Genomic DNA, 112,100 nt, shown 5'->3' with positions numbered 1-112,100 from the left:
ATGGTGTGACACGCACGAGAACGCGGACGAATTGCCTTTCGTGGGAAGATGATGGACCCGAAGTGGAGCACTGTCCGTCAGCCTATACTCGGGAAATAAAATGGAACGGATGCATAGGATCACGTAGCGGTCTTTACAATAAAACGGCCGCATATAAGGGGAAACAAATCCCCGGTGTAATGAACCAAACTTGCGGCGAAGAGGTTTTAACGCTGACAGACGATATGACCGCAGTTAAAGCGAAAATAAACAGCCTAACGACCAGAGGGAACACCTATATTCCTGCTGGCTTAATTAATGGCTGGAGAATGCTGGATGCGGATAGGCCCTTCGAATCCCTTTCCAATAAGGAAGAGAAACGTAAGCGCGCTTTGGTTCTTATGACAGATGGCAAAAACACCCGATCCATCTCAGATCCCTATGAGGATGGAGAGCATGAGGATTCAGATGAAGACGCAGCGAATGATCTGACGAGCGAGCTTTGTCAGAATATTAAGGCCGCGAACATAGATGTTTGGACCGTCGCCTATAATTTTGATGATGCGAATTCTAAGGCCATTTTACAAAATTGTGCTTCGACTGCGAGCCAGTTTTTTGATGCCTCCAATCAAGCCCAGTTAAAATTGGCTTTCGAAGAAATCGGCAACTCACTATTTACGGCGCGTTTGTCTCGTTAACATTTTGGTCGTCAAAGTGGCAAGCTTAGGGCTTTGCGGGATTGACGACCAATTTAAATAACTCTGCTCCATACCCGCATTCGTGCGAGACCTCATAGGGTGTCTCGTGATTTATTTTGGGTGTTTTGGGACACTGGCGTGAATGTCCGCTGACGGCATCCAATTTGGGTCAAAGTCATTGCGCAAACGGCGCACAAGTTAGCAAACCAAACGCACCTTCCATCCAACTTTATCACCAATGCCTCTTCCACCTGCTGGGCTTCCCTGCTTATAACGGCATATGCGAAATATTGTCCTTCTCCCCCTTGTTCTTCTTCTGGCCAGCTGCGCCCCGCGTTCCAATAGTGAGGTGAAGCCCAACCCCTTGGCGGGGTTCGAGCAGCGGCCCGGATTCTTTAACCTTTATGTCGATGCCAAGACCAACCGAGTTTACGCCCGTTTGCCCAAACCCGATGAAGCGGGTGTTAGCCTGCGGATGATCCATTCCGCGCGCTTGACCGCGGGTCTGGGGTCTAACCCTGTTGGGCTTGATCGTGGATGGGGCGAGGGTGGCCGGATCATCACGATGCGTCGTATGGGCGATAAGATGATCGTCGAGGAAGAAAACCTCCGCTATCGGGCCTCCCCTGATAACCCGCTTGAAGCGCGCGCTGTCCGCGAAAGTTTCGCGCGGTCATTTATGGCCTCACTGCCGATCATCACGGACGCACGCAAAGGTGTGCTTGTCGATATGACGGACTTCCTGACCGCCGACAATTTGAACCTCGTCCAATATTTGAAAGACGCCGATCAGGGCAGTTTTTCTATCGCGAAGGACCGGACCTTTGTGGATACAAAGAACGCGCTGGCGTTCCCTGACAATGTTGAAATCGACGTCTTCTTCACGCTCAGTTCCGCCGACGCCGGCCAAGAAGTCGCGAGCACGGCCGCCAATGGCAAAGACGCAACCCTGATCCAACATCACAGCTTTGTGCGCTTGCCAGACGCGGGTTTTGAGCCGTTGATCTCCGACCCGCGCTCGGGCGCGATTGAACAAGTTCACTATGATTATTCCGCGCCGCTCTCGGCGTCGATCGAGACACGCTTTGCCCGTCGTTACCGTTTGGAACGCGCCGAGGATGGCAGCGTGAAAAATCCGATTGTCTTTTATATCGACAGTGGCGCGCCTGAACCTATTCGGTCGGCTTTGGTCGATGGTGCGAAATGGTGGGAAGACGCCTTCGCCGCCGCAGGTTGGGAGGGCGCGTATCGCGTCGAGCTTCTGCCCGAAGACGCCCATCCGCTCGATATTCGCTATAACACGGTTCAATGGGTGCATCGCCAGACGCGCGGGTGGTCTTATGGCGGCGGCGTGTCCGATCCGCGCACAGGCGAAATGCTCAAAGGCCATGTGAACCTCGGTTCACTGCGTGTGCGTCAGGACCGCATGATTTTCGAAGGTCTGCTCGGTGCGGGCAAGACCGATAGCGGTGATCCCGATGATCCGGTGCAACTCGCGCTGGCGCGTATTCGCCAGCTGTCTGCGCATGAAATCGGACATGCCCTTGGCTTTGCCCATAATTTCGCGGCGAGTTCAGATGATAAAGCCTCCGTCATGGATTATCCCGCACCCGATGTGCGCTTGGTCTCTACGCCGAATGGGGCCGCGCTAGATGTGTCCAATGCCTATGGCGTCGGGATTGGCGACTGGGACAAGGTCACAGCGACGTGGCTCTATGGTGAGAATACGGATGCCGAGCGGGACGCACTGCTCGACGCGGCCTTTGCCTCAGGCTTGTCCTATGTCGCCGATATGGATGGACGCGGCGTAGGCTCCGGGCATCCCGATGGCAGCGTGTGGGACAATGGCAGTGACGCGGTCGCAACCTTGAAGGAGGTCATGGCTGTGCGGGCCTTTGCCCTAGAGAAATTCGGGCCTGACAACCTCCCCGCAGGGCGTCCGCAATCTGATTTAAATGCGGCGATTGTGCCGATTTATCTCTATCACCGTTTCCAAACGGCAGCGGCAGCCAAAACAATTGGCGGCGTGAGCTTTAATTACGGCGATGGCGGCGCGGCAGAAATCGTCGCCCCCGCGAAACAACGCGCCGCCTTAGAAGCCGTCTTGGACACGATTAATCCCGCCGCGTTGGATATTCCTGATGAGGTGCTCGCCCATCTCACCCCCCGCTTGGGCAGTTGGTCCTTCGCCGATTCTGACCGCGAGCTGTTCCGCAAGACGGCCTATCCTGCCTTTGATACATTAAGCGCAGCAGAGACAGCGGCGGACCTGACCTTTGATGTCTTGTTCCATCCGCAACGCGCCGCGCGTTTGGTGGAATTTCATCGTCGTGATGCGGCTAATCCCTCGCTTGACGACGTCATGAGCATCACACGCCGCCGCGTCTTGGGCTATTCCACGCGCGGACGCACAGGCGAAATCGCACGCACCGTTCGCGCGCAATATGCCTATGCGCTCATGGCGCTGGCCGATAGCGATGCGTCGCCCGCAGTGAAAGCCTCGACCGATATGGCTTTGCGTGATTTTGAAGCCGGTCTGCGCCTCAGCAATGACAAACGCAGTGTCTGGATTGCGGAGCGGATCAAGGCCTATCGCAACCGTCCGCTGACGGCAACATCGCCCGTCACCCCCGCCAAAGCGCTACCGCCGGGTAGCCCAATTGGGTCCGAATAATGCCCCATTCAAACACTGTGACGCATAAGGGCGGATGCCATTGCGGGGAGGTCCGCTTTGAATTTGACGCACCTGCCGCGGTGGATGTGACAGACTGCAATTGCTCGATGTGTAACATGACGGGCTATGTGCATGTCTTCATCCCAAAGGCCGATCTGCGGTTTTTAGCGGGCGAAGATGATTTGACCGAATACAGGTTCAACACGAAACAGGCCGTGCATATGTTTTGCTCGACCTGTGGGATTAAACCGCTCTACCAACCCCGCAGCCACCCCGATAAATGGAGCGTGAATTATCGCTGCGTCGAAACAGGAACCCTCACCATCGCCAAACGCATCGCTTTTGATGGCAGCGATTGGGAAGGCAACATCGCGGCGTTGCAGGCGGCAACTTGACCACTAAAGACCGCGTTAAATGGTTTTTTGATACGGCTGTCATGCGGTGGTTGGTTATCGTTCTGGTTTGTCTTTTTTTCGTCTGGTTCTCTCTTTCAGGATCACAACAAGGTTACGAAGTCGAATTCACTGAAGATGTAGAGATCATCGCCATACGTCCAGTCAGGTCAAATACTGGAAGACTGAACTTCTATGTCTCATTCAGACTAGAAGATGGTCGGGTCGACACAATGTCTCTGCCAAATGTCAATTCATTTGAAGTGGGTCGTATAATTCGCGTCGATGTCTTGGCAAAACCCGGAAAAAAGAACCGCTATCGATTGGCTGAAGACGCCGTGCGCCCGTAACCTGCCAGCCTTGAGTGTCCACAGTGAAGCTGTGGTGTCAAACCGCTCTATCCTTGGTTAACTTAATCGCTCACGAAATTCGGCTCATAATTTAGACTAATTTTCAAGAAGGCCTATCAAAATCTAACTGGCGAACCCCAAAATATGCGTCATTCGTCTTTTTCAATAGGTGCTAGAGGTTCGCGACTTTGGGATCGGATGGCTTTTTTTGGAACTACCTTTAGCGGCGCGCGAACAGCAGGGCTTTTTATTGAAGGTAAAGAGATGCTGTTGGACATGCTTCCTGTAACGGCTCGGAGTTGATTGCATGGGTGGTTTGCAAGACTTCCAATAACTGGATTAACAACAATCATTTTTTCGATAAGAGCGTCATAATATGCAACATCTTTAACTTTGCAGTTAATACCATCACGACTTGCATTCACATCCATCATTCTAGAAGCTGAACGTCCTTGCCCTACACTAGAACGTTCCATTTTTGGTGCTTCACAATCATAGGTCAAACGACGCATATTGGGATTTTCTGCAATAGAGTTTTGCCAATCATCTTCCTCCCAATCCTTCAGGGCTTCCGTAATTTTCCATCCCTTAGACTCGATGACTTCCATTTGTTGGTCTGTGAGATATTTAATGTCTGAACCCAGTTCCAAGACGATGTCAGAAACAGATATATATTGTGGAATATATGCTGACACGCGCGGGTCATTTTCAGGGCAATAATCCGGATTTGGAAAATTATCGCCTGGCATACCAAAGTTCGCTGGTTGAAGTTGATCTACATGGTTTGAAGTCGGCCAGGAGGTTCCCGGAGGATTAGTGGTTTTAGACGGATAAACCCATGTTATGCCTCCGGTTTCGTTCCTTATCGCCAATGGCAAGTCCTCGTCCGGCTCGACAGTGAGTGTTAAAGCGGACGCATTAGAAACAAGTTTTTTAAAAATAAATTGTCCGCCATCTGCATTGCGTGGACGCATATTGTCCCGAATTGCAGGGGTATTTACGATTCCCAATGATTCCAATGCTTTCACCCAAGACACGGATAGACCATCCAAATCTTCAATATGCTCTCCCCAGCTATCATTTCCTAAACGGCTGGTGATGTCCGCTTCCATTGCCCGCATTTCCATGTCCATTATAGCAAATGCATCAGGTCCACGATCTAGGCTTGGGGCACTCGCGGAAAAACAAATCGGGTTGGCGCTCACGCACATGTCCAAAGGCGGAAGCGGGCCCGCATTAGGTTGCCGCGCTAAAGAATTACGAAATTTCCCCAAAACCTGACCTGCACTCAAGCCGATCAGGTTGTGGGCATCGCCCTCCCATTCAATTTGCGTATTTTGCCAGTTTTCTCGATTGTTTCGTTTTAAAACTACGTAAGATTGGCCGTAGCCGATTATGCTATTATCACTTGTATCGCATACTCTACCATTATTCGGTTTAGTATTATCTTGGACGATATCCGGAAAAAAGGTGGCTTGATCTAATCCGGTTGGGAAATAAGGGTCGGGCGCCCACCCGTCCGGTAGTGTCCTTAGGGTCTCGGTAATGATATTTTGGCCTTTAAACCGTACGATATCTTGACCGGTAGGAAATTGCAGGACTTCGATATTCCAACCATCACTTACACATTCATAATTCGATATTTTATCAGGGATGCGGGCCGGATTGTTTGGGTCTGCAGCGTATGCTGGTGAGGCGGTGACAAATAAGAATGCAACTGAAGTCGCTAGTGCGGCCTTAAAAGTTAAATGCATCGAAGATTGAAATGTCATGTTGAGGCCCCATTATGAAAATCTCAGAAAGAGACTGGCTCTTCCTTCGTGAAGTTTCTAAATACTATCATACCCCAACCTTTGGTGAAACATACTATTTGAAATACGTCTACGCTTACGAATATTGGTTAAGACGAGCGGATTGAGCCTTCGCCCGTTTTGCGCGGTTTACGCCGCTCTGCTCTTGACGTTTTCCTACTTGCCCAAAACCCCGTCAGCCCGTAACCCCCGCGCATGAGCACGCCTTTCCAAACCCTCTCTGGCCTTGGCCAAGTTGCTGATGATTATGACGCTGTGTTTTGCGACATTTGGGGCGTGATCCATAATGGCAAGGTGCCGTTTCACGAGGCGTGTGACGCGTTAGAGCGGTTCCGCGAACGCGGGCCTGTTGTCCTCATCACCAATGCGCCAAACCCCAGCATCACCATCCCTGAGAGTTTTCGCGACATTGGCGTGCCCGGTGAATTTTATGACGCCGTTGTCACCGCAGGCGATGCGACGATTGACGCCCTCGCACGGCGCGCACCCGGTCCCGCCTTTAAGATCGGACCAGAGCGTGACGATAAACTCTACGCAGGGTTAGAGATGAATTTCTCCGACCTTGAGGACGCGACCTTCATCAGCTGTACGGGCATGTATGAAGATGACGAACATCCCGATGATTATACCGAAATTCTGGGCGCAGCGCGCGAGCGCGGCATTCCAATGGTCTGTGCCAACCCAGACATCAAAGTCAAAGTCGGTGACGACATTATCTGGTGCGGCGGGGCGCTTGGTAAAGTCTATGAGGATCTGGGCGGTGAGGTGATTTATGCGGGTAAACCCCATGATCCGATCTATCGCCTGTGTCGGGCTTGGCTGGACGAGGTCACAGGTTACGTGCCACCGCCCGAGCGTATTCTCTGCATTGGCGACAATATCTTCACGGATCTCATCGGTGCGAAAAATCAGAAAATGGACTGTCTGTTTATTCAGGATGGCTTGCATGGAGACATGGAGAACAAGTTCAAATCTTTACTGACGCAGCACGGCATTAGCGCCCGTTATGTTGCGCCGAAATTGAGTTGGTAATTTGACCCTCTCGCGATCACGATTTTTCGTGGTCAATGCCGCTGCGCTTTGCTAGGAGGCCCGCCATGACCGTAAAATACTATCTTGAAGACCTCGAAGTCGGCATGCGTTCCGAAACGCACGCCACCATCACCGAGGAGATGATCAATACCTTTGCCGATATCACAGGTGATCATAATCCTATCCATGTGGATGCGGAATTTGCGGCCACAACGAATTTTGGTCAACGCATCGCCCATGGCGCGCTGTCGGCCAGTTTTATCTCCGCTATTTTGGGCAATGATTTGCCAGGCCCCGGCGCTGTCTTTGTGGAACTGAACCTACGGTTCCGAAAGCCAGCCTTCATTGGGGATGAGATCATGGCCGTTGCCGAGGTTGCGGAAATCAACGCCCGCACGGGTCGTGTGAAGATGAAGGTGCATTGCGAAGTCGAAGGCAGCAAAATTTGCCGCGGGGATGCGGGTGTCTTTGTGCAGAAGCGCCCAGTCGAAGACGCCCCTGAGGCCTAGCCGCGCGTGAAAACGCTCCAAACTTATTCTGGGTTGGCCTCCGCCGACCAAGGCGCTGTCATTGCGCTTGGAAATTTTGATGGTCTGCATCGCGGCCATCAAGCTGTTATCACGCAGGCCCAATCCATCGCAGATGAGTTGGGCGCGCCACTGGGTATCGGTGTGTTTCGGCCGCATCCTTACCGCTTTTTCAAACCCAAGGCAGATCCCTTTCGTTTGATGAGCCCGCGTATCCGCGCGCAGGTTATGGCCGAATTGGGCGTCGATTTTTTGTATGAAATTCCGTTTGATGAAATGTTGCGGGATATGGATGACACGCAATTTGTCCAAACTGTCCTGCATCAGGGACTGGCTATACGCCATGTTGTTGTGGGCGAAGATTACGGCTTTGGGAGAAACCGCTGCGGCAATGTCGAGAGCTTAAAACGTCTTTGCGCCGAACGCGGCATTGGTGTCACGGCCGTCTCGCCCGTGGGGCTACACCGCCTTTATGGGAAATACGGCTCGACCGAAATTCGCAAAGCTCTGCAATCGGGTGATGTTTTCCACGCGCAACATATGCTGTCGCGTCCCTGGCAGGTCGACGGCGTTGTTCAAAAGGGACAGCAGCGCGGCCGGACAATTAATTTTCCAACCGCAAATTTAGATTTCGGTGACCTCGTTCGACCCAAATTTGGCGTCTATGTTGTTGAGGTTCGCATTGAGGGTGAAACCCAATGGCGTCCCGCCGTGGCCAACACTGGCCGTCGCCCAACGGTAAATGGAGAAGAAGCCCGGTTGGAGGTGCATCTTCTCGACTTTGACCGCGATCTATATGGGCAACTGATCGATGTCCGTTTCCGCAGTTTCATCCGCGCAGAGAAAAAGTTCGAGAGTTTTGAGGCGTTGAAAGATCAAATTGCCAAAGATGCATTGGGTGCGCGGGCCATTTTACGGGTCGCATAAATCAACTTGGCTTTTAGGCTTTCTTCAGCTTCATGACTTAGACATTTGACAGCGCTTGGGGCGCTTTTGGGATGGGTCTGTGTTTTCTAATCAAGTCGAAGCATTGCTGACGATTATCGCGCTCTCTATCTTTGCGGATAAGCGTGTTTTTTCTAGCGAAATTTCAACCTTCGTTGACTCTGCGAAAGAAATTCAGGCCCATGCGGCGTCTGATTTGCCTGTAACCGAAGCCAAGTTATTAATGTGGTTTGAAATGAACCGCGAGCGGCTTTCTGATAAAATTCGGCTCGGTCCCGTTGGATTTAAACATTGGTTTGAGTCTGTGATCGGAGAGCTTCGCCACTATCCTGACAAAGACTTTATTATGACAATGCTCGACCGCATTGCGCACGCGGACGGAGAATTTCACGTCAGCGAGCGAGCGCTCAGTGTTTTAGTCCGAAGTGGTTTTCAAAACCAGACTGAGCTTGCTTAGAAAACACAGCTTCGCAGCTTTAAATACCGACGGGTCAATTTTCGGCTATTGGCCCTTGTAAACGACGCCGCCCTTCATCACGAAATCAACATCCATAAGTTCGCTGATATCTTTTCGCGGATCGCCGTCGACGCCGATAAGGTCTGCAAATTTTCCAGCTTCGAGTGTCCCGATGACATCATCTAATTGGATATGCTTGGACGCAACCACCGTTGCGGATCGGATGGCTTCTGTTTCGCTCATGCCTGCGGCAACCATATATTGAAATTCTTTCGCATTCTGGCCGTGTTTAGACACGCCCGAATCTGTTCCAAAGGCAATGGTCACGCCATTTTCAAACGCCAGTCGCGCCATGTCCTGCATGGCGGGACCCACGTCTCGGGCCTTTTTCACGCTATTGGCAGACAAGGTTGTCTCTGGATCCGCCGCCCAAGCTTCGACGGTTTTTCCCGCCAGAACGGTTGGGACCAATACGGCGTCATATTTCTTAAACAGACGCGTTGTTTCAGCGTCCATAAAAGAGCCGTGCTCGATGGAGCTGACACCCGCGCGCAGAGCCGCCTCTATGCCGCCCTTGTCATGGGCATGCGCGGTGACTTTGCGACCCATGGAGGCCGCGGCCTCTACGATGGCTTCTAATTCATCATCCATCAATTGCTGGCCCGTGCCCGCATTGGTGTCTGACATAACGCCGCCTGTTGCGGTGATTTTAATGACGTCCGCGCCATTTTTCACGGCCTGACGGACCGCGCGTCTGCAATCGGCAACACCGTCACAGACTGTTTCGGACTTCATCATCTTCAGAATGTCGTCTTTAAAGCCGTGAAAGTCTCCGTGTCCGCCTGTGGCCGCAATAGATGAGCCTGCCGCGCGAATATGTGGGCCGGGCACGAGGCCCTTATTAATAGCGCGACGGAGGGCGAAGATTTCTTTTGGACCGCCAACGTCCTGAACTGCGGTGAAGCCCGCCAGCAGTGTGGTTCGCGCATGGGCGGCGGCTTGGAGGGCCACGTCACCCGATTCGAGACGGACCGCATCATCAGGTTTTCCGCTGTCGCGATCGCCGCGCAAATGCACATGGCTATCGATCAAACCCGGTAAGAAAAACATGTCTTCGCCATTGATGATCGTGGCGTCGTCATCTTCGAGAAAGCCTGGCTCAACACCGACTATTTTGCCGTCGTGAATAATAATGGTGTGGTCGGAAAGGACGCGTTCGCCCGGCACCGTCATGACGTGTCCAGCATGGATGAGTGTGAAGTCTTCGTGGCTTTCCATCGTGTCTTCATCCGCGAAAGCGGAGAAGGCCACGCCAAGCGCGCCAATGGCGAGAGATGTGTAAAGGGCGGAGGATAAAAGGGTGCGATAGGTCATGCGCCCTGTTAACACATTGTTAAGACCTTGAAAGCCTATTCGCGTTTTAGGCGATTGACCGCAATGTGATGTTACCAAAACCGAAATAGACTAAGTTATCGCCGTTTGGCGTGCGGTAGACGCCTTGGAGGTCTCCCAAAAGACAGGCAATTCCCGCCAGCGGCCATCCGTCATCGCCAGCACAAGAGACTGTGCGTTGCTGCAACTGGACGATATTATGCGCGTCGGCATAGGCTTTCACGGCAACAGCCGCAGCATTATCGGCTGGAGGGCACATGGGATGATCCCATCCCCATAAGAACTCGGAAGACGCAGCCGCCCAGGTTCCGATCAGTGTTAAAGGGGCCGACGCGATTTTGTCGCCTTCGAAGATGAATTGAATGCGGTTCGATTCTAGGTCGACTTCAAAGCGATCTGCACGGCCAAACCCCCAACCCCCTTCATGCGCGGCGTGTAGGGCCTGCGTGTGGTGTGTTCCTTTTTCTACGAGACCCTCGAAATCGGTCGGATGAGTGGATGACCCATCATTCCCCTTTTTCTTTTTCCCGAAAATTTTAAACATGTCGCTCGCTTACGTTTTGGCCAATGCATGATGGGCAATATCGGTGCGATATTGTTTGGCTGACCACTTAATATCATCGACGGCCGCATAGGCCGTATCGACCGCTTCGCGGAGCGTCGAGCCCGAAGCCGTGATATTTAAAACACGACCGCCATTGGCTTTAAGTTTACCACAGTTTTTACCGCGCCGCGTTCCGGCATGGAAAACTACAACACCGTCACGTTCGTTCGCTGTCTCAACGCCAGAAATAACGGTGCCTTTTTTATAGGCGCCCGGATAGCCTTTTGCTGCGAGTACCACATTCGCCACAGGCTCGTTAAACCAAGCGGGGGCATCAACCGTGTCCAGCGTGCCAGCATCTGCGGCAAGTAAGATTGGCAGCAAATCAGATTGCAACCGGCGCATAATGACTTGGCATTCGGGGTCACCAAAACGAGCGTTGTATTCGATGAGTTTTGGGCCGTCTTCCGTGATCATTAGGCCTGCAAATAAGACACCCTTAAACGGGTGACCGTCCTTTGCCATGCCATAGACAGTTGGCTGGATGATCTTCTCCATAACTGTGCTCAGAATGTCATCAGTAAAAACGGGAGCGGGCGAATAGGCTCCCATTCCGCCTGTATTCGGGCCTTCATCACCATCAAAAGCGCGCTTGTGGTCTTGTGCGGCAATTAAAGGCAGTGCGGATTTGCCGTCGGAAATGGCGAAAAAGCTGGCCTCTTGCCCGCGCATGAAATCTTCAATGACGACGGTTTCAGACGCATTGCCGAATTTGCCCGAGAAGAAATCATCTAATTCGGCTTCCGCGTCTTGGAGCGTTTCGGGAATAACGACGCCTTTGCCTGCTGCCAAGCCATCAGCTTTCAGAACATAAGGGGCCGTCATGGTTTTGAGATGGGCCTTGGCCGCGACCACGTCTGTGAATACGCCATAGCCAGCCGTTGGGATATCATAACGGTCACAGAACGCTTTGGTAAAGGCCTTGGAGCTTTCGAGCTGAGCGGCAGCTTGTGTCGGACCGAAGACGGGGACGCCCAAATCTTGAAGCGCATCGACCAGCCCCATAGCCAAGGGTTGTTCGGGTCCAACAACCACCAGATCATAGGATTCGCGCTGGATCAATGCGAGCAGACCGATCATGTCATCTGCCGCAACGTCAACAATGTCCGCGACCTCCGCAATGCCCGCATTGCCCGGGGCGCAATGAAGCGTTTCGACGTCTGGCGATTGCGCCAGTTTCCATGCCAACGCATGTTCGCGACCACCGGATCCGATAAGTAGGAGTTTCATAACAAGTCTCGTTAAACGGCAATGGAAGATTGAAGGCCCCTCTAGCGGGCGAAGGCGGTGACCGCAATTGATCCCGTCTGACCTATCCACACCCGTATTGACTCGCGTCGTATCTGCGTCAGTCACTTTTTCGTTTGGCTGGCCTGCTGTTTTCCGACTTGTCCAACGTCTACGTGCCGCTTAAAGACCCGACATGTCTGGACCTTCTCAATCAAATCCCGAAATCATCCGCGCCAAGTCCCAAATGGTGGACTATCTGGCTGCTGGTTCAAAACCCAAGGCGGATTGGCGTGTGGGGACGGAACATGAAAAAATCGGATTTTCGACGAAAGACAATCTCCCGCTACCCTATGATGGGCCTTGCTCCATTAAAGCCATGTTGGAAGGGTTACAGCGATTTGATTGGACGCCTGTTTTCGAAGGTGGAAATATTATCGCCTTGAAGCGCGACGGGGCTTCAGTCTCCTTGGAACCTGGGGGTCAATTTGAACTCTCTGGCGCGCCACTGGAAACAATCCATCAGACCTGCGGCGAGGTCAGCCGCCACATGCGCGAAGTCCGTGAAGTTGCGGATGAAATAGGCGCCGCTTTCCTATCACTCGGTTTCCGCCCCGACACGAAGCTGGAAGACGTGCCCGTGATGCCAAAGGGGCGGTATAAAATCATGCGTGATTATATGCAGAAAGTCGGCACAATGGGGCGAGAGATGATGTTCCGCACCTGTACCGTTCAGGCCAATTTAGATTTTGGTTCCGAAGCGGACATGGTCAAAAAGTTCCGCGTCAGCCTTGCGCTACAACCCATCGCAACGGCATTGTTTGCGAACTCTCCTTTTACCGATGGGAAGCTGAATGGTTACAAATCTTTCCGTTCAAGAATTTGGATGGACACAGACCCTGACCGTACAGGTATGCTCCCCTTTGTCTTTGACGAAGGTTTCGGCTTTGAACAATATGTGGATTACGCCCTCGATGTGCCAATGTATTTTGTACATCGTGATGGTGAATATTTGAACGCGGCGGGCAAAAATTTCCGCCATTTCCTCGATGGGAAGTTGGATATTCTCCCGGGTGAAACGGCGACGATGCAAGATTTTGAAGATCATTTGTCGGTCATTTTCCCTGAGGTTCGTTTGAAACAATTCTTGGAAATGCGCGGATGTGATACGGGGCATTGGGATGAGCTTTGCTCTATGCCGGCGTTCTGGACGGGTTTGCTCTATGATCAAGCGGCTTTGGATGCGGCCTGGGATATGATCAAAGATTGGACAGCAGAAGAGCGTCAGACTTTGCGCAACGAAGTTCCAACACATGGGCTGCAAACGAAATTCCGTGACGTGACGATCAATGACCTTGCGAAACAGGCATTGGAAATCTCACGCACGGGCCTGAACAACCGCGCGCGTTTAAATGCTCATGGCGAGAACGAAACGATTTTCCTCCAAGATTTGGACGCGATGGTCGCCGCCAAACGTTCAAACGCAGACCGATTGATCACAAAATTCAATCGCGAATGGGCAGGGGACATCTCTCGCGTTTACCAAGAGTGCGTTTACTAGATTAAAGTTTTTTCAACGCGGGACAGCCGCGTTTTAAAATGTATCTGTTAGTTCAATAATTAGACGTCGGCCGCGACGACGGGTGAAGTTTTCTTCTCGTCGAATCGTGCCAAGGCGGTCGTCATTAAAGACCTGCCGTTCTCGTTTGAAACGAAAATCGAGCATGTTTTGCATTCCGACAGTCCACTGAATGCCTAGAAAATCTTTGTGAATAACTTTGAGTTCGACTTCGGGGCGGATGAAGCGATTTTGTGCAATTTCGTCGACGCGGTAACTCGGGTAAAGGACGCTGCGTTCGATCTCACCTTCAAAAGCCCATGGCGTGCCGGGCAAATCATACCTGACCTCTAAATCGTAAAACCAGTTTGTATCGCCAGAGAAAGGTCGTTGCTCGCCCGTGATGGGATCGTCCAATTCAGATTCAATCCACGCGCCATTGAATTCAACCCGTAAGCCAGGTGTGACGAGTTCGTCCAATACCCAGGTGACGTCAGCTTCCAAAGAAACGGAGCGACCGCCATCTAAATTCCCTGGACCAATGGTTCCGTTTTCGAATCGTATATTCTCAATCTGATCTTCGAGAAATTGGACACTCCCTGTCAAAGTGCCCGAAAGGCCTTTGGCGAGGTGACGCTGGACCTCCGCTTCCAAGACCCACCGTTGATCAGGAACAATGGAATCATTGCCCTCTGTTGCATTCACATCGGTCACATTGATCGTGGAGATGAAATTCCCGAACCCCAGCTGACCGACCCGGCGCTCTACACTGCCGCGCAGCGTCCATTCAGGGTTTAATACGTAGCTGGCCGCTACTGTGCCTTTTGGACGGATGAAATCTTGTGGTTCGGCGTCGATGCTCAGGACATCAATTTCAGAGTATTCAGCGCCAATAGAGGTTTGTAAATTAAAGGCGTCCGAGATCGTCCAACCATGGGTCAAAAACCCTTCGAATCGATTTTCTTCGACTTCGACAGAGTCAAAAGCGTCGTCCCTGCCAGAACGTGTAAATACTGTGTCTGATTTTAGCGTGTTTAAAGCGTATTCACCCGAAAACTGCAGCGTGTGATCTGTCGCGGGGGCAACGTTATACTCACCGCGCAAAATCGTTTCAGATTCTCTATCATCACGAAATATGGTTTGTCGAAAGGGTGTCTCGCCATCTTGTGCAAACGTAAAACGTGTCGGAAAATCCGAATCCTCATAGCGGTAGAGCCCGATCATTTTGAATTGACCTGCGCCTACTGGAACTGCGTAATCTGCGCCAATTTCATAATTATATTCGTCCTCGCCGCCCGTGACAAAACTTGAGCCTGTGCGGCCTTGCGGGGCGCGCGCGATAAAGGTTTCTCTATTCGATTGATCGCGATTGAAGAGCTGCCCCGACAAATTTAGATTAGCAACATGGCCAGTCAGAGGGCCTGCGCTCGGAGTCCATGCAAGGTTCAGTGAGGCATTCGGGCGTTGATCGGAGAGCGTCAGCCGTTCTGTGCGCTCCTCAAAAATCGTTCCGTCGGCATCTGAGAAGTTTTCAACGCCGACCTCATCCAGAATAAATTGACCCATTTCGACTTGGGCGGTGAAGCCTAAATCGCCGCGCCGACCTGTCAGGGAAATTCCACCCTCTAGGAGTTGAGGTTGAGACCTCTGGCGAAAACGCGCAGCATATCGCCACGTACCTGAAAGTTCGCCAGCTTTGACAACCACATTCGCCACTTGGCCTTGCAGCCCCGGTATGTCCAATGTGGAGCCGTCCACAATTTCGATCCGCACAACGGTTTCCGCGGTGATTTGCTCTAGGATTTCTCTTGGGCCTTGCGACTTTGAACTTGGACGACGTCCATTGATCAGAATGTTAAGCGAAGCCTGCCCGAATCCGCGTCCGCCATCGTCGCTCTCCAGTGAAAAACCGGGGAGGCGCCCAACCATATCGAAGGCTGTCTGTGGCTGGAACTGAGAAAAATAATCTGGAGTATAGGTATCTTGGGGGGACGTTGGCTCTGTGGCCTCAACTGGCAGCGGTGTTTGTGCGGTTGCCAAGGAAGCGCTTACGAGTCCGGTGGTCGTCAGCATCACAGATATTAAGTTTCGTAGGCGCAAGTTTCATCCCCATTCCTCCCATCCCAATGGGTTCGGACGCGACCTAGTCTACCTGAGCGTTTAGCTCAACCCTTCGCAGTTTTTGTGAGGTGTTTTAGTTAAGAAAACATGGACCGCGTTGCGTCGGCGCAATAGCTATGCAAGAGACGCCCGAGGCCGTCATGCGCATGCGCGTTGGTTATACGGCAGAGTAAACAAGCTCAAAGGGGATTTTGATGGCTGAGTTACCTGGCGCCGCGACTGCGCCTGTTGGAGACAAGCAATTCTTTGGACATCCAAAAGGATTGCAGACACTATTTCTGACCGAGATGTGGGAGCGCATGAGCTATTACGGCATGCGTGGACTTCTCGTCTTGTTTATGACCGCGGCAATTGCCGAAGGTGGTCTGGGTATTGGGACTGCAACAGCTGTTGCGATCTATGGTCTATACACCGCGTCTGTTTATTTCATGGGTTTGCCGGGCGGTTGGATTGCGGATCGTTTAATCGGCAGTCAAAAAGCCATTTGGTATGGCGGCATTGTCATCATGTGTGGTCATATCGTTTTGGCCATCCCAAGTGATAAAACTTTCTTTTTAGGGCTGATCCTTGTTGTACTTGGGACAGGACTTTTGAAGCCGAATATCTCCGCCGTCGTTGGGCAGCTTTATAGCTCTGAAGATAAACGGCGCGATAGTGGTTACGCTCTCTATTATATGGGCATCAATATCGGCTCGTTCATTGGCTACACAGTCTGTGGCTTTCTCTATGAAAATAATGGAATCCATTGGGCTTTTGGCGCGTCAGCAATTGGCATGGCGCTAGGTTTGATCTACTTTTGGTTCACGCGCGAGCGCCTTCAAGGCGCAGGTGCCGCCCCTGCTGCGCCGTTATCTAACTCGGGCCAGAAGAAGAGCTGGACAACCATTACAGCGTTCTTAGTTCTTGTGGCAGCCGTCACGGCGCTTTTGATGTCAGGGACGATGAGTTTTGACCCCATCGCGGCGTCTAAATTTGTCGCGGTTTTCTTTCTTGCCACATTTGTTGTCTATTTTCTGTGGGTTTACCTGCTTGGAAATCTGAACGCAGTTGAGAAAAAAGGCATGTTGGCTTTCCTTCTTATCTGCGTGGCCTCTACGATGTTCTGGTCAGGGTTCGAACAAGCTGGATCATCATTGAATTTGTTTGGTCAAGATTTCACGGACCGTTCAATTGGTGGTTTTGAAATTCCAACGACATGGCTTCAGAATGCGAACCCATTCTTCATTATCACGCTAACACCCTTGTTTGCATTATTCTGGATTTGGCTCGGTAAACGTATGATCACACCAGGCTATGGCCTGAAATGCGGGGCTGGACTTATTATCATGGGTCTCGGTTTTGTGGTTATGATTTTTGCCGCTCACGCTGCCGCGGATGGTAAAGTCGCGATTTTCTGGCTAGTCCTGACTTACTTCCTGCACACAGTTGGCGAATTGGTCCTAAGCCCGATTTCATTGTCGGCCGTCAGCAAATTGTCTCCGCCGCGTTTCTTGGGGCAGATGATGGGCTTGTTTGTTCTGACATATTCCATGGGTAACATTGTTGCGGGCCTCTTGGCCGGTGGTTTCGACCCAGAAAATGTGGCTGAAATGCCAGCTTTGTTCACGATGATTGCGACCTTTGCGATTGGCGTTGGCGCTGTTGTACTGCTCATCGGACTGTTCACCAAAGGCTGGGAACGAGATGTCGAGATCGCAAATAAAAAGATCTATGACGACTTGCAGGAAGAAGCTGTCATCGCGTCCGCTACGCCGCAGTAGTCTCAGCCTCTTCTGGAAAAAGAAAAAGCCCGCTCATTTGAGCGGGCTTTTTTATTGGATGCGTTATGACGGCAGGCCGTTAGGCCCGCCTTTGTTTTCGCTTGGTCTTAGCGCTTCATCAGCATCCCAAGAATATCGTCCATTGAGTTGCCGTCGCCATCGGCGTCAAGCATTTTACCCAACATGCCGAGACCAGATTGATGCGCCTGACTGGCTTGCTGTTGCATTTGTGCTTGCTGACGACGCGCGCCACCACCGCCGAGAAGGCCGCTCAACATTCCGCCCAAGCCGCCTTTGGAAGCGCTTCCGCCAGTGAGCTGTTGCATCGCCATCTGGGCGATCATGCTTTGTAATCCGCCACCACTTTGGTTTTGATCAAACATACCTGCGCCACGCGTTTGTTTGCCAAGAGAGCCCATCGCCATCATCGCCACCATTGGCAGCATTTTTTTAAGAATATCGGCTGAGACTCCAGATTGCTCTGCGGCACGTCCTGCGACGGCGCGGCTAACTTCTTTCGTGCCAAATAAATGACCCAGAATGCCATTGCCTTCAGCAACCGCATCAGGGCGTCCCAAATTGGTTGGGTTGTCGAGATATTGGTCATGCGTGCCATTCTGCAGCGCGCCAAGAAGACCTGCGAGACCTTGTGGTGAAGCGGCGTTTTGCTTCAAGCCAGAAGAGATCGCCGGTAGAAGCGCGGCAATCGCACTTTGGCTTTGTTGTTGGTCGAGGCCAAATTGGCTTCCGATTTGTTGTGGAGCCTGACCGCCAGCTGCGCTCAGGATCATTTCCATCATGTTCATTCCCATATCCGTACTCCTATCGGTTTCGTGGTTTGCCCACTCTATGTAGGAAAGTTCAGGTGCAAGCGAGAAAGATTCTCGATTTCCTAAAAATAGGTTTAGGTTATGTTCATGTCTGGCGGCCGCGTAATTATCGTCGTGCTGCCAGATAGGGTTCGTAAAGTGCCATCGTATTAAACGTCATGAGGGCCATTAAAGCCGTCAATGCCGTGAAGACTAAAATGAGTTTTGGCCATTTATAGCAACGCTCAAGACCCGTCGATATCGTGGCAACGCCGAGCAAGACCCACCCCAAAATGATAATGTGTCGGAGGGTTTGTGGGGCATTCACGCCAGAATAGGTCGCGTCCAACGCGAACGACATGGGGGTCTCATCTTGTTCGTGAAATATAATCGCCATTATCCAGAGCGGAAGCGCAAGGACCCGTTGTACAATAATGGGGAGCAGAAGCAGACTGAAATCAATGGGTCTGATCTGCCACCATCGCAGATATGTCGGGTGCTTAAACCGCACTCCCGCCGACCGTCAGGTTTTCAACATAGAGGCTCGGTTGTCCAACGCCGACCGGAACGCCCTGTCCCGCTTTGCCGCAAACCCCAATGCCTGGGTCCAACGCCATATCAGTCCCGACATGTCGAATTTGGGTCAGGACGGTTGGGCCGTCGCCGATCAGGGTCACACCTTTGAGCGGTTCACCGACTTTTCCATTTCGCACACGATAGGCTTCGGTACATTGGAAAACGAACTTGCCGCTCGTGATATCGACTTGGCCTCCGCCGAAATTTGTCGCGTAAATGCCATCATCAAGTTCAGCCAACATTTCGGCCGGGTCGCGTTCACCACCCAGCATAAATGTGTTCGTCATGCGCGGCATGATGGAATGGGCAAAGCTTTCACGGCGACCATTTCCTGTCGGCTCAACCCCCATCAAGCGGGCATTTTGACGATCTTGCATAAAACCGACGAGTATTCCGTCTTCGATCAAAGTCGTTCGGCCCGTCGGTGTGCCTTCATCATCAATGGTCAAGCTGCCACGACGGCTCGCGATGGATCCATCATCGACAACCGTAACGCCGGGGGAGGCGACTCGTTCGCCCAACATTCCAGCGAAAGCCGAGGTGCCTTTGCGGATAAAGTCGCCTTCAAGCCCGTGGCCCATGGCTTCGTGTAACAAAATGCCGGGCCACCCGGGTCCCAGCACGACGTCCATCTGACCCGCTGGGGCGGGAACGGCGTCCAGATTAACTTGCGCTTGACGGAGCGCTTCGCGGGCGAGGGGCTTCCAAAACTCAGGATTGATATAACCGTCATAAGGTTCGCGTCCGCCCGCGCCGGCGAACCCTGTTTCGCGACGGCCGTCTTTTTCGGCTGTGATCATGATATTCAGACGCACCAGCGGACGAATATCATCATAGCGTTCCCCGCCTGCGCGGAGGATAGCGATGGCGCGGCGGTTTGCGCTCATGGAGGCCGTAACCTGAACAACCTGCGGATCCAGCGCGCGGCAGAAGGCATCGATTTCCTGCAGAAGCTCAACTTTCACGCCGAAACTGGGTGAGGCAACAGGGTCAATGTCGGGGTAGAGCGCGGTATTCGTGCGACGCGGCGAGGGCGCGGCCGTTCCATCATAGCCTTGTTTCGCAAGGCTCACCGCGCCGACTGCGCGCGCTAGTGATCCGTCAGAAAGTTCAGTGGATTGCGCAAAGCCCGAGGTCTCGCCCGCAACGCAACGCAGGCCAAAGCCGCGAGACGTGTCAAAACTGGCGGTTTTAAGCCGACCATCATCAAATGTGAGCGATTCGGATGCTGAGCGTTCAACGAAGAGTTCTCCGTCATCTGCGCCGCGAAGTGCCTCATCGAGCTGTTGCTGGGCCTTTTGAGCGTTGAGCGCACTGTCATCAAATACGAAATCGGTCATGCAATCTTTCAGAGATCATAAATCTTGCGCAAAACAATGCGGGATTCACTGTTATAGGACTTTATCTAAGCGCTCTCTCGCTATAGACAACCGCCCAAATGCGACAATTCGTGCTGGAATACTTTCGAGACATCTCAGCGCCCGCCGCATATACAGTTTGAGATCGACGCGTGGGCTCTGCCACCGTCAAAAATGAGTAAGAGGGCCGGATGAAGTCTCCACGGAATAATACGACGATCATTGCCGCAGTTTTGGCAGTTTTGATCGCTTTAGTGACCTTCATAGGTCTTGTGACGATCGGCCTAGGCGGTGAACGTGGCATGGGCATGCCAGCCGATGGCGGATATTTCCTGCAGGATGCGGCGACGCCTGTGATGGAAGACCTGACCACTGTGCATAATATGGTGTTCTACTGGATTTCCGGTATTACAGCCTTCGTTATGGCGTTGATGGTTTTCATCATGATCCGCTTCCGCGAAAAAGCGAACCCTGTTCCGTCCAAGACGACGCATAACACGGCGATCGAAGTTGTCTGGACGATTGCCCCCGTTCTCATTCTGCTGTTCATCGCGGTTCCATCGATGCAGCTTCTTTATTTTCAAGATAAACTGCCAGAAACGGAAATGACCGTTAAAGCCGTCGGTAACACGTGGAACTGGTCCTACACATATCCAGATCTGGAAAATATTGACGAAATCATCTCCAACCCGTTGGATGAGATTCAAGCCAAAGCGCAGGGTAAGCCGTTCCTCTTAGGAACAGACGCTCAGCTCGTCGTGCCTGTTGATACCAACGTCAAAGTCCTCGTGACGTCGATCAATAATATGCACAGCTGGACTGTACCCAGCTTCGGCATCAAGATGGACGCTGTTCCCGGCATTATCAACGAAACATGGTTCCGCGCGACACGCGAAGGCGTATTCTACGGTCAGTGTTCCGAAATTTGCGGTATCAAACATTACTACATGCCGATCGAAGTGAATGTCGTATCCAAAGCCGAATATGCGCGCTGGGTTGCCAACGACGGTGCCTTCACGACATCTGTCGCACAAATCAATACAGACAATACCCTAATCGGCAGCGGTCAAACCGCGGCTCAGAAATAGGAGAGAGAACAATGGTTGCACTCCCCGGAGAAAACACGCCCGTCGAACCTGCAGGTTATGCAGATGACGGTAAGCCAGGCTTTTTTGCGCGCTGGTTCTACTCAACAAACCATAAAGACATTGGTACGCTTTATCTGATCTTTGGTATCATTTCGGGTCTGATCGGCGGCTTCCTGTCCTTTATGATGCGGATGGAACTCGCGGCGCCTGGTATTGATTACTTTGCAAGCGAACATCAGTATCTCGTCTATGTGTCCATGCATGGATTGATCATGATCTTCTTCATGGTCATGCCTGCTTTGATTGGTGGTTTCGGTAACTGGTTTGTCCCGATCATGGTCGGCGCGCCAGATATGGCTTTCCCACGCATGAATAACCTTTCATTCTGGCTCTTACCGACAGCCTTGCTCTGCTTGCTGATCAGTTTCTTTGTGCCAGGCAGTGCCTCGGGGAATGGATTCGGGGGCAGTTGGGTGATGTATCCACCACTCAGTACGACCGGCTCACCCGGGCCCGCATTCGACTTCATTATCATTGGCCTATTGGCAGCTGGTTTCTCGTCCATTTTCGGCGCGATTAACTTCATCACGACCATTTTGAACATGCGTGCCCCCGGCATGACTATGCACAAAATGCCATTGTTTGCTTGGGCTGTTTTGGTCACTGCGTTCCTGCTGCTCTTGGCGTTGCCAGTGCTTGCGGCGGCTTTGTTCATGCTCTTCACGGACCGCATTGACGGCGGCACAGGGTTCTTTGATCCTGCACGTGGCGGTGATCCACAGATGTTCCAGCATTTGTTCTGGTTCTTCGGTCACCCTGAAGTTTACATCATGATTTTGCCGGCCTTTGGTATCGTCTCGCACATCATCTCGACCTTCTCGAAAAAGCCAATCTTTGGCTATCTCGGAATGGCCTATGCGATGGTCGCAATCGGTGTCGTTGGCTTCGTGGTCTGGGCGCATCACATGTATACCGTTGGTATGGATGTGAACTTGAAGGCTTACTTCCTCGCCGCAACGCTCGTCATTGCGGTGCCGACAGGGGTGAAGATCTTCTCATGGCTCGCAACGATGTGGGGCGGTTCCATCCGTTACTCCATCCCAATGCAGTGGGCTTTGGCCTTCATCTTCCTCTTCGTCGTTGGCGGCGTGACAGGTGTGATGCTCGCGAACGCAGGTGTAGATGCTTATCTTCACGACACATATTATGTCGTCGCGCATTTCCATTACGTGCTGTCTATGGGTGCGGTCTTCGGTATCTTTGCTGGCTTCTACTACTGGTTCGGCAAAATGTTCGGCGTGCAGTACAACAAATGGTTGGCTGGCGCTCACTTCTGGCTCTTCTTTATCGGTGTAAACGTCATCTTCTTCCCACAGCATTTCTTGGGTCTGAACGGTATGCCACGTCGCTACATTGATTATCCTGAAGAGTTTGCGATCTGGAACCAGGTCTCGTCCTTCGGTGCGTATATCACGCTCGCGGGTGTCGCCTTCTTCTTCCTAATGTTGATCGAAGCGCTCTTGATCTCCCGTCGTCGTGTTGGTGATAATTACTGGGGTGAAGGTGCGACGACGCTGGAATGGACATTGTCCTCTCCACCGCCATACCATCAGTTCAACGTCCTCCCACGGATTGAGGACAACAAAGACGAGCACTAGACGCTCTGTACACCTAAATATAAAAAGCCGTTCCATCTGGGGCGGCTTTTTTTGTTGGCGCTTTTGAAACGGCAAACTGCGGCAAATCCTCATCCGCTCTTGTGAGTCGCGCGTTTTTGGACGATATGCACCCCAATGAGCATAGACACACATATTGTGGCAGATGAACCTGTCGCTTTGGCGGCCTCAGGCCTGTCCCTCGCGGGGCCACGCGACTTTTTTCAATTGATGAAGCCACGGGTGATGAGCCTTGTGATTTTCACGGCGATCATCGGGCTCTTGGTCGCGCCTGGGTCTTTGCCGCTCTATAATTCCATCATGGCGATCTTTTGTATTGCTGTAGGGGCGGGCGCGTCGGGCGCGCTAAACATGTGGTACGACGCCGATATTGACGCGCAGATGACGCGGACAAAAAAGCGCCCCTTACCGCGCGGGATAATGGCCCCCCGAACAGCGCTGACTTTTGGGTTTTTGCTGTCTGTTGTCTCGGTCTGGATGCTGGGTTTGGCGACAAATTATGTCGCAGCGGGTTTGCTGGCCTTCACAATATTCTTTTATGTTGTGATTTACACCATGTGGTTAAAGCGACGGACGCCTCAGAACATTGTAATTGGTGGCGCACCCGGGGCGTTGCCGCCGATGATCGGTTATGCGGCTGTAACGGGAACCGTAACGCTTGATAGCACGATCCTATTTTTGATAATCTTCATCTGGACGCCACCCCATTTCTGGGCGCTCGCCCTATATAAGCTTAGCGATTACGGTCGCGTCGGGATTCCTATGATGCCCAACGTTGCGGGTCCGAAATCCACGCGCAACCAAATGTTCGCATATTCACTGGCTCTAGCCGCTGTATGTGCCGCGCCCGTTTTCACAGGGCTTGGTGGACCCGTCTATGCCTTTGGCGCATTATTACTGAACCTTGGGTTTGTCGCGCTGACCTTCAAAGTCTGGCGTTCGCGCGCAGGTGAAAAAGACGAAGTCCAACCTGAAAGCCTCTATGAAGTTCAAAAGGGTGATCGCGATGCGCGGAACCTCTTTGCCTTCTCAATCCTCTATCTCTTCGCCATGTTCGCTCTCATCGGAGTGGACCATCTCTTACGTGGAAGCCTCTGACATGCAAGAATACCGGAACAAGCCTGAAAACTTCGTCGAACCTACGCCAGAGGAGATAAAGGCGCGCACAAAGCGGAACATCGCATTGGCTGCGGGGCTCCTTATCTTTGTCATCCTCGTTTTTGTTACCATGGTCAGCAGAGGACAATTGCCGAATGCCGTCTAATCGTAAAACGCTCATCATTTTGTCGGCTGTCGGCGTCGCCATGCTTGGCGTTGGCTTTGCGTCAGACCCGCTCTACGATACGTTCTGCAAGGTAACAGGCTATGGCGGAACGCCAAAAATCGCAGATGATAACCTGTCCGAGGTGCTCGATCGCACGGTTACCGTAGAGTTCGACTCGAATGTAGCGCAAGATTTGCCGTGGAAATTTAAAGCGGATCAGCGCCGCATGGACGTGCAGCTCGGCCAATCTGGGTTAGCCTATTATACTGTCAAAAATACGTCAGATGAGGCGCTGACAGGCGTCGCCAATTTCAACGTTATGCCAATCAAAGCGGCGCCGTTTTTCGTCAAGACAGACTGCTTTTGTTTTGAAGAGCAAACGATTCAGCCAGGTGCTGAAATGAGCCTGCCCGTCATTTTTTTCGTCGACCCTCAGTTGGACGAGGACAAGCGCTTAGATGACGTAAAGACGATCACCTTAAGCTACACCTTTTTCCCAGCCGAAAAAGGCACTTTGAGCGCGCCAGAACCCGCTGCTCAGACTGTGCCTGCGACTAACTAATCTACGATGTGATATTGCGGCGAACGCAGGGCGCCGCTATAGCCACTCAGAATTTTTAAACTCGCACAGATTCCGTGCGACCTTAGCGATAAGAGCTCTCTCATGGCCGGACACGCCGTCGAACACGACTATCACCTTATTCCACCATCCCCATGGCCATTCCTGTCTGGCTTGGCTGCCCTTGTTTGGGGCTTCGGCATGGTTGTTTTCTTTGCGGGACTCGTCCCACGCACGGGCGAATCACCCATGCTCGAGTTTTTCTTCTCAAAGGGGCTCGATAGCCTCCAAGACAGCTATCGCCCTGTCGCCGATAAAGTCGGCGCAGACGGGGGGTGGATACTGCTCGTCCTCGGAACGCTGTTTGCGGCTTATGTCATGTTCGGTTGGTGGAAAGACGTTGCGGCTGAAAGTAGGGCCGGCGATCACACACCCGTCGTCGATATTGGTCTCCGCTATGGCATGATTATGTTCATCATGCAGGAAGCCATGTTCTTTGTGGGTTGGTTCTGGATGTTCTTTGAACTGGGCCTCTTCCATAAGATGCGTGCAGGCTGGAACACGGACGTTCTCGAAAATGCGGGCGCCTATGCCGACTCTATGGCCCCAGGTATCAAAGGTGTAGAGCCTTGGAACCTTCCGCTGATGAACACAATTATCTTGTTGCTGTCGGGTACGACTGTAACTTGGGCGCATCATGCTTTGATCCATAACGATCGAAAAGGGGCAAAGTGGGGACTGGGTCTGACTGTTGCGCTGGGTCTCTTGTTCACATTTGTGCAAGGCTACGAATATCTTGAGCTTTTCCATGAGCGCACTGAAGGACATCCTTGGATTTCTACAGACGCTTTTGGGTCTGCCTTCTTTATGGCGACAGGCTTCCATGGGCTTCATGTCTTAATCGGTACCATCTTCTTGGCCGTGATGTTCCTACGTCTTTCAAAAGGCGGACTGCGCCCAGAGAAGCATTTTGGTCTGGAAGCGGCAGCTTGGTACTGGCATTTTGTTGATGTCGTGTGGCTTTTCTTGTTTGCCTTCGTCTACATCATCTTTGCAGTTGGATAATCGGTAGCCCGACCCACATGAAAACACCTCGACGCGGCAGGCGACGCCTGCCGCCCGTTCAGACTGGCTTATCCGGTCGATGCCCCGAATGTGGGGAAGGGCAACTTTTTAAGGGGCTTCTGAGCTTTCAAGAGAGTTGCGCGGCTTGCGACGCCAGCTTCTTAGACGAGGATGCAGGTGACGGTCCCGCGATTTTCGTCATTTTCGCGGTCGGTATTTTTATCATTCCGATGGCACTCGCATTTCACATGCTGCTCGATCCCCCGCTCGCCGTCACATTCGTGATTTGGAGTTTGATCATTATCCTCTCTAGCCTTTGGCTCTTGCGCCTTATGCGCGGCGTTATGTTCAATATCGCGTGGCAGAGAAATGCGAGAGAAGTCCGTCTCCAAGATTTCAAAGGCAAGGACTCTGATACATGACGATGCGTCTTCGCCCCATGCCGTGGTTGACGGGCATTGTCGCCGTCATGCTCGTCATCTTAATTTCTCTGGGCGTCTGGCAGTTCCAACGGCTACAGTGGAAGACAAGTTTGTTGGCGGAGGTTGAAGCCTCCGTTACCTCACCACCACTGACCTCATTGGATGATTTGATACGCGCGATAGACGCGGGCGAACCCGTTGATTTCCGCCGAATTGCCTTCCAATCTTCACCGACAGGTGGCGAGCCTATCTATGCCGTCTACCGAACACAGCAAGGCGGAATCTATTGGGATTTATTCCAGCAATACGGTCCGATATTTGGCCGCTATGATACTGTATTAAGTGAAGCCAAACCCGACGGAACAGCCGTCAGTCCAACGAATATCGTTGCCGATGTGCTTGTGGGCTATGTCAGAGAAGATCACCCTATGGGGCGGGTTGAGGGCTGGTTGAAATCAAAACCCAATCGCAAAACCAATCGATGGTTCAAATTCAATCAAACAGGGGATTGGGGACGCCCAGATACGATTACGACCCATTATATTGATATCGCCACAAAACTCCCCTTTGACACGGCCGACCGAGGCGCGTCCGCAGCGGAAGCCTTACCTGTGCGTCGTCCGACGATCCGCAATAACCACCGTGATTACATGCTGACGTGGTTTTCTTTCGCTCTGTTGCTCATCATTTTCTATCTGATGATTCATCGACGGGCTGGACGCCTCACTTGGTGAATAGTCGAGGCATACATACAGTTTTAAGCGCGCAGGCGACGGGCGGCACGATCAGCATGGTGCATCCGCGATGGTCAGACTTTGACGCGTGGGCCGCATTACGGCGCGAAAATCTCGACTACCTTCGCCCTTGGGAACCTGATGTGACGACCCATGGCCTAAACCGCCCAGCCTATCGTGGCCGTTTGGCGCGTTTGAAAAAACTGGTTCAGCAAGACCGAGCCTATCCCTTCCACATATTCCGAGGCGAGACACTCGTCGGGGCTTGCAATATTACACATATTGATCGCGGGACCGCTCAGTCAGCGAAATTGGGGTATTGGATAGGCGAACAATTTGCGGGTCGTGGCTTTGCGCGGGCGTCCGTCGGTGCCGCCGCCACCTTCTGTTTTAATGGGCTAGGCCTCCACCGCGTCGAAGCTGCTGTTCAATGTGATAATGCCGCCTCAATCAAAGTGCTGGAGGCGAGCGGTTTCAGATTTGAAGGCAAAGCCAGAGGCATGTTGAAAATTAATGGGCAGTGGCGGGATCACGATATCTACGCGAAACTTAGTTCGGATTAAAAACGAGATTTTAAGCGCGGCCACCTGATTGGCTAAGGCTACTGGGATCTATTCCTATTGAGGACAAAGCCGTTGCCCATTTCCCATCGAAATCTGTTGAGAAAATCAGCGCATCATCAGCGTCCGTGACGAGCCAAGCATTACCCGCAATTTCGGCTTCCAATTGTCCTGCGCCCCAACCGGCATAGCCAATGGCCATCATAGCCCGTTGCGGGGGACTGACCGAGACAAGCGACTCCATCGCGTCCTTAGTCGGGGTCATGCCCAAGCTGTCCGACACCCTCAGCGACGTCTCGGGTCTATAATAATCCAGACTGTGAAGGACAAAGCCACGGTCCAAATCAACGGGGCCACCATCAAGTACTGGCGCGTCAGCAACCTGAACGTCACCTTCAATTCCAATTTGATCCAGTAAGTCAGAAATCAATAGGCCAGACTTGGCTTTGTTGATGACGAACCCCATCGCACCGGATTCGTCGTGACCCACGATATAGATAACGGAGAACGCAAAACGCGGATCCCCCATATCTGGCGTCGCCAGTAGAATCTTCGCGCGAAAGCTTTGTGTGTCTTGGGTTACATTCGTCATGCCTTATGATCAGCTTAAGCGTAGACGGGTTTAAATCAACTCTCCTGAACCTCTCTAAAAGAGACGATTTGCGTGGAAATCGAATTTCGACATCTTGCGCCGCTTTACAACCTTTCCTATATTTATCGAAAGACGATAAAATTTATTTGGGAGAATTACGATATGGCTATTCAAGAAGGGGACAAGCTCCCTACCGCTACGTTTATGAAAATGGGACCAGACGGACCTCAGCCTGTGAATACAGATGACGTTTTCGCTGGCAAGCGCGTCGCGCTATTTGCTGTACCTGGCGCCTTCACGCCAACCTGTTCGGCAAAACACCTGCCAGGCTATGTTGAAAAAGCGGCCATGCTGAAAGCACGCGGTATCGATGAGATTGCTTGCGTGTCCGTCAATGATGTCTTCGTCATGGGCGCTTGGGGACAGGCTGCCGGCAGCGGTGATGTCGACATGTTGGCCGACGGAAACGGTGACTTTGCCAAAGCGATTGGCTTGGAAATGGATGGAACGGGTTTCGGTATGGGCCAGCGCTCCCAGCGTTATGCTATGGTTGTCGATGATGGCACGGTTGAGCGCCTCTTTGTCGAAGGTCCCGGCGAGTTTAAAGTTAGTTCTGCGGAGCACATGCTGTCCGAGCTATAAGCTCACGGCCAAGCTTACGTCAGAAAATCGCGTCGCCAATACTCTGGCGGCGTCACAAATAATAATTGTCGAAAGGGGACAAAATTATGGAATTAGCAGGCATTATCCCAATTGCACTCGTTGTGTTGGCGGTCTTTATCGTGATGAAAACGGTCCGCATTATCCCACAGGGTTTTGAATGGACTCTGGAGAATTTCGGGCGTTATTCGGGGACATTGAAGCCTGGTCTGGCTTTCGTTATTCCGTTTTATCAGCGAATTTCTGCAAAGATGGATATGCGCGAGCGCGTCATTGATATTCCGAGCCAAGAAGTCATCACAAAAGACAACGTGATGGTTACAGCCGACGCCGTTGTCTTTATCCAAGTGATTGACGCGAAAATGGCAACTTATGAGGTTTCCAATTTAGGGAACGCCATTCAAAATCTTTGTTTGACCAATGTTCGAACAGTTGTGGGTTCTATGGATCTCGACGAGGTCTTGTCCAAGCGTGAGCAAATCAACGCGCAGCTCTTGGCGGTCATCGACCAAGCCACGGATACATGGGGAACCAAGGTCACCCGGATTGAAATCAAAGATCTTTCTCCGCCACATGACATCACCCAAGCGATGAACAAGCAGATGAAAGCCGAACGTGAAAAGCGCTCTGACATTCTGATCGCGGAAGGCATGAAGCAGTCCTCTATCCTAAAGGCGGAAGGCGAGAAGGAGGCCGCAATTCGTGAGGCTGAAGGCCGTAAAGAGGCCGCTTATCTCGACGCTGAAGCGCGTGAGCGGGAAGCTCAAGCCGAAGCGAAAGCCACAGAGATGGTTTCAACCGCGATTGCGCGTGGTGACGTTAACGCGATCAATTACTTTGTCGCGCAGGAATATGTGAAAGCCTTTGGTGAGTTGGCAAAAAGCCCGAACCAAAAGACCATCATTGTACCCGCTGAAATGTCCGGCCTCGCTGCGACTGTCGGCGGCATCAATGAACTGCTAGCGGGCGGTAAGAAGAAGTAGGGAGAACACGCATGGAATCTGATACCAACATCTTGCTGGCGTTCTTGGAATCTATGAACGCTACCCGTTGGGGATTGCTGGGAATAGGCCTGGTCGCTCTCGAATTGATCACGGGGACGACCTACATCTTGTGGCCGGCTGTGGCTGCGCTCATCCTGTCTCTATGGGTCTTTTTCCTACCTTTGTCCTGGGAACTTCAGTTCATCATGTTCTTTATTTTATCTGCGGCCTTGCTTGTCGTCGGGCACATCTATCTGCGCCCTTTAATGAAGTCTGGCACGCCCTCTGATCTGAACGATCCTGCACGGTCTATGACAGGGCGTCGGGTTGTGGCCTTCACTGACTTTGTGAATGGCCAAGGCCGCGTCACTGTCGGTGACACGCAGTGGAAAGCCAGTACAGAATTTGACGACCCAAAGGTTGGCGATGCGCTGGTGATCACGTCTGTGGCAGGGGCAACGCTCATTGTCCAACCTATCGTCAAAGCCTAATTGTCAGTCTGACATGACGCTTACAATTCAAAGCTTTGGCTCTCGCTTTTCGTTCGAAATGATCAAGGATGAGGTTGTGATCGGGGGCTTGGCCTATGCGTCCGAGATGCGTAGCCCTAAAGGAAATGCAGCTTTTGCTTCGGCAAAAGCGCATATTCATGGCGTCGATATTGAGATCACCGCGCAGAATTCCAATTCTATGCGCGGCGCGATGAAATTCTATATTTCTAAAGCGGACGACCGCATGGGCGAATTAGAATTTGATTGGAAAGGGCGAGGTAAGCTCGAGCTACGCCGTGTAGATGGCGGCAAAGACGAATTCAAAATCAAACCAAAAGGGGTCAATAGCTGGTGGTTTTTGGTCGAACAGAATGGCCATCCCATTCTGGAACTTCGCCCGACCGAGAAATTCAGTAAAGAATCTTACGATTTCGACGTCAGGCCGAGATCACGACGCATGCCACCTCGAATTATGGATGAGCTCTGCGTGTATTGCGGCTTTGCAGCCAATATTTATATGGCGAAAATGGCGAGCAGTTCTCGCGGACGGTAGGCCGATATCAAACTCTGGTGTTTGTGATTCAGTTCGGTTCAACAAAGTCTGAACTAGCGCAATAGACGTGCTTACAGCGGGCTAATTCGCCTTCTTTGCGCCCTTTGGAATACCTTGCCCGGCGAGTTCGTCTGCGCGTTCATTTCCTATGTCGCCCGCGTGACCCTTTACCCACTCCCACCGAACATTTCGGTTGGAATTTAAGGCATCGAGTTGTTGCCATAAATCTTTATTGACGACGGGTTTTCTGTCCGACTTTTTCCAACCCCGTTTTTTCCACCCGTGTATCCATTCGGTGATGCCTTTTAACACATAGGTCGAGTCAGTGAACAGGACGACGGGACCTTCGAAGTCCGGCTTTATTGCCTCTAGCGCTTTGATTGCCGCCGTCATTTCCATGCGGTTGTTGGTTGTATCGGTCTCACCGCCGCACATCTCTTTCGTTCGCTTGCCGTGGTACATAATAACGCCCCAACCGCCGGGTCCGGGGTTACCCAAGCACGCGCCATCGGTATAAATCACGAGCGCCCCGTCCAGTGCGCCGGGTTCGAGCGTTTTAGTTTTGCGGGGCATTATTTCTCGAGAAGTAAGCGCGGCAGGCGGAAGATGACTTTTTCTTTTATCACTTCTACCTCTTGGCATGTGACGTCATAGCGTGAGCGTAGCGCCGCTATCACGCCATCCGTAAGATATTCTGGCGCCGAAGCCCCCGCTGATAAGCCGATAGTCTCAGCCTTATCCACTGCGTCCCAATCAATCGAATCAGAAGACGAGATCAAAGCGGCCTTGTTTGCACCGGCTTTAGCCCCAACTTCGACCAAGCGTTTTGAATTGGACGACGCCACAGACCCAAGGACGAGCAAGAGATCACAGCGCTCGGCAATGGCTTTCACGGCAGCTTGGCGGTTGGTGGTTGCGTAGCAAATATCCTCTTTATAGGGCAGGGCAATGTCTGGAAAACGACTTTGGAGGGTCTCAATGATCTCTGAGGTGTCATCGACTGACAGGGTGGTTTGCGTCACCAAGGCCAATTTTTGACCCTCTTTCGGTGTAAAAGTCTGGGCGTCTTCATTCGTTTCGATCAGGCTCATCTGCCCGTCTGGCAATTGCCCCATGGTGCCAATAACTTCTGGGTGGCCTGCGTGCCCAATCAAAAGAATATGCAGGCCTTCCTTTGCGTGACGCTCGGCTTCAACATGGACTTTAGACACCAATGGGCAAGTTGCGTCTAGAAAAGTTAAGTCGCGCGCTTGGGCGGCTTTGGGCACTGATTTCGGTACGCCATGGGCAGAGAAGACGACAGGGCGATCATCGGGACATTCGTCCAGCTCATCCACAAAGACTGCGCCTAAGTCTGTCAGTCTTTGTACAACATGGCGATTGTGAACGATCTCATGTCGGACGTAGACGGGAGCTCCAAATTTTTCGATGGAGCGCTCCACAATTTGAATAGCACGATCAACGCCTGCACAAAATCCGCGCGGCGCGGCGAGCAAAACTGTCTTGTGTTTTCGTGCCAGTGAAGCATTGGCTTCGGGTGCAAGGGTTGCAGACATGAGGACTCCTTCATAATCCACACATTGCAGCGATGTGTGGATTTGATTACACCCTGCCTATAGCATTGGGATGCGGGCCGCGATAGGGCGGGGGACGTGTCAAAACAGGACCAGATCGGGACTTTTCCATGTCGATGAAAACCACACTTATCGGAGCAGCTGCTCTTTCATTCCTTGCGCTTGCAGGCTGTCGATCCACCCAAGAGGTGTTGGAAATCGGCGAAGCTGGTGAAGCCAATCCCGGACCGTGCCCGCGGGCTTTCGCGCTTTATGACGTTTCGCGAATCGTTGAAATTGGCGGCGATGGTGCGGAGCGTTTTGATAACGTCGGATTTACAGGCGAGATCGATAAGGTTCGGTCGTTCTGTCGTTATTACGCGGATCGCCCGATTGTCGGCGACCTCACAATTGATTTTTCTCTGGGGCGAGGCCCAGCTGCGGACGGGGACACTAAAACATACGCTTACTTTGTCGCCGTTACGCGGAAGAATATTGAAGTTATTGAGAAGGCCTATTTCCCGTTAACGGTCACATTTGCGCCTGGGCAAGATCGTATGCGCGTCACCGAAACGATCGACGAAATCACTATTCCCCGCGCCAATGACACAACATCTGGCGAGAACTTTGAGATCATCGTCGGTTTTGACGTCACGGAAGAGCAGCGCGCTTTCAACGCAGACGGAAAACGTTTCCGCGTCTCGGCCGGACAGCGCTAGTCCCATGCCGAGTATTTTGTCCGAATTGGACGGTGTCGCCCGCGCCGCTTTTGAAGCTTTGGGGTACCCTGCCGAAATAGCGGCTGTTCGCGAATCAGATCGCGGCGATGCGCCCTATCAATGTAATGGGGCCATGGCGGCCGCAGGAATTGCCAAGAAGCGCGGCGAAAAAGTAAATCCACGGGATATCGCGGCGCAAGCTGTTGCGAAGATGGAAGCTAGTCCAGCGATTGGTCAGCTGGAAATTGCGGGCCCCGGTTTTATCAATATTACACCCGCCTCGGCACTGCTGACGGCGCGCGCAAATGAGCTTTTATCTGACCCTGCCGCTGGCTTAGCGACAGAGACACCACAGACAATTGTGATCGATTACGGTGGAGCCAATGTAGCCAAACCCATGCATGTGGGCCATCTGCGGTCTGCAGTATTGGGCGAGGCCATCAAACGCATTCTTCGCGCCCAAGGACATAAGGTCATCGGCGATGTGCATATGGGGGATTGGGGGCTTCAAATGGGGCATTTGATTTCAGAGCTCGCCGAAGAACAGCCCACTCTTCCTTATTTTGACGACGATTATCAAGGCGCCTATCCGTCGGAATCGCCTGTCACGATGGAAGACCTCGCACGACTTTATCCTGCGGCCTCGAACAAGGCGAAATCCGACGCTGACCGCATGGAGCTTTCGCGTGTTGCTACGGCTCAACTTCAGTCAGGGCGTCGCGGCTACCGCGCGTTGCTGGATCATTTTATCGACGTTTCCGTCGCGGCCTTGAAAGTCGGGTATGGCAATCTTGGTGTTGAATTCGATCTTTGGAAAGGTGAGGCCTGCGTTGATCCTTTGATCCCTGACATGATCGAAGAGCTGAAGGCCGCTGGCATTGCTGAGGTCGACGATGGGGCCTTGATCATCCGCGTTAATGAGGGCGAAAAGGACAAGACTCCTCCGGTCATGTTGCTGGCCCGGACAGGGGCCGTTCTGTATCACACGACCGATTTGGCCACTTTGGTTGACCGGAAAACCGAAATTAACCCTGACAAAATTGTTTATGTTGTGGACCAGCGTCAAGCGCTACATTTCGAGCAAGTCTTTCGCGGTGCCGTCAAAGCGGGGTGGTATGACCGTGACCAGCTTTTCCACGCTGGCTTTGGCACCATGAATGGCAAAGACGGAAAGCCGTTTAAGACACGTGCAGGCGGTGTACTTCGCCTCGAAGACCTCATGGATATCATGAATGATGCTGCCCGAGAGCGCTTAGAGGCCTCTGGTATTGGCGCAGAGTTCGATGCGGAGGAACGCGCGGAAATTGCAAGAAAAGTTGGGTTAGCGGCGCTTAAATTTGCAGATCTGCAGAACCAGCGCATGACGAATTACATCTTTGATCCAGAACGCTTCACCGCATTTGAAGGAAAAACTGGGCCTTATTTGTTATACGCTGTGGTGCGGATTAAATCGATACTGCGCAAAGCCGCGTCAATGGGCGTTGAAGCGGGCGTGATTGACATTCAAGCAGACACAGAGAAGCAGCTTGTTCTGTCTTTAGATGCTTACGGTCGTGCGATCGAATTGGCCGCGGATAAATATGTACCGCATGTTCTGTGTGAGCATATTTACCGCGTTGCGCAGAGCTTTTCCCGATTTTACGCGGACTGTCCGATCTTGGCGGATGACGTCGCGCCTGAGGTGCAAGCCTCACGTCTGGCGCTGGCAAAGGCGACGCTCTCACAGTTGGAGCACGGGCTAAATCTGCTTGGAATCGAAGCGCCTGACCGGATGTAAGTCTTCGCGCCGAAACTCAAAACGCATCGGCGCGAATGAATAGCTAAGACTAACGCGGTGGGGTTTGCTGTTGATAAGCCTGCTGTACGCGCTGTTGTTGTTGCGCGGGTGTTGCTTGCTGTTGTGGCGGGGCTTGGAAAGCTGCCGGCACTTGGTTTTGCGCAGGATGCGGTGCGCGTGCGACCTGCTGCGGCGCGACACTTGGCGCTTGAACGGCGGGTGCAGCGACAGGCGCCTGAGTTGGCATGCGCAATGCGACAGGCTTTTTACCGTCAATCTCGCGTAAGCCTGAGGTAGCTTCCAGACATTTCGCATACATATCCAAAATGGCCTCTTGGTTGTTCTCGCCCCAAATGCCCACGCCTTTCAATTTTGAAAGAATCTCAAATGCGATTTCTTCTTTAGACTTGCCCGACATAAATTCACCAATGCTTTAAGTACGCTTTTATTCTTAGGCAGAAATAACACACAGGTCTTAAATTTTTGGTGGCAAGACAAGATTGACTCTTTCAGTAAAACAAAGCATCGGAATTCATCCCTACCAAGTGGGAGAGAGCGGCGAAAAGGCCGCCACCGAAGGCGCAACCGCCCCGGAAACGCTCAGGTGACAGGACCGCTTGGTGGTTAAAACGCTGGAAAGCGGAACTATTGGTTTAAGGTTCCCGCCGACGGAGTAAGCTTCGCGCGACTTGATGTTTCGTGGGGTCAATCTCTCAGGCCCAAAAGGACAGCTGGTGGCACAGGATTCGGCGAAAGCCGCAGTGCGCCTATGACCGACTTAAAAAAAACGGCCCTTCACGCCCAACACGTCGCCCTCGGTGCGAAAATGGTGCCTTTCGCAGGCTATGATATGCCTGTTCAATATCCACTGGGGGTCTTGAAAGAACACCTTCACACGCGTGAAAAAGCTGGTCTATTCGATGTGTCGCATATGGGCCAAGTGTTCCTAATGCCGACAGATAACGCGTTCGCGACGGCTGCCAAAGCGCTGGAAAAACTCGTTCCAGCCGACATTCAATCGCTAGAGCCAGGTCAGCAACGCTACTCGCAATTTCTGAACGAGCAGGGCGGCATTCTGGATGATTTGATGATCTCTCGCTTGGCGATGCCAGGATACGAACATGTGCTATATTTGGTGGTCAATGCGGGCTGTAAGGACGCCGACTACGCACATTTGGCGGCCCACATGCCAGACAATGTGAATGTCATGGTCAAGGATGATACGCTGTCCTTAATCGCCTTACAGGGGCCGCGCGCAGCTGACATCCTCAGCACATTTGCGCCCGCTGTTGAAGATTTGGTTTTCATGACTCACACCGACCTGGAACTCCAAGGTCCATTGGATACCCCAGTCTGGGCGCATGTTTCCCGCTCCGGTTACACGGGTGAAGATGGCTATGAAATCTCCGCGAAACATGAAGATATGGTCCGTTTGGTCGACGCGCTTTTGGCGCATGATGATGTGGAACCCGTCGGCCTAGGCGCGCGGGATTCCTTGCGGCTTGAGGCTGGGCTTTGTCTTTATGGCCACGATATTGATACATCCGTTTCGCCAATCGAGGCTGGACTTTTTTGGTCCATCCAGACACATCGCCGGGCTGCGGACGCAGGCTATTTGGGCGCGGCGCGTGTCGCGGCGGACATCGCCGATAAATCCAGCAAGCGCCTTGTGGGAATTTTACCAGACGGCCGCGCGCCAGCGCGTGAACACACAGAAGTCCAAGATATGCACGGAAACACCATTGGCGAAATTACATCAGGTGGATTCGGACCATCCTCGAGAGAGGGAGCTGGCGGTCCGGTCGCGATGGGATATGTCGCTCGAAAATTCACGAAAGTTGGAACCGACATTCAATTGATTGTGCGTGGTAAAGCGCGCCCTGCCAAGATCGTCAAACTCCCTTTCGCCCCTCATAATTACTTCCGCGGAGCCTAACTCATGAGTATTTATTTTACCGAAGACCACGAATGGATCAAAGTCGATGGCGACATCGGCACAGTTGGCATTTCGCCCTATGCGGCGAAGCAACTGGGTGACGTTGTTTTTGTTGAACTGCCAGAGATTGGCCGCGAAATGGACAAAGGTGACGAAGCCGCCGTTGTTGAATCCGTCAAAGCGGCTTCTGAAGTCTACGCCCCCGTTGGTGGTGAAGTTACAGAGGTGAATACCGTTCTCGAAGACGCGCCAGAAACCGTCAACGCGTCCGCCGATGGCGAGGGTTGGTTTTTGAAAATGAAAATTGCCGACGCCGATGAACTTGGCGCGTTGATGGATGAAGCCAAATATAAAGACTATTGCGACGGTCTTTAACGGTGCCAGAAGGGCTTACCAAAAAAGAGGGGGCGGTTTCACTTATCGGCCCCATTTTGATCGGTGGACTCGTCTGGATCGTTTTTGATTCGGTGGCTTTAGGACTGATCATAGGTCTCTTTGGTTTGCTTAGTCTTCGTGCGGCGCAAAACCGCGGGAAAAGAAATAACTGATGTTCCGCAACCCAATATTTCTGAAAATATGGGGCGTAGGGATTAGTGCACTCGGCCTCTGGCATATTGTCTCATGGCGACAAAACCTCGACCCGAATAAGGACGCGTTCACACTCTTCGCTGGCATCTTCTGCCTGCTCATTGGCGTTCTCGTCGTCACATTGAATTTAAGTAAATCCGATAAACGGAAAGATAATTAGATGCGTTACCTTCCCCTGAATAAAGATGACCGCACACAGATGCTCTCTGTGATTGGCGTCGATTCTATTGATGACCTGTTTGAAACCGTTCCCAAAGCGGCTCGGCTCGACGGGTTAATTGATCTACCCACCCATAAGTCCGAGCAAAGCGTGGAGCAGTTTTTTCAACGGCTTTCGAATAAATCGACGCCCGCAGGGAGTGTCCCATTTTTCTGCGGTGCAGGGGCCTATAAGCACCACATCCCCGCGTCAGTCGATCACCTCATTCAGCGGTCAGAGTTTTTGACCGCATACACGCCCTATCAACCTGAAATCAGCCAAGGCACTTTGCAAACATTGTTTGAGTTCCAGACGCAAGTCGCGCTTTTGACAGGTATGGAGGTTGCTAACGCCTCCATGTATGATGGATCAACGGCCTGTGCAGAAGCGGTTGTCATGGCGCACCGGGTTGCGCGGGGTAAGAAATCCAAAGCCATTCTCGCGCCGGGGCTACACCCGCATTACGCGGCGGCGACGCAAACCTTAGCTTCAACGCTCAGCATCAAAATTGATGAACGCGAATGTCGTATGGGCCGCGATGATAACGTCATTAATCACATTGACGATGACACGTCTTGCGTCGTTGTTCAGTCGCCCAATGTTTTCGGCGAAATTGTTGACTTGCGCCCGATTGCTGAAAAAGCCCATGCTCACAACGCGTTATTGATTGCTGTATTCACGGAACCCGTTGCCCTCGCTGCGATTACGCCGCCGGGTGAACAAGGGGCGGATATCGTGGTTGGCGAAGGTCAAGGTCTCGGTGTCGGCCTCGCATTTGGCGGGCCGCATGTCGGACTGTTCGCCTGTCGTCAGAAACTTGTACGACAAATGCCAGGTCGCGTGTGTGGCGAGACTGTTGATGCAAATGGCGATCGTGGCTTCGTGCTGACATTGTCCACGCGCGAACAACATATCCGCCGTGAAAAAGCGACATCGAACATTTGCACCAACTCGGGTCTGTGCTGTCTCGCCTTCACCATACATATGAGCCTTTTAGGCGATGCCGGTATTCAGAAGCTGGCAACATTGAACCATGAATATGCCTGCCATTTGGCAGACGTTTTGGATGCAATTGACGGTGTGAGCGTTGAGAATGAGACATTTTTCAACGAGTTTACTGTGCGCTTGAATAAGCCAGCGGCAGATGTCGTTCAGGCGCTTGCCGACCAAGGTATCTTGGGGGGAGTTCCGCTTACGCGCCTCGCACCAGATGGAGATCCCAACCTCCTGCTGGTTTGCGCAACAGAAACATCATCAGAAGAAGATATTGCGGCCTTTGGGTCGGCTTTGACGGAGATTTTGTCATGAATAACACAGGTCGTCCGACATCGCCCGAAGCGGCGAATATGAATGAGCGCGTCACTGTCTCTGGCTCCAAAGGCCTTGATCAGGCGGAAAACCTGATCTTTGAAGTTGGAACGCCTGAGCGCACAGGCGTCGACTTGCCCGAGCCTAAAGGCCGTCCAAGCCGTTTGGGAAATCATGCGCGTCAGGGACAGATCGGTTTGCCAGGCCTGTCCGAACCAGAAACCATGCGCCATTACGTGCGCTTGTCGCAGAAAAATTATGCGATTGATCTGGGCGTTTATCCGTTGGGCTCTTGCACGATGAAGCATAACCCGCGTCTGAATGAGAAGGTTGCCCGCATGCCAGGCTTTGCGGACGTTCATCCTTTGCAGCCAGTTTCTACGGCCCAAGGTGCTCTGGAGGTCATGTCTGTGCTGTCACATTGGCTAATGACGCTCTGTAACATGCCTGCCGTGGCTCTTACGCCTAAAGCTGGCGCTCATGGCGAGCTTTGCGGTATGATGGCCATTCGTGCGCGCCTCGATCATGATGGCGCGTCCCATAAGCGCCGCGTGCTCGTGCCCGAAAGTGCCCATGGGACGAACCCCGCAACCGCTGTTCAATGCGGCTTTACGGTCGATGAAATTCCAGCCAATGCGGGCGGACGTGTCGATATGGTAGCGCTGCGGGCCAAGTTAGAAGGTGCGGGTAAGGACTCTGATATCGCGGGGATCATGCTCACCAATCCAAATACATGCGGGTTGTTCGAGTCTGATATTTTGGAAATCGCCAGCCTGATCCATGATGCGGGTGGTTACTTCTACTGCGATGGCGCAAACTTTAATGCCTTGGTTGGACGTGTACGTCCGGGCGATCTGGGCGTTGATGCCATGCATATCAATTTGCACAAGACATTCTCAACGCCGCATGGCGGGGGCGGCCCAGGGTCGGGACCGACGGTCCTGTCTGATGCTTTGAAAGATCATGCGCCTGTTCCTTATGTTGTGAAAACTGAGGACGGCGGATTTGATCTGGTTGAGAACCCTGATGAAAAAAGCTTCGGCCGCATGTGCGCCTTCCACGGAAATATGGGCATGTATACGCGTTCATTGGCCTATATGATGAGCCACGGTTCCGATGGTTTGAAACAGGCGACAGAAGACGCCGTGTTGAACGCCAATTATGTGCAAGCTTCACTGTCCGATGTGATGACGACAGCCTTTGAAGGGACGTGTATGCATGAAGCCTTGTTCGATGATCGGTTCCTAAAAGGGACAGGGGTGGAGACACTCGACTTCGCCAAGGCCATGATCGACGAAGGCTATCACCCGATGACGATGTATTTCCCTCTCGTTGTTCACGGCGCGATGTTGATCGAGCCTACAGAGTCTGAGAGCAAAGGCGAGCTAGATCGGTTCATCCAATCGATGCGGAGTTTAGCGTTACGCGCGCAGGCAGGCATGGTGGAAAGCTTCAAAAACGCACCTGTCTATGCACCGCTGCGACGTCTGGATGAGACCCAAGCCGCCCGCAAGCCTATCCTACGTTGGACGCCTCCCGCTGATGTTGCCGAGGCCGCTGAGTAGGTTCTCATCCGCAATTGAACGTTATTTTAAAGCCTCCCGCAGGGGAGGTTTTTTTATGCCTAAATTTAGAGATCTGTCGCTTCGATGCTCGTTGAAGATTGATCAGGAATTTGAGCATAAAAAAAGCCGCCTCATAGGGCAGCTTTTTGAAATAAGGTTTGACTATCGAAGCCTAGCCGAGAGACGTACCCATCTGCTTGATACCCTCTTGGATCAATTTGGATTTCTCTGCTGCGGACAGTTTTGTCCGCAGAAGTTTCTCAGCTGTATCCATGGCGAGGTCAGCGGCCTTAGCTTTCACTTCATTCATGGCCTGAGCTTCTGCGTTGGCGATTTTCGCTTCTGCTTGAGCACCGCGACGTTCCAAACGCTCAGCGAGGTCCTTTCGAGCTTGCACAGCCATATTCTCCGCGTCAGCGCGAGCTTGCTTCACAATGCTCTCAGCTTGATCCTCAGCTTCTTTCTGCTTGCGTTGGTAAGAGGCCAAGAGCGTCTGCGCTTCTTCGCGAAGGCGACGGGCTTCGTCGAGTTCCGCGCGGATAGCGTCAGAACGTGCATCCAAAGCACTGGCGATTTTTTTGTGTACGCCGACGTAAAACATTGCAGCGAGGAACAAAAGAAGTGCGATAAAGACCCAAGTGGTCGGGTCGCTGATATCAGACGTGAAATGCATTAATCCGGCCTCCCTAGTTCAATGCAGACTTAACGGCCGCCAGTGTCACAGTTTTACCTGTGAGCGCAGCGACAACAGCCTGTGCAGCTTCTGCTGCGACGGTTTCGATATTGCCGAGCGCTTCGGTCCGAACTTGTCGGATACGTGTTTCAGCAGCTTCAGCAGCCTTATCCGCGACAGCATCAGCTGCGGCGAGTTCGGTTTGAATTTCAGCGTCCACAGACTGTTTCGTCGTTTCAGCAACGTTCATCGCTTTCGTACGGGCGTCAGCGAGTGAACGGGTGTAGGCTTTTTCGGCCTCTTCCGCCTCGCGCTGCATGCGCGAAGCTTGGTCGAGATCATCAGCGATGCGCGATCCCCGCTCCTCAATTGTCTCACCTACGCGTGGCAGGAAGACTTTTGAGAGCAAAAGATAAAGCGCGAAAAATGTTAGGAAAAACCAGAACAGCTGTGACGGGAAATAGGCCGGATCAAAGGGTGGAAACACCCCTGAACCGCCATCTTTGCCAGCGTAGTCGCCAGCTGTTTCAGCCGCGGCCATTAGCCAGTTCATCTTATCCATTAACGCGTCGTGCATCGTCGTACCTTGTTAGGTTAAATGTTCTAAACGACGAACATTAGGATGAGGGCAACGGCGAATGAGAAGATGCCGAGGGCCTCTGTCACGGCGAAGCCGAAGATGAGGTTGGAAAACTGACCTTGAGCCGCAGATGGGTTGCGCAAAGCGCCTGCGAGGTAGTTACCAAAGATGTGGCCAAGACCGATACCGGCGCCGGCCATGCCGAGACATGCAATGCCTGCACCGATGTATTTTGCTGCTTCTGCTTCCATGATGATCTCCTTGAGAAAGCGGTTTATTAGGCGGTAATTAGTGGTGTCCAGGATGCAGGGCATCCGAGAGGTAGACACTTGTCAGCAATGCAAACACATAGGCCTGAACAAATGCGACAAGGAATTCGAGCGGGATAAGCGCGACGGTCAAAGTGAACGGAACGACTGAACCTACAGCTGTAAGTCCGCCTGCCGCAAACATCGAAATGGCGAAACCTGCGAAGAGTTTAAGTAGAATATGACCCGCGAACATGTTGGCCCAGAGACGAACAGACAGGGAAATCGGACGGGACAAAAATGAGATAATCTCAAGAAGAGATACAAATGGCTTAATTGCCATCGGAATTCCTGCGGGCCAGAAAATCTTGAGGAACCCAAAGCCGTTTTTCCACACACCAAACCCAACGACGACGCACATAACGATCATCGCCAAGGCGAATGTTACAATAATATGGCTGGTTGTCGTGAAGAAATAAGGGATCATACCCAGCATGTTGGCGAAAAGCACAAAGATGAAGATCGTGAACACAAGAGGGAAGAAGCGCATGCCCTCTTTGCCTGTGGAGGCTTTGAGCGTGTCAGCAACAAACTCATAGGTGACTTCAAGAATTGATTGGGCGCGGCCAGGGATGAGCTGCTTTTTGGATGAGAGCAAGAACCAGAGGGCAACGCAGCCCAAAGTTACGAGCATCATCAAAGATGAATTTGTAAAGGATAGGTCGAAATTACCGATTTTCAGTTCAGCGAGCTTATGCAGCTGAAACTGTGCCGTCGGATCTTTTGCGACAATGGGAAGCCCAAAGTTCATGCGTCGTCACCCTCGTCAAACTCTGGAGGAAGATCCTCGCCCGAGCCGTCCATACCTTCGCGAGCTGCACGCACGACGTTCATAACGCCAGCGCAAAAGCCCAGAAATAAACCAATCAGCAAACCAAAGGGCGAAACTCCGATTAGTTTATCAGCGCCCCAACCGAGCGCCGTACCAACCAAAACCGCCGCTGAAAATTCGCTGGCATATTTTAAGCCTTCGCCAATATTTGAACCTGAGGTCTGCGTTGGTTCCACTTCGGGGGCATGCTTGGCTTTCAAAGCGTCGAGTTTTTTACTCAACGTATCCAGGTCAGGCGTGTCCGTAGATGGTGTGTCGCGTCCTTCAGAATCGATCATAGCATTAGCTCAAAGCCCCCGAAAGAACCCCCTTCGAAAGCGGCCCCTACCTAACGAAGGGGATAGGGGAAGTCAACTGAATGGGGTGCGGGTCCAAGTTACTGATAACTAAGTATAAATCACTTTTGCTACGATGTTTTTTCAGCCTGTGAATGAATGCCGCGCCAAGACTCGGACAGATGAGCCGAAGGTGCTGGAATAGCTATTCTGCAGCCACGAGTGCGGCAGCTTTGGATAGCTCAATAGAAAGTAGCTGAGAAACACCTTGCTCTGCCATTGTTACCCCAAACAGGCGGTCCATGCGGCTCATTGTGACCGGATTATGTGTGATCGCAATGAATTTGGTGTTCGTGTTCTTCTTCATATCGTCAAGCAAGTCACAATAACGCGCGACATTGGCGTCATCCAGCGGGGCGTCGACCTCGTCCAAAACACAAACGGGGGCTGGATTCGAAAGGAAAACCGCAAAGATGAGCGCCGTGGCTGTCATCGCTTGCTCGCCGCCTGACAAAAGCGACATAGCTTTTAAGGATTTTCCGGGCGGACGGGCCATAACCTCCAAGCCAGCTTGCAAAGGATCATCCGACTCGGTCAAAGCAAGCGCAGCCTCACCGCCGCCGAACAATGTCTGGAAGAGGCGACCAAAATGATCGTTGACCGTGTCAAAAGCGGCGAGGAGACGTTGGCGCCCTTCTGTGTTTAGCTCATCAATGCCTTCGCGTAGACGCGCAATGGCCGCAATGAGGTCTTCACGTTCCGCAACCATGGCAGAAAGACGCTCTTCCTGTTCAACAGCTTCTTCATCCGCCCGTAAATTCACGCCACCCATTTTTTCGCGCTCGGTATTCAAACGTTCGAGCTTTCGTTCGATATCATTTTCCGACAGTGCGGATTCGGCTGTCAGTTCGCCCAGATGTGTTTTCAACTCAGAGGGTTCACAATTCAGCGTTTCATTCACGCGAGCTTTTGTCTCGCCGATACGTTCTTGCGCGGCCGTCAACCGCGCCGCAGAGGCGGCTCTGGCTTCGCGCGCGGCACCGGCGGCGGTTTCGGCATCGCGGGCGGATTGGACAGCCTGCTGTGTTTCTTTTTCGGACAAGCTCAATGCATCCGCAGCCGCTGTCCGACGAGCTTCAGCAGAGGCAAGATCGGCGAAAAGCTGCGTGCGCCTTTCCGCGAATTTATCTGGCCCATCTGTCGCGGCCGCTAGCGACATATCGACGGCGGATCGACGATTCTCTAAAGTGGCTACCCGCTTGCTGGCGCTGTCCGAACGGCGGGCCCAATTGGCGCGCTCTGTTTCAACAGCCTTCAAGCGCGCGGCGCGAGCCTCAGACTCATTGGCAAGGCTCCGATATTGTGCAGTGGCATCGTCTGCGACATCGCGCGCTTGCCCCAATCGCGTTTCTAGATCAGCGCGCTGGGCAGATAAATCTTCGCCACCAGAATGCGCTGCCAAGTTTTCTTCTGCGGCCAAGACCTGTTTGTCTATCTCTTCGGCTTCTGCGCCTAAGCGGGCAATTCGATCTTCTAAGTTAGACTTTTGCGCCGAAGCCCGGGCAATGTCAGTTTCATACTGCGCCATTGCAGCCTGAGCGGCGCGATCTGCGCGTTCCAAATCGGGCAATATTTTTCGAGCGTCTCGAGCGGCATTATCGGCGGCTTGACGCGCCTCTCTTGCGGCTTCGAAAGTGGCCGTGGCCGACTCCACTTTGTCGTCGGCCGCGCTGATTTCAGCCGTCAATTCGTTTACACGGTTTTGTTGTTTAAGCTTGATCGCCGCTGAGGTCTCAACGCCTGCTGCGATTGTAAATCCATCCCAACGAACAACGTCGCCGCGCGGGGACACAAGGCGTTGACCCGGTTTTAGCTCTTTAGCTTTCGCGTGAATATCATCAACCGAGGCGACGCCAATTTGCGACAACCGCGCTTCTAGTTCCGTTGGCGCCGTTATGTGGTCTGTGATGGGATCAACACCAGCCGGCAGGCTTTGGGTAGGCACATCGGCTCCATCCCAGCGTAATCCCGCAGATCCCCCAACGGCAGCATCAAGATCTTCGCCGAGGACGGCGGCTAATGCTTGCTCAAAACCGGCCTTCGCCTGAACGCTATCGAGCGCCGGCGTCCAATCCGCTGACGCCGAGCGGCGCAGAACATTTTCTAAGGCCGATTTTTCGGCGGTCAGTTTCTGAGCGGCTTGGCGCACAACAGATAGGTTTTCGCGAGCGATACGGTCATTGTCTTCTGTTTTTGCTTTTTCAGCACTCAGACGTTGCTCAGTCGCGCGCGCCGCCTCTAATTTTTCAAGCGCCTCTTTGGACGCTGCGCCAAATAGATTGGCGTTGCCAAAACTTTCCGTGTCCAAACCGTCCAATTTGTCTTGCGTTTGCTGCAACTCAATTCGGACGCGAGAGCGGCGTTGCTGCACTTGGGTCAGTTCGCGTTCCGCCGATTCACGACGTGCCGCTTGGTCGGCAGTTTTCCGCGTAAGCTCATTAAAGTCCGCATCCAAACTGTTGCGGGCTTTAAGGGCCTCAGCCGCAGCGTCTGCGGCGGCGTCTAGGGCGGCGGAGATATCTTTAAGTGCAGAAAGTTCCGCATGTTCGGCCGCTAAGCGTTCCTCGGCTTTCGCCGCGTCATTTACCACGTCCTGTTCGTGTGACAGGTCAGATGTAATATCAGCCAGCTGCGCTTCCAGTTTACGCACTTCGGATTTTGCCGTCTCTTCATCTTGCTCCAAGGCCTCTTTTGCGGCGTTGAGGCGAGCGAGCAAGGCGGCGGCGATTAACTGCTCTTCGCGCTTAGGCTCCAATAACCCAGAGAGTTCATCGGCGCGGCGCATGGCTTCAGAGGCTTGGATTTGCGTATCCGCGACGGTTTTTTCGCGTTCTCGCAAATCAGTTTGCGCTGTTTCCAAGGTATCGAGCGCAAATTGCCAACGTTTCAGCCAGAGGAGCGCTTTATATTCATGGATTTCTCCCGCGAGACGTTTGTAACGAGAGGCTTGGCGCGATTGTCGGCGAAGCGATAGAAGTTGGCTTTCGATCTGACCGACGATGTCTTCCAATCGGTCCAAATTGGTTTCAGCTGCCCGCAGACGAAGTTCGGCTTCGTGGCGGCGCGAGTGCAATCCTGAAATACCCGCAGCCTCTTCAAGGATGCGTCGACGATTAGAGGGTTTGGCAGCGATTAACTCAGAAATTTGACCCTGACGGACAAGCGCAGGGGAGTTGGCCCCCGTCGACGCATCAGCGAAAAGCAGTTGGACGTCTTTGGCGCGAACAGTCTTGCCATTGATCTTATATTTGGATCCCTTGTCCTTTTCGATGATGCGCATGATTTCCAGCGTGTCTTCATCATTAAAGGCAGGTGGTGCTATACGAGCGGAGTTATCAACCGTGATCGTGACATGCGCTTGATTGCGTCCTGGGCGAGTTTTCGTACCGTTGAAGATGACATCTTCCATGGCCGCGCCGCGCATTGCTTTTGCAGAATTCGCGCCCATGACCCAGCGGATCGCTTCAAGAAGATTGGATTTGCCACAGCCATTCGGCCCGACGATGCCTGTCAGGCCTGGCTCAATGAGAAACTCTGTCGGTTCGACGAAAGATTTAAAGCCCGTCAGCTTAATAGAATTGAAGACGAGCGATCCCATGGATTAGTCTTCTGTTGTTTCCGCAGGCACAGTTTCGCCGAGTAGTGGCAAAATAACCGCTTCGAGAGACTCAAGATCATTTTTTGCGACCTTCTTACCATTCACAAAGAACGAAGGTGTACCTGTGACGCCCTGATCCATGCCCATTTGTGTAAATGTGTCATAGCGCGCGGTCACTTCTGGGTCGCTCATACAGGAAATGAACTCGTCTTCGGATAAGCCAGACGCTTTCGCGAGACTGACATAGGCTTGGCGCAGCTGGCCGCGTTGTCCCATTTCAAAGATTTGCGCCTGACGATCAAACTGGATTTTGACGTTTTTGAAGAATTTATCCCGATCACCGCAAAGGGCTAACTTATGGCCCGCCGTTGCGATTTCGATGTTAGAGGCTGGGAACGGACGAAAGACATATTTGACTTTGCCTGTGTCCACATACTTCGACTTTATTTCGGGATAGACGTTCTGGTGCCAGTAAGCGCAGCCGGGGCAAGCGACAGACGCATATTCCACAAGTGTGACGGGGGCATTCGCATCGCCCAAGATATAATCGTCTGCGATTGTATATTTTCCGTCGGCGCCACCAGTTGAAGGCGTTTCACCGCCAGACCCACTACAAGCACTCAAAGCAAGGGTCGCCCCTGCCAGCAAAAGTACAAAACGTCTCGAAAGCGAATCAAAATTGGTCATAAATCTAACTCTTGGGATTTGGCCGAATTTAGCAAGGGCAGGGCCTGCGCACCGCCTAAATTGGTTGTGGGTGAATAGGTTGTGGCGAAATATACCCGATAAATACAGGCTAAATCGATCTAAGACAGCCTAATTAGCATCTGAACGGCCGGCTCAGTCGTGTGAATGTCCTGCATGTGTATTTGCGGGTTTGATACCTTCGGGAAGGAAAGAGAGGCCTTTTTCGTCCATCTCTGAAATGAGGTCGACGAGGCTCTCAGCGTCTGAAGCGCCCTTATAGGCTTCGCCATTAATAAAGAAGGCGGGAACGCCTTTGACTTTGGCGGCACGCGCGCGATCAGAATTGGTCTGAATATGCGCCAGCATGTCTGGGTTGCGAAGGCAGGCCGTGATGGCTTCATCATCTTCCATACCTGCAAGGTTTGCGATCTTGTTATAAGCCTCTCGACCGCGACCTTCGCTGGCATCTTTAAATATCGCATCTTGATTTTCCATTTGATATTCGATGACGTCCATATGATCGGTAAACGGAGCGCATTCAGCCAGCAGGAAGCCCGTCATGGCCATTTGCGCTGGCGCTGTCGGAAATTCGCGAAAAACGACGCGTAATTTGCCCGTATCGATAAGCTCGGATTTAACGGCGGGCCAATCTTCGGAAAACCAAGTTCCGCAATGCGGGCAGGTTACAGACGCCCAGACGATCAGCGTTATCGCGGCATCTTCGCTACCCATCGCGTGATCATCGGACGCTTCAGCCGTCGCGAAGTCCGTCACCAATTTAGGGAGCTCTAACGATGCTGCGCTTTTTTCGTCGGATTGGGCCACCGCAGGGACCGCGGACAGCGCGGTTGAGGCCAGCGCCAATAAAAGTGCCGGGATAAGAGTAAATCGGTTCATCTTTTTACGATCCTTTCGAGATCACATTGCGGCCCATAGCTTCCAGAGCGTTTTTCAGGCGTTCATTTTTGACCTGTGCCAGACCGTCTTGCAATGCGGCTTCTTGGCGAGGGGCCAAGCCGCGTTTGGGTTGCGAGGAAGCAGGCGCGGTCATACGCGATTGGACAACCTTAATTCGCGAAACATGACTAGAACCTAAATGCGTATTTAATCTGGCGATGATGGGGCCAGACTGGGCCAGTATCAGCGCGGCGGCGGGGCCGGGTGCAGATATGATAAGTGTACGTCCGTCACGTCCGCCCAAAAATCGCACAGGGGTTGATATCTTTGACCAACGGGGGCCCATGATTTCGGGCCAGACTCGTTCGAGCGCCAAAGCGGATTGTCCGCCGCCATGTTTTTTGGCGAGAGGCCGCATAATTTTAGATACAGAAAGTCCCGCACTTGGGGCAGCCCGAAATTGTGGGCGCGCGCGCTGACCTTCGATCCATTGACCTAAGACTTGGCGATTATGTCGCTTCTCATCTGCCATTTCTGTGATTGTCGCCTATTGCGGCGCGGCGGTAAAGCAGACAGAGCCGTTTTATGCATAACGTTTCCGACATGCGGGCCGCGCTTTTGCGTTGGTATGATGAGCAAGGTCGCACTTTACCGTGGCGCGTGCGCCCAGAGGACCGCGCAGCGGGTGTGGTGCCAGACCCGTATGCGATTTGGTTGTCCGAAGTCATGAGCCAGCAAACGACTCTCGCGCATGCAACGCCATATTGGCGCGCTTTTCTGGAGGCGTTTCCATCAGTTGTCGACTTAGCGGATGCGAACCGAGACGTCGTTTTGTCGATGTGGGCGGGGCTTGGATATTATGCGCGCGCTCGAAACTTACACAAATGCGCAGGCGTTGTGCGGGACGATCACCTAGGCATTTTTCCGACAGATGAAAAAACCTTGCTGACCCTTCCTGGGATCGGACCCTACACGGCAGCAACAATTGCAGCGATCTGCGCAGATGAGGCGACAAATATTGTCGACGGAAATGTTGAGCGGGTCATATCGCGGACTTACGCCTTTGAAACGCCGCTGCCAAAAGGGCGTAAAGCGCTACGAGATTTGTCTGGAACCCTTGTTCGCGCGGACAGGCCCGGCGATTATGGTCAAGCCCTGATGGATCTCGGCGCGACGATCTGCTCTCCCAAAAACCCGACCTGCTTGCTTTGTCCTTGGCGGGAATTTTGCGTGGCGCATAGCCAGAGCGAGGAAACTAAATATCCCGTCAAAGTGAAAAAGAAGCCGACACCTATTCGCTATGGTCACGCCTATGTTTTGCGGTGCGAGGACAAAGTTCTGGTGGAAAGGCGTCCAGATTCAGGATTGTTAGGTGGCATGATCGGTGTGCCCACAACAGACTGGGGAGACGCGCCGACAGACCATTCGCAGGCGCCTCTTCATCGTAATTGGGAATCAAAAGGCCAAATCCGTCATGTTTTCACGCATTTTGAATTGAGATTGGACGTATTCGCAGCCGAAATTGAGGCCTCCGTTGAAGGAGTGTGGGTCGATGATACGTCAGGTCTCCCCACCGTTTTTACCAAAGTCGTCGAAGCCGGACTTGCCGATTAATCTTCTTTTTTCGGCTCAATGGGTTGTTTGCCTAAACGGGCTTCGATTGATTTTTCGACCGACTTGCTCAGACCTTGTTCGTCGGCCTCTTCTAGCGTTTTCTTGATTTCAGTTTTGTTTGTCTCTGACATGTGATTTCCTCATTAAAAAAGGCGCGTGGCCGCGAGGCCCGCACCTTTTATAATGTATGAACCCGCATTCGGGTTCCAAATCGATAGCTTAGCCGTAGTGGCTTTCTTTGCCAAAATGCTTCGTCAGCAGGTAATAGACAACAGCGCGATATTTGCTTGGGTTGGATTTGCCGTATTTTTCCATCACGGCTGCGATGGCGCCGTCGAGATCTTGGCTAGCTGAAAGGCCAAGCTTTTTGATGAGGAAATTGTTCTTCACAGTGTCGAGCTCTGATTGGTCGGAGCCGGCAACAGTGGATGAGTCTTTATTATAGATCGATGGTCCACAACCGATTGTGACTTTTTTCAAAAGATCCATGTCCGGCGTTTCACCGATTTTCGTTTTGATGTCTTCAGCGTATTTCGCGATTAAATCGTCACGTTTACTCATAGCATTTTCCCCTGAGGCTAATAACAAAAAACCCGAGCGGCGGCTCGGGCCTGTAATATAGCTATGGTTAATCCAACCTAAACGCAAGCTGAACGGATTTCCGTTCAGAGCTGTTTCAAGGTTAAGCCTGAGCCGCTTCGGCCATTTCGGCGCGAACTTCGCTTCGGATCGTGTCGATTGGCTGAAGGCCTGAGGGTCCTTGGAGGTGCCAGAACGTCCATCCATTACACGACGGCGCATTGGTAAGTAGCGCGCCAAGTTTGTGGATTGAACCCGACTGCTTACCCGATTGCAGGCTGCCATCGGCGCGGACAGTTGCGCTGAGGATGCCGTTTTTGGAAAAGACCTTTGTTCCGATTTTGACCAAGCCGCGCTCGACCAGATTTCCGAACGGAACCTTTGGCTCTGAACGTTTGGATTTCGTCACGGCAACCGTTTGGCCTTCTTCAATTTTGGCGATGCGGCGGCTGGCGTGGATGATATACTCTTCTTCACGTTCGAAACCGATGAAATTGCGGCCCAGCTTTTTGGCGACGGCGCCTGTCGTGCCTGTGCCAAAGAACGGGTCAACAATCACGTCGCCTGGGTTTGTTGTGGCCAAGATTACGCGGTGAAGCAGAGATTCTGGCTTTTGGGTTGGATGCGCTTTCTTGCCATCGCCGCCCTTCAAACGTTCGCGGCCCGTGCAGATCGGGAGGGTCCAATCACTGCGCATTTGGACGCCTTCATTTAGCATTTTCATCGCGTCATAGTGGAAGGTCGGTTTGGCGTCTTCGGATTTGGAGGCCCAAATCAGTGTCTCATGCGCATTGGTGAAACGTGTGCCGCGAAAGTTCGGCATCGGGTTGGTTTTACGCCAGATGATGTCGTTCAAAATCCAAAACTGCTGGTCCTGAAGAACTGTCCCAACGCGGAAAATGTTGTGATAGCTACCCATCACCCAGATTGCGCCATTCGGCTTTAGAATACGACGCGCGGCGGCCATCCATTCCTGTGTGAACAGATCATAGGCATCCATCGTGTCATATTGATCCCAAGCTTCCGTGACACCCGCAACGTGGGAGTTGTCTGGACGGGACAAGTCACCGCCTAGCTGCAGGTTATAGGGTGGATCAGCAAAGATCAGATCGACGCTTTCTGCGGGCAAATTATTCATATTCGCGACGCAATCGCCTTGGACAATTTGGTTCAGCGGCATTTCGGCCAGTTGTACATCACGGCTCGGGTCATTGCGTTTTGGCGGGTTAGGGTTCGTAATGACCTTAAAGCGGGATTTGGTATTTTCTTTCACAGGACAGGGCTTTCGCGACGGGGGTTTCGTGTGGTTCGACACCTTCGTCCCTGATTCGTCCTAACAGGGTGTAAACGATTGATTTACCTTAGAAATTAAGCTTTGGGTAACAGGCGTTAACATCTAATGCTCTTTTGTTAGGAAGTGTTACCAAGACATGAAAAAAGCCGCCACAAGGGACGACTTTGCGAGGCTTTGTATGAAGTAAATATGAAGTTGGTATCCGCCTCTAGTTTTTTAAAGCAATAGATCCGCTGCAAAAAAGGCAAAGAACCCGCCGATAAAATAAATTGCGATTGAAGCGTAAAGCAGAATTCCGCTGACTTTCCGCAAGCGTGTGCAGGCTTTCGCCGCAACGGGGTCAATCGGGCACGGCGCGTGTCTGGTCTGCCAACGTGACCAAGTTGCAAGCGCAAGAAGGAGGCCAGACAGAATGAAAAGCTGAACCTTATGTTCGGTAAGCCAAATATATCCCGGAATGTTCGAGCTGATCCCCGCCATGACAGCGCCCGCGCCAATAGTCACCAATAAGGCGGGCAGGGCGCAACACAGCAAGGTTGAGGTGCTGGCGAAAAGGGACAGCGTCGGCGCAAAAAGCACCCGTTTTGAAATGGGTTTTGACACAAGGTTTATCTAGCGAATACGGCAGGACCGCGCGCAATCGCGTCAACTTTATAGCCAGACTTTTTCACATATTTGCGCAAATCATCATCGGACATTTCCGCGCCAGGTTTGAGAACAAGGTTCAGTGTTTTTTTATCAAGATCGACATAGACGGCAGCGACGTCTTTGCGTTTGCCAAATGTCTTATTCATCGCCTTGGCGCAGAAATCGCAGACCGCACCTAAGACGGTTGCGACAATTGGTTCGCCACCCGCCGCAATGGCCCTCATGATTTCTGGTTGATCGACGGAGATTAGAGCGTTTTCGTCCCTCGTATCCATTGTTGGGGTAACATCGGTATGATCATGATTGGCATGGTCATCAGGCATATAGGCTGACCCATGATCCATCTTGCTGTGGTCCATTTTACTGTGATCAACCTGATCGGTCGTCGTTTCGGTAGGTGAAACCTGTGCGAAACTCGTCGCGGAAATGGCTAAAAGGGCCGGAATAAAAAGAGGTCGGAACATAAAATTCTCCAAGAGAGAGATCGAAATCAAAAACGATATTGAAAATTGAGAAGCGGGGCGTCGTCGGTCACATTCCACCCAGCTTCAAACAATGCTGAGCCATAGAATAACCGTAGAATAGGCGTCACGCCAATGGGGGTATCACCATCGGGACGATGATCGACCTCCAACATGAGCCAAGTATGAAGTTCGCCAGTGTCGCCTTCATAGGGTGCGAAGCCAACGCGGGCCGCCTGCATGGCGGATTGGTCAAATTTGCCGAAGTCGCGCGCCGATGCACGATAGGATAGAAACAATCGCCGCGTTTCCCAATCTGTCATCATACCCGCTTGCACACCGGAGCGGTCACCCCTTGGATTTAAGCCAATATCTGTAACCAATCCCGCGGCACCCCAGAAATAGAGATTGGCTTGATGGTCTGGACCAAACCAACGTTTGGCAAGCCAGGTTGCTTGCGGTCCCACAAAAATAAGGTCGGCACCCCTATCCCATTCTGTCCGAAGGCCAAAAGAATAGGATGCGCTGGGTGAATAATGAATTAGTGCCGTCGTAGATTGTCGGTCCGTATCCTCAATCAGCGTCCAGCCCCCCGCATAGGACACGGGCCGTGCCGACGCTTCGGCGTTGAAGGCCAGCAGAATGACTGCAATAAGGGCTGTTCTTAACATACCCGTAGGGGGTATAGGTATATTCGTGAATATTCAACGATGAAAAACATGACATGACAGACAGAAAATCAAGACGCAGAAACGTAAGTAAACGCCTCGCGCGAATTGAGGGGCAAGTCCGTGGATTGTCAAAAATGATTGATGAAGACCGATATTGTATTGATATCCTGACCCAGGTGAAAGCTGTGCAGGCCGCCCTTAAAAAAGTTGAAGGCGAGCTATTATCTGACCACGCTGATCACTGCCTAGCGTCAGCTATAGCAAGTGACGATCAGGACGAGCGTGAACGCAAGGTCGCCGAGCTTGTCGCGCTGTTACTCAAAAAAACATAGCGTGACCTAATCGGGTGTCAGAGTTTTGTTCGGGGCGGTGACGTCGGATGGTCTTTCGCCTCGACCCTCAATCGTAGCGCGGCGCACCCAAATCCGATGTTCCGAAAAGGGCGAGTTTCAAACGATTGGCAATACGCTCTGCCCGTATCATGAAATAGGCAGGTGTCTCTGGTGTTGGGGCCGTGTCATGCAGCGTTTGCTGAAATATGGCGAGCCAGCGATCGAAATGCTGGCTTTCAATCGTCTCACTATGTTTGCGATGGGCTTCGACGGGTTTACCCGAATAGAGACCCGCATTTAAAGTGACTGACGCCCAAAAGGCTTTCATGCGAGGTAAATGAACATCCCAATTATCGCCAATCGCATCATTGAAAATCGGACCCAACACTTCATCGACGCGGATCCGGTCATAGAATGTATCAACGAGTGTGGAGATATAGGCAGTCGTGATGCCCAGTGAGGCGGCATTATCCTGTATGGCTTTGCGGGCTTCGCTGACGCGGTCGCGGGTCATAAATCTACCTTAGACTAACAAAAAACGGGATCGCTTTTAACGAGAGTGGTCATCCTAGGTCTAATTTTGCCAAAGGCCTAATCTATTCAATCAAACCTTACGGTTTTAGCCATCATAAAAAAATCAGGGTGTCAGCTTGGATTAGGACGCGCTTTCTAATTTCTTTCCCTAAATACGCATCATCGAACAACTGGTGGGATTTTCCTGCCACATTGAACCCAAAGGAATACATCATGGCGACTTCTAAGAAGACTGCAAAGAAAACGACTACTACTGTTGAAGCTAAATCCGCTGTCCGTAAGGGCACATTGGCTTACCTCGGCCTTTACGGTTTCGCTGCAGAGCGTGCACGTCTGCGCACAGAGCAAGTTAAAGCCCTTTACAACAACGCAACTGACGGCCTTTTCGAAGACCTCGTCGCGCGCGGTGAAAAAGTTGAAGAGTTTGCATTCGGCACAGCCAAAACAGCTCAAAAGCGCGCTGTTGAAACATTCGAAACCACAACTGACAAAGTTAAGTCTGTTGTTCCATTCGGCGCAAACGATCGTGTTGAAGAACTGGAAGCTGAAATCAAAACATTGAACAAGAAAATCTCTGCCTTGTCCAAGAAAGCTGCAAAGCCACGCAAAAAGGCAACAACTGACAAAACAGCCGGCATCAACAAGCAGGTTATGGCGACAGAAAAGACAGCTCCAAAAGCGGCTTAAGTCTATTAGGTATTCGACGCGCCCTCTCTCTCTCCCCTTACAGCTGTCTGTCCCCTTTGACGGCTGTTGGGCGTAATCGAACCGAAACGGCGTCTGCTCCCCTGCAGGCGCCGTTTTTTTATGTTTAGTTTGAGGCGGGTTAACACACAGACTCGACTCCCGTGCCTGTCTTTCCTAGTCATATATAAATAATAACAAAGGTGAGGGTCAGGGTATGTCAGATAAGCCAGCGAATGTCGGAGTAAAAGCCGCCGAAACGACGACTGCCATTAATGGCTTGGTCGGTTTCAGGCGTTCCGAAGTCATTAAAAGCTTTGGTCTTATGGCGGGATACGCCGCAAAGCAGCCCAAACCTTTCGCCAAACACCTCCGAAAATATGCGGGCGAGATGATTGAAATTGCAAAAGGCACCTCGGAGCTGGCACCTGATCGTAAGGACCGCCGGTTTAAAGATGAGTCTTGGCACAAGAGCCCGTTTTATAAACGTAGCATGCAGGCTTGGCTTGCTATGCAAAAAGAGTTGAACGGCTGGATCGCAGATTCTCGAATGCATCCCGCGGATCAGTCTCGCGCAAAATTTGTGACGGACCTAATTGTTGACGCATTGGCCCCGACGAATACGCTGATTGGGAACCCCACGGCGATGAAACGTTTGTTTGAAACTAATGGTGGCAGCCTCGTGAAGGGGTTGCAAAACGCCTATAATGATTTGACAAAAAATGGGGGTATGCCGAGCCAAGTGGACGGGCGCCCATTCAAGGTAGGTGAAAATCTTGCCATCTCGCCCGGCGCCGTCGTTTTCCAAAATGAGATGTTGGAGGTCATTCAATATTCACCGCAGACGGAAGAGGTCTATAAAATTCCTCTGATGATCATTCCGCCGCAGATTAACAAGTTCTACGCGACAGATTTGGCTCCCGATAAATCCATGGTGCGGTTCCTGACGAAAATGGGTTACCAGACATTTGCCGTGTCTTGGCGAAACCCAACACGTCAACATGCCCATTGGGGTTTGGAAAACTACGTAGAAGCCTTGTTTGAAGCCTCCGAAGCGGTTCGGAAAATCACTCGAAGTCCGCGCATCAATGTGACGGGCGCATGCTCTGGTGGCATTACGCTGTCGTTGTTCTTGTCTGAGTTGGCTGCACGTGGTGATAACCGGATCAATTGCTACACTTTGATGGTTTCCGTCTTGGACGGTAAAAAAGTTGATAGCGACGTTGGCCTGTTTGTCACGGACGCCGCGATTGAAGCGGCGCGCCGCCAATCGGCCAAAAAAGGTATTCTTGCTGGTGAAGAATTGGGTCGGGCCTTTGCTTGGATGCGTCCGAATGATCTGATCTGGAACTATGTCGTCAATAATTACCTTTTGGGCCAAGATCCGCCGCCATTTGATGTGCTTTACTGGAACAATGATACGACAAATTTGCCTGCGCAATTGCATTCAGATTATCTCGATATTTTCCAAGATCGGCGTTTCCGCAAGGATAAGGATGTCGTCTTCATGGACCACATCGTCGATCTAGAAGCCGTCACGCAGGACGGGTTTATGCTGGCGGGTATCACCGACCACATCACCCCTTGGATGGCGTGTTACCGAAACATTCGCCTGTTTGGCGGGGAAATCGATTTTGTTTTGTCGAACTCAGGTCACCTTCAGTCGCTATTGAACCCGCCTGGGAACCCAAAAGCGCAATATTACACGAATATGGATCACCCCGCCCGGGCGACAAAATGGCTAGAGGGCGCTGAAAGCGTCAATGAAAGCTGGTGGTTGCGGTGGAATAAATGGCTGTCCATTCGGTCTGGCGAAATGAAAAAAGCGCCGAGGGCATTGGGTAATAAGGCTCATCCGCCCTTGTCCAAAGCGCCCGGCGAATATGTATTTACCTAAGTACAGCTGACAAATTCACTGTATTTACCTTTGTGAAAGGGTTTCCTCCCACGCATAGGTCATTAAGGCGGATAGGCGATAAACAAGACTGTGGCATCCGGGCTGAATCGGGTGCGCGTGGGCATTGGGTCTCTAGAACTCAAGCCCGCATTCCGGGTTACCCGAGGGAAAGACGATAGACATGCCGCATACTCTCAAAGCCGTAGATGGCCATGAAGAACCGATTGAGAACCACTCTCTGCCCCGCATCTTTTTTTCAAAGGTCGGAAACCAGAAGCTACGGACGGCGATTTGGTCTGGCGTTGATAAGGGCGAAGGCAAACGGACACCTTTGCTTTTCTTCAATGGCATTGGTGCGAATTTGGAAATTGCACAGGCTTTTGCTGATACCTTCACTGGTCGCGATATTATCACGTTCGATATGCCTGGTATTGGGGGGTCGCCAGACCCAACTATTCCCTATCGTCCCTGGTGGGTTGCTAAAGCGGCCAAACAGATACTCTTAGAAAATGGCTATGACATGGTCGACGTCTTGGGCGTCAGTTGGGGCGGCGGACCGGCGCAACAATTTGCGTGGCAAAATAAAAAAATGACCAAGCGCCTCATTCTATGTGCAACGACAACGGGCGTGACCATGGTGCCGGGGAATCCCAAGGCGCTCTCCAAAATGGCCAGCCCGAAGCGTTATATCGACCGCGATTTCCTCGCGAAGAACTTTGAAACCCTTTACGGGGATGCTGCCTCTAGCTCGGGTGAGTTCTCGATCAATATGATGCCACCATCGGTCAAGGGGTATTTGTTCCAACTGATGGCAATGATGGGATATTCAACAATCCCTTTCATCCGCCGTATCAAAGCCAAAACCCTCGTCATTATGGGTGACAAAGATCATATTGTTCCCGTCATCAATGGCAAAATGCTCAACGCGCTTCTGCCGCGTTCCAAATTACGCGTGATTGAAGGCGCGGGACATTTGTTCCTCCTGACACGTCGGGATGAGACCATTCAAATCATCCGTAATTTTTTCCTCGAACCAGAGGTCCCGATGCCGCATAAAGACAGTGTTCAATTGCCTTCAGTGGAAGAAAGCTACACGCATTATAAACCCAAAATCGCGAGCTAATTTATGTCCGATAAGAAAAAACCTGACGAAAAAGATGCGATCCGTAAAGTATGGCTCGCAGGCATTGGGGCCTATGGGCGAGCTTTCGCGGAGGCCAAAGGCGCGGTTGGAACTTTAACAGGTAAATCTTCTGAAGTTTTCGATGAACTTGTCTCTAAAGGCGAAATGCTTGAAGCCGTTGGGAAATACAAAGCTGAGGAACTCGTCGGTAAGGGTAAGGCGGCCATGGGGGATATAAAGCCGGATCTTGATATTGATGATCGTATCGCGCGGATGCGGGCTCGTCTGTCCAGCGTCACCGAAAGCTCCACAGACCGCCTTGAAGCGCGCGTTGATCAGTTAGAAGCCAAGTTGGACGCGATTTTAGAGAAAATGGAAAGTGGCGTATCTGCGAAGACGTCGTCATCGCGAAAGGCCGCTCCGAAGCGTAAACCTGCGGCGAAAACGGCGTCTAAGAAACGAGCAACGACGCAGAAAACAACAGCGACGAAGAAACCGGCCGCAAAGAAACCGGCCGCGAAATAGCGTCTGGCCAGGCTCGGGTGACGCGCTCCGCAACCAAGACTAAAATTCTCGCAACAGCGTTGGCTCTGTTCAACAATGAGGGCGAGGCACAGATTTCTGCGGTCGATATAGCTTCTGTTTTAGAGATGAGCCCAGGTAATCTTTATTACCACTATAAGGGCAAAGATCAGATCATTAAGGCTCTGTTTGAGGACTTTGATGCCGAAATTCGGCAAGTCCTTTCTGCGCCGCTAAAAGATCCTCTCGCGATAGAAGATAATTGGATTTATCTTTATATCATCTTTGAGGAGATTTTCGATTTCCGTTTTTTCTATCGCAATCAGGGCGAATTACTCAGGCGTATACCCGAATTACGCGGACCCTTTTCGCGAATTTTAGCGCTCAAAGAACGTGCTGCTTTCTCGCTCCTGTCGACCTTGGAGGATATTGACAAATTACATTTTGACGAGGGAGAGAAGGGCGCGCTAGCAGGACGAATTGCGCAGCATTTTACCTTCTGGCTTCAATATCACGATTTGCGTTATGGCCCAGAAAATAACGGGCGCGGCCCAGAGAAACGCTTGATTGATCAGGGCGTGTTTATGACATTGATCCAGATTACACCCTATTGGACGCACGGCGAAGGTTACGCAGAACTTCTGAGCGAATTTGCCAGCGGTAAGATTGATTAAACTTCAAATTCTGAACAAGATTTTCAGCTTTGGTTCAGGCGGGTTATGTTTTAGATCTGGGAAGGGGCGCAGGCTCACTGTCCCCACAATTCTAAACGGGGACCCTTATGTTTTATAAAACTTTCGCATCAACACTCGCAATTACTGTCGCGCTGACAGCCACTTCCTTTGCGCAGGATAAGTCCGCAACCCAGCCAACTGACCCTAAAGTCGAAGACGTGGATGCCAAGGCTTCCCAAGATATGTATTTGAAATTGGGGCCGATCAAAGGTGAATCACAAGATAAAGCTATGGCTGGCGGCGGCGGTGGCAAAGTCGATGTACAAGATATTAATATCGTCGCGGTTCCCCAAGCTAAAGATCCGAAAATCGGGCCCATAAAAGGCGAGTCACAGGATCGGGCCATGTCCGTGGGTAGCGATGGCGAAGATCGTCTGACCGAGAACCTGACGCTGCGCGGTGGAGGCGGCGGAAAAGTCGACGTGCAAGACCTCTCTTTGACCAAGGCCCCGAAACTCGGCGATATTAAGGGCGAGTCTCAAGACAAGGCAAGTGTGACCGGATTTACGCCTGTCGCGGGGGCGGCACTGGGAGCGGCGGGACCTGCGACGCCAGCTTGTGTGACAGAGGCTGGCGCGGTTGACGCCGATTGCAACGGTGTCGCCGACGACGCGAAGCTGGAGGACAAACGCGATGAAGTTCGCCGTCCAGTGCCTAGGCAGCAAAGACGCTAGGTCGACTCGTCTGGACTATAATCTTAGAAAGGGTGGCTGAGAGGCCACCCTTAATCTTATGGAAAAACAGGTTTCGCCAATTTGGCTCAATCGTGGTCGGTCCGCAGGAATTCAGCGAGATCATTTGGAATTGGCATCGGCTTGATGGCCGAAACATTTGCCCCGCCCGTATTGCCGACGGGCACCCAACCAAAAACGCTGGCGGGGAAGACCGCGACCAGCCTTAGGCATTGCCCAAAAATTTCGCGGACGTCCCTCCGACGCGCGCCAATTTTTAGCATCCACCAATGTGTTTCCAGATGCGGGCGGAAATATCGTTGTCCCAAAATATGCGCCCGTTCTAAGTGATGAAACGTGAGAGCAAAATCCCGCGCCGTGTAAGCGTTCAGCATTTCGCGCATTTCGGAGTTGTAGGCGGTTTGGAGTTTGGGAGTCATGTGCTTGCTCAAAAGATAAGACGGCAGGTTGCATTTTTCCATTGAGATCAGACTGTCAGACTGATCGCACGCAATCTTATCAGATGATCCAAAAGAGCCAACTCAATAATCAGCTTTGGTATATTCAAACAAAAATTCGTTGGCCGCGCCCTTTGTTTGATATGGCTCAGTTTCTAAGAAGGAAGCCGCCTTTCGATCGGGTTAAGGGTCATGTAATGCGCCCTTGCTTTGCAGTGTGAATGGTTGATCGTCAGCGGGCCGCAATGATTGCCAATTTTTGGACGTCTATCTCAGGTCACGCGATCTTGCGTGACAGGAGTGCGGCTTTTCGAAAAGGGCATATCATGGCCAAAGGTAAGAGTTCGCGCAAAGAAGTGAAGAAGCCAAAAAAAGAGAAACCAAAAGCCAATGCGGCAGCGGATTCCAATAAATCCGGCACGACGATTGCTGGAAAGAAGATGAACTGATCCTAGACTGCGCTCACTATTGAGCGCCTCAAGTTCGATAACAGAACTGTCTCGCGTGTCGGCGCGCGAGACGGTTTACCCACCCGATTAATATCTTGATAAATTTATAGGTTCACACTTTTTCCATCCTATCTGATTAGGGGACCTTGCATGAATCCCCTCCGCCAGTTTCAAGACTTCAAAACACCAGACGTGCCTTTGTCTGATATGTTCGAGGGAATCGATCAGATTAAAACAGGGGTCGCGATCTATGATCAGGACCTCAATCTACTCTTCGCAAACCAAACTATCCGCGGATACCTCCCAGAACTTTACAGAAAACTCGATTCAGGTCTTCCGATGAAAGCGGCCATTTTGGCCCAATCGCGAGACATTAGCCCAGGTTTAAGCCAAGATAAGTATGAGGAACGCGCGGATTATATTGTGTCAACAATACGTAATTGCGGAACTTTGGAGGTATCTACCCCAGAAGGCCTTACGCTCAAAAGTACTTACGATAAAACCTCACACGGACTCTATGTAATAACGACAACCGATATTTCAGATCATGTGAAAGCAAAACATGAATTGGATGAGGCGCGGCAAGAGGCGGAAACCGCGAATGCGGCGAAGACTGATTTCTTGGCCAATATGTCCCATGAAATTCGAACACCGATGTCTGGCGTTTTTATGGCTGCCCAACTGCTACAACAACGCCTTCAAATGACAAATCAGACTGAGTTAGCTGGCCTCGCAGATATCCTGATTAGTAGTGCGCAACATCTCAGCGCGATTATTAACGATGTCCTAGACCTCTCTAAAATTGAGGCGGGGCAACTGGATATAAAGGTGAGTGAAAATTCGCTTACCGATATGTTGAGCAAATTCAAAAAGTCTCAAGATTATGTGGCCAAGGAATTGGGCCTAAATCTGAAGCTGGTGATTGATCCAAATATCCCTGAACGCCTAATCTACGATTCTGTCCGCGTCACCCAATGCGTCACCAATCTCGTGAGTAATGCTTTTAAATTTACGGAGAGCGGCAGTGTGACTGTCGCCGTACTATATTCTTCGCAGACCCATGTCGTGACCATTCATGTTGTCGATACGGGCATTGGCATTGCGAAAACTGAATACCCGCGGGTTTTCGGTCAATTTGAACAAGCGACACAACAGGCGTCAACGGCGCACAAAGGGGCGGGTCTGGGTTTAATGATCAGTCGCAATCTCGCTCGCCTGATGGGCGGGGATATTACGTTGACGTCCGAATTGGGGCGCGGGTCTATTTTCACCCTGACATTTAAAACGCGAAACCCACTTTCGAAACCAAATCTGTCTGCGGAAAAGAATGTCCCGACTCAGAATGTCCAATATTTACGGACAGCTTGAGATCTGCCCAACCCACGCCATTCATCTAATGCAGATGGACCAAGAACGCCGTCAACAAATGCCCGATAAGAGCGGCGGTAACTAAACCCAATCCGATTTGCCATTTCGGTAGACGCCGAGTGGTGCTGGCCGCGTTCAGGGCCATGTATTTTTCGACCAGCCCGCGAATTAATCCGCTGACGCTTTCACCTTCTAATTTGGCGAGGTTGGAAAGTGTTTGTTTCTCTTCGAGGGAAACTCGGATTTCGACTTTTTCAGTGCGTTTCATTCTGCGGCCTTTTGCTGTCTAGCGACGGATTGGACGCAGGCTGTCGGCAATCCAACCTGACTGCAACACGTTTCGTGTCAGGATAGGATATGTTTCGTGTCATGACGTGAAATAGCTGAATTCTGGGATGGTGCTGAAAGGTCCCGTTTCTAGAAACTCTAAAACCTGGCTTTTTCAGGTCTTTAGATGTAAATTAAAGAGAATGATCCCCGCTCTGGAAATCCGTGGCATTATACGCAGGTTCTTTCGGACACGGGACAGGTGAGACGTCGCATACTGGTTCGAAAGGCTGTGTGTGAAACGAGACTGGTTTGACAGCTTTGCTCGTTATCTCGCGCATTGGAGCCTGACCGGATAAGCGGCTGCGTTCGATGAGTTGAAACCTTAGTTTCAACATAAACGGCGCAAGCGGTGTAACGGGAAACATACTAATGAGGCCTTTGCGTGAAACGTCACAGCCGCGTGGTTTGTACTCGCGTAAAACACTTTTTTACTTCTCGGTACTCCGTCGCGGGGACCGACCACGCGGGCCGTCCCATTTTATGAGACTTCGCATTGCGGCAGCTACTCGATGAGCTGCGAGCAATAACGCCTGTCAAAATCACCTTATAGGAAATATCGTTGCGGCTTCTCTCCATGAAGCGCGATATGGGGGCATAAATGAGGTTGCCCCGACGATTTTGAACAAGAATCTGCGTCATGTGACCATTGCCCCGACAGGTTCACGGGGGTAAAGGCCCCGCAAGACTTACGCCTCACTTGGAGATTCCACATGGCACGCGCAAAAATCGCCCTTATCGGCGCCGGTATGATCGGCGGAACACTGGCTCACATCGCAGCCCGCGAAGAGCTTGGCGACATCGTTCTCTTCGATATTTTCGAAGGTACAGCTAAGGGTAAAGCCTTGGATCTTTCCGAAGCCGCGCCTGTTTTCGGCAAGGATTCAAAAATTCGCGGCACAAGCGATTATGCGGAAATCGCGGGCGCAGATGTGTGCATCATCACAGCAGGTTTCCCGCGCAAGCCAGGCATGGATCGCTCGGAACTGATCGGCAAAAACCTCGGCGTGATCAAACAGGTTGCAGAAGGCATCAAAGAGCACGCCCCCAAAGCCTTCGTTATTTGTATCACAAACCCGCTCGACGCGATGGTTTGGGCCTTGCAAAAATTCTCTGGCCTACAGCCGCGCAAAGTCGTCGGCATGGCAGGCGTTCTCGATAGCGCACGTTTCCGCTATTTCCTCGCTGACGAATTCCAGTGTTCTGTCGAAGACGTGCATGCGTCTGTTCTGGGTGGCCACGGCGACACAATGGTGCCGCTAATCCGCTATTCCACAGTCAACGGCGTGCCGATCCCTGATCTCATTAAAATGAAATGGACCACACAAGAGCGCATTGACGCGATCGTTGAGCGTACGCGTAAAGGCGGCGGCGAAATCGTGAAATTGCTGGGCAATGGCTCCGCATTCTACGCACCTGCTGAGTCCGCGATTGAGATGGCCACATCTTACCTGCGCGACAAGAAGCGCATCCTGCCTTGTGCGGTGCGCCTCTCGGGCCAAATCGCGGGCGTTCGTGGTCTCTATGTCGGCGCGCCAGCCATGATCGGCTCTCGCGGTGTTGAGAAAGTGATGAACATCCGCCTGAAAGCGGACGAGCGTGAAATGTTCATGACATCTGTTGCAGCGGTCGAAAAGATCATTGCGGACTGTCAGGAAATGGAACCAAGTCTGCGGGACTAAATTCTCAGAATTTCTAAGCACGACTTTCAAGGAAGCGCCTTTCGAGGCGCTTTTTTTTGTTTGCCTGTCTGAGCCTAAATACTACGTCAGATTTTCTGGCTTCGCTTGCGCCGCCCGTCGCTTTGCGGCGTGAGTCAAAATAGCACTACAGCCCCTTCGCTGCGCTTCGGAGCGGGTATTTTGACTAGTCACGGAAGACGGGAAGGGATTCGAACCCCCGATGGGCTTGCACCCATACTGGATTTCGAATCCAGCGCTTTCAACCACTCAGCCACCCGTCCGTGCCGTGTCAGTTCTCGTAAGAGAGAGCGGCGGATAAAACTGTGGACGCAGAAGGGCAAGGGGAAATTACAACAAGCCTGCACGTTAGAAAGAAAAGAAAAAACTTCACGCGAGTTGGAACAAATATTTAGCTGAAATGTTTAGCTGATATGGAAACTCCGTCGCCTCATAAGAAACTTGCTCAGCGCGCAACCCATTTTGCCGCAACACTTGCCTTATCTATGGCAACATTTCAGTTGGGCACAGCGCTTCCCGACGCAGCAAAGACACCCTCTGAAACTGCCAGCGAAGTGTCGCAACTGGTCTTGAACGTGACGGGCTACGACACGCGAAGCGGTAAAATACTGGTCGCTCTGTATAATCAAGCGCAGGCCTTTGATGAAGAAGCCCGGCCCTTCCGCGACGCTAAAGTGAAAGTGAACGGGGCTGAAACTGTCGTTATCTTTGAGAACATACCTTCGGGCGAATATGCGTACAAACTCTACCATGATGAAAATGGAAACAATGAATTAGACCTCAACGGTTTAGGAATGCCTTCGGAAGATTACGCCTTTTCCCGAGACGCCTCTGATCCATTTTCTGCGCCAGAGTGGGGCGAGAGCAAATTCAGCCTTCCCGCTGGGAAGACGTCTCAGGATATCTCTTTGGGCGACTAACGCTTCAAACCCATGGTCCGGTCAGTCCCCTTTCCCATCTGACCCGACCCGAACCCTGTTTCCTTTCCCCGAGGAAACAGGGTTCCTTATTTTCGGCACCCCGATTTGGTGTTACAAAATCAGAATGACCTTTATTCTTGAAACCGAACGTCTCGTACTTCGCCACATTGATCCGATAACCGATTTTGAGCCTTGGGCGGCTTGCTTTGGTGATCCGGATGTCATGGCGGGATTAGGCGGGGGGGCAGGATTGAACCGGGCGCAAGCGTGGCGGAACATGGCCTCTTGCATTGGGCATCAATCTATTCGCGGCTACGGATTTTATTCCGTTATCGAAAAGTCTTCAGGGCAATGGGTGGGCCGCGTGGGTCACTGGAACCCAGAAGGTTGGCCAGAACCTGAAGTTGGCTGGACGATCTACAAACCATATTGGCGCAAGGGGTTCGCCACTGAGGCGGCGCGGGCGTGTCTGGATTATGCCTTCAATGAGCTGGGCTGGCCGCGCGCGGTCCACACCATCGCTAAGGACAATGTTGCGAGTATTAAAACAGCGGAACGCCTCGGCTCCGCATTGCTATATGAGATCCCAAATATCCCTGCTATTTCAGATGATCCTCACTATGTTTACGGACAATCAAACCCAAAACTAACTTAGTCGGAATAAGTGAGGCTATACCCGCGAGGTTAGGGTCAGACCCAATTGGCGTCTCTCACGCGCTTGGCGCCTTCGCGGCTCACGGGGACTTCTGTACCTGACTTTAGCATTATCCGAAGCTTGCCGTTAGATTTGGAAACAGCTTCAACACCGGCTTCCGCGACCCACCAACTTCGATGGGGTTTCAAGCCAGAAAGCGGCGCCGCCAAATCTTCTGCATCGCTCAGGCGCATTAGCAGCATATGCTCACCAGCCGCAGAGTGAATGCGAACGTAGTGATCCTCAGAACTGATCGCGTACAGATCTGCGCCGCGGAACTTTGGAGGGAGCCGGTCCAACAGCGCGGGTCGCGTGTCTATCTCGGTGAGAGGTTTAGGGTCACGCGAGGCCAATTCGCCAACGCTCGTAATGACAATTGCGACCACCCAAATATAGAATAGCGTGAGCGCCGTGCCTATCGGTGCAGCTTGTGGAAACATTGAAACAACAAAGGGGGTGACCGCCGCCGTCGCGCCAACAGATTGAAATAGGGTCCGTGTTGGTAATGAATGATCGGGGAACTTTTTTTCCAAAAAGACGCGAACCCCCATCGCGCCCAAGCCACCCGCAAGGGTCAGACCGATCCAATAGATTAGGCGAAAGACGATTGAAAAATTATCAGTTCCAAACGGCGCAAGAATGCTCAGGACTAGCCCTGCTAATACTGGGGTGATCAAACCGCGAGCGACGCGAAGTCCAAGAATCTGTCGCATTATCGGTAATTCAAGCCTGTCATTCACGCATCGTGAACGGGAGCGCCGCGATTTTCAAGTCGGTTGGCGAAGGGAAGCCGCAAATTTGCGTAATGACGCTGGTTGAGAGGCTGTCGTTAAGGTTGGGTGTTTCTGTCGCAAAGGAGAACAAAATGAATACCGAATATTTCACTCAAGCCAGCCTTGCTATTCAGATACATATTCTGGTGGCGGTCGGCGCGTTTTTTCTGGGTGCGTATCTGCTGCTTCGCCGTAAAGGCACTAAGGCTCACAAAATGGCAGGGCGCATTTTCGGTGTTCTCATGATCGCAACGGCGATCTCCGCAATATTTATTCGGCAGCTCAATAATGGGTCCTTCTCATTTATCCATATCTTCGTGCCGATCACCTTTGTTGGCTTGTACCAACTTGTTTCCGCAATACGGAAAGGCGACGTTAAGCGTCATCGCCGTCACGTGCTGAACATGTATTTCGGCGCTCTTATGATCCCAGGCCTGCTGTCATTTTTGCCAGGGCGGACCATGTGGATGCTCTTCTTCGCATAATAGCACTATAAATTGGTCTAAAGGGGGTATCTGGGCGGTTGCGACATGTGCAGGGGGCGCTATAAAGCCCCGCACTTTCGATCAATTCCGCAAAATGGAACTTCCATGAATATCCACGAATATCAGGGCAAAGCTGTCCTTAAATCCATCGGCGCCCCCGTTAGCGAAGGCATAGCGATCTTCAATGCCTCGGAAGCGCGCGCAGCCGCTGAGAAGCTTGGCGGGCCGCTTTGGGTCGTAAAATCTCAAATTCACGCTGGTGGGCGCGGTAAAGGTACATTCATCGGCGCTCCAAAAGACGCCAAGGGCGGCGTGCGTCTTGCGTTCTCCGTTGACGAAGTCGTCAAGAACGCTGAAGAAATGCTCGGCGCATATCTTGTCACAGCGCAAACCTCTGATGAAGGTAAGCAAGTTAACCGTCTTTACATTGAGCATGGCTCCGACATTGACCGCGAGCTCTATCTCTCGATCATTATCAATCGCGAAACTTCGCGCGTGTCTTTTATCGTCTCCACTGAAGGCGGCATGGACATCGAAGCTGTCGCCCATGACACTCCCGAGAAAGTCATCAACTTTGACATTGATCCAGCGACAGGTTGGATGCCGCATCACGGCCGTACGCTCTCCAAAGCGCTGGACCTCAAAGGTGATCTGGCGAAACAAGCGAGCAAGCTCGGCAAAATCCTATATGAAGGGTTCCTCGCTAAAGACATGGCGATGCTCGAAATTAACCCGCTGATCGTCACTGAAGACCAACGTCTTCACTGTCTTGATGCGAAAATCAGCTTCGACGACAATGCTCTTTTCCGTCATCTGGATATCGCAGAACTCCGCGATGAAACAGAAGAAGACGAAAAAGAAATCGAAGCCGCAAAATACGACCTCTCCTATGTTGCCCTTGATGGCAATATTGGCTGTATGGTTAACGGTGCGGGCCTTGCGATGTCGACAATGGACATCATCAAACTTTACGGCGCAGAGCCAGCCAACTTCCTTGATGTTGGGGGCGGTGCTACGAAAGAGAATATTGTCGCCGCTTTCAAAATTTTGACGTCTGACGACAAAGTTGAAGGTATTTTGATCAACATCTTTGGCGGTATCATGAAATGTGACATCATCGCCCAAGGTACAGTCGATGCCGTGAAAGAAGTTGGTCTTAAAGTTCCGCTCGTCGTGCGCCTAGAAGGCACGAATGTGGAAGCCGGTAAGGCCATCATCAATAACTCTGGTCTGAACGTGATTGCTGCGGATGACCTAGACGATGCCGCGCAGAAAATTGTTGCAGCGGTGAAAGGCTAATCGATGAAGCGCTTGGCAGCATTTTTTGCGTTGCTGCTGGTGGCTTGTCAGTCACCAGAGGGCTCACAATACAAAAGCGTAGCTGGTGAAGCCTGTGAGGCTGCATTCAAGTCGCTTTCAATCAGTGAAAAAGTGGACGGTCATTTGATGGTTTCGTACAAGATGCGTGATGGGGCTCAATTTGCCTATTCACGGCCAGACAATGCCACAGGTGAAATCAGTGCTGTCTGTACCGTCAATGTTTACGAGCAGAAAATCGAAAAATTATTAATAGACACAAAATCAGAGAATGAAGAGAAAGTACGCAAAGACTTTACCTCGCAAATCTCGCAAGAACTGAGGACATTCTAATGTCAGTATTAATCAACAAAGACACTAAAGTTATCACCCAAGGAATGACCGGTAAAACTGGCACGTTCCATACGGAACAGGCCATGGAATATGGCACGAGAATGGTCGGCGGCGTAACACCGGGTAAAGGCGGAACGACGCATTTAGGTCTTCCGAATTTCGACACAGTTGCTGAAGCGAAACATGCGACTGGCGCTACGGCGACAGTTGTTTATGTTCCGCCACGTTTCGCGGCGGATTCCATTTTGGAAGCTATCGACGCGGAAATGGAACTCATCATCGCGATTACAGAAGGTATTCCTGTCTCAGACATGATCCCTGTTAAACGTGCACTCGTTGGGTCTAAATCTCGTTTGATTGGTCCAAACTGTCCGGGCGTCCTCACCCCAGAAGAGTGCAAAATCGGCATTATGCCCGGTAAAATCTTTAAAAAAGGCACATGTGGCGTCGTCTCACGCTCTGGCACTCTGACATATGAAGCTGTGTTCCAGACCACTCAGGTCGGTCTTGGCCAAACGACAGCTATCGGCATCGGTGGTGACCCGATCAACGGTACGAACTTCATCGATTGCCTTGAGCTCTTCCTGCATGACGACGAAACGAAGCAGATCATCATGATCGGCGAAATCGGCGGTTCTGCAGAAGAAGAGGCAGCTGAATATATCGCCCATATGGCCAAAAAAGGTATTTCCAAACCAATGGTCGGCTTCATCGCTGGCCGTACAGCGCCTCCAGGACGCACAATGGGCCATGCTGGCGCGATTGTCTCTGGCGGCAAAGGCGGCGCAGAAGACAAGATCGAAGCTATGGAAAAAGCCGGCATTCGCGTGTCTGCTTCCCCCGCTAAGCTCGGTGTCACAATGATGGACGTTCTTAACGGCTAGGGCTGCTGCTTATCTTTAAATTTGGCCGCTTGGTGCAAATCGTGGAAACGCGATCTGCACGAGGCGGCTTTTTGCGTATTTTGACACATTTTCTTGCGTGATACGTATTTGACTCATCAAACCCGAAATCTGCCGATGACACTGTGTTTCGACACTGCTACAGCAAACATCGCATTTACCGCCAGCAGGCAAGGCTAATACAGCATGACCGAGCGTTCTGACCAGAACCAAAACCTTCTCGATACACTCTTCCTAGACGGTGGAAACGCCGCCTATTTAGAGCAGATGCAGGCGCAATATGCCGCCGATCCATCCAGTGTAGATCCTTCATTTCGGGCTTATTTCGCTTCACTCGGTGAAGACCAAGCCAATGCAAGAAAAAATGCTGACGGTCCGTCTTGGAAACGTCCAGCCTATACATCAGACCCGACACCTGAATTGACATCAGCCTTGACTGGGGATTGGGGCGATACGCCTTCGGTCGTTGAAACTAAGGTCAAAGCCGCCAATCCTAATTTGTCCAACGCCGATGCCAAGCAAGCCGCTAAAGACTCGCTGGCCGCGCTGATGATGATCCGCGCCTATCGCGTGCGAGGGCATTTGATTGCCAATCTCGACCCATTAGGTTTGAAAGTGCCAGATGTTCATCCTGAGCTTGACCCTAAAACTTATGGTTTTGAGGCCGCCGACATGGATCGTGAGATCTTTATCGATGGTGTTCTGGGGCTCGAATATGCCACCCTCGGCACGATACTTGAGATATTGAAACGGACGTATTGCGAAACGCTGGGCGTTCAATTCATGCAAGTGTCTGACCCAGAAGAAAAAGCTTGGATCCAAGAGCGTCTCGAAGGGCCGGAAAAAGAGATTAGTTTCTCCAAGGAAGGTCGCCTCGCGATCTTACAGAAATTGGTTGAAGGCGAGACCTTTGAACAGCTGATTCACAAGCGCTACCCTGGTACCAAACGCTTCGGTATCGACGGTGCTGAGAGCTTGCTGCCCGCTTTGGAGCAAATCATTAAGCGCGGCGGACAGCTGGGCCTGAAGGATATTAACTTCGGTATGCCACATCGTGGCCGTCTTAACGTGATGGCATCGGTTATGCAGAAGCCGTACTCCGCGATTTTCTACGAATTTCTCGGCGGTGTGGCATCCGGCGGTGAGGATTTCGGATCGGGCGACGTAAAATACCATCTCGGCGTTTCGGATGACCGCGAGTTTGACGGAAATAAAGTCCATCTCTCGCTGGCACCAAACCCGTCTCATTTGGAAGTGGTTGCGCCGGTTGTCATGGGCAAAACGCGCGCGAAACAGCAAATGGCGTCTGGTACCTACCAGTCTCACAAACCTGAAGAGGTCATGGCTGTCATTCTTCATGGTGACTCTGCTTTTGCAGGGCAGGGCGTTGTCATGGAAAGCTTCCAGCTTAGCCAACTCGTCGGTTACCGGACTGGCGGGACAATCCATGTTATCGTCAATAACCAAATTGGTTTCACCACGACGCCAGACGAGTATCGTTCAGGTCAATATTGCTCCGACGTTGCCTTCATGGTCGAAGCGCCAGTATTCCACGTAAACGGTGATGATCCGGAAGCTGTTGTCTTTGCGGCCAGAGTTGCGACAGAGTATCGTCAAAAGTTCGGGAAAGACGTTGTTCTCGATATCATTTGTTATCGCCGCTACGGGCATAATGAAGGCGATGATCCATCGTTTACCCAACCCCTTATGTATCAAGCGATCGACAATCGTCCGACGACTCGGAAGATCTATGCAGACCGTCTTATCGCTCAGGGCGACCTGACGGAAGCCGAAGCCCAAAAACGCATGGATGATTTCTATGCTAAATTGGACAAAGACTTCGAAGATGCCAAATCCTACACAACGAAACAGCCTGATTGGCTGAAGGGTGTTTGGCAGGGCATGGCTTTGCCGACTGAAAAAGACGGCAAGCGAGGCGGAAATACCGCGGTGGAAATCGCGCGATTAAAAGACATCGGTACGTCTATCACCCGAACTCCGAATTCTTTGAATATGCATCGCACGCTCAAACGGATTATCAAGGCGCGCGCTGATAAGATCGCACGCGGTGCTGATATTGATTGGGGTTTAGCGGAACATCTCGCTTTTGGGACGTTGATCACAGAAGGTCATCCTGTTCGACTGTCGGGTCAAGATTCAGAGCGCGGGACGTTTTCTCAGCGTCAATCCAATTTCATCGACCAAAAAACGGAAGAGAAATATACGCCGCTAAACAAGATCAGCCCCGATCAAGAATATTATCAAGTCTTGAACTCGCATTTGTCGGAAGAGGCAGTTCTTGGATTTGAATATGGATTTTCGGCGGCCGCGCCAGAGGCCCTCACGATTTGGGAAGCCCAGTTCGGTGATTTCGCCAATGGTGCTCAGGTCATGGTTGACCAATTCATCAGCTCTGCTGAACAAAAGTGGTTGCGCATGTCGGGTCTCGTGATGCTCTTGCCGCATGGTTACGAGGGGCAAGGTCCCGAGCATTCATCTGCACGTCTTGAGCGTTACCTTCAAATGTGTGCGGAAGATAACATGCAGGTCACGAATATCTCGACACCTGCAAATTATTTTCATGCGCTACGTCGTCAGGTGAAACGAAAGTTTCGTAAGCCGCTCATCAATATGAGCCCGAAATCTCTGCTGCGTCACAAGCTTTGCGTCTCTACATTTGAAGAAATGGGGCCCGGTAGTGAGTTCCATCGCTTGCTCTGGGATGATGCGCATTACAAACCCGAAGTCAGCCAAATCAAACTAGCGGCAGACAGCAAAATCAAACGGGTTATTCTCTGCTCAGGCAAGGTCTATTACGACTTGTTTGAAGAGCGCGAGAAGAACGGCAGAAACGATATCTATCTCTTACGGGTTGAGCAATTTTATCCCTACCCAGATGACGCGATGCAATTAGAACTCAAGCGCTTCAAAAATGCGGACATTGTTTGGTGTCAGGAAGAGCCCAAAAATATGGGCGCTTGGAGCTTTATTGAGCCCTTCATCGAACAGAGCCTGATTGCAATCGGTGCGAAAAACACGCGCGCCCGATACGTTGGACGCGCTGCGGCCGCATCAACAGCGACTGGAATCAGTACGAAACATAAGAAAGAGCAGCAAGCCATCCTCGATGGCGCATTTGCGAAGTAGGACCTGAAAATGACCGACATCACAATTCCAAACGTAGGCGAAAGCGTCAGCGAAGTTACCATCGCTCAGTGGTTCAAGGCCGTGGGTGATACCGTCAAAAAAGATGAGCCATTAGTTGAACTCGAAACGGATAAGGCTGCGCAAGAACTCGTTTCGCCCGCCGATGGTGTATTGGAGGAAATTCTGGTCGCTGAAGGTGAAAATGCTGAGATCGGGAAGCTGATCGCGCGTCTGGGGTCTGGTTCTGGCGCAAAAGCTGCTGACAAGGGCGACGCTGAGGTCAAAGCCCAAACAGAGGCGCCAAGTTCAGATAAATCGACGGGTGCAGGCGCAGGGCTCGACATCGTTGTGCCGAATGTTGGCGAAAGTGTTAGCGAAGTCACGGTGGCCAGCTGGATGGTCGGCGTCGGCGATGCGGTTGAGAAAGATCAGCCGATTGTTGAGCTGGAAACAGACAAGGCAGCCCAAGAACTTGTCGCGCCGCGTTCTGGTGTCATCACTGTAATCGTGAAGGCCGAAGGTGACATTGCGCTCGTTGGGGACGTTCTAGCTCGTCTTGGCGAAAGTGATTCTGATCCAATTTCGTCGTCGCCTGCCAAATCAGCTGGTGGTGAAGGCGGCGCTGGCGGCAAGCTTCCAGACGTGCCGCCAACGAACACAGGCTCTCTACCAAACGAAGGTGTTGCAATGCCTGCGGCAGCAAAAATTATCCGTGAAAGCGGTTTAGATGCATCTGCCATTTCCGGAACCGGCAAAGGTGGGCGGATCACGAAGGCTGACGCTCTTGCAGCCAAAGCTAATCCACCGAAAGCTCCTGCTGGGGCAAAACCAGTGCCTGCTGCGCCTAAAGCTCCACGCAATGATGGGCCGCGGGAAGATCGCGTACGGATGACGCGTATTCGCCAGACAATTGCGCGCCGTCTTAAGGACGCGCAAAATACGGCCGCGATGCTCACGACGTATAATGAAGCGGATATGACCGCGATCATGGATATGCGCAGTCAATACAAAGAGTTATTCATCAAGCGTCACGGCGTGAAACTTGGATTTATGTCCTTCTTCGTGAAGGCTTGTGTGCAAGCTCTGAAAGACGTTCCGAGCGTCAATGCCGAGATCGATGGCACAGATATAATCTATAAGAATTTCTACGATATCAGCATCGCTGTTGGTACGGAAAAAGGTCTTGTTGTTCCGGTCTTGCGAGATTGTGATGAACTTTCCTTGGGTGGCATTGAAAAAGGCATCGGTGCTTTGGGGGCCAAAGCTCGCGATGGTCAATTGTCGATGGATGATATGTCCGGCGGTACCTTCACCATTTCCAATGGCGGCGTGTATGGTTCGCTGATGTCTTCACCTATTTTGAACCCCCCTCAGTCGGGTATTTTGGGCATGCATAAAATCCAAAAGCGTCCTGTGGTGATCAATGACGAGATGGTCATTCGCCCAATGATGTATTTGGCGCTGTCCTACGACCATCGCATTGTCGATGGCAAAGAGGCTGTGACCTTCCTTGTGCGCGTCAAGGAATGCTTGGAAGATCCAGAGCGCATGCTTCTCGACCTTTAAGCCTTTGTTAGGCTTGGTTCTAAAACCAAGCCTAATACTTTCCTGCGATAGCTTCCTCCACATCTGTGTTGGGAGAGACAGTAATGACGACGCAAGCGACGGTAACGTCAGGAATGGGTATCAAGGCTCCAGAAAAACGCGGGTCTGCGTTAGAGCAACGGATGCTGGGCATCATGGCGGCCTTCGCCGTTACCTGGGGTTTGCTCTGCATTATTGGATTCACGCTAGGCCAAATTGCAACCCCTCAAGAATTGGCGGCGCAATACACGCCACAGCAACTCGCTTATATGGACGCCACGCCTGCGTGGGTCGCGTTCTCAAAAGCCATGACGGCGATCGGGCTGCTTTGCGGCGCCGTCTATCTACTTCTGCGTAAAAAAAGCGCTTATCACTGGTTCATGATTTCTCTCGTAGGTACGTTGATTACGATGTTTGATTCCATCTTGCGCGATGGGTTTCATGTCTTGGGCGGTATCGATACGGGCGTTAACTTGGGCATGGTTATTGTCGGTGTCTTTTTGTTCTGGGCCTCATATTCAGCGTTCTACGAAGGACAACTTTCAGACTAATTGGACAACTGCGACATTTTGGCGTATATTCTCCCTTAAATGGGGAGAACTAAATGTCTGAAGATCACACAAAAATACACTCTGCAAAGCCGCCGATTTGGTTCTGGATCGTCAGCATATTGTTTGTAATTTGGAACTTATTTGGGGTTAGCAATTACCTCATGGCAGTGATGGCAACGCCCGAAAGCCTAGCCAAACAAAATTATGAACCCGACCAAATAGAATTCCTTCTAGGCATGCCCGCGCTCTATGCGGCGGTATTTGCCTTGGCCGTCTGGTCAGGCTTGTTGGCTGCAGTGCTTTTAATTCTACGTCGGCGTTTGGCTGTTCCCGTATATTTTGTCAGCGTCGGCTTCGTCGTTCTTAGCTTTATCTTGGATTATACTGGCGGAACTTTCCGCGTATTGGGGAATGCTTATTTGGGCATTATGAGCTTTGTCACGATCATGGCGGTGATCGAATATATGTTTGCCCGACTTTCCCGCCGTCGGGGGTGGCTGCGATAAACGCGCTAAGGTAAAACTTGCCCAATTTCCTTCGATTGCCGCGTTGAAATTCATCCACGACGCGCTTATCTAACGGGGACGATAGACACCTCCCTGACAGGAAAATCCCATGGCAGAAGAATATGACGTTATCATTATTGGTGGCGGACCCGGCGGTTATAATTGCGCAATCAGATGCGGGCAGCTTGGGCTAAAGGTCGCGTGTATTGAAACGCGCAAGACCCTCGGCGGGACATGTTTGAATGTCGGCTGTATTCCATCCAAGGCTCTACTGCATGCAACCGCGCTATATGAAACAGCTCAGAAGGACTTTCCGTCCATGGGCATGAAGGCCACAGTTGAAGCCGACATTCCAGCAATGATTGAGAGCAAAGACAAAGTTGTAAAAGGTCTGACGCAAGGCATCGAATATTTGTTTAAGAAGAACAATGTCGAACACATCACCGGTTTCGGTAAGATCAAAGCCAAAGGCGAAGTTGAAGTCGACGGAAAAGTCTACAAAACTAAAAATATCGTGATTGCGACAGGATCTGAAGTCGCGAATCTTCCTGGTGTCGAGATTGACGAGAAAACCATCGTTTCCTCGACGGGGGCTTTGGAGCTCCAAGAGGTGCCTGAAAATCTTCTCGTCATTGGCGGCGGTGTCATTGGCCTAGAACTCGGTTCTGTTTGGCGTCGGCTCGGCGCAAATGTGACAGTCGTTGAGTACATGCCCTCCATCATGGTGAATTCTGACAAAGAAATTCAAAAGGCCGCGCTTCGCATGTTTAAAAAGCAAGGCGTGAAATTTGAACTTTCTCGCAAGGTCATGGGCGTTGAAAAATCCAAATCGGGTTTGACGGTGAAAACCGAAGCCGCCGACGGTGGAAAGCCAAAAGATATCGCGGCAGATGTCGTTTTGGTTTGCATCGGACGTAATGCCTTCACGAAGGGTTTAGGCCTCGAGAACGTCGGTATCGAAACAGACAAACGCGGGAAAATTCCTCAAGATCATTGGAAGACCTCCGTCGACGGCATTTGGGCGATCGGAGACGTTATTGACGGTCCGATGTTGGCGCATAAGGCCGAAGAAGAGGGCGCTGCGGTGGCCGAATGCATCGCAGGGCAGTCGGGTCATGTGAACTTTAATGTCATCCCTGATGTTGTCTACACGCACCCAGAAATCGCAAGCGTTGGCCAAACTGAAGAGCAACTCAAAGAAGCTGGTGTGCCTTTCAAATCTGGGAAATTTCCTTTCACTGCAAACTCAAGAGCGCGCTGTAATCATGAAGCTGAGGGATTTGTGAAAATCCTAGCGCACGCCGAAACGGACGAAATTCTTGGGGCTCATATTTTGGGTCCCCTCGCCGGTGACCTAATTCATGAGGTGGCGGTTGCAATGGAGTTTAAAGCGGCCAGCGAAGACCTTGCGCGGACTTGTCATGCGCATCCGACAGTGTCTGAAGCAGTACGTCAGGCAGCGATGGACGTCGAAGGCTGGGCAATGCAAATGTGATTGGGACAATATCCCATTTAAGATAAGACGCGTTCAAACCCCGCCATTTCTGGCGGGGTTTTTTGTTTTCTAATAAAGTGTTGCGAGGGCTTTGCCGTCATAACTCCTGAGTTCGTCGAAACGACCTTCTTTGACTTTTGTGGCCCATTCCGGATCTTGCAAAAGTGCGCGGCCGACGGCGACAAGGTCAAATTCGCCCTTATCCAGACGTTCAAACAACTCGTCCAATGAGGCAGCGGGAGCCCCTTTGCCTTGGAAGGCTTCAAAAAAATCGCCATTTAGGCCCACTGAACCTACGGTGATTGTCGGCAAACCTGTGAGCTTTTTCGCCCATCCAGCCAGGTTGAGATGCGCATTTTCATCCTGTTCTGGAAATTCTGGCTCCCAGAAACGACGCTGCGAACAATGCAATACATCCACACCAGCATCAGCAAATACATTGAGGAAGGACTCTAGTTTTTGCGGCGTGTCTGCCAGACGTGCTGTGTAGTCCTGCTGCTTCCATTGCGAGAACCGTAGGATGATCGGCATGTCTTCGCCGATTGCTTTGCGGCATTCTCGAATAATCTCCGCGGCAAATGTCGCGCGGTCTTCGAGCCCGCCGCCATATTTATCTTCGCGTTGGTTCATGACATCCCAGAAAAATTGGTCGATCAAGTAACCATGTGCGCCATGAATTTCGATCGCGTCGAACCCCAGCTCTTTTGCGTAGCCTGCCGAGCGGGCATAGCTATTGACCATATCGGCAACGTCTTCGTCCGTGGGGGCGGCTGAGACAGATTTGCCTGTATGGGTTAGACCGGATGGGCTGTCGGATTTGGCGTCGGGATTATGACCCGTGCCGGGTTTGCGCACCATGCCTACGTGCCAAAGCTGCGGCGCGATCTTGCCGGGGGTTTTCGCAACGGCGTCCGCAACAGCTTTCCAACCCGCCAAGGACTCATCGCCATAGAATTTAGGGTAGTTCGGATCATTGCCAGAACCCGGACGATCGACGACCGTGCCTTCGGTGACGATTAGGCCGACATTGTTTTCGGCTCGACGTCGGTAATATTCGACAACATTTTCACCGGGCACGCCATTGGGTGAAAAACTTCGGGTCATTGGCGCCATAACGACTCGATTGGGCATTGTCATACCGCGAACGGTAAATGGCGTGAAAAGGGTATTCGACATGCGTGAGCTCCTGAATTTTGCAGACCCAGACATGGGGCCTAGGCCTGCAAATCTCAACCATCCGAAATCGAATGACCGAGGAGCGTTTTCATCGCCTCCAAATAAGCAATCCAGGCTTTTCTGCCATCGGATGTGAGATGCACCAAGGTTTGAGGGCGCTTGCCCTTATATCCTTTTTCTTGGCGGACATATCCGGCCGTTTCTAGCTTCGTCAGATGGGTTGATAAATTTCCATTGGTCGCGCCTGTTTTGTCGATGAGTTCGGGAAAGCTGGCTGGGTTGACGGCGGACAGATAGGCCATCACGCCGAGGCGAAGGCGCCCATGAATGACGTCATCCACGGCGTCCAAATCGATATTTGGCGTATCAGCCATTTTAGGCCGCCTTCCGAATAGAGAGAAGCGATGGGATGATAATTGTAACGACTGAACCGAGAGCTGCGATGAGGTATACGACGTCATTACCGTAAAAACTCATTGTGATGGCAGCGAGGGTGAACCCACTGAACGCTGCGAAGTGCAGCCAATTGTGCCCTGTCATTTTGGCCGTAACGCCATATGCTAAGCCTTGCCCTGCGAAGCCGAAAATCAAGATCAATGTCCAGAGTTCATGTGTTCCAGCGCTTAATAGCAGGTTGATAAAGACGCCGACTGCAAGGGAAGCCATGGCAGCGGTGAACATTATCCAGACATATTGCTCGACTCGGTTTGCGGTTGAAGATGCGCCTGCACGTTTGCTCACTTTCCGACCCAGGATGACCGAGCCAGCCCCGCCGATAATGGCAAACCCAATCCAGAGGATAGCGAAGGACCACATGGGGATCGCCAGAACTTGCGTGAGAATGAGGTAGTGAAGGGTGAAGGTCGCTGTCAGCAATACACCCCACATCAAACCGATCGGCCCGCCGACCAAAGGCATGTCTTCGCCTGCGCGTGCAATGCGACTGGCGTTTTCGAGGTCTGAGAGAAGGTCGTTCGATGTCATGATAAAGCTCCAGATAGGGGTGTAAGGGATTTAGACTTCAATCTTGCGACATCGAAATAGATGGCCGCGATTGTGAGAATATAGGTGGCGGCAACTGCGAGCGGGATGAGGATTAAAATCTGTTCTCGTGCAGTGAACCAGACAAGTAATGTTAAACCGGCGCGCAAGATAGAATGGGCCGAGAAGAGCGCGGTGCGATTATAGCTCCATCCGATCACTGGCCAGTGAATGGACATGCCGATAGCTAAAATCGGCACGACCAATTCTGGTGAAGCGCTTTTGATGGCCATGACCAACATGGGCCAGAATAGGAGCATGCCGATAAATGTTGGCAATAAGACATCGCCCACGGCGGATTTGTCGGACATGAACTTATTCTTCATCAGCGCGGCCAAGAGCAGCGCCAAAGGGAAGATCGCGCCCGACAAGGGTAGCGCTAATCCAGCCCATCCCTCTAGACCTGTGCGCGTCCCGACATAGGCCAGGGCGAGCCAATAGATGGCGCCCGCCATTGGAATGGGCACGCCGCCGTTTAGGCGAATATATTGCGCCAAGCGATGTTCCGCCAAGCGCGCCTTTAGTTCGGTGAGTTCGGGTGGCACCCCGATCTTTTCCTTTTTCATTGATGTCTCCTAAATTTTCGATTTTCACTTCAATTTCAAAATAGGTTTGACATACAAACTGGTTTTTGTCTAGTTTGAAATGCAAACTAAATTGTAAAGGAGACGAAAATGTTTGTTACACTTAAAAAGACGACGACCACTCAGGGCTTCAAAATGGTTAGCTTGGCGGGAATGATGACGTTGGTCAGTGCCATGACCAGTGTCGCAGCCGATACGCCAGCTTGGAAACATCAGCCGGGTGATATTCCCGTTATTGTGAAACTGATGGACGTTGTGCCAGCGGATCAGCTTGCTGGTGAAGTAGGCGGTCCGATCTATGTATCTATCCAAAAGCGAGAGGATTATCAGTCCATGAAAGGTTTTGGCGGCATTATCAAAACCCCCGTTGCGGGCGAGATGACGGCGACATTTCATGTCGACGCGCCTGGAGATTATTCTGTCAGCATTTGGCATGACCGTGACGATGATGGGCGGTTCTCAATGGACGCTTCCTATAATGTGCTCGACAGCTGGGGCGCGTCTGGAACACCGCCTCCAAACGCAGCCCCAACCTTTGACGATGTCAAAATCACGGTTCCCAATATGGGCGCAGACGTCACGATTAAGATGATCAACCCAAGTTAGATCTGCCCTCATGTTGGATAAATTGATCCTCGACCTTCGGGTCGAGGATTTTTTTGTCGGCGTCGTCCACGCATAATGGCGATAGTCTACCCTAGGCTCGGGGATGTGCCCCAGCATGAATATCAATCAGGCGCGCCGCATCCACATCCGTATAACGCTGCGTTGTGGAGAGGCTTTCATGACCTAGTAGCTGTTGGATCGTCCGCAAATCGCCGCCGCCGGCTAAGAGATGTGTTGCAAAACTATGGCGCAAGGCGTGCGGCGTCGCCGTTTCAGGCAACCCCAGGGCCCCACGTAATCGTCGGACTTCAGCTTGCACGATTTCAGGCCGCAGAACTCCGCCGCGTGCGCCTCGAAAAATGGGTGCATCAGGCGGCAACTGAAATGGCGACTGCTGCATATATTCGCTTACGGCATCTGAGACGATGGGCAGGATAGGAACCAGACGCGTTTTTCCGCCTTTACCCGTCAACATGATTTGTCGCGTCAGCGGGACATCGCGACCTGTTAAAGATAGGGCTTCGGCAATACGTAAGCCAGCACCATAACAGAGTGCCAACACGGCTTGATTTCGGGCTGCGATCCAAGACGCACCGGGACTATCTAGCGGTTCATGGACAACTTTTAGCGCTTCCGTCGCGCTCACCGCTTTGGGCAGGGGGCGCTTGACGCGAGGCCCGCGAATGAGGGGTAGGGCGGAGTTGGGAGCATCCCACCGGCGTTCAATGTAACGATAAAATGTGCGCACAGCGGAGAGATGACGCTGAATGGACGCCGCCGACAGCGGGCGATTCCCGCGCCTTTTTTGCGCGAGATAAGCGCGAAATCCTCGCGCTTCGATGCCGACGATTTCGGGTAAGGTGATCGTCGTTTCCAAATATCCTGCCAGAAACCCCAAGAATTCAGAAATATCGCGTTGATAAGCCTCGCAGGTTTTCTCGGCCAAACGCCGCTCCCCACGCAAATGATCTATGAAAAGGCTTAAGACCTCGGGGGCTGGAATTTTCTGCAGAGCAGGCATGAGATCATCCTGTCGGGTTACGGTTAAAATATAGTATCGAGCAGGGGGAAACATCCGCAGCCCATCAAGGGAGCCGCCGAAATGGAATATCCGAAAAGACGGGACAGTCCGCATGGCCGATACTCGCGACGGAGTACCGAAGTAGAAAAAGTATTTTACGCAAATATCGGGGATTGAGTTGTAAATCCAATCCGCAACCATGCGGCGGTGCTTTCAGACGGCGGCCGGAATTTATATCCTGCCGTTCCAGACAGTTCAGCTCACACCATCAGGCTCCTTTATACAGGCGTTACCCCGCACAAATAAGCACACCGTCTCTCGGTACAGTCAGCTAACGTCTCACCTGTCCCATGTCCGAAAGAACCCGTGTAGTATGACATAGCTTTATAAGGTGGGGATCATTCTCTTTGGATTTATTGTAAGGTGCTGATAATAAACAAAATTGTGAATCCAAAAAAATGGATACAGTAGGAAAAGCTTGGCGTTTTCGCAAATCTGTGTATGGGGCTGCTCTTGGGCGGGAAACAGGAGAACACCATGCACACGAAACTTATTATTACGGCGCTTATGGGCGCAACTTTGGCTTTGACAGGCTGTAAAGCCGCAGACGAAGCCGCAAGCAAAACGAAAGACGTTGCAACTGCGACAGCTGACAAAGCTGGCGAAATGGCAACAGATGCAAAAGCAGATATCAAAGCCGCCGCTGATAAAACCGGCGACGCGATGAATGATGCGGCTGATAAGGCTGGCGAAATGGCAACGGACGCCAAAGATGGTGCTAAAGCTGCCGCTGATAAAGTTGGCGACATGGCCGCTGAGGTGAAAGCCGATGTTGAAGTCGCTGCCGACAAAACAGGTGCCGTAATCGACGAAACAGCTGCGAAAGCAAAGGAAATGGGTTCGGACACAAAAGACGAAGCCAAAAAAGCTGCTGAAAAAGCTAAAGCCGTTGTTGAAGAAAAATAATTATCTGAGACTCTTTTGAGGGTCTTTCAGATAAAGATTAGTGAAGGCGTTGCTCTTGGGCAGCGCCTTTTTTTTAGACATATCCGCGAGGGGCCACACATATCGCACATATTTATTTTGTCCTAAAGCGCCTGAAAATCCGTCCGTCCATGACGAGGAGGCCCAGTCCAATCAGACTCATACCTGCCGCCTGAAGCGCCGAAAAAGTTTCATTAAGAAAAGTGACTCCAAGTAAGATGGCTGAGATAGGAATCAGGAACGTCACGAGGGCTGCATTTGTCGCCCCTGCTGACGCAATCAGCCGAAAATAAAGAATATAGGCAATCACGGTGCTGAAGAACGCCAGACCCAGAATCGCCCAAATGGCCTGAAATGGCATCGTGAAATCGACCCAAGGTCTGTCCACGATCAACACTAGCGGAAGTAGGATAAGCGTCGCCATGCTTACTTGTCCCGTTGCAATGATCAGCGGCGACAATCCCGTCTTTTTAAATCGCCGAGAATAGGCAGCAGCACAGGCGTAAGACAGCGCCGCACCGATGACGGCGAGCTGACCTAGCATTGATCCGGTCAGTCCATTTAGCGCTTCGGGCCCAATCAGGATAATTGTCCCCAGCAGACCAATAATCACACCGGTCAATTTCCCTTTGGTAATGCGTTCATCTGTCAAAACGACGCCCGCAACCAAGACCGTGAAGAAAGGTGTCGTTGCGTTGAAAATTGAGGCTAAGCCAGAACTGATCTGTGTTTGTCCCCAGACGATCAAGCAAAAGGGCAGGGCATTATTTAAAAGCCCGATGACAAACAGCGAAGCCCATTGCTGTTTCGTTGCGGGAAGCGAGAGCTTCAACGCCCAAACCATGACCCAGAGCGCAATGGCAGCTAAGCCCACTCGGAACGTCACGATTGTTAATGGCGGGAGATGGTCCACCAAAATCTCGATAAAGAAAAACGATCCGCCCCACAAAATGGACAGCGTCACCAGGATCAGGGTGTCGGTCAGGTTCATGTGTTGGTTGATGTTTTGAGACATGGGGATGAGCTATATTCAAATCCCACCCCATGTCGCCGAAAATCAGGCGCCGCATCCCACAACGCAAAGCATCCAACCGAAAAGCTAGGTTTCAAACGCCTGAGTTCCATAGCCTCTATAATGGGCGGCCCACCCTAAGACCTCTCTTGGTGTGGTTCAGGCCGTCCATTTCAAGTAGAAATTTCATTGTCCGTTAGGTTTAACGCCCACTGCAAATTTCTACTATTTGCCGCAACTAGCGCCTCAATCATTCGTTGACATATTATCGTCGGAGCCTAGCTTGCGCGCAGATTAAAAGAGGGACAGTTTCATGTCATCGGAATGGAATGATAAGCGGCCAATGGCGCCGCATTTACAGGTTTGGCGCTGGCATGGCGCGATGCTGAGCTCGATCTTACATCGGGCCAGCGCGATTATCTGCTATGTTGCGCTGTTTTTGGTCGCGATTGGCATTTTGGTCTTGGCGCTAACAGGAAGCCTGCCACTCGCAGGGCTCGTGTTCTCACCGCTGGGCGCAATCGGCCTATTTGTCTTTCTCTTCGCTTTTGTCTTCATGGCTGTCGCGCAGCTTCGCCACGCTATTTGGAACAGGGGCGCAATGTTTGACCCTGAAAAAAATAATGTGCTGTCTTTTGCAATGGTCGGCTTTGCTTTGGGTGTGTCCTTCGTTGCAACCCTGCTTATCTCGGGAGTGTTCTCATGAGCGCCGGAACTGCTAACCACAGCGCAGCCCATGCGAAAATCCACACCCTGACGGGATGGGGTGTCATCTTGGGTTTGCCTTTCGCCATTATTTCCGTTGCTCGCGCCGTACCCGCTGGCGCCGACGGTATCGCCGCTTGGCTCTCCTCGCCTGTTGGCGCATTGGGTTTCCTCGCTTTCTTCACCGCAGCCATTTGGTATTGCAAGTTGGAGATGGACGAAGTCGTGATCGATTATTTCGGTGGTAAGCTGCGCTCATTTGGCCTGTTGAAGAACAAGCTGGTCGCCTTCATTTTATGGGCAGTCGTGGCGTTCGCCGTCATCAAACTCGCATTCCTCTAGGACTCTATTATGGCTACCCAGAAAACAGAGTGGATTGATCACACATATGACGTCGTTGTCGTCGGCGCAGGTGGCTCCGGTCTCCGCGCAACACTCGGCGCGGCGCAGTCTGGCTTGAAGACAGCCTGTGTGACGAAAGTCTTCCCGACGCGTTCACATACCGTAGCAGCCCAAGGCGGCATCGCGGCCTCCCTCGGCAACATGGGCGCCGATGATTGGCGCTGGCACATGTATGACACGGTCAAAGGGTCAGATTGGCTCGGTGACCAAGACTCGATTGAATATCTCTGCCGCGAAGCGCCAAAAGCTGTTTATGAGCTAGAGCACTGGGGTATGCCGTTTTCACGGACTGAAGAAGGCAAAATCTATCAGCGTCCTTTTGGCGGCATGATGCAGAATATGGGCCAAGGTCCAGAAGCGCAGCGGACCTGCGCGGCGGCTGACCGTACGGGTCACGCCATGTTGCATACGCTTTATGGCCAAGCTCTTCGGAATGAAGCCGAATTCTTTATCGAATATTTCGCACTCGACCTGATCATGGAAGACGGCGTGTGCCGCGGTATGACAGCTTGGAAATTGGATGATGGCACATTGCATCGCTTCCGCGCCCAAACCGTGATTCTCGCGACGGGCGGTTATGGCCGCGTGTTCTTCTCTGCGACATCCGCACATACATGTACGGGCGATGGCAATGCGATGGTTCTTCGCGCTGGTTTGCCAGTGCAGGACATGGAGTTCATCCAATTCCATCCAACAGGTATTTACGGCGCAGGGTGTCTAATCACTGAAGGCTCACGCGGCGAGGGCGGTTATTTGACCAACTCCGAGGGTGAGCGTTTCATGGAACGCTATGCGCCTTCGGCCAAAGATCTCGCTTCACGCGATGTTGTCTCGCGCGCGATGACGATTGAAATTCGTGAGGGCCGGGGTGTCGGTCCGAACAAAGATCATATCTTCCTCCATCTCGATCATCTTGATCCAGCTGTTCTGGCTGAGCGTCTCCCAGGTATTTCTGAGACCGCGAAAATTTTTGCCAATGTGGACGTGAACAAGGAGCCGATCCCGGTTCTTCCGACCTGTCATTATAACATGGGCGGCATTCAAACGAATTATCATGGCGAAGTTCTTACCCTCAAAGACGGTAACCCCGATAGCGTCGTGCCTGGCTTGATGGCTGTTGGCGAAGCGGCTTGCGTGTCTGTCCACGGCGCGAACCGTCTTGGCTCTAACTCCTTGATCGATCTCGTCGTCTTCGGACGCGCAGCAGGTCTACGGGTGAAAGAAACATGTACGCCAAATATGCAGCAAAAGCCGCTCGCCGCCGATGCGGGTGAAGAGTCGATCACGCGTATGAACAAGTTCCGCAACGCTGACGGCACGAAGAAGACAGCAGACATTCGCTTAAACCTGCAAAAAGCGATGCAAGAACATTGCGCTGTTTTCCGTACAGAAGAGAGCCTTGCCGAAGGTGTTCAGAAAGTGACCGCGATTGCCGAACATATCAAAGATGTGTCCGTCACAGACCGAACGCTCGTGTGGAACACCGATTTGATGGAAACGTTAGAACTCGACAATCTGATCGCTCAAGCCCGCGTGACGATTGCCTCTGCGGATAACCGCAAAGAGAGCCGCGGCGCACATGCGCATGAGGATTATCCAGATCGCCTCGACGCGGAATGGATGAAACACACATTGGCGTGGTATGATGGCGAAACCAACACCGTAAAAATTGATTATCGCCCTGTTCATGATTACACGATGACTGACGGGATCGAATATATTCAACCCAAAAAACGGGTGTATTAGACGGCGAAATAAAGAATGAGAAAAGGCTCCAAGAGGGGCCTTTTTTATAGGCGAGTTTCAGAGAAAAGCGACATATTCGTGATTCTTTGATTGAGGCTTTTCACTTAGCGAAAATGGGTCTAACTTTTGAGAATGACATACTCTAAATTAATCCAACTCTTTGTTGGCCTGATCGGTTCGTTGCTGCTCACCGCCTGCACGGTCTCATTTAATAATGACCTCGTTAAATCACATTCTGATGAAATTGAGGCCTATTCGGCGCAAGTCTTAGAAGACTTCTATGCTCGGCGCACGGATGAGATATTGAAGCGTGCCGCCGAGGGTTATGGATTTAATGCCGATGCCATAGAGTCGACTTACGAATTTATCAGTGCGTCTGCTCAACCGGAGTTCGCGGTGGCGGCGAATAGAAACTTTCGCCAGCAAAATAGTTTAAAGCTTTACGAAACTGTTTTTCACATCCCGCGTGATAAAGGGCGAGAGACTGTCAGCATCACTGTGTCCCCAGATGGCGAGACCTGCTGCTTAACATATGGGTTGCGATTGAATGTTCAGATCGGCCCTGAATTTCTCATGGAAACGGACAAGCCTGCGACGGGTGAAGACTAATCAAAACACTTTGGCCGTCTTGTAGAGAGTTTACCCGTCCCGCATTTGGCGCACTTGGCGGGGACTTTGACCGTGCCAGCGTTTGCAGGCGAAATTAAAGCTCTCGACTGTTGAGTAATCCAGCATTTTCGCAAGCCGTGTAATTGAAATATTGCTTTCTTGCAGAAGTCTTGTCGCACTATTACGTCGCACATCATCCAGCACAGCAGAATAGCTAACGCCCTCATCACGCAGGAGCCGTTGTAGCTTTTTTTCACTTATCTCTAGCGCCTCGGCCACGTCGGTTATGCGGGTCCGTTTTAAACCGAACATTTGCGGCAAGGTTTCTGCAACGTCCATGGCCACGGAGGTGCGCGAAGATACGGACCGTTGTCTGCGGTTTAAATAGGTTCTTAACAGCGGCAGCAAGAGGGTCGTCAGATGGCTGGAGGGTGTGTTCAGAACAGAAATTTTTGACACGAGGCTGTTTCGGTCCGCATTAAAAATTATGGGGTGTTTAAAGGTTTTTTCGTGCCAATAGGTATTTGCGGGTGCTTTGTGTTGGAATGTAACCCGCGTGAAATCGACACGTGGAATATAACGTTCGCCGTAAATCGCGAGAAAAGCTAAGATGTGCTCGCAATATTGGCGCGACGAGTTCGACATTGGATGAATGTCGACATATCCCGTCACCTCTGCAGCCGCCTCATTTTCTTGGATGCTATAGGCAACACCATTGGTGTGTATTTTTTGGTATTCAACCGCGACTTTTAAAGATTGTCTGAGGTTCTTTGATATCGCCGCCATAAGCAGGGTCGGACCGCTATTGCGCGGATCATCAGGTAAGTCATGCGCCCATTCAATCCCAAATGCGGGCATATTAAGCCGCTCTGAACAGAGCTCCAAATAATCGCAAAGCGCGTTCCAGCGTACAAAATCAATGGACTTGGAATGAAAAGAGGGTTTCAGCCCGACCTCTGCGGCCCATTTCAATGGCTGACCGCCTTTTTTTTCCACAAAGGGGAAAAGGCCGTCTAGCGCAATTGAGCGACAATATAGAGCTTCTCCCCGCATAAAGTCGACTTCCCTGTCATAGCGACATTAAATGACTGGCAGGGTCGGAAATGACTGCGCACCCGCTCTTGCGATATTCTCGGTCAAACGCGTGTGGAACGCCTTAACCCAATCATTTTCTGCCGATTCAATTGAAGACCTACGACCTCCAAAAATCTTTTTCAGGCTACGGGATTTAATTTCATAACTCAATTCAGACATTTTTGTGCGGGTCGAAAGCTGACGTAAGTGAAATGTAACGCGGTATTCTCCACCAGACTTTGTTTTTGCAAACGCCCGTCGTGGCGCGATCTTAGGCCTTTCAAGCACGATCATAGCCATTGTTGGTACGTCGAACACGGCGACTGATTTGATGTGTGTGTTCTTCACATTCAAATTCTGAAGGGCGGCGTGCAGAAATTCCGTTCGCGACATCCCCACATTTGTCACACCTATGGCTCCAAAATGAATTGAACGGTCCTTGTTTCTCAATCCCATGCCACGCCTTATTTCTTGCGAAAACTTGTGCAACATTGAGCCAACCCAGAGCTAACAATATTCGCTTTGAATGCGTTAGACTTGGGTTGGCTCGACGTCCCCAACCACGTCTGCCCCCACGCGTTGGTTTCATTAGATAAGGTTAAATGGAAGTCGCTCCTGTCCTAAAATGTTAGGTTTGAGATGGTGCAGAATGAAATTTCGAACAAATAATGTAATGCGGTGAAATCAGAGCCCCCGAAAGGCAAATGCCCGACCCTTGCGGATCGGGCGGCATCTGATCACGGGGCGCAGAGTCAGATGTAAAATGAGAGGTGCCCCTCACGAGCGCCTCTCAAAACCCCTACTTTCATTAAAGAACCGGTCTTAGAAGACGGCAATGTCCTGAACTATTAGGTTTTAGCTTCGATGACGGCTGGTTCGTGTTTAAGACAGGAAAATATGCTGAGAGCTACTCTGCTGCGATCTTCCAAGATTCGTCATTATATTCGGCGTCTGCGTCGACAACGCTATATTTCAGTCGGACGGAGAATGAACTCCCGATTGTGGGTTCACTGTGGACCGTAACGCTCCCGCCCATGAGCTCGGCCAGTCCTTTAGCGAGCGTTAGGCCCAGACCTGTCCCTCCGTGCCGACGTTTTATCGAACCATCTTGCTGCGTGAAGCGTTCAAATATCCGGGAGGTGTCTTCGGCTGCAATGCCAATACCCGTATCCGTGACCGTCATGAGCAGAAGAACATCGCCTCGTTCATCTGCCCCTCCATGAATAGAGAGCTCGACGGCACCAGTATCTGTAAATTTTATTGCGTTATCTAAAATGGCGGCCGCAATTTGGGCGGTTCTTGTCCGGTCGCCGACGACTAAATCGGGAACAGTGGGCGCGAAGCGGGTCTTGAAGACAAGGCCTTTGGCGGCCGCAAGTGCCGCAAAGGGTTGGGCCGCTTTCTCAAGCGTTGTTCGGAGATTAAACGCGGCGTCATCGAGACTGACGCGACCTGCTTCGAGTTGCGAGAAGAGTAACACGTTCCCGATGATAGTCTGCAAATCCCGCCCTGAGTCGCGAATGATTGTGGTCAATTCACGCTGCTCCTCGTCTAGATCGGTTTCCTCCAAGATGTCATTCATCCCGATGATCCCGTTCATAGGCGTAAATAACTCATGGCTCATTGTCGCCAGAAAGTCAGTTTTTGCCCTGTCTGAGTCTTGCGCGGCGATAATGCCCGCTTCCAATTCGCCGAAGGCATCATGCATATTTTGCGAGAAAAAAGCGCCGATCATCGTGATCAGAATAGCGGCTAGACTAGCTTGTATAGCGCGCTGAAAGTTTCGATCGGCAAATTTTTCGACGTCAAAAATAGGTGTGTAGCTGTAATTTAAGCTAATCCACCACAAGCCCCAAATCCCGATCAGGGTCACGAGGCCAAACGCGATTGTGGCTCTCGCGCCGCAGATGAATCCATTGACCACGATTCCTAGCACCAGAAATGGAATGAGCGCCGAGTTGATTCCTGTATTTTGGTTCATCGCCGACGACATCGTTCCCGCAATTATCAGGACCGAAAAGACGGCTGCGTAGACCTGAAATTTTTTGCTGATCCTTAGGAATAAGATAGTCGTGAACACGAGTGCGCAAGCGATGAGCGAAACAGCGTGATCAAAGGTAAAGCCACCGTAAGAATAATACATCGTCGCCTGATTAATCACCTGGGTCGCGATGAAGGCAAAGCCAATGATATAGACGGCCCGCGCCCGCATAAGTTCGCTTTTCGTCGTCATGCGATCAATGCGTAAAAAACGTTCAAAGCGATTAAATGAGGTCTGCATCCCACGCCCGTAACAAAATAAGGTTAGTAGGGAGTTGATATTGTGAGATTGTTGGAAAGCTGCCCTCTGATCACCAACAATAAAAAAGCCGCCCTCCGAAGAGAGCGGCTGAAGCGTCAGATGTGGATAGATTACATTCGGCCTTCAATCATGTCCGCAAAGCGTTCGCCAGCTTTGGCGCTTGCATGGGCGCGTTGTAATACACTCTGCGTACTGGCTGAGAAATTGTTGCTTTCGAGGCAGTTTTCGATTTTCTCGGCGAGATATTCTTCTCCATCATCAATCGCGGATACTGCGGCCTTCTCATCGTCCTGAAAGAAAGAACTGAATTTCGTGAAACTGCGATGGAGTTTACCAGTGATCGAGCCTTCTACTACCGGCTCTCCGCCCAGCTGACGCACTTCGCCTTGCAGCTCGTTGATCAATTGTCCGCGTTCCTGTGCGCGGGCCTGAAAGTTTTGTCGCAAACCATAGCTGTCCTGAGAAATTTCCAGACATTTTTCATAGCCTTTATAGCTATCGATCATTGTCTCTGTAACTTCGTTCAACGCTTTTACTGTTTGATTTGACATATTAATTCCTTTCTATTGTTGCAGTTACCAAACCAACGAACTGGTGCTCAAAACGTTCCGAAATGGACGGAGTAAAACATTCTTTTAGGGCAATATGGCTAACCTCTTTCAATCTGCTGGACTGGAGGCTTCTGCACCTCAGCCATTGGCCGAAGCGCTACGACCCAGCGTGCTGGAAGATGTTGTTGGCCAGTCTCACTTAATTGGACCAGAGGGTCCGATCGGGCGAATGTTGGGGCAGGGGCGCTTGTCATCTATGATTTTATGGGGTCCGCCTGGGGTCGGAAAAACCACGATTGCGCGTTTACTCGCTGATAAAGCGGAGCTGGAATTTGTGCAGCTCTCAGCCGTTTTCTCAGGGGTGGCAGATTTGCGGAAAGCTTTTGAGGCCGCGCGTGCCCGTCGCGAATCCGGTCGTGGCACCTTATTATTTGTTGACGAAATTCACCGCTTTAACCGTGCCCAACAAGACGGATTTTTACCCTATGTGGAAGAGGGCGTTGTAACGCTGGTTGGCGCAACGACTGAGAACCCAAGTTTTGAACTCAATGGCGCCTTGCTCTCTCGCGCTCAGGTGTTCGTACTGAACCGTCTAGATGATGCTGCCTTACGCGGCCTGCTGTCACGCGCCGAAGCTCACATCGGACATGTGCTGCCCTTGGATGAAAGCGGACGCGACACACTGATTGGCTTTGCCGATGGTGATGGTCGCTACCTGCTGACCCTTGCCGACGAAGTGTTCTTGGCTGGCGAGGATCAGTTGGATTCGGCGGGCGTCGCGGCTTTGCTCCAGAAACGCGCGCCCGCTTATGATAAGTCGCGAGATGAGCATTATAACATCATTTCAGCGTTGCATAAGTCTATGCGCGGCTCAGATCCTGATGCGGCGCTTTATTGGTATGCCCGAATGATAACGGGCGGTGAGGACCCGCGATATATTGCGCGGCGGCTTGTGCGTTTCGCGAGCGAAGACATCGGTCTTGCGGATCCCACGGCACTGATGATCGCGAGCGAAGCTGCCCGCGCTTATGAACGCTTAGGCAGCCCCGAGGGTGATTTGTCGCTTGCGCATGCTGTTGTTCACTTGGCGACGGCGCCGAAATCGGTTGGAGTTTACGAGGGGTATAAAGCGGCCATGCGATCCGCGAAAGCGACAGGCAGTTTGCCACCTCCCAAACACATCCTGAATGCGCCAACAAAGCTGATGAAAGATATTGGCTATGGTGATGGATATGCTTATGATCCGTCCACCGCTATTGGCTTTTCCGGGCAAGACTATTTCCCCGACGACATGCCAAGAGAGACTTTTTATGCGCCCAAAGGCGATGGACGTGAAGCGCCTATCAAGGCCAGACTAGAGGCTTGGTCGGCGTTGCGTAAAAATAAAAATAAATCTTAAGGTTGTAAAAACAATTGTAAGATATCGACCATTATGGTTCGTATTCTTTCATTATTAGCATCTTTACCCGTCGTCATAACGCTGTCGACCTGCGGGGAAGATAGCGAAATTTCCTATGCAGGTTCTCAGGAGCCCCTAGCGCCTAAATTGGTTGAGGGGCCGCCACCCCTATCTCCTCAAGTTTACGACTTCGCGGTTGCTGGGACGCAGCTATTTTTTTTGGAGGGCCGCAAAGGGATAGAGAGTCGCTTTCATCCTGCGTTGCAAGGGGTTTCGGATAATAAATGGTCCTTCCTTGAAGGGGTCGCCTCTGACGGCGCGAACCTTAGAGAAATTACTTATTCAGATCACGCCTATGGCGAACACGATGGCATGCGGTTTGTGGTTATTGAATTGAAAGTTCCCTATGAGGGGGGACACAATTTGGTGAAAATGGTTGTTCCGCAGGATGAACCTTGCTGTCGATTGGTAGGGATTGATGTTAAATCCTATGAAATCCTTCCTCCTACTTCCCATTCCGGCATGACGCGGAGCGGGCAAAATAGGCGTCTCCCAAACTAGAATACACCAGCCTCTTTCGCGTCAAAATTAGCCGAAATGGTCCGCAGATTGAGCGCCCCAGACTGCGTTGCAATTCCGCTCGCATAGGCATAACTTCGGCTCATGACCGATTTCAAAACCCTGCTGATCTCCCGCGATGCTGAAAATGCTTCAGTTGCCGTTCTGACGCTTAATCGTCCAGAGGCGATGAATAGTTTTAATTACACGATGCATCGGGAGTTGCAGCGCGCTTGCGCCGAACTCGACGCCGATAGCTCGGTGCGGGTGATTGTGGTAACAGGGGCGGGGCGCGCTTTTTGCGCAGGTGCGGATATTTCCAGCGGCTTCGGCGGCGCCGGTTTATCCTCTCAAAATACCATGCACGGTGACGTCGCGCGAGATGCCGGCGGCGAACTTGTCTTGGATATGTTCAAACTCGACACCCCTCTCATTGGAGCGATTAATGGTCATGCCGTCGGAATCGGGGCCACCATGACAATGCCGATGGATCTCCGGGTCTGCTCTGAAAAAACGAAATGGGCGTTTCCATTTGCGCGTCGCGGTATCGTTTTTGATGGCGCCGCGAGCTGGTTCCTGCCGCGCTTAGTAGGCTGGGCCAAGGCCAATGAATGGATTTTAAAAGCTGATGTCATCAAGTCCGAAGAAATGTATCGCGCGGGTTATGTTAGCGAAGTTCACCCGCCCGAGGCTGTCCTGCCAAGAGCTCTGGAAATTGCCCGTGACATTGCCGCAAATTGTTCACCGACATCTACAGCTAGCAATAAACGTCTCTTGCGCAATTCGATGATGGGATATGGTCTTCTCGAGGAAGCGGCATTCACTGCGCATATTGAAGAAAGCAAATTATTGAACGCGGCTTTCGTCAGTGAAGATTGCCATGAGGGTGTGAAAGCTTTTCTTGAAAAGCGCCCACCCAATTTTTCTGATCGCAAATAGGGCGGAAACTCTATGATTAATGTCGATACATTTGCGCAGAAGTGGGAGCGCCAACGTGCGCGCGGTCGCTGGGTATATGCCGCGGTTCATGCTGCCGTCATCGGTGGCCTGGTAGCTTTTATGAAACTGGTGATAGATTTTACGGGTATAGAGGGTCCAGATACGCTCACACCGTTGACTATCCTCTATTTTGCGATTGGCGGTTTTGCCTATGGGCTTATCCGTTTCAATATTCGCGAACGTTTTTACCGTGCCATGAAAGGCCAAGACAATGATGGATCGTAGACACCTTCTCCTCGGCTTAGCCGCAACACCTCTCGTAGCGTGTGAAACGCTCGACCCCGCAGTCATCGATGGAATTCTGGGCGGGCAAGGTGGCTTAGGGGCTCTGACCGCAGGCGAGGTGGCTTTGGGTTTGAAGGCCGCTCTCGATAATGGCGTTGGCAATGCTTTGGCAAATGTCGGCGTTTTGGATGGGTTCCTCGGGAATGACATTGTCCGTATTCCGCTTCCCAAAGTGCTGCAGGACGTACAATCCTTCCTCGCCCCAATCGGTGCCGATCGTCTGCTGGTCGATCTCCAGACGCAGCTGAATCGTGGTGCGGAAAAGGCTGCTCCCGTTGCCAAAGATATCTTTCTGGGCGCCGTGCGGGACTTAACAATTACGGATGCCTTTGACATCTTGCGCGGTCCTGACACGGCTGCGACGGAATATCTGCGTGGACGGACGACAGATCGCCTGGCGCAATTATTCGCGCCGATCATGGAAAATGCACTGAACCAAACCGGGGCTTTGCGCTTGGTTGATGACGTGTCGTCTCAACTGAAGTCCGTGCCTTTTGCTCCCAATCTTGGTTCGGATGCCCGGACGGACTTGATTGATCATGGCGTGAAATATGGTTTGAGTGGTGTCTTCCACTATATTGGCGAAGAAGAGAAAGCCATTCGTGCTGATCCCGCGAAACGCACATCCGATATCCTCAGACGCGTTTTTGGTGCCTAAAGTTTCCTCGCCCCAGCGTTTAGAGAAAAAAATATAAAATTTATAGATTTTTAACTTTTGCTCATGTGAAAAATGTGTTTCCAAGATGTCGAGCGATCCCTACGCCCCTCCATTATAATGGGAACGCCGAAGGAAAATTGAAATGCGCCCCACGCAACAGCTCAATGAGTTGATCGCAACACATATGTTTGTGCCTGGTCACGTGAAAGTGGACGAACCTGAGTCCAACTTTGTGATGTCGGGTCTGCGCGCAGCGGGGTCTGCAAACCACATCAATCGCCGTAAGATTTTGTCGGATGTTTCTGACGTTCTAAATTGCAAAGCCGAAGAATTAGAGTTCCTATTTACTGAGTTTGAAATGCCCATTCCGTCTGCGGCAAATTACGAAGTGATGGTTCCGGATTTCCAAACGCGCCTGCTGGCTGTCGCAGAATAAGCACCAAGGCGTCGCAAGCTCGTCGCTTGCGTAACGTATTTCAGCCCTAAAATTCAAAGATAGCGAACTCTAATATAAGAGAGCGTTTCATCATGACATCTAAATCTACGCCTATAAATCCGACCGGCTTGCGACTCCGACCGGCTTGCGACGATGTATCTGACGCGGGATATGGACTGGTATGGCGGACCCAAACCATCAAGGTAGCCAGTCTGGTTCCACTTAAAGTCTTTTTCGCGCGGCGTTAAACGATGCAGTTTGTCGCGCGGGAAATGTCTTGGGTTCCACGGCGTTAATGTCTATATCGACATTTCGAAATTCAGATACGGAACACGATCCCAATGGTTCAGCTCACACTTCCCAAGAACTCCAAAGTTCGCAAGGGCAAATCCTGGAAAGCGAAAGCCGGCGCAACGCGCCTGAAGACGTTTAAAATCTACCGTTACGATCCAACGGATGGCGGTAATCCCTATTGGGACACCTATCAGATTGATCTGGATGAATGCGGACCAATGGTTTTGGATGCGTTGTTCAAAATCAAAAATGAAATTGACCCGACGTTGGCTTTCCGCCGGTCTTGTCGTGAAGGTGTCTGTGGATCCTGTGCCATGAATATTGGTGGCCGGAACACGCTGGCTTGTACAAAAGGCATTGATGAGGTCAAAGGCGGCACGATCACGATTTCACCACTGCCGCATATGCCGGTTGTTCGCGATCTTGTGCCAGATTTGTCAAATTTCTATACTCAATATGCGTCGATTGAGCCGTGGCTCCACACTTCGACACCACTTCCCACAGAGGAAATTAAGCAAACCCCTGACGATCGCGAAAAGCTTGATGGCTATTACGAGTGTATCCTTTGCGCCTCTTGTTCGACGTCTTGCCCGTCCTACTGGTGGAATGGCGATCGTTACCTTGGACCCGCTGCACTGTTGCAAGCCTATCGTTGGTTGGTCGATAGCCGCGATGACGCCACAGAAGAACGCCTCGAGAAACTGGATGATCCGTTCAAGCTTTATCGCTGCCACACAATCATGAATTGCGCCAATGTTTGTCCAAAGGGTTTGAACCCTGCCAAGGCAATCGCAGAAGTCAAAAAGATGATGGTCGAACGCGCCTAGGCCGCAATCGACAGCTCTGAGTTTTTAAACGCCTCCAAATTTATTTGGGGGCGTTTTTGTATTTCACATCCAGATTTCTGTCGCTTGAGTTTTAAATTTTGACGAGAATGTCTTGACCTCTTGTCAGGGTTAATGAAGTCTTAACGCCTTGATAGGGCGGGATGACTTCATGCGTTTATTTCTGATTTCCAGTGCGTCGCTTTTGCTGTCCGCTTGTGTGACCGTGAAACCCTACGGACCGATGCCGTCGGATTATCGCAAGATGGCTCAATCCGATTATGTTGCCACAGGATGGGCGGAAAAATCACTTCCAGAAATCTCCGAAGGCTTGGCCGCAAAGCGCGTCACGTCGCAGGCCCTGACGCAAACTTATTTGCGGCGTATTTCCAATATTGACCAAGATGGGCCGACGCTTCGATCTGTGCTCGCGCTTAACCCAGATGCGTTGGCGCAAGCCAAAGCTTCGGATGCCCGTCGCGCGGCGGGTCAGTCACTCGGACCGATGGACGGCATTCCTGTTCTCCTCAAAGACAATATTGAGACACTTGATCCAGTCGCGACGACCGCAGGTGCATATGCATTGGCAGGAAATGTCACGGGCCGCGATAGTCCGCTGGTTGCCGGCTTACGCGCCCAAGGCGCGGTGATTTTGGGAAAAACCAACCTCTCGCAATGGGCGAATTTCCGTTCCAATGAGAGCGTTTCGGGATGGACCGCTTTGGGTGGACAAGTTCGCAATCCGCACATGCTGGACCGTAGTCCTTGCGGAAGTTCGTCCGGGTCTGGGGTCGCTGCAGCGGCTTCATTGGCGGCGGGTACTGTTGGAACGGAAACCAATGGATCCATTATCTGTCCATCCAATGTAAATGGTATTGTCGGATTTAAACCGACTGTCGGTCTCGTCAGCCAGAAACACATTGTCCCAATTAGCGCGAGTCAGGACACGGCAGGTCCTATGACCAAAACTGTGCGCGGCGCCGCGCTCATGCTGGACGCGATGGATAATCAGAACGTCGACTATGCGGCGGGTCTAGCCGCAAATTCACTCAGGGGCGCACGTGTCGGTGTGATGCGCTTTGCCGAAGGCTCAAATGACGACATCAAGGACCGCTTCAATGCCAGCTTAGTCGCAATGGCGGCAGCTGGAGCCGTGCTTGTCGAGATTGAAGACTTTTCACCCGACGTCGAGGCGTATGGAGAAAAGGCGCTCGACGTTCTGCTTTATGAATTTAAAGCGGGCATAAATGAGTATTTGGCCGAGGCAGCGCCTGCCGTGAAGACGCGCAGTCTCCAACAGCTCATCGCGTATAATGAAAATGAGCCGCGCGAAATAGCGATATTTGATCAAGACCTTTTCGAAGCCGCGCAGGAAAAAGGCGACCTGACAGAGGCGGATTATCTCGCCGCGCGAACGGATATTCAACGTGCGACAGGGTCAAGCGGAATTGACCGTCTCATGAAAGAAAACCAGCTGGATATATTGGTCAGTCCATCGGGTCCCGTGTCGTCTCGTGTTGACCCGATCAATGGCGATGTTTGGCCAAGCTGGGCGGGGGCGGGATATCTGGCGGCTGTTGCGGGATATCCTCATATCACGGTGCCTATGGGCGACATTCACGGCGTTCCCATCGGATTTTCGATCATGGCGGGCAAAGGTCAAGACGCGGAAGTGCTCTCTTATGGGTATGCTTTCGAGCAAGTTGCTGGGAAACGCGTGGCCCCAAAATATCTTAGAGATGCGGGCGACCGTCCAGAGCTTGCCGTCGCGATGAGGATTAACCAAGCCTCGCTGCGATAGATCAGCCGCCTAAAGGCCCTCAACAATCTTGCGGATTTCGGCGGTGGCCTCATCTGCATTTTTTGGCAGGCGTGCAGGCGCGATCTGTTCGCCGAATGTCATGTGAAAGACTTGCCGCTTTTTGTTCAGAAGTTCGTGAAACAAGGTAATGTCGCGAAGCTCTGAATTGAGTTTGGCAAAGACATAATAGAGCGTTGAGTTTCTGGCTTTAATCTTAAGCGGAATGATCGGCGTACCGTATTTTCGGGCGAGAGTCGCGGCACTATTCTCCCACGGCTTATCGCGCAGGCCTCTCCATGAAAGCTTGGCCAATGCACCCGATGGAAAAATCACAACGCATTTTCCGTTATCTATAGCCTTTTTTACCGCCAAAAGTGTGTCGCGGGCTTTGGCGTGACTTCGTTTTTCTTTCACCCATTCTACAGGAATAATGATGTCTTGCCCGTGGGGAATTACGCGCAGGGCGTCGGCATTCGCGAGGAAGAGATGGTCTGCGCGACGTTCGCGGATCGCTTGGAATACGGCCAACCCGTCGGCGAGGCCCGTCGGATGGTTGGCGATCACAATACACGCGCCTTTTCGCGGTAGGTTGGATAACCCCATGACGGCGGTCCGTGGATTGATATGGCGCGACACACGCTGAAACGCCTGGTGACCGCTAAGGGGCCGAATGGTGTCAGCGAGAAATACGGCCGCGTCATAGGCCAACATGCGATAGAGCAGGGGCTTAACCGCCCGAAAAAGTCGGGGGCGTGCTATTAAGCGGGGCGCGCGTTCGGCGATCAATTCTTCAACAATATGCACGGATGTCTATTGACGAATGCCAACGATGAATCCAAGTGCGGTTCATGACCCGTCCTGTAAATGTTCTGTTCCTGTGTACTGGAAACTCCGCGAGATCTATTTTGTCAGAGGCGCTTCTCAATGATTTGGGGCGTAATGAGGACGGCAGTCCTCGGTTTTTGGCATGGTCGGCGGGGTCAAAGCCCAGCGGTCAACCTCATCCTGAAGGGCTAGCCGAGCTGAAAAAGCAAGGTCACGTCACTTCACTTTATCGCTCCAAAAGCTGGGATGAATTTTCGCAAAGTGGCGCCCCCGAATTCGATATTGTTGTGACCGTTTGCGATAACGCAGCCGCAGAAGTCTGCCCTGTCTTCTTTGGCCCGGGTTTGAAAGTGCATTGGCCACAGGCAGATCCTGCGCATGTAGAACCTTTGTCTGCCCGACAAGCGGCCTTCGCGCGAACTTATGAGATTTGCAAAGCGCGAGTTGAGGCGCTTTTGGCTCTGTCCGAAACAGAGTTGCGAGATCCTGCGGCCGTGCAAGCCATTGCCGATATCGAGGCTTAAACTTATTTCGGCTGACAAATAGGCAATAAAAAAGCCGCTCTCGAAAGAGCGGCTCTCACTATTTAGATATGAAGTAAATTACTTCTTTTTAGGCGGCGCAGCGCGCTTAACTGGCGCTTTGCGAACTGGCGCGGCTTTTGGTGTATCACCTAGCTTTTTGAAGTCTGCAGCTGGCATCGTCTTGTTCAAGACTTTCGATGCCCAGTCACGTCCACCCCAACCGAAGGCAATCGCGGCAGCCACAGCTGCGGAAATTACGAAGGCAGAGAAAGCAACAGGTACGATTTGACCTGCTGGATCAAGGGAGTTCAAGCCCAAGAAGACGAAGAGAATCATCGCAGAATATTTGACGAAATTCGCAATACGCGGGCTCATCATTGTGGCCATGAAGCGACCCATGAAGTTGGCCAAGAAGACACCAATTGCGATTAAGACTGCGGCGCGAAGCAAGCTACCACCAAAGCTTTGGACTGTACCAAAGGCTTCTGTCAGGCTGTCATTGCCCAAGATATCAACGGCAGCGGAAACACCGATGACGAGGATGATCAAGAACGCAACGTAACCAGCAGACTTGGACGGTGACGTCTTAAGGCCTTGGCCGTCGTCAAGCGCCATAACTTCGTTGATTGACTTATCAAAGCCGAGGCTAGCCAGTAGGTTCTGCAAGAAGTTAGAAACAAAGCGACCGATAAAGATCGAAGCTGCCAAAACGATGGCCGCAGCAACGAGTGCTGGGAGGTAGCTTAGGAAGCCGTTCAGCATGGCTGAGAGTGGCTCAGAAACAGTGGCGATGTTCAAGATGTCCAGAGCTGCGATAACGACTGGAACAATGATCAGAACGAATACGATCTTACCCAGAAGAGATGCAATCGACCCTGTGGAACCTGTTGCCGAAGTTACGCCAGTGCGGCTTACGAGGTTATCGACTTGGGCCGCTTCAGCAACGGATGTGACTGCTGTACCCGCGACTTTCGCGATGATGAAACCGATGAAGGCTGTGAAACCTGCACCGATGAGGCTCGGCACGACGGCACTGATGTTGTCAAAGAGGTTTTCGACTGGACCGAAATATGAACCCATGCCAACGCGCGAAAGCGTCAAGAAGAGCGTGTAAAGGATCGCGAGCCAAAAAACAGCTTTACCGATAGAGCTACCAATATTGCCGCCCGTTGTGGCCGCACGTTTGCCAAGACCTGTGCGGTTGATTGCACCGCTGACGAGGCCGCGAAGAACGTAGGAGATAATCACACCTACGACGAGGATCACCGCAGCGGCGACCCATTTTTCCCAGCCGTCACCGGCCATCATTTGATCAAAAAATTCCATTAGATTTATATCCCTCCAGACATATAGGCGTTGCCGCGGGTTTTCCGCGAATTGTGTGCCCTTTAAACCTTACTGTAGCGTAATACTAGATTAACTGTTCGTGAACGGGACTGTTCCGCAGTGAACAGTCTTTATTTTTCAGGCGTTGACCAAGGGAGATTGCTCCGCCAAAGCGCCCCTATGGAACCCGCACCCATACGTAATAAACCGTTATTTTATAGTCTCGTCTTCTTGAGCTTTGGTCTCTTGGGGCTTGCCGTCATTCTGTTGTCGATCTGATCATGGGACCCGTACAAACCCGGCTCGAACGCCGCATTGATGAAGATGTGCTGATCCGTGATCCCGAACAGGTCGCGGCCGCCATCGCATTAGACAGTCGTCTGCAAGCGCTTAGCGAATATGAACCGGCCAAAGGGGGGCTCTTGGGACGCTTCTTCGGTGGGCGCGAAACTGTACCGCGAGGTCTCTATATGTATGGCGGCGTCGGCCGGGGAAAATCAATGCTGATGGATTGGTTTTTTGAAGCTGCCGACTTCACGCCGAAAACCCGCACGCATTTTCACGCCTTCATGCTTGACGTACATGAGCGCATTAACGCGTGGCGCAAATTGGACAAAGAAGGGCGGCGTGCCAGCCCCTATCATGTGCGCGGTGCAGGTGATGACCCTATCGCGCCTGTCGCGCGCGCCATTGCCAGCGAGGCGAAACTTCTTTGTTTTGATGAGTTTCACGTTACCGACATTACGGATGCGATGATTCTCTCACGGCTGTTTGAAGCATTATGGACGAATGAGGGTGTCGTCGTTATCGCGACCTCAAACCGTGCGCCGAATGATCTTTATAAACAGGGCCTCAATCGCCCGCTATTTGAACCGTTTATAAGAATGATGCCGGACCATTTGCTCATTCATCCATTCGAAGGCGACACCGATCACCGTTTACGCGCGCTGACCGCAGCCCCCATCTATTATACGCCATTAGATGAGAGCGCGACCGCGGCTATTTCCGCCGCTTGGGGGCGATTGACGCGAGATGCCATGCCGATTCCATTTGAACTCACTGTGCAAGGGCGGGTGTTGGAATTCCCGAAAACAGCGCGCGGTGTCCTCTGGAGTGACTTTGCCGCCTTGTGTGAAGAGAACCGGAGTCCCGCAGAGTTTTTGGAAATCGCCAAAGCCTTCCATACCGTGATTTTGGAGAATGTGCCCCAAATGGGGGCTGATATGCGCAATGCGGCCAAACGCTTCGTTACGTTGATCGACGCACTTTACGAGTCGCGGACCAAACTCGTGATGAGTGCAGCGGTGCAACCCGATCAACTCTATGAACGCGGTGATGGGGCCTTCCAATTTGAACGGACGGTGAGTCGTTTGATGGAAATGCGCACAGAAGAATATTTAGGTCAGGAAAAAAGCTGACCGAAGCGGGCTAAGGTTTTCCGAAAGTCCAACGATGGGCCGGACTGCGGCCCAATTCGTCAATGGCCGCCTTGTGCGCCTTTGTCGGGTAGCCCTTATGACCCGCCCAGCCATATCCAGGGAATCGTAAGTTAGCCTCAGCCATCAACCTGTCTCGCGTCACTTTTGCCACGACAGAGGCCGCTGCAATCGACAGGCTTTTGGCGTCACCCTTCACGATTGCGTGAGCATCACAATATAGGTTTGGGGGCACTCGGTTGCCATCTATTAAGGCGTAATCTACTGACATATATAGGTTTTCTACGGCTCTTCGCATGGCTTCCATAGACGCCCAGAGAATATTGATGCGGTCTATTTCTGCGGGTTCGGCGATTCCAATCCCGATTTGTGCATTTTTGGTTAAAACATTCAGGAGTCGTTCACGCGCTGAGTGGGAAAGGGCCTTACTGTCGTTCAGTCCTTCTGGAATATTTCCGGGGTCTAAGATGACGGCGGCCGCAACAACAGGTCCCGAAAGGGGTCCGCGTCCCGCTTCATCAACTCCGCAAATAATTCGGCTCTGATGCGCGCCGGCTTGGGTTTCATATTCGAAATCAGGCATATTTAGGCCGCATTTTTGTGGGAATGAACGAATGGCACGGCACATGCAAAAAACGCAGGTGCAGGGTTTATTAGGAGGATGAAGGTCTGCTAAAGACCTTTAACGGTTTATGAAGGAGCATTCCATGTCCAAACTCAAAATCGCTGGCGCCACTCTCGCGCTGGTTTTCGCTGCGTCAGGCGCAGCCTTCGCTCAGGACGCAGACGCGGAACTGATGAAGACACCTAGTTCAGAAGGTATCGTAACAAATGCGACATCTTGTGAGTATGAAGGTGGCTCTGTCATGGATCTCACAGATGGCAAAATCTGCTTTATCCCTATCCGTGGCGTTTCCGCCAACACAGCCAATTATGATGGCAAAGGCCTCGGCGTCATTCGTTGTACCGGAAACGGCGCATTCCCGAATGAAATTATCGAGCCAGGCGGTCAATATTGTCGCGTCTATCTTGGTCCAAAGGCCAAGAAAAAGACACGCGCTGAACTCGAAGCTGAATTGGCTGCGATGACAGAAGCTGAGTTAGAATCGACTAACTAAAGACATTCTACCGATCACGTTTTGGCGTGAACACGGTATATTGAAGCTCGGCATCCCAGTTGCCGGGCTTTTTTTGTGGCCATGACACATTTGAAACGGCAAAGGCGCGATGTGCTGGCTGTAATTGTTCCGACATTGAATTCAGAAAACTATCTGCCGACCTTATTGAGGCAGCTCAATGGTGTGCGAGTGGTCATCAGCGATGGTGGCTCTACGGACGGAACACTGGACTTGGCTGCGGCGCATGGGGCGGTAATCGCCAGTGGGCGCAGAGGTCGCGGAGCCCAGCTTGCGCGCGGTTCTGAATTGGCAAAGGCTGCGGACGACGTCACTGCGTATCTCTTTTTACACGCAGATTGCGAATTAGATGAAAATTGGCGATCCGTCTGTAATGCCGCCCTGCAAAAAACCCACGCAGCTTGGTATTTTCGATATCGTCCTGATGCGTCGGGACCAGGGGTGTTGTGGCTGCGGTTTATTGTTTGGTTGCGTGGCTGGGCATGGTGTTTGCCTTATGGGGATCAAGGGCTCTTGATCTCGCGTGCCATGTACGACGCCATTGGGGGGTATGATCCCAGCTATCCTTTGTTTGAAGACGTAGAAATTATTGACCGCATCAAAGCTACCTTTGGGCGTCGGGGGCTCAAGAAACTACCCCTCGCGCTGTCGACCGATATTTCTGACCATTTGCATGAAGGCGTTTGGAAGCGGGGGTGGCGAAATTATCGCCTCCTAAAAGCTTATCGTCGGGGTGAACCCATAGACGCGCTTTTGCGGAGATATGGCTAATGCGCCCGACATTATTTGTTGTGGCGAAAGCCCCGATTATGGGTCGGGCCAAAACGCGCTTGGCCGCCGATATTGGGCCTGTCCATGCGAAGCGCCTCTACCGAGCCATGATGGGGCAAGTTTTGCGGCAGGTGCACGATCCGCGCTGGGACACAGTTTTGGCGGTCACACCCCCGCATCTATTAGGGCGTGTCCCGGATTGGGACAGATTGGCGCAAATCCCGCAAGTGTCTGGCTCGCTGACGCCCCGCTTGGCGGCGCTCTTCGCGCGAAAAGGCCCGACGCTCACGATTGGCACAGATTGCCCACAGGTCACGGCAACGGATATCGCACTTGCTTTTCGCGCGTTGAAATCAAACCATCAGGTCTTTGGCCCAGCCAGTGATGGCGGATTTTGGTTGATGGGCGCAAATGGCCCCTTGCCGCGAGGCTTTTTCGATGGTGTGCGTTGGTCGCATAAGAAAACACTCTCAGATGTCATCGACCGAACTGATGGCGCGTATCGCTTATTGCGCACGCTCACCGATGTAGATGACCTTAAGGCGCTTCAGTCGTATCGTCGGATGTCTGGGCAGCTTCGCTAAGGAGCGCCAAAGTCCCATCGATCAAGGATAGGTTCGCGCCCTTGCCGTGACCAGGCACGACGATTTGTGCCTTTGGATAGGTGGCTTTTACCCAGTTTAGGCTCTCTCCCCAATTTTCTAAATCGGCATCGTTCGTATTACCCAAAGTTTTGACACCAGCGCCGCGCACCGCGCAGCCGCCATAAAGAACTGCAGCGGAGGGGACATACACAACGAGATTATCCGATGCGTGGCCCGGTCCAGGATAAGCGACTTCGAGATTGCCAACTTTGATCCGGGATTTAGGCTCTTCCAGAGCCGCGACGGACGTATTGGGCGCTGGAAAGCCCGCTTTGGCCGCAAGGCTGGGCGTGTCGGGGTGGGTAAAGACCTCGATACCTTGCCATTCAGCGGCATCAACGCCAGCCGTGCGATCTGCGTGATGATGGGTTACGATCATTTTGGTCACAGGCTTGCCAGTCTCGGCTTTCACTTTTTCCAACAAAGAAATGGTCGCCAACTCGCCCCAAGCGCCGTCGACCAATATGACATCGTCGCCGTCGACAACCACTAGCCCGTTGGATGGGATGGGGCTTTGCCCTGGGAGAGTATAATTCGTTGTGTGGACCCATACATTCTCCGCGAGTTTGGACAGCGTCACAGGATAGTCGGTTTGAATTTTCGTTAGGAAGGCGTCTTTGGGCGCGACCTTGGGCGCGTCGGCAGCGCTACAGGCGACGAGTGCAAAGCAGGAGAGAATGAGCGACTGTTTCAACATGGGGCGTCCTATTCAAAATTCGCGCCGATATAGCGGAACCTAATCTTAAATCAAAGCGTGAGCAGCTTTTCGCGCAGGCTCAAGAGGTCGCGCCACGCATCTTTTTTGAGTTCTGGACGCCGCAGCAAGAAGGCTGGGTGATAGAGTGGGAGCGCGGGGTAAGTGGTGCCCGCAATCGTAACATTTTGCCACTCGCCGTGATTTTTCATAATACCCGTCAGGCCCGTCATGGCTGTCATCGAGATGCCGCCGATTAAAAGCAAGACCTTTGGCTGTGCCAGTTCAATGTGTTTTTCAAGAAAGGGGCGACAAGTGGCAAGGTCGTCTGGTGTTGGATTGCGGTTCTTGGGCAAGCGCCAATTTATGACATTTGTCGCGTAGAAGTCGTCTTCTCCAAGGGCGATCGCCCCCAACATGCGATCCAGTAATTGCCCGGCGGGCCCGATAAAGGGCTTACCTTGAAGGTCCTCTTCGCGACCCGGCGCTTCCCCAATGACCATGAGCTTGGCTTGCGGATTGCCCCGCGCGAAAACGGGCTGACGTGCCGTATCTGACAGGACACCCGCATCGTAGGCGTTCATCGCCTCTTTCAGAGCTTCAAGCGTTCGGATTTTGGAAAGCTCTGGCGCCACCAAACGAGACGATGGGACCTCTGCGATAGGTTTAGACGTGGCTGGCGATAAGTTATTTTGGACCGGTAAGGGTTTCTTTTTGGGACGTGAAACGCGCGCAGGGGGAACATTCGGCACGTCCACCCCAACGGAAGCGTACCAGTCTAAGAGAGATCGGAGCGCGCTATCCATATCCTCAACCCACTATTTAGTTGTCGTCTTGAAGACAGTGCGCACATTGGCTTCGATACATCCAATTATTTCAGCGGCGATATCTTTGCCAGTGGCTTTCGTGATACCTTCCAAACCAGGTGAAGAATTAACTTCAAGAATTTTGGGTCCGCTTTTGGATCTCAGGATATCGACGCCGGCGACTTTCAGCTTCAGGATTTTTGTAGCTTTAATCGCGGTTCGTCGTTCTTCCTTTGTCAGGCGCACTTTTTTAACACTGCCGCCTTGATGGACGTTTGAGCGGAATTCGCCTTCTTGGGCTGTGCGCATCATTGCGCCGACAACTTTGCCTTCGACCACAAAACAGCGCAAATCTGATCCCCCTGCTTCTTTGACATATTCTTGTACTAAGAAATGCGCATTTAACCCGCGGAAAGCATCGATGATCGCTGTAGCGGCGGACCGGGTTTCAGCGAGAACGACGCCTTTGCCTTGCGTGCTTTCCAGCAACTTAACAACGACGGGCGCACCCCCGACGAGGTCAAGAATCCCTTTTGTGTCATGGGATGATTTGGCGAAAGCTGTAATCGGCATACCCAGACCATGTTGGGATAGCACTTGATGGGCGAGGAGCTTGTCACGGCTGGCTCCAATCGGTTGCGCATTGTTAAGACAGAAAACGCCCATGGCTTCAAATTGGCGCACGACCGACATGCCGTAAAATGTCAGTCGAGAGCCGATACGTGGAATAATCGCATCATATCGGGGCAAGGGCGCGCCGTCGTAATGCACTTCAGGCTTATGGGCATTAATCGCCATGTAACAGCGCGACGTGTAAATCATATCGACCACATGACCGCGCGCCTCGGCCGCGCGCACCATCTCTTGATTCGAGTAATTATTTGGCTCCTGCGTCAAAATGCCAATTCGCAGCGGACGTAGCGGAATAGAATTTTTTCCCTGCTTCCGCTTGTAAACATCATAAGACAGAACGGGCTGCTGAAAGGAGAGCGTCGGGACCACGGAAATGTCTTCACGTAAAGCCGAACGTCCCAACAGCATGCGATATCCCATGGTTTCTCTGTTCGTCAGCGACAGTTCAATGGGCCATTTTTTGCCACCCACATTGATGTTTGCAGCGATAATGTACCGTAATTCTGTTGAGCCGTTTGACGAGGTGACACGGCGACGATCAAGCACCTTAGCCGAGCAAATCACCTCCAAAGTTGGGTCCGCGGGGTCAGGGTGCATAATGAAACGAACCTGCGGTTTTTTATCGGTGCCAAAAGGCTCAATCGCCACGGCATGGAGGGCTGACGTTCGGGCCCCTGTATCAACTTTGGCTTTGATTGCGGGCAGCGAAAGGCCAGGCAGCGAGACCCATTCTTCCCAACCCAAAATCTGCATGGGGGGCTTATCTGTATCAGAATCGCTCATGGCAGTCATTTAACCTGTTTTTTCAATGCGAATGCGGCTGAAAGGGCGCTTGTCGGGCGCGGATCCAGCGTCTAGAGATACGCGACATTCAACCTGACGACTAGGGCCGAAACAAAACAATGTACAATCTCGACCACACAAGCGCCGCTTTTACAGCAGATGATTCCACCGTCGAACGCGAGAGCATGGAGTATGACGTCGTCATCGTGGGTGCGGGCCCTGCAGGCCTCTCAGCTGCGATCCGTTTGAAGCAAAATAATCCCGAAACGAGCGTCGTTGTCCTTGAGAAAGGATCCGAAGTCGGCGCGCATATTCTGTCGGGCGCTGTGCTTGACCCCAAAGGTCTGCGCGAACTATTCCCTGATTTTGCAACGATGGACGGCTGTCCCGTTAAAACCGAAGTTACGGCTGACAAATTCTTTGTCTATGGTCCAGCGGGCGCTTTGCGTATTCCGGAAATTGTTCTGCCACCCCTAATGCACAACCATGGAAATTACATTGTCTCGATGGCGAACACGTGCCGTTGGCTTGCAGAGCAGGCGGAAGGCCTCGGCGTTGAGATTTTTCCAGGCATGGCTTGTTCAGCGTTGGTTTACTGCGAGGATGGCTCGGTTAAAGGTGTCGTTGCTGGTGAGTTTGGCTTCCAAAAAGATGGCACAAAAGGACCAGGCTATGAGCCAGGGATGGAACTGCACGGGAAATATGTAATGCTGGGCGAGGGGGCGCGTGGGTCGCTCTCTAAAGTCGCGATTGCGAAATATAAGCTCGACGAGGGTGCGCAACCGTCAAAGTTCGGCCTTGGCATGAAAGAGATTTGGGACATCGATCCAGCCAAGCACAGCGAAGGCACGGTTGTGCATTCGGCAGGTTGGCCGCTCGGCTTCAAACAAGGCGGCGGCTCATTTATTTATCACGCCGAAAACAACCAAGTTTTCCTCGGGATGATCGTCGATCTAAACTACGAAAACCCACATATGTATCCCTATATGGAATTCCAAAAGTGGAAGACCCATCCAGATGTCAAAGCGCTGCTTGAGGGCGGAAAACGGGTCGCCTATGGCGCGCGGGTTGTGACCAAGGGCGGTATTCAATCTGTTCCGCAAGTCGCTTTCCCAGGGGGCGCACTCCTTGGCTGTACAGCCGGTTTGGTGAACTTGCCTCGTATCAAGGGTAATCATAACGCGATGCTTTCGGGTATCCATGCCGCTGATGCCGCGACCAAAGCGCTGGCCGCTGGCCGCTCTGGCGATACGCTGACTGAATATGATGACATGTTGCACGATGGACCGATTGGTGAAGATTTGCGTCCTGTGCGGAATGTCGCGCCGCTGAACGGTCGTTTCGGCCCATTCTTGGGCGGTATGTTGATGGGTGGTGTCGATATGTGGTCGGCGTCCCTCCTTAAATTCAACCCTTTGGGTACAATGAAACACAAGAAGGACGACGCGGGCGCAACAAATACAGTCAATAAAATGAAGCGGTCGTATAAGTCGCTTTGGTTGAAATCCGTGCCAGCTTTTGCTCCCATTGAGTATCCGAAACCTGATGGTGTTTTGACATTTGATCGGCTGACGAACGTGTCCTTTACGGCCACAAACCACGGCGAAGATCAGCCAAGCCATTTGCGCCTTATCAATGAGTCGGTCCCGATCACCGTCAACCTTCCCCTATATGACGAACCTTCGGTACGTTACTGTCCGGCAGGCGTTTACGAAGTTTTGACTGACGATGACGGGTCCAACCCGCGCTTCAACATCAACGCGCAAAATTGCATTCATTGTAAAACCTGCGATATTAAAGACCCCTCGCGCAACATCGTCTGGACAGTTCCAGAAGGTGGCGGCGGTCCAAATTATCCCAACATGTAAACCCAATTCTGCGGTCTTCTGATCGCTTCCGATAATTGTGATGAAGGTGAGCCCCTTCATCACTCGATATGCCCCGCGTTCGCCGCAGAAAGATGTCATGAAACATCGCCTGATTTCTCTGACCCTTACGTCTATTTTGGCGCTTTCATGTTACGCCGGCGCAACCGCGGCACCAGATACATCGGACCTCTCCAGTCTTTACGGGAATTATCTGGCGGGCACTTACGCGCAGAAAATTGAAGACCGCGCTGCGCAACAAAAATATTTCACGAATGCTTTTCTTCAGGAGCCAACCGATACACGGATTGGGCGTCGCGCTATCGTTTCTGCCATCGAAACGGGCGATATGGCGGGCGCAGTAAAACTGTCGGAAAGACTGCGTAAGGCTGACAAAACCGAGGCCATGGCGCGCGCGGTTTTAGGTGTAGACGCCTTTCAACGGGGCAAAAACAAACTCACAATTAAATATTTCTCTGGACGTTCCAACGACGTCATTATGACGCCGATGATGCAATTGGTCCGAGGCTGGGCTGAGGCTGGACAAAAGGACTATGACGGGGCGCGAGAAACCTTCGCTAATTTCGGCGGAAGTGAATATTTTGAAGCCTTTTCCGAGCTACAGCTCGCAAAGTTAGATGCGCTGGAAGGCGAAATAGATTTAGCTCTAGAACGATTAGACGCCGTCGATGAGACAGGCGTATCTGGCATTGAGGCGTTGTTGACACGTGCGAGGATATTGGATCAAGCCAATCGGCAGCCCGACGCGATCACTGCTCTCGAAGACGTTCTCGCCGAAAATGAGGGGCTTTCGATTGGACCGGTGGGGTTTTATTTAAAGCGATTGAAGGCGGGTAAACCGCTACCCCGTATCAGTATCAAAGGCGAGGCCGCGCGGGCCGTGACAGATCCTGCATTTGGTTATTTTGCCAGAAATCGATCAATTGACGGAGCGGAACTTTACCTGCGTTTTGCGCATCATATTGATCCGAAAAATACAAAGGCCTCTATTTGGCTGGGCTCCATACTCGAAGACCAAGGTGAAATCGGACAAGATAATGCCTATGATCTATACCGTGTCATGGGGGAAGATGATCCCTATTATGTGTCGGCGCGACTGAACATCGCTAACATCTATTTCAATCGAGAAGAGGACGACAAAGCCATCGAGGTTTTGGAGGCGTTGAACGAACGTGAGCAAAGCGTTCTGACCCGCGAAAGTTTAGGCCGCGCACGGTTCTTTCGTGAAAACTATGCTGAGGCTTTGCCGTTCTATAAAGCCCTCGTCGACTCTATGTCGGATGAGGAAATAACGGCCAACGTTGAACCGCTTCGGTTTCGCGCCATCATCTATGAACGCTTGGACCGCTGGCCAGAGGCCGAAGCGGATTTCAAACGTGTTTTGGCGCTCGTTCCTGACGATGTCGATACGCTGAATTATTTAGGATATACTTGGGTGGATCGCGGCGAAAACCTTGAAGAAGCTTTCGATATGATCCGTGAAGCCGTGAAACAAGAACCGCAATCGGGCGCCATTGTGGACAGTCTTGGTTGGGCACATTACAAATTGGGCCAGTATCAGGACGCGCGGGAAAAGCTAGAAGATGCCGTCGCTTTGTCCCCATCATCGGCAACCATCATCGACCATTTGGGCGATGTCTATTATAAACTTGGGCGTAAACGTGAAGCTGGATTTCAGTGGAAACGTGCACTTGAGTTTGATCCGACTGACGACGAGCGCGCGACGATCAAGATCAAGTTAGAAGGCGGCCTAGAGGCCGTGCCAGTCACCGCAAAACCTGCGCCATAATCCCATGTCAGGGGCGGAAACGCATACGGAGATCGCGCGGGCGAAAGTCAATTTAACGCTTCATGTTGGGGCGGCTAGAGACGACGGTTATCATCCCTTGGATAGTCTCGTGGTTTTCGCGGATTTTGGTGATCGATTATGGTTTGAGCCCAGCGGAGACACGAAACTCACGATCCGGGGGGCGGATGACCTGCCCACTGACGGGTCAAATTTAATTCTGAGGGCTATGGGGCTGGCGAAGGCTGCGTCGCATCATATTATCTTGGACAAAGAACTTCCAATTTCAGCCGGGCTCGGCGGTGGGAGCGCCAATGCAGGTGCCGTTTTGCGCGTTTTTAATTCCGATATTTCGGATCGTGACTTAGCCTTCAAATTGGGCGCAGATGTTCCCGTCTGTCGTCTGTCTAAAACCGCGATGATGTCTGGAATTGGCGAAACCGTGGTACCCCTGTCTGGGCTAGGGCAATTATCGGCGGTCTTGGTCAATCCAGGTGTCGCCGTATCGACAGGTGCAATTTTTCGCGCAATGGACAGG

General features: G+C 51.9%; 121 protein-coding genes, 1 tRNA gene and 1 riboswitch (2 of these 123 running past the window's edge). Of the genes, 74 read left to right on the top strand and 48 right to left on the bottom strand.

Going from position 1 to position 112,100, the window contains the following annotated elements:
• From IE073_RS06905 to IE073_RS06890, 4 genes are all read left to right on the top strand, one after another.
• A protein-coding gene (locus tag IE073_RS06905; RefSeq protein WP_189583142.1) for a TadE/TadG family type IV pilus assembly protein crosses the window boundary here: on the top strand, positions 1-677 show its final stretch. Its footprint begins 685 nt before the window's first position; the window shows 677 of its 1,362 coding nt (coding positions 686-1,362); the start codon falls outside the window, past its left edge; the stop codon is at positions 675-677.
• A gap of 280 nt (positions 678-957) precedes the next feature.
• Positions 958-3,351 (top strand): zinc-dependent metalloprotease, encoded by a 2,394-nt coding sequence (locus tag IE073_RS06900; RefSeq protein ID WP_189583139.1) that lies wholly within the window; start codon positions 958-960, stop codon positions 3,349-3,351.
• Complete coding sequence (locus IE073_RS06895; protein WP_189583136.1) at positions 3,351-3,746, top strand: GFA family protein; 396 nt, start codon at positions 3,351-3,353, stop codon at positions 3,744-3,746. Before IE073_RS06900 ends, IE073_RS06895 begins: the two co-directional genes overlap by 1 nt.
• Positions 3,743-4,093, top strand: coding sequence for a hypothetical protein (locus tag IE073_RS06890; protein WP_189583134.1), 351 nt, complete (start codon positions 3,743-3,745; stop codon positions 4,091-4,093). The genes IE073_RS06895 and IE073_RS06890 overlap by 4 nt, the downstream gene beginning before the upstream one ends.
• Positions 4,094-4,242: 149 nt before the next feature.
• On the opposite strand, the gene IE073_RS06885 is transcribed toward IE073_RS06890, so the two are convergent.
• The gene (locus IE073_RS06885) at positions 4,243-5,865 is read right to left on the bottom strand and encodes a hypothetical protein (protein WP_189583131.1); all 1,623 of its coding nucleotides are present in this window, start codon (positions 5,863-5,865) and stop codon (positions 4,243-4,245) included.
• Positions 5,866-6,099: 234 nt separating this feature from the next.
• Between IE073_RS06885 and IE073_RS06880 the strand changes: the two genes are divergently transcribed.
• The 4 genes from IE073_RS06880 to IE073_RS06865 all read left to right on the top strand — a co-directional run bounded on the left by IE073_RS06880 (position 6,100) and on the right by IE073_RS06865 (position 8,865).
• Positions 6,100-6,936: a TIGR01459 family HAD-type hydrolase gene (locus IE073_RS06880; RefSeq protein WP_189583128.1), complete on the top strand. Its 837-nt coding sequence runs from the start codon at positions 6,100-6,102 to the stop codon at positions 6,934-6,936.
• Positions 6,937-7,001: 65 nt separating this feature from the next.
• Complete coding sequence (locus IE073_RS06875) at positions 7,002-7,445, top strand: MaoC family dehydratase (RefSeq protein ID WP_189583125.1); 444 nt, start codon at positions 7,002-7,004, stop codon at positions 7,443-7,445.
• 6 nt (positions 7,446-7,451) lie between these two features.
• Entirely contained in the window at positions 7,452-8,390 is a 939-nt protein-coding gene (locus IE073_RS06870; RefSeq protein ID WP_189583120.1) for a bifunctional riboflavin kinase/FAD synthetase, read from the top strand.
• 79 nt (positions 8,391-8,469) lie between these two features.
• On the top strand, positions 8,470-8,865 hold the full coding sequence (locus IE073_RS06865) for a hypothetical protein (RefSeq protein WP_189583118.1): 396 nt from the start codon (positions 8,470-8,472) through the stop codon (positions 8,863-8,865).
• Between the two features lie 45 nt (positions 8,866-8,910).
• Here IE073_RS06865 and IE073_RS06860 read toward each other — a convergent pair whose 3' ends face one another.
• Genes IE073_RS06860 through purD form a run of 3 tightly spaced genes read right to left on the bottom strand, consistent with a single transcriptional unit; the run spans position 8,911 to position 12,091 of the window.
• Entirely contained in the window at positions 8,911-10,239 is a 1,329-nt protein-coding gene (locus tag IE073_RS06860; RefSeq protein ID WP_189583115.1) for a metal-dependent hydrolase family protein, read from the bottom strand.
• Positions 10,240-10,285: 46 nt separating this feature from the next.
• Entirely contained in the window at positions 10,286-10,801 is a 516-nt protein-coding gene (locus IE073_RS06855) for a DUF6882 domain-containing protein (RefSeq protein WP_189583112.1), read from the bottom strand.
• Positions 10,802-10,810: 9 nt separating this feature from the next.
• Positions 10,811-12,091 carry a phosphoribosylamine--glycine ligase gene (gene purD / locus IE073_RS06850; RefSeq protein WP_189583110.1) on the bottom strand — a complete coding sequence of 427 codons (1,281 nt, stop codon included), beginning with the start codon at positions 12,089-12,091 and terminating at the stop codon, positions 10,811-10,813.
• 193 nt (positions 12,092-12,284) lie between these two features.
• Between purD and IE073_RS06845 the strand changes: the two genes are divergently transcribed.
• Positions 12,285-13,649, top strand: a complete 1,365-nt coding sequence (locus tag IE073_RS06845; protein ID WP_189583107.1) for a glutamate--cysteine ligase — start codon at positions 12,285-12,287, stop codon at positions 13,647-13,649.
• Between the two features lie 33 nt (positions 13,650-13,682).
• Here the strand turns inward: IE073_RS06845 and IE073_RS06840 are convergent, their stop codons facing one another.
• Positions 13,683-15,686, bottom strand: a complete 2,004-nt coding sequence (locus tag IE073_RS06840; protein WP_189583104.1) for a TonB-dependent receptor plug domain-containing protein — start codon at positions 15,684-15,686, stop codon at positions 13,683-13,685.
• Between the two features lie 275 nt (positions 15,687-15,961).
• Here IE073_RS06840 and IE073_RS06835 point away from each other — a divergent pair, with 275 nt between their 5' ends.
• Entirely contained in the window at positions 15,962-17,527 is a 1,566-nt protein-coding gene (locus IE073_RS06835) for a peptide MFS transporter (protein ID WP_189583101.1), read from the top strand.
• 107 nt (positions 17,528-17,634) lie between these two features.
• Here the strand turns inward: IE073_RS06835 and IE073_RS06830 are convergent, their stop codons facing one another.
• From IE073_RS06830 to IE073_RS06820, 3 genes are all read right to left on the bottom strand, one after another.
• Positions 17,635-18,339 carry a DUF937 domain-containing protein gene (locus IE073_RS06830; RefSeq protein ID WP_233349879.1) on the bottom strand — a complete coding sequence of 235 codons (705 nt, stop codon included), beginning with the start codon at positions 18,337-18,339 and terminating at the stop codon, positions 17,635-17,637.
• 124 nt (positions 18,340-18,463) lie between these two features.
• Positions 18,464-18,697, bottom strand: coding sequence for a hypothetical protein (locus IE073_RS06825; RefSeq protein ID WP_189583098.1), 234 nt, complete (start codon positions 18,695-18,697; stop codon positions 18,464-18,466).
• Positions 18,698-18,836: 139 nt separating this feature from the next.
• Positions 18,837-20,252 carry a TldD/PmbA family protein gene (locus tag IE073_RS06820; RefSeq protein WP_189583095.1) on the bottom strand — a complete coding sequence of 472 codons (1,416 nt, stop codon included), beginning with the start codon at positions 20,250-20,252 and terminating at the stop codon, positions 18,837-18,839.
• Between the two features lie 209 nt (positions 20,253-20,461).
• On the opposite strand from IE073_RS06820, the gene coxB reads away from it, so the two are divergent.
• From coxB to IE073_RS06775, 9 genes are all read left to right on the top strand, one after another.
• Complete coding sequence (gene coxB / locus IE073_RS06815; RefSeq protein WP_189583092.1) at positions 20,462-21,358, top strand: cytochrome c oxidase subunit II; 897 nt, start codon at positions 20,462-20,464, stop codon at positions 21,356-21,358.
• 11 nt (positions 21,359-21,369) lie between these two features.
• Positions 21,370-23,016 carry a cytochrome c oxidase subunit I gene (gene ctaD / locus IE073_RS06810; RefSeq protein WP_189583089.1) on the top strand — a complete coding sequence of 549 codons (1,647 nt, stop codon included), beginning with the start codon at positions 21,370-21,372 and terminating at the stop codon, positions 23,014-23,016.
• 135 nt (positions 23,017-23,151) lie between these two features.
• Positions 23,152-24,132, top strand: coding sequence for a heme o synthase (gene cyoE, locus IE073_RS06805; protein ID WP_189583086.1), 981 nt, complete (start codon positions 23,152-23,154; stop codon positions 24,130-24,132).
• Position 24,133: 1 nt separating this feature from the next.
• Positions 24,134-24,298, top strand: coding sequence for a hypothetical protein (locus IE073_RS06800; RefSeq protein WP_189583082.1), 165 nt, complete (start codon positions 24,134-24,136; stop codon positions 24,296-24,298).
• Positions 24,288-24,860: a cytochrome c oxidase assembly protein gene (locus tag IE073_RS06795; RefSeq protein ID WP_189583079.1), complete on the top strand. Its 573-nt coding sequence runs from the start codon at positions 24,288-24,290 to the stop codon at positions 24,858-24,860. The genes IE073_RS06800 and IE073_RS06795 overlap by 11 nt, the downstream gene beginning before the upstream one ends.
• Positions 24,861-24,962: 102 nt before the next feature.
• On the top strand, positions 24,963-25,922 hold the full coding sequence (locus IE073_RS06790) for a cytochrome c oxidase subunit 3 (protein WP_189583076.1): 960 nt from the start codon (positions 24,963-24,965) through the stop codon (positions 25,920-25,922).
• A gap of 17 nt (positions 25,923-25,939) precedes the next feature.
• A complete protein-coding gene (locus IE073_RS06785) occupies positions 25,940-26,344 on the top strand; it encodes a DUF983 domain-containing protein (protein WP_189583073.1) in 405 nt (134 codons plus the stop codon).
• The gene (locus IE073_RS06780; protein WP_189583070.1) at positions 26,341-27,078 is read left to right on the top strand and encodes an SURF1 family cytochrome oxidase biogenesis protein; all 738 of its coding nucleotides are present in this window, start codon (positions 26,341-26,343) and stop codon (positions 27,076-27,078) included. The genes IE073_RS06785 and IE073_RS06780 overlap by 4 nt, the downstream gene beginning before the upstream one ends.
• Positions 27,075-27,641 carry a GNAT family N-acetyltransferase gene (locus tag IE073_RS06775; RefSeq protein ID WP_233349877.1) on the top strand — a complete coding sequence of 189 codons (567 nt, stop codon included), beginning with the start codon at positions 27,075-27,077 and terminating at the stop codon, positions 27,639-27,641. The genes IE073_RS06780 and IE073_RS06775 overlap by 4 nt, the downstream gene beginning before the upstream one ends.
• Positions 27,642-27,651: 10 nt before the next feature.
• On the opposite strand, the gene IE073_RS06770 is transcribed toward IE073_RS06775, so the two are convergent.
• Positions 27,652-28,230 carry a YqgE/AlgH family protein gene (locus tag IE073_RS06770; RefSeq protein ID WP_189583067.1) on the bottom strand — a complete coding sequence of 193 codons (579 nt, stop codon included), beginning with the start codon at positions 28,228-28,230 and terminating at the stop codon, positions 27,652-27,654.
• A 162-nt stretch (positions 28,231-28,392) separates the two neighbouring features.
• Here IE073_RS06770 and IE073_RS06765 point away from each other — a divergent pair, with 162 nt between their 5' ends.
• From IE073_RS06765 to IE073_RS06750, 4 genes are all read left to right on the top strand, one after another.
• Entirely contained in the window at positions 28,393-28,872 is a 480-nt protein-coding gene (locus tag IE073_RS06765; RefSeq protein ID WP_189583887.1) for a peroxiredoxin, read from the top strand.
• Between the two features lie 86 nt (positions 28,873-28,958).
• Complete coding sequence (locus IE073_RS06760; RefSeq protein ID WP_189583064.1) at positions 28,959-29,873, top strand: SPFH domain-containing protein; 915 nt, start codon at positions 28,959-28,961, stop codon at positions 29,871-29,873.
• Between the two features lie 11 nt (positions 29,874-29,884).
• Positions 29,885-30,364 (top strand): NfeD family protein, encoded by a 480-nt coding sequence (locus tag IE073_RS06755; RefSeq protein ID WP_189583061.1) that lies wholly within the window; start codon positions 29,885-29,887, stop codon positions 30,362-30,364.
• 13 nt (positions 30,365-30,377) lie between these two features.
• Positions 30,378-30,917: a hypothetical protein gene (locus IE073_RS06750; RefSeq protein ID WP_189583057.1), complete on the top strand. Its 540-nt coding sequence runs from the start codon at positions 30,378-30,380 to the stop codon at positions 30,915-30,917.
• 81 nt (positions 30,918-30,998) lie between these two features.
• Here the strand turns inward: IE073_RS06750 and rnhA are convergent, their stop codons facing one another.
• Together rnhA and ispH are read right to left on the bottom strand one after the other, a co-directional pair.
• Positions 30,999-31,490 carry a ribonuclease HI gene (gene rnhA, locus IE073_RS06745; protein ID WP_189583054.1) on the bottom strand — a complete coding sequence of 164 codons (492 nt, stop codon included), beginning with the start codon at positions 31,488-31,490 and terminating at the stop codon, positions 30,999-31,001.
• Positions 31,490-32,473, bottom strand: coding sequence for a 4-hydroxy-3-methylbut-2-enyl diphosphate reductase (gene ispH, locus IE073_RS06740; protein ID WP_189583051.1), 984 nt, complete (start codon positions 32,471-32,473; stop codon positions 31,490-31,492). Before ispH ends, rnhA begins: the two co-directional genes overlap by 1 nt.
• Before the next feature lie 128 nt (positions 32,474-32,601).
• On the opposite strand from ispH, the gene IE073_RS06735 reads away from it, so the two are divergent.
• Positions 32,602-33,189: a hypothetical protein gene (locus IE073_RS06735; protein ID WP_189583048.1), complete on the top strand. Its 588-nt coding sequence runs from the start codon at positions 32,602-32,604 to the stop codon at positions 33,187-33,189.
• 4 nt (positions 33,190-33,193) lie between these two features.
• On the top strand, positions 33,194-34,966 hold the full coding sequence (gene argS, locus IE073_RS06730; protein WP_189583045.1) for an arginine--tRNA ligase: 1,773 nt from the start codon (positions 33,194-33,196) through the stop codon (positions 34,964-34,966).
• Positions 34,967-35,015: 49 nt separating this feature from the next.
• Here argS and IE073_RS06725 read toward each other — a convergent pair whose 3' ends face one another.
• A complete protein-coding gene (locus IE073_RS06725; protein WP_189583042.1) occupies positions 35,016-35,384 on the bottom strand; it encodes a hypothetical protein in 369 nt (122 codons plus the stop codon).
• Positions 35,385-35,502: 118 nt separating this feature from the next.
• A riboswitch (glycine riboswitch) is annotated at positions 35,503-35,592 on the top strand.
• A gap of 143 nt (positions 35,593-35,735) precedes the next feature.
• Here IE073_RS06725 and gcvT point away from each other — a divergent pair.
• From gcvT to gcvPB, 5 genes are all read left to right on the top strand, one after another.
• The gene (gene gcvT / locus IE073_RS06720; RefSeq protein ID WP_189583039.1) at positions 35,736-36,902 is read left to right on the top strand and encodes a glycine cleavage system aminomethyltransferase GcvT; all 1,167 of its coding nucleotides are present in this window, start codon (positions 35,736-35,738) and stop codon (positions 36,900-36,902) included.
• Between the two features lie 3 nt (positions 36,903-36,905).
• Entirely contained in the window at positions 36,906-37,277 is a 372-nt protein-coding gene (gene gcvH / locus IE073_RS06715; RefSeq protein WP_189583036.1) for a glycine cleavage system protein GcvH, read from the top strand.
• Positions 37,278-37,449: 172 nt separating this feature from the next.
• Positions 37,450-37,650, top strand: coding sequence for a hypothetical protein (locus tag IE073_RS06710; RefSeq protein ID WP_189583033.1), 201 nt, complete (start codon positions 37,450-37,452; stop codon positions 37,648-37,650).
• The gene (gcvPA, locus tag IE073_RS06705; RefSeq protein WP_189583031.1) at positions 37,651-38,997 is read left to right on the top strand and encodes an aminomethyl-transferring glycine dehydrogenase subunit GcvPA; all 1,347 of its coding nucleotides are present in this window, start codon (positions 37,651-37,653) and stop codon (positions 38,995-38,997) included.
• Complete coding sequence (gcvPB, locus tag IE073_RS06700; protein ID WP_189583028.1) at positions 38,994-40,562, top strand: aminomethyl-transferring glycine dehydrogenase subunit GcvPB; 1,569 nt, start codon at positions 38,994-38,996, stop codon at positions 40,560-40,562. Before gcvPA ends, gcvPB begins: the two co-directional genes overlap by 4 nt.
• Positions 40,563-40,734: 172 nt before the next feature.
• Here gcvPB and IE073_RS06695 read toward each other — a convergent pair whose 3' ends face one another.
• The 9 genes from IE073_RS06695 to IE073_RS06655 form a co-directional block, all read right to left on the bottom strand.
• Positions 40,735-41,235, bottom strand: a complete 501-nt coding sequence (locus IE073_RS06695; protein WP_189583025.1) for a F0F1 ATP synthase subunit B family protein — start codon at positions 41,233-41,235, stop codon at positions 40,735-40,737.
• 13 nt (positions 41,236-41,248) lie between these two features.
• Entirely contained in the window at positions 41,249-41,812 is a 564-nt protein-coding gene (locus IE073_RS06690; protein ID WP_189583021.1) for a F0F1 ATP synthase subunit B family protein, read from the bottom strand.
• Positions 41,813-41,838: 26 nt separating this feature from the next.
• Positions 41,839-42,066, bottom strand: a complete 228-nt coding sequence (locus IE073_RS06685; protein WP_189583018.1) for a F0F1 ATP synthase subunit C — start codon at positions 42,064-42,066, stop codon at positions 41,839-41,841.
• Between the two features lie 37 nt (positions 42,067-42,103).
• Complete coding sequence (locus IE073_RS06680; RefSeq protein WP_189583015.1) at positions 42,104-42,874, bottom strand: F0F1 ATP synthase subunit A; 771 nt, start codon at positions 42,872-42,874, stop codon at positions 42,104-42,106.
• On the bottom strand, positions 42,871-43,233 hold the full coding sequence (locus IE073_RS06675) for an AtpZ/AtpI family protein (protein WP_189583012.1): 363 nt from the start codon (positions 43,231-43,233) through the stop codon (positions 42,871-42,873). Before IE073_RS06675 ends, IE073_RS06680 begins: the two co-directional genes overlap by 4 nt.
• 202 nt (positions 43,234-43,435) lie before the next feature.
• Complete coding sequence (smc, locus tag IE073_RS06670; protein WP_189583007.1) at positions 43,436-46,888, bottom strand: chromosome segregation protein SMC; 3,453 nt, start codon at positions 46,886-46,888, stop codon at positions 43,436-43,438.
• 3 nt (positions 46,889-46,891) lie between these two features.
• Positions 46,892-47,575 (bottom strand): DsbA family protein, encoded by a 684-nt coding sequence (locus tag IE073_RS06665; RefSeq protein ID WP_189583003.1) that lies wholly within the window; start codon positions 47,573-47,575, stop codon positions 46,892-46,894.
• 153 nt (positions 47,576-47,728) lie between these two features.
• Complete coding sequence (locus IE073_RS06660; protein WP_189583001.1) at positions 47,729-48,472, bottom strand: thioredoxin domain-containing protein; 744 nt, start codon at positions 48,470-48,472, stop codon at positions 47,729-47,731.
• A gap of 4 nt (positions 48,473-48,476) precedes the next feature.
• Positions 48,477-49,004: a DUF721 domain-containing protein gene (locus IE073_RS06655; RefSeq protein WP_189582999.1), complete on the bottom strand. Its 528-nt coding sequence runs from the start codon at positions 49,002-49,004 to the stop codon at positions 48,477-48,479.
• Between the two features lie 53 nt (positions 49,005-49,057).
• Between IE073_RS06655 and mutY the strand changes: the two genes are divergently transcribed.
• The gene (mutY, locus tag IE073_RS06650) at positions 49,058-50,086 is read left to right on the top strand and encodes an A/G-specific adenine glycosylase (protein WP_189582997.1); all 1,029 of its coding nucleotides are present in this window, start codon (positions 49,058-49,060) and stop codon (positions 50,084-50,086) included.
• Here the strand turns inward: mutY and IE073_RS14205 are convergent.
• The 6 genes from IE073_RS14205 to IE073_RS06625 form a co-directional block, all read right to left on the bottom strand.
• Positions 50,083-50,217 carry a hypothetical protein gene (locus tag IE073_RS14205; protein WP_267905565.1) on the bottom strand — a complete coding sequence of 45 codons (135 nt, stop codon included), beginning with the start codon at positions 50,215-50,217 and terminating at the stop codon, positions 50,083-50,085. The two genes, mutY and IE073_RS14205, sit on opposite strands and share 4 nt — an antisense overlap.
• An 88-nt stretch (positions 50,218-50,305) precedes the next feature.
• Positions 50,306-50,647, bottom strand: coding sequence for a DUF2853 family protein (locus IE073_RS06645; protein WP_189582995.1), 342 nt, complete (start codon positions 50,645-50,647; stop codon positions 50,306-50,308).
• Positions 50,648-50,768: 121 nt separating this feature from the next.
• Positions 50,769-51,845: a site-specific DNA-methyltransferase gene (locus IE073_RS06640; RefSeq protein WP_189583884.1), complete on the bottom strand. Its 1,077-nt coding sequence runs from the start codon at positions 51,843-51,845 to the stop codon at positions 50,769-50,771.
• Positions 51,846-52,175: 330 nt separating this feature from the next.
• Positions 52,176-52,562, bottom strand: a complete 387-nt coding sequence (locus IE073_RS06635; RefSeq protein ID WP_233349872.1) for a hypothetical protein — start codon at positions 52,560-52,562, stop codon at positions 52,176-52,178.
• Positions 52,563-52,567: 5 nt separating this feature from the next.
• On the bottom strand, positions 52,568-53,071 hold the full coding sequence (locus IE073_RS06630) for a heavy-metal-associated domain-containing protein (protein WP_189582993.1): 504 nt from the start codon (positions 53,069-53,071) through the stop codon (positions 52,568-52,570).
• A 26-nt stretch (positions 53,072-53,097) separates the two neighbouring features.
• Complete coding sequence (locus IE073_RS06625) at positions 53,098-53,739, bottom strand: hypothetical protein (RefSeq protein ID WP_189582991.1); 642 nt, start codon at positions 53,737-53,739, stop codon at positions 53,098-53,100.
• 53 nt (positions 53,740-53,792) lie between these two features.
• Between IE073_RS06625 and IE073_RS06620 the strand changes: the two genes are divergently transcribed.
• Positions 53,793-54,071: a metal-sensitive transcriptional regulator gene (locus tag IE073_RS06620; RefSeq protein ID WP_189582989.1), complete on the top strand. Its 279-nt coding sequence runs from the start codon at positions 53,793-53,795 to the stop codon at positions 54,069-54,071.
• Positions 54,072-54,138: 67 nt separating this feature from the next.
• Here the strand turns inward: IE073_RS06620 and IE073_RS06615 are convergent, their stop codons facing one another.
• Positions 54,139-54,585, bottom strand: a complete 447-nt coding sequence (locus IE073_RS06615) for a group III truncated hemoglobin (RefSeq protein WP_189582986.1) — start codon at positions 54,583-54,585, stop codon at positions 54,139-54,141.
• Positions 54,586-54,818: 233 nt separating this feature from the next.
• Here IE073_RS06615 and IE073_RS06610 point away from each other — a divergent pair, with 233 nt between their 5' ends.
• The 6 genes from IE073_RS06610 (at position 54,819) to IE073_RS06585 (ending at position 60,239) form a co-directional block, all read left to right on the top strand.
• Positions 54,819-55,292, top strand: coding sequence for a hypothetical protein (locus IE073_RS06610; RefSeq protein ID WP_189582983.1), 474 nt, complete (start codon positions 54,819-54,821; stop codon positions 55,290-55,292).
• Between the two features lie 214 nt (positions 55,293-55,506).
• Positions 55,507-57,186 (top strand): alpha/beta fold hydrolase, encoded by a 1,680-nt coding sequence (locus IE073_RS06605; RefSeq protein ID WP_189582980.1) that lies wholly within the window; start codon positions 55,507-55,509, stop codon positions 57,184-57,186.
• 181 nt (positions 57,187-57,367) lie between these two features.
• Positions 57,368-58,309: an alpha/beta fold hydrolase gene (locus tag IE073_RS06600; protein ID WP_189582977.1), complete on the top strand. Its 942-nt coding sequence runs from the start codon at positions 57,368-57,370 to the stop codon at positions 58,307-58,309.
• 3 nt (positions 58,310-58,312) lie between these two features.
• Positions 58,313-58,834 (top strand): phasin family protein, encoded by a 522-nt coding sequence (locus IE073_RS06595; RefSeq protein WP_189582974.1) that lies wholly within the window; start codon positions 58,313-58,315, stop codon positions 58,832-58,834.
• 17 nt (positions 58,835-58,851) lie between these two features.
• On the top strand, positions 58,852-59,505 hold the full coding sequence (locus IE073_RS06590; RefSeq protein WP_189582971.1) for a TetR/AcrR family transcriptional regulator: 654 nt from the start codon (positions 58,852-58,854) through the stop codon (positions 59,503-59,505).
• Between the two features lie 107 nt (positions 59,506-59,612).
• On the top strand, positions 59,613-60,239 hold the full coding sequence (locus tag IE073_RS06585; RefSeq protein WP_189582968.1) for an Hcp family type VI secretion system effector: 627 nt from the start codon (positions 59,613-59,615) through the stop codon (positions 60,237-60,239).
• An 86-nt stretch (positions 60,240-60,325) separates the two neighbouring features.
• On the opposite strand, the gene IE073_RS06580 is transcribed toward IE073_RS06585, so the two are convergent.
• Entirely contained in the window at positions 60,326-60,676 is a 351-nt protein-coding gene (locus tag IE073_RS06580) for a DUF3703 domain-containing protein (RefSeq protein ID WP_189582965.1), read from the bottom strand.
• Between the two features lie 239 nt (positions 60,677-60,915).
• On the opposite strand from IE073_RS06580, the gene IE073_RS06575 reads away from it, so the two are divergent.
• Together IE073_RS06575 and IE073_RS06570 are read left to right on the top strand one after the other, a co-directional pair.
• Positions 60,916-61,143, top strand: coding sequence for a hypothetical protein (locus IE073_RS06575; protein WP_189583919.1), 228 nt, complete (start codon positions 60,916-60,918; stop codon positions 61,141-61,143).
• A 150-nt stretch (positions 61,144-61,293) separates the two neighbouring features.
• On the top strand, positions 61,294-62,511 hold the full coding sequence (locus IE073_RS06570; protein WP_189582962.1) for a sensor histidine kinase: 1,218 nt from the start codon (positions 61,294-61,296) through the stop codon (positions 62,509-62,511).
• A gap of 25 nt (positions 62,512-62,536) precedes the next feature.
• Here the strand turns inward: IE073_RS06570 and IE073_RS06565 are convergent, their stop codons facing one another.
• Positions 62,537-62,779 (bottom strand): hypothetical protein, encoded by a 243-nt coding sequence (locus IE073_RS06565; protein ID WP_189582959.1) that lies wholly within the window; start codon positions 62,777-62,779, stop codon positions 62,537-62,539.
• Positions 62,780-63,551: 772 nt separating this feature from the next.
• Between IE073_RS06565 and mdh the strand changes: the two genes are divergently transcribed.
• Positions 63,552-64,520 carry a malate dehydrogenase gene (gene mdh, locus IE073_RS06560; RefSeq protein WP_189582955.1) on the top strand — a complete coding sequence of 323 codons (969 nt, stop codon included), beginning with the start codon at positions 63,552-63,554 and terminating at the stop codon, positions 64,518-64,520.
• A gap of 194 nt (positions 64,521-64,714) precedes the next feature.
• Here mdh and IE073_RS06555 read toward each other — a convergent pair.
• Positions 64,715-64,801 (bottom strand) — tRNA-Ser (locus IE073_RS06555).
• 150 nt (positions 64,802-64,951) lie between these two features.
• On the opposite strand from IE073_RS06555, the gene IE073_RS06550 reads away from it, so the two are divergent.
• Positions 64,952-65,458: a DUF2141 domain-containing protein gene (locus tag IE073_RS06550; protein WP_189582951.1), complete on the top strand. Its 507-nt coding sequence runs from the start codon at positions 64,952-64,954 to the stop codon at positions 65,456-65,458.
• A 124-nt stretch (positions 65,459-65,582) separates the two neighbouring features.
• Positions 65,583-66,113 (top strand): GNAT family N-acetyltransferase, encoded by a 531-nt coding sequence (locus IE073_RS06545; protein WP_189582948.1) that lies wholly within the window; start codon positions 65,583-65,585, stop codon positions 66,111-66,113.
• A gap of 35 nt (positions 66,114-66,148) precedes the next feature.
• On the opposite strand, the gene IE073_RS06540 is transcribed toward IE073_RS06545, so the two are convergent.
• Positions 66,149-66,865, bottom strand: a complete 717-nt coding sequence (locus IE073_RS06540; protein ID WP_189582944.1) for a LytTR family DNA-binding domain-containing protein — start codon at positions 66,863-66,865, stop codon at positions 66,149-66,151.
• Between the two features lie 152 nt (positions 66,866-67,017).
• Here IE073_RS06540 and IE073_RS06535 point away from each other — a divergent pair, with 152 nt between their 5' ends.
• The 9 genes from IE073_RS06535 (at position 67,018) to lpdA (ending at position 77,245) form a co-directional block, all read left to right on the top strand.
• Positions 67,018-67,410, top strand: coding sequence for a DUF2306 domain-containing protein (locus IE073_RS06535; RefSeq protein WP_189582941.1), 393 nt, complete (start codon positions 67,018-67,020; stop codon positions 67,408-67,410).
• Positions 67,411-67,515: 105 nt separating this feature from the next.
• Positions 67,516-68,709, top strand: a complete 1,194-nt coding sequence (gene sucC, locus IE073_RS06530; protein WP_189582938.1) for an ADP-forming succinate--CoA ligase subunit beta — start codon at positions 67,516-67,518, stop codon at positions 68,707-68,709.
• 3 nt (positions 68,710-68,712) lie between these two features.
• On the top strand, positions 68,713-69,060 hold the full coding sequence (locus IE073_RS06525) for a hypothetical protein (RefSeq protein WP_189582935.1): 348 nt from the start codon (positions 68,713-68,715) through the stop codon (positions 69,058-69,060).
• Positions 69,060-69,944: a succinate--CoA ligase subunit alpha gene (gene sucD / locus IE073_RS06520; RefSeq protein ID WP_189582932.1), complete on the top strand. Its 885-nt coding sequence runs from the start codon at positions 69,060-69,062 to the stop codon at positions 69,942-69,944. Before IE073_RS06525 ends, sucD begins: the two co-directional genes overlap by 1 nt.
• Positions 69,945-70,148: 204 nt before the next feature.
• Positions 70,149-73,109, top strand: coding sequence for a 2-oxoglutarate dehydrogenase E1 component (locus tag IE073_RS06515; RefSeq protein ID WP_189582929.1), 2,961 nt, complete (start codon positions 70,149-70,151; stop codon positions 73,107-73,109).
• Positions 73,110-73,118: 9 nt separating this feature from the next.
• Positions 73,119-74,675, top strand: a complete 1,557-nt coding sequence (odhB, locus tag IE073_RS06510; protein ID WP_189582927.1) for a 2-oxoglutarate dehydrogenase complex dihydrolipoyllysine-residue succinyltransferase — start codon at positions 73,119-73,121, stop codon at positions 74,673-74,675.
• Between the two features lie 83 nt (positions 74,676-74,758).
• Positions 74,759-75,244 carry a hypothetical protein gene (locus tag IE073_RS06505; RefSeq protein WP_189582924.1) on the top strand — a complete coding sequence of 162 codons (486 nt, stop codon included), beginning with the start codon at positions 74,759-74,761 and terminating at the stop codon, positions 75,242-75,244.
• 53 nt (positions 75,245-75,297) lie between these two features.
• A complete protein-coding gene (locus IE073_RS06500) occupies positions 75,298-75,750 on the top strand; it encodes a hypothetical protein (protein ID WP_189582921.1) in 453 nt (150 codons plus the stop codon).
• Between the two features lie 109 nt (positions 75,751-75,859).
• Positions 75,860-77,245, top strand: coding sequence for a dihydrolipoyl dehydrogenase (lpdA, locus tag IE073_RS06495; RefSeq protein ID WP_189582919.1), 1,386 nt, complete (start codon positions 75,860-75,862; stop codon positions 77,243-77,245).
• 69 nt (positions 77,246-77,314) lie between these two features.
• Here the strand turns inward: lpdA and IE073_RS06490 are convergent, their stop codons facing one another.
• From IE073_RS06490 to IE073_RS06475, 4 genes are read right to left on the bottom strand one after another with little or no spacing between them, the layout of a single operon-like run.
• Positions 77,315-78,421 carry an NADH:flavin oxidoreductase gene (locus IE073_RS06490; protein ID WP_189582917.1) on the bottom strand — a complete coding sequence of 369 codons (1,107 nt, stop codon included), beginning with the start codon at positions 78,419-78,421 and terminating at the stop codon, positions 77,315-77,317.
• Positions 78,422-78,474: 53 nt separating this feature from the next.
• A complete protein-coding gene (locus tag IE073_RS06485; RefSeq protein WP_189582915.1) occupies positions 78,475-78,795 on the bottom strand; it encodes a winged helix-turn-helix domain-containing protein in 321 nt (106 codons plus the stop codon).
• Between the two features lies 1 nt (position 78,796).
• On the bottom strand, positions 78,797-79,405 hold the full coding sequence (locus IE073_RS06480) for a hypothetical protein (protein ID WP_189582913.1): 609 nt from the start codon (positions 79,403-79,405) through the stop codon (positions 78,797-78,799).
• On the bottom strand, positions 79,402-80,028 hold the full coding sequence (locus IE073_RS06475) for a DUF7010 family protein (protein WP_189582911.1): 627 nt from the start codon (positions 80,026-80,028) through the stop codon (positions 79,402-79,404). The genes IE073_RS06480 and IE073_RS06475 overlap by 4 nt, the downstream gene beginning before the upstream one ends.
• Positions 80,029-80,136: 108 nt before the next feature.
• On the opposite strand from IE073_RS06475, the gene IE073_RS06470 reads away from it, so the two are divergent.
• Positions 80,137-80,652, top strand: coding sequence for a DUF2141 domain-containing protein (locus tag IE073_RS06470; protein WP_189582909.1), 516 nt, complete (start codon positions 80,137-80,139; stop codon positions 80,650-80,652).
• A gap of 91 nt (positions 80,653-80,743) precedes the next feature.
• On the opposite strand, the gene IE073_RS06465 is transcribed toward IE073_RS06470, so the two are convergent.
• Positions 80,744-81,727, bottom strand: a complete 984-nt coding sequence (locus IE073_RS06465; RefSeq protein ID WP_233349870.1) for a tyrosine recombinase XerC — start codon at positions 81,725-81,727, stop codon at positions 80,744-80,746.
• Between the two features lie 483 nt (positions 81,728-82,210).
• Between IE073_RS06465 and IE073_RS06460 the strand changes: the two genes are divergently transcribed.
• Positions 82,211-82,639 carry a hypothetical protein gene (locus tag IE073_RS06460; RefSeq protein WP_189582906.1) on the top strand — a complete coding sequence of 143 codons (429 nt, stop codon included), beginning with the start codon at positions 82,211-82,213 and terminating at the stop codon, positions 82,637-82,639.
• Positions 82,640-82,751: 112 nt separating this feature from the next.
• Here IE073_RS06460 and IE073_RS06455 read toward each other — a convergent pair whose 3' ends face one another.
• Positions 82,752-83,672: a DMT family transporter gene (locus IE073_RS06455; protein ID WP_189582903.1), complete on the bottom strand. Its 921-nt coding sequence runs from the start codon at positions 83,670-83,672 to the stop codon at positions 82,752-82,754.
• 310 nt (positions 83,673-83,982) lie between these two features.
• On the opposite strand from IE073_RS06455, the gene sdhC reads away from it, so the two are divergent.
• The 4 genes from sdhC to IE073_RS06435 all read left to right on the top strand — a co-directional run bounded on the left by sdhC (position 83,983) and on the right by IE073_RS06435 (position 87,131).
• Complete coding sequence (sdhC, locus tag IE073_RS06450) at positions 83,983-84,375, top strand: succinate dehydrogenase, cytochrome b556 subunit (RefSeq protein ID WP_189582899.1); 393 nt, start codon at positions 83,983-83,985, stop codon at positions 84,373-84,375.
• Positions 84,372-84,716, top strand: coding sequence for a succinate dehydrogenase/fumarate reductase transmembrane subunit (locus IE073_RS06445; protein WP_189582896.1), 345 nt, complete (start codon positions 84,372-84,374; stop codon positions 84,714-84,716). The genes sdhC and IE073_RS06445 overlap by 4 nt, the downstream gene beginning before the upstream one ends.
• A 9-nt stretch (positions 84,717-84,725) precedes the next feature.
• Complete coding sequence (gene sdhA, locus IE073_RS06440; RefSeq protein ID WP_189582893.1) at positions 84,726-86,522, top strand: succinate dehydrogenase flavoprotein subunit; 1,797 nt, start codon at positions 84,726-84,728, stop codon at positions 86,520-86,522.
• A 132-nt stretch (positions 86,523-86,654) separates the two neighbouring features.
• A complete protein-coding gene (locus tag IE073_RS06435; RefSeq protein ID WP_189582890.1) occupies positions 86,655-87,131 on the top strand; it encodes a hypothetical protein in 477 nt (158 codons plus the stop codon).
• 30 nt (positions 87,132-87,161) lie between these two features.
• Here the strand turns inward: IE073_RS06435 and IE073_RS06430 are convergent, their stop codons facing one another.
• From IE073_RS06430 to IE073_RS06415, 4 genes are all read right to left on the bottom strand, one after another.
• Entirely contained in the window at positions 87,162-88,184 is a 1,023-nt protein-coding gene (locus IE073_RS06430; RefSeq protein ID WP_189582887.1) for an AraC family transcriptional regulator, read from the bottom strand.
• A 27-nt stretch (positions 88,185-88,211) separates the two neighbouring features.
• The gene (locus IE073_RS06425; RefSeq protein WP_189582884.1) at positions 88,212-88,661 is read right to left on the bottom strand and encodes a hypothetical protein; all 450 of its coding nucleotides are present in this window, start codon (positions 88,659-88,661) and stop codon (positions 88,212-88,214) included.
• Between the two features lie 451 nt (positions 88,662-89,112).
• A complete protein-coding gene (locus tag IE073_RS06420) occupies positions 89,113-90,486 on the bottom strand; it encodes a sensor histidine kinase (protein ID WP_189582880.1) in 1,374 nt (457 codons plus the stop codon).
• 131 nt (positions 90,487-90,617) lie between these two features.
• Positions 90,618-91,058, bottom strand: a complete 441-nt coding sequence (locus tag IE073_RS06415; protein ID WP_189582877.1) for a PA2169 family four-helix-bundle protein — start codon at positions 91,056-91,058, stop codon at positions 90,618-90,620.
• A gap of 94 nt (positions 91,059-91,152) precedes the next feature.
• On the opposite strand from IE073_RS06415, the gene IE073_RS06410 reads away from it, so the two are divergent.
• The 8 genes from IE073_RS06410 to IE073_RS06380 all read left to right on the top strand — a co-directional run bounded on the left by IE073_RS06410 (position 91,153) and on the right by IE073_RS06380 (position 98,312).
• Positions 91,153-92,457 (top strand): replication-associated recombination protein A, encoded by a 1,305-nt coding sequence (locus tag IE073_RS06410; RefSeq protein ID WP_189582874.1) that lies wholly within the window; start codon positions 91,153-91,155, stop codon positions 92,455-92,457.
• A 33-nt stretch (positions 92,458-92,490) separates the two neighbouring features.
• Positions 92,491-93,018 carry a hypothetical protein gene (locus IE073_RS14135; RefSeq protein ID WP_233349868.1) on the top strand — a complete coding sequence of 176 codons (528 nt, stop codon included), beginning with the start codon at positions 92,491-92,493 and terminating at the stop codon, positions 93,016-93,018.
• 102 nt (positions 93,019-93,120) lie between these two features.
• The gene (locus tag IE073_RS06405; RefSeq protein WP_189582871.1) at positions 93,121-93,954 is read left to right on the top strand and encodes an enoyl-CoA hydratase-related protein; all 834 of its coding nucleotides are present in this window, start codon (positions 93,121-93,123) and stop codon (positions 93,952-93,954) included.
• Between the two features lie 12 nt (positions 93,955-93,966).
• Positions 93,967-94,239: a hypothetical protein gene (locus IE073_RS06400; RefSeq protein ID WP_189582868.1), complete on the top strand. Its 273-nt coding sequence runs from the start codon at positions 93,967-93,969 to the stop codon at positions 94,237-94,239.
• Positions 94,226-94,957 carry a DUF4197 domain-containing protein gene (locus IE073_RS06395; RefSeq protein WP_189582865.1) on the top strand — a complete coding sequence of 244 codons (732 nt, stop codon included), beginning with the start codon at positions 94,226-94,228 and terminating at the stop codon, positions 94,955-94,957. Before IE073_RS06400 ends, IE073_RS06395 begins: the two co-directional genes overlap by 14 nt.
• A 142-nt stretch (positions 94,958-95,099) precedes the next feature.
• Positions 95,100-95,393 carry a hypothetical protein gene (locus IE073_RS06390; RefSeq protein WP_189582863.1) on the top strand — a complete coding sequence of 98 codons (294 nt, stop codon included), beginning with the start codon at positions 95,100-95,102 and terminating at the stop codon, positions 95,391-95,393.
• Positions 95,394-95,734: 341 nt separating this feature from the next.
• Entirely contained in the window at positions 95,735-96,514 is a 780-nt protein-coding gene (locus IE073_RS06385; RefSeq protein ID WP_189582861.1) for a succinate dehydrogenase iron-sulfur subunit, read from the top strand.
• A gap of 169 nt (positions 96,515-96,683) precedes the next feature.
• Entirely contained in the window at positions 96,684-98,312 is a 1,629-nt protein-coding gene (locus IE073_RS06380; protein WP_189582859.1) for an amidase, read from the top strand.
• Between the two features lie 9 nt (positions 98,313-98,321).
• Here the strand turns inward: IE073_RS06380 and IE073_RS06375 are convergent, their stop codons facing one another.
• Positions 98,322-99,116: a 1-acyl-sn-glycerol-3-phosphate acyltransferase gene (locus IE073_RS06375; protein ID WP_189582857.1), complete on the bottom strand. Its 795-nt coding sequence runs from the start codon at positions 99,114-99,116 to the stop codon at positions 98,322-98,324.
• Between the two features lie 44 nt (positions 99,117-99,160).
• On the opposite strand from IE073_RS06375, the gene IE073_RS06370 reads away from it, so the two are divergent.
• Complete coding sequence (locus tag IE073_RS06370) at positions 99,161-99,661, top strand: arsenate reductase ArsC (protein WP_189582855.1); 501 nt, start codon at positions 99,161-99,163, stop codon at positions 99,659-99,661.
• Positions 99,662-99,739: 78 nt separating this feature from the next.
• Here the strand turns inward: IE073_RS06370 and IE073_RS06365 are convergent, their stop codons facing one another.
• Positions 99,740-100,987 carry a mechanosensitive ion channel gene (locus IE073_RS06365; protein ID WP_189582853.1) on the bottom strand — a complete coding sequence of 416 codons (1,248 nt, stop codon included), beginning with the start codon at positions 100,985-100,987 and terminating at the stop codon, positions 99,740-99,742.
• A 281-nt stretch (positions 100,988-101,268) separates the two neighbouring features.
• On the opposite strand from IE073_RS06365, the gene zapE reads away from it, so the two are divergent.
• Positions 101,269-102,405, top strand: coding sequence for a cell division protein ZapE (gene zapE, locus IE073_RS06360; protein WP_189582852.1), 1,137 nt, complete (start codon positions 101,269-101,271; stop codon positions 102,403-102,405).
• Between the two features lie 10 nt (positions 102,406-102,415).
• Here zapE and rnhB read toward each other — a convergent pair whose 3' ends face one another.
• Positions 102,416-103,006 carry a ribonuclease HII gene (gene rnhB, locus IE073_RS06355; RefSeq protein WP_189582850.1) on the bottom strand — a complete coding sequence of 197 codons (591 nt, stop codon included), beginning with the start codon at positions 103,004-103,006 and terminating at the stop codon, positions 102,416-102,418.
• Between the two features lie 124 nt (positions 103,007-103,130).
• On the opposite strand from rnhB, the gene IE073_RS06350 reads away from it, so the two are divergent.
• The 3 genes from IE073_RS06350 to IE073_RS06340 all read left to right on the top strand — a co-directional run bounded on the left by IE073_RS06350 (position 103,131) and on the right by IE073_RS06340 (position 104,914).
• Positions 103,131-103,541 (top strand): hypothetical protein, encoded by a 411-nt coding sequence (locus IE073_RS06350; protein WP_189582847.1) that lies wholly within the window; start codon positions 103,131-103,133, stop codon positions 103,539-103,541.
• 81 nt (positions 103,542-103,622) lie between these two features.
• Positions 103,623-104,330 carry a glycosyltransferase gene (locus tag IE073_RS06345; RefSeq protein WP_189582844.1) on the top strand — a complete coding sequence of 236 codons (708 nt, stop codon included), beginning with the start codon at positions 103,623-103,625 and terminating at the stop codon, positions 104,328-104,330.
• Complete coding sequence (locus IE073_RS06340) at positions 104,330-104,914, top strand: TIGR04282 family arsenosugar biosynthesis glycosyltransferase (RefSeq protein WP_189582841.1); 585 nt, start codon at positions 104,330-104,332, stop codon at positions 104,912-104,914. Before IE073_RS06345 ends, IE073_RS06340 begins: the two co-directional genes overlap by 1 nt.
• On the opposite strand, the gene bla is transcribed toward IE073_RS06340, so the two are convergent.
• From bla to rimK, 3 genes are read right to left on the bottom strand one after another with little or no spacing between them, the layout of a single operon-like run.
• Positions 104,868-105,671: a subclass B1 metallo-beta-lactamase gene (gene bla / locus IE073_RS06335; protein ID WP_189582838.1), complete on the bottom strand. Its 804-nt coding sequence runs from the start codon at positions 105,669-105,671 to the stop codon at positions 104,868-104,870. The two genes, IE073_RS06340 and bla, sit on opposite strands and share 47 nt — an antisense overlap.
• A 50-nt stretch (positions 105,672-105,721) precedes the next feature.
• The gene (locus IE073_RS06330) at positions 105,722-106,474 is read right to left on the bottom strand and encodes a uracil-DNA glycosylase (protein ID WP_189582835.1); all 753 of its coding nucleotides are present in this window, start codon (positions 106,472-106,474) and stop codon (positions 105,722-105,724) included.
• A gap of 12 nt (positions 106,475-106,486) precedes the next feature.
• Positions 106,487-107,890 carry a 30S ribosomal protein S6--L-glutamate ligase gene (gene rimK / locus IE073_RS06325; protein ID WP_233349866.1) on the bottom strand — a complete coding sequence of 468 codons (1,404 nt, stop codon included), beginning with the start codon at positions 107,888-107,890 and terminating at the stop codon, positions 106,487-106,489.
• A 119-nt stretch (positions 107,891-108,009) separates the two neighbouring features.
• Here rimK and IE073_RS06320 point away from each other — a divergent pair, with 119 nt between their 5' ends.
• From IE073_RS06320 to IE073_RS06310, 3 genes are all read left to right on the top strand, one after another.
• Positions 108,010-109,758: an electron transfer flavoprotein-ubiquinone oxidoreductase gene (locus IE073_RS06320; RefSeq protein WP_189582832.1), complete on the top strand. Its 1,749-nt coding sequence runs from the start codon at positions 108,010-108,012 to the stop codon at positions 109,756-109,758.
• Between the two features lie 97 nt (positions 109,759-109,855).
• Complete coding sequence (locus IE073_RS06315; protein ID WP_189582829.1) at positions 109,856-111,565, top strand: tetratricopeptide repeat protein; 1,710 nt, start codon at positions 109,856-109,858, stop codon at positions 111,563-111,565.
• A 4-nt stretch (positions 111,566-111,569) separates the two neighbouring features.
• A protein-coding gene (locus IE073_RS06310; RefSeq protein ID WP_189582826.1) for a 4-(cytidine 5'-diphospho)-2-C-methyl-D-erythritol kinase crosses the window boundary here: on the top strand, positions 111,570-112,100 show its 5' portion. It continues 297 nt past the right edge of the window; 531 of the gene's 828 nt are visible here — the first part of the coding sequence; it begins with the start codon at positions 111,570-111,572; its stop codon lies off the right edge, out of view.

The sequence above is a fragment of the Litorimonas cladophorae genome (genome assembly GCF_014652455.1).
GTDB classification, from domain to species: Bacteria; Pseudomonadota; Alphaproteobacteria; order Caulobacterales; family Maricaulaceae; genus Litorimonas; species Litorimonas cladophorae.
Note: the sequence above shows the minus strand (reverse complement) of the source record. Positions and strands in the feature narration are given on the sequence as shown.

Coding starts and splice junctions, on each gene's coding strand:
- IE073_RS06900 (WP_189583139.1), top strand. CDS start 958: ATGCGAAATATTGTCCTTCTCCCCCTTGTTCTTCTTCTGGCCAGCTGC.
- IE073_RS06895 (WP_189583136.1), top strand. CDS start 3,351: ATGCCCCATTCAAACACTGTGACGCATAAGGGCGGATGCCATTGCGGG.
- IE073_RS06885 (WP_189583131.1), bottom strand. CDS start 5,865: ATGACATTTCAATCTTCGATGCATTTAACTTTTAAGGCCGCACTAGCG.
- IE073_RS06880 (WP_189583128.1), top strand. CDS start 6,100: ATGAGCACGCCTTTCCAAACCCTCTCTGGCCTTGGCCAAGTTGCTGAT.
- IE073_RS06875 (WP_189583125.1), top strand. CDS start 7,002: ATGACCGTAAAATACTATCTTGAAGACCTCGAAGTCGGCATGCGTTCC.
- IE073_RS06860 (WP_189583115.1), bottom strand. CDS start 10,239: ATGACCTATCGCACCCTTTTATCCTCCGCCCTTTACACATCTCTCGCC.
- IE073_RS06855 (WP_189583112.1), bottom strand. CDS start 10,801: ATGTTTAAAATTTTCGGGAAAAAGAAAAAGGGGAATGATGGGTCATCC.
- purD (WP_189583110.1), bottom strand. CDS start 12,091: ATGAAACTCCTACTTATCGGATCCGGTGGTCGCGAACATGCGTTGGCA.
- IE073_RS06845 (WP_189583107.1), top strand. CDS start 12,285: ATGTCTGGACCTTCTCAATCAAATCCCGAAATCATCCGCGCCAAGTCC.
- IE073_RS06835 (WP_189583101.1), top strand. CDS start 15,962: ATGGCTGAGTTACCTGGCGCCGCGACTGCGCCTGTTGGAGACAAGCAA.
- IE073_RS06830 (WP_233349879.1), bottom strand. CDS start 18,339: ATGGGAATGAACATGATGGAAATGATCCTGAGCGCAGCTGGCGGTCAG.
- IE073_RS06825 (WP_189583098.1), bottom strand. CDS start 18,697: ATGTCGTTCGCGTTGGACGCGACCTATTCTGGCGTGAATGCCCCACAA.
- IE073_RS06820 (WP_189583095.1), bottom strand. CDS start 20,252: ATGACCGATTTCGTATTTGATGACAGTGCGCTCAACGCTCAAAAGGCC.
- coxB (WP_189583092.1), top strand. CDS start 20,462: ATGAAGTCTCCACGGAATAATACGACGATCATTGCCGCAGTTTTGGCA.
- ctaD (WP_189583089.1), top strand. CDS start 21,370: ATGGTTGCACTCCCCGGAGAAAACACGCCCGTCGAACCTGCAGGTTAT.
- cyoE (WP_189583086.1), top strand. CDS start 23,152: ATGAGCATAGACACACATATTGTGGCAGATGAACCTGTCGCTTTGGCG.
- IE073_RS06800 (WP_189583082.1), top strand. CDS start 24,134: ATGCAAGAATACCGGAACAAGCCTGAAAACTTCGTCGAACCTACGCCA.
- IE073_RS06795 (WP_189583079.1), top strand. CDS start 24,288: ATGCCGTCTAATCGTAAAACGCTCATCATTTTGTCGGCTGTCGGCGTC.
- IE073_RS06790 (WP_189583076.1), top strand. CDS start 24,963: ATGGCCGGACACGCCGTCGAACACGACTATCACCTTATTCCACCATCC.
- IE073_RS06785 (WP_189583073.1), top strand. CDS start 25,940: ATGAAAACACCTCGACGCGGCAGGCGACGCCTGCCGCCCGTTCAGACT.
- IE073_RS06780 (WP_189583070.1), top strand. CDS start 26,341: ATGACGATGCGTCTTCGCCCCATGCCGTGGTTGACGGGCATTGTCGCC.
- IE073_RS06770 (WP_189583067.1), bottom strand. CDS start 28,230: ATGACGAATGTAACCCAAGACACACAAAGCTTTCGCGCGAAGATTCTA.
- IE073_RS06765 (WP_189583887.1), top strand. CDS start 28,393: ATGGCTATTCAAGAAGGGGACAAGCTCCCTACCGCTACGTTTATGAAA.
- IE073_RS06760 (WP_189583064.1), top strand. CDS start 28,959: ATGGAATTAGCAGGCATTATCCCAATTGCACTCGTTGTGTTGGCGGTC.
- IE073_RS06755 (WP_189583061.1), top strand. CDS start 29,885: ATGGAATCTGATACCAACATCTTGCTGGCGTTCTTGGAATCTATGAAC.
- IE073_RS06750 (WP_189583057.1), top strand. CDS start 30,378: ATGACGCTTACAATTCAAAGCTTTGGCTCTCGCTTTTCGTTCGAAATG.
- rnhA (WP_189583054.1), bottom strand. CDS start 31,490: ATGCCCCGCAAAACTAAAACGCTCGAACCCGGCGCACTGGACGGGGCG.
- ispH (WP_189583051.1), bottom strand. CDS start 32,473: ATGTCTGCAACCCTTGCACCCGAAGCCAATGCTTCACTGGCACGAAAA.
- IE073_RS06735 (WP_189583048.1), top strand. CDS start 32,602: ATGTCGATGAAAACCACACTTATCGGAGCAGCTGCTCTTTCATTCCTT.
- argS (WP_189583045.1), top strand. CDS start 33,194: ATGCCGAGTATTTTGTCCGAATTGGACGGTGTCGCCCGCGCCGCTTTT.
- IE073_RS06725 (WP_189583042.1), bottom strand. CDS start 35,384: ATGTCGGGCAAGTCTAAAGAAGAAATCGCATTTGAGATTCTTTCAAAA.
- gcvT (WP_189583039.1), top strand. CDS start 35,736: ATGACCGACTTAAAAAAAACGGCCCTTCACGCCCAACACGTCGCCCTC.
- gcvH (WP_189583036.1), top strand. CDS start 36,906: ATGAGTATTTATTTTACCGAAGACCACGAATGGATCAAAGTCGATGGC.
- IE073_RS06710 (WP_189583033.1), top strand. CDS start 37,450: ATGTTCCGCAACCCAATATTTCTGAAAATATGGGGCGTAGGGATTAGT.
- gcvPA (WP_189583031.1), top strand. CDS start 37,651: ATGCGTTACCTTCCCCTGAATAAAGATGACCGCACACAGATGCTCTCT.
- gcvPB (WP_189583028.1), top strand. CDS start 38,994: ATGAATAACACAGGTCGTCCGACATCGCCCGAAGCGGCGAATATGAAT.
- IE073_RS06695 (WP_189583025.1), bottom strand. CDS start 41,235: ATGCATTTCACGTCTGATATCAGCGACCCGACCACTTGGGTCTTTATC.
- IE073_RS06690 (WP_189583021.1), bottom strand. CDS start 41,812: ATGCACGACGCGTTAATGGATAAGATGAACTGGCTAATGGCCGCGGCT.
- IE073_RS06685 (WP_189583018.1), bottom strand. CDS start 42,066: ATGGAAGCAGAAGCAGCAAAATACATCGGTGCAGGCATTGCATGTCTC.
- IE073_RS06680 (WP_189583015.1), bottom strand. CDS start 42,874: ATGAACTTTGGGCTTCCCATTGTCGCAAAAGATCCGACGGCACAGTTT.
- IE073_RS06675 (WP_189583012.1), bottom strand. CDS start 43,233: ATGATCGATTCTGAAGGACGCGACACACCATCTACGGACACGCCTGAC.
- smc (WP_189583007.1), bottom strand. CDS start 46,888: ATGGGATCGCTCGTCTTCAATTCTATTAAGCTGACGGGCTTTAAATCT.
- IE073_RS06665 (WP_189583003.1), bottom strand. CDS start 47,575: ATGACCAATTTTGATTCGCTTTCGAGACGTTTTGTACTTTTGCTGGCA.
- IE073_RS06660 (WP_189583001.1), bottom strand. CDS start 48,472: ATGAACCGATTTACTCTTATCCCGGCACTTTTATTGGCGCTGGCCTCA.
- IE073_RS06655 (WP_189582999.1), bottom strand. CDS start 49,004: ATGGCAGATGAGAAGCGACATAATCGCCAAGTCTTAGGTCAATGGATC.
- mutY (WP_189582997.1), top strand. CDS start 49,058: ATGCATAACGTTTCCGACATGCGGGCCGCGCTTTTGCGTTGGTATGAT.
- IE073_RS14205 (WP_267905565.1), bottom strand. CDS start 50,217: ATGTCAGAGACAAACAAAACTGAAATCAAGAAAACGCTAGAAGAGGCC.
- IE073_RS06645 (WP_189582995.1), bottom strand. CDS start 50,647: ATGAGTAAACGTGACGATTTAATCGCGAAATACGCTGAAGACATCAAA.
- IE073_RS06640 (WP_189583884.1), bottom strand. CDS start 51,845: ATGCCGCTGAACCAAATTGTCCAAGGCGATTGCGTCGCGAATATGAAT.
- IE073_RS06630 (WP_189582993.1), bottom strand. CDS start 53,071: ATGTTCCGACCTCTTTTTATTCCGGCCCTTTTAGCCATTTCCGCGACG.
- IE073_RS06625 (WP_189582991.1), bottom strand. CDS start 53,739: ATGTTAAGAACAGCCCTTATTGCAGTCATTCTGCTGGCCTTCAACGCC.
- IE073_RS06620 (WP_189582989.1), top strand. CDS start 53,793: ATGACAGACAGAAAATCAAGACGCAGAAACGTAAGTAAACGCCTCGCG.
- IE073_RS06615 (WP_189582986.1), bottom strand. CDS start 54,585: ATGACCCGCGACCGCGTCAGCGAAGCCCGCAAAGCCATACAGGATAAT.
- IE073_RS06610 (WP_189582983.1), top strand. CDS start 54,819: ATGGCGACTTCTAAGAAGACTGCAAAGAAAACGACTACTACTGTTGAA.
- IE073_RS06605 (WP_189582980.1), top strand. CDS start 55,507: ATGTCAGATAAGCCAGCGAATGTCGGAGTAAAAGCCGCCGAAACGACG.
- IE073_RS06600 (WP_189582977.1), top strand. CDS start 57,368: ATGCCGCATACTCTCAAAGCCGTAGATGGCCATGAAGAACCGATTGAG.
- IE073_RS06595 (WP_189582974.1), top strand. CDS start 58,313: ATGTCCGATAAGAAAAAACCTGACGAAAAAGATGCGATCCGTAAAGTA.
- IE073_RS06585 (WP_189582968.1), top strand. CDS start 59,613: ATGTTTTATAAAACTTTCGCATCAACACTCGCAATTACTGTCGCGCTG.
- IE073_RS06580 (WP_189582965.1), bottom strand. CDS start 60,676: ATGACTCCCAAACTCCAAACCGCCTACAACTCCGAAATGCGCGAAATG.
- IE073_RS06575 (WP_189583919.1), top strand. CDS start 60,916: ATGGTTGATCGTCAGCGGGCCGCAATGATTGCCAATTTTTGGACGTCT.
- IE073_RS06570 (WP_189582962.1), top strand. CDS start 61,294: ATGAATCCCCTCCGCCAGTTTCAAGACTTCAAAACACCAGACGTGCCT.
- IE073_RS06565 (WP_189582959.1), bottom strand. CDS start 62,779: ATGAAACGCACTGAAAAAGTCGAAATCCGAGTTTCCCTCGAAGAGAAA.
- mdh (WP_189582955.1), top strand. CDS start 63,552: ATGGCACGCGCAAAAATCGCCCTTATCGGCGCCGGTATGATCGGCGGA.
- IE073_RS06550 (WP_189582951.1), top strand. CDS start 64,952: ATGGAAACTCCGTCGCCTCATAAGAAACTTGCTCAGCGCGCAACCCAT.
- IE073_RS06545 (WP_189582948.1), top strand. CDS start 65,583: ATGACCTTTATTCTTGAAACCGAACGTCTCGTACTTCGCCACATTGAT.
- IE073_RS06540 (WP_189582944.1), bottom strand. CDS start 66,865: ATGCGACAGATTCTTGGACTTCGCGTCGCTCGCGGTTTGATCACCCCA.
- IE073_RS06535 (WP_189582941.1), top strand. CDS start 67,018: ATGAATACCGAATATTTCACTCAAGCCAGCCTTGCTATTCAGATACAT.
- sucC (WP_189582938.1), top strand. CDS start 67,516: ATGAATATCCACGAATATCAGGGCAAAGCTGTCCTTAAATCCATCGGC.
- IE073_RS06525 (WP_189582935.1), top strand. CDS start 68,713: ATGAAGCGCTTGGCAGCATTTTTTGCGTTGCTGCTGGTGGCTTGTCAG.
- sucD (WP_189582932.1), top strand. CDS start 69,060: ATGTCAGTATTAATCAACAAAGACACTAAAGTTATCACCCAAGGAATG.
- IE073_RS06515 (WP_189582929.1), top strand. CDS start 70,149: ATGACCGAGCGTTCTGACCAGAACCAAAACCTTCTCGATACACTCTTC.
- odhB (WP_189582927.1), top strand. CDS start 73,119: ATGACCGACATCACAATTCCAAACGTAGGCGAAAGCGTCAGCGAAGTT.
- IE073_RS06505 (WP_189582924.1), top strand. CDS start 74,759: ATGACGACGCAAGCGACGGTAACGTCAGGAATGGGTATCAAGGCTCCA.
- IE073_RS06500 (WP_189582921.1), top strand. CDS start 75,298: ATGTCTGAAGATCACACAAAAATACACTCTGCAAAGCCGCCGATTTGG.
- lpdA (WP_189582919.1), top strand. CDS start 75,860: ATGGCAGAAGAATATGACGTTATCATTATTGGTGGCGGACCCGGCGGT.
- IE073_RS06490 (WP_189582917.1), bottom strand. CDS start 78,421: ATGTCGAATACCCTTTTCACGCCATTTACCGTTCGCGGTATGACAATG.
- IE073_RS06485 (WP_189582915.1), bottom strand. CDS start 78,795: ATGGCTGATACGCCAAATATCGATTTGGACGCCGTGGATGACGTCATT.
- IE073_RS06480 (WP_189582913.1), bottom strand. CDS start 79,405: ATGACATCGAACGACCTTCTCTCAGACCTCGAAAACGCCAGTCGCATT.
- IE073_RS06475 (WP_189582911.1), bottom strand. CDS start 80,028: ATGAAAAAGGAAAAGATCGGGGTGCCACCCGAACTCACCGAACTAAAG.
- IE073_RS06470 (WP_189582909.1), top strand. CDS start 80,137: ATGTTTGTTACACTTAAAAAGACGACGACCACTCAGGGCTTCAAAATG.
- IE073_RS06465 (WP_233349870.1), bottom strand. CDS start 81,727: ATGTTTCCCCCTGCTCGATACTATATTTTAACCGTAACCCGACAGGAT.
- IE073_RS06460 (WP_189582906.1), top strand. CDS start 82,211: ATGCACACGAAACTTATTATTACGGCGCTTATGGGCGCAACTTTGGCT.
- IE073_RS06455 (WP_189582903.1), bottom strand. CDS start 83,672: ATGTCTCAAAACATCAACCAACACATGAACCTGACCGACACCCTGATC.
- sdhC (WP_189582899.1), top strand. CDS start 83,983: ATGTCATCGGAATGGAATGATAAGCGGCCAATGGCGCCGCATTTACAG.
- IE073_RS06445 (WP_189582896.1), top strand. CDS start 84,372: ATGAGCGCCGGAACTGCTAACCACAGCGCAGCCCATGCGAAAATCCAC.
- sdhA (WP_189582893.1), top strand. CDS start 84,726: ATGGCTACCCAGAAAACAGAGTGGATTGATCACACATATGACGTCGTT.
- IE073_RS06435 (WP_189582890.1), top strand. CDS start 86,655: ATGACATACTCTAAATTAATCCAACTCTTTGTTGGCCTGATCGGTTCG.
- IE073_RS06430 (WP_189582887.1), bottom strand. CDS start 88,184: ATGCGGGGAGAAGCTCTATATTGTCGCTCAATTGCGCTAGACGGCCTT.
- IE073_RS06425 (WP_189582884.1), bottom strand. CDS start 88,661: ATGGGATTGAGAAACAAGGACCGTTCAATTCATTTTGGAGCCATAGGT.
- IE073_RS06420 (WP_189582880.1), bottom strand. CDS start 90,486: ATGCAGACCTCATTTAATCGCTTTGAACGTTTTTTACGCATTGATCGC.
- IE073_RS06415 (WP_189582877.1), bottom strand. CDS start 91,058: ATGTCAAATCAAACAGTAAAAGCGTTGAACGAAGTTACAGAGACAATG.
- IE073_RS06410 (WP_189582874.1), top strand. CDS start 91,153: ATGGCTAACCTCTTTCAATCTGCTGGACTGGAGGCTTCTGCACCTCAG.
- IE073_RS14135 (WP_233349868.1), top strand. CDS start 92,491: ATGGTTCGTATTCTTTCATTATTAGCATCTTTACCCGTCGTCATAACG.
- IE073_RS06405 (WP_189582871.1), top strand. CDS start 93,121: ATGACCGATTTCAAAACCCTGCTGATCTCCCGCGATGCTGAAAATGCT.
- IE073_RS06400 (WP_189582868.1), top strand. CDS start 93,967: ATGATTAATGTCGATACATTTGCGCAGAAGTGGGAGCGCCAACGTGCG.
- IE073_RS06395 (WP_189582865.1), top strand. CDS start 94,226: ATGATGGATCGTAGACACCTTCTCCTCGGCTTAGCCGCAACACCTCTC.
- IE073_RS06390 (WP_189582863.1), top strand. CDS start 95,100: ATGCGCCCCACGCAACAGCTCAATGAGTTGATCGCAACACATATGTTT.
- IE073_RS06385 (WP_189582861.1), top strand. CDS start 95,735: ATGGTTCAGCTCACACTTCCCAAGAACTCCAAAGTTCGCAAGGGCAAA.
- IE073_RS06380 (WP_189582859.1), top strand. CDS start 96,684: ATGCGTTTATTTCTGATTTCCAGTGCGTCGCTTTTGCTGTCCGCTTGT.
- IE073_RS06370 (WP_189582855.1), top strand. CDS start 99,161: ATGACCCGTCCTGTAAATGTTCTGTTCCTGTGTACTGGAAACTCCGCG.
- IE073_RS06365 (WP_189582853.1), bottom strand. CDS start 100,987: ATGGAATTTTTTGATCAAATGATGGCCGGTGACGGCTGGGAAAAATGG.
- zapE (WP_189582852.1), top strand. CDS start 101,269: ATGGGACCCGTACAAACCCGGCTCGAACGCCGCATTGATGAAGATGTG.
- rnhB (WP_189582850.1), bottom strand. CDS start 103,006: ATGCCTGATTTCGAATATGAAACCCAAGCCGGCGCGCATCAGAGCCGA.
- IE073_RS06350 (WP_189582847.1), top strand. CDS start 103,131: ATGTCCAAACTCAAAATCGCTGGCGCCACTCTCGCGCTGGTTTTCGCT.
- IE073_RS06345 (WP_189582844.1), top strand. CDS start 103,623: ATGACACATTTGAAACGGCAAAGGCGCGATGTGCTGGCTGTAATTGTT.
- IE073_RS06340 (WP_189582841.1), top strand. CDS start 104,330: ATGCGCCCGACATTATTTGTTGTGGCGAAAGCCCCGATTATGGGTCGG.
- bla (WP_189582838.1), bottom strand. CDS start 105,671: ATGTTGAAACAGTCGCTCATTCTCTCCTGCTTTGCACTCGTCGCCTGT.
- IE073_RS06330 (WP_189582835.1), bottom strand. CDS start 106,474: ATGGATAGCGCGCTCCGATCTCTCTTAGACTGGTACGCTTCCGTTGGG.
- rimK (WP_233349866.1), bottom strand. CDS start 107,890: ATGAGCGATTCTGATACAGATAAGCCCCCCATGCAGATTTTGGGTTGG.
- IE073_RS06320 (WP_189582832.1), top strand. CDS start 108,010: ATGTACAATCTCGACCACACAAGCGCCGCTTTTACAGCAGATGATTCC.
- IE073_RS06315 (WP_189582829.1), top strand. CDS start 109,856: ATGAAACATCGCCTGATTTCTCTGACCCTTACGTCTATTTTGGCGCTT.